At 72.2% G+C, this 112,862-nt stretch carries 100 protein-coding genes, 1 tRNA gene and 2 pseudogenes (2 of these 103 only partly in view); 43 read left to right on the top strand and 60 right to left on the bottom strand.

Going from position 1 to position 112,862, the window contains the following annotated elements:
* Positions 1-132: the 3' portion of a maleylpyruvate isomerase family mycothiol-dependent enzyme gene (locus tag ACF08W_RS08690; protein WP_392278839.1), read on the top strand. Its footprint begins 558 nt before the window's first position; the window shows 132 of its 690 coding nt (coding positions 559-690); its start codon lies beyond the left edge, outside the window; its stop codon occupies positions 130-132.
* A gap of 10 nt (positions 133-142) precedes the next feature.
* The gene (locus ACF08W_RS08685; RefSeq protein WP_392278838.1) at positions 143-799 is read left to right on the top strand and encodes an MBL fold metallo-hydrolase; all 657 of its coding nucleotides are present in this window, start codon (positions 143-145) and stop codon (positions 797-799) included.
* A 64-nt stretch (positions 800-863) separates the two neighbouring features.
* Here ACF08W_RS08685 and ACF08W_RS08680 read toward each other — a convergent pair whose 3' ends face one another.
* The 5 genes from ACF08W_RS08680 to ACF08W_RS08660 all read right to left on the bottom strand — a co-directional run bounded on the left by ACF08W_RS08680 (position 864) and on the right by ACF08W_RS08660 (position 7,994).
* The gene (locus ACF08W_RS08680) at positions 864-1,862 is read right to left on the bottom strand and encodes a TerC family protein (protein ID WP_385211454.1); all 999 of its coding nucleotides are present in this window, start codon (positions 1,860-1,862) and stop codon (positions 864-866) included.
* A gap of 293 nt (positions 1,863-2,155) precedes the next feature.
* The gene (locus ACF08W_RS08675; RefSeq protein WP_392278837.1) at positions 2,156-4,060 is read right to left on the bottom strand and encodes a TerD family protein; all 1,905 of its coding nucleotides are present in this window, start codon (positions 4,058-4,060) and stop codon (positions 2,156-2,158) included.
* A 134-nt stretch (positions 4,061-4,194) separates the two neighbouring features.
* The gene (locus tag ACF08W_RS08670; RefSeq protein WP_385211451.1) at positions 4,195-4,773 is read right to left on the bottom strand and encodes a TerD family protein; all 579 of its coding nucleotides are present in this window, start codon (positions 4,771-4,773) and stop codon (positions 4,195-4,197) included.
* Positions 4,774-4,916: 143 nt separating this feature from the next.
* Complete coding sequence (gene uvrB / locus ACF08W_RS08665; RefSeq protein ID WP_392278836.1) at positions 4,917-7,043, bottom strand: excinuclease ABC subunit UvrB; 2,127 nt, start codon at positions 7,041-7,043, stop codon at positions 4,917-4,919.
* Positions 7,044-7,106: 63 nt separating this feature from the next.
* A complete protein-coding gene (locus ACF08W_RS08660) occupies positions 7,107-7,994 on the bottom strand; it encodes an MHYT domain-containing protein (protein ID WP_352275015.1) in 888 nt (295 codons plus the stop codon).
* Between the two features lie 216 nt (positions 7,995-8,210).
* On the opposite strand from ACF08W_RS08660, the gene ACF08W_RS08655 reads away from it, so the two are divergent.
* From ACF08W_RS08655 to ACF08W_RS08645, 3 genes are all read left to right on the top strand, one after another.
* Positions 8,211-9,101: a glycerophosphodiester phosphodiesterase gene (locus ACF08W_RS08655; protein WP_392278835.1), complete on the top strand. Its 891-nt coding sequence runs from the start codon at positions 8,211-8,213 to the stop codon at positions 9,099-9,101.
* 102 nt (positions 9,102-9,203) lie between these two features.
* Positions 9,204-9,746 carry a methylated-DNA--[protein]-cysteine S-methyltransferase gene (locus ACF08W_RS08650; protein ID WP_385211443.1) on the top strand — a complete coding sequence of 181 codons (543 nt, stop codon included), beginning with the start codon at positions 9,204-9,206 and terminating at the stop codon, positions 9,744-9,746.
* A 98-nt stretch (positions 9,747-9,844) separates the two neighbouring features.
* Complete coding sequence (locus tag ACF08W_RS08645) at positions 9,845-11,152, top strand: MFS transporter (protein ID WP_392278868.1); 1,308 nt, start codon at positions 9,845-9,847, stop codon at positions 11,150-11,152.
* 277 nt (positions 11,153-11,429) lie between these two features.
* Here ACF08W_RS08645 and ACF08W_RS08640 read toward each other — a convergent pair whose 3' ends face one another.
* Positions 11,430-11,792, bottom strand: a complete 363-nt coding sequence (locus ACF08W_RS08640) for a cupin domain-containing protein (protein WP_352275012.1) — start codon at positions 11,790-11,792, stop codon at positions 11,430-11,432.
* Positions 11,793-11,934: 142 nt separating this feature from the next.
* Between ACF08W_RS08640 and ACF08W_RS08635 the strand changes: the two genes are divergently transcribed.
* Together ACF08W_RS08635 and ACF08W_RS08630 are read left to right on the top strand one after the other, a co-directional pair.
* A complete protein-coding gene (locus ACF08W_RS08635) occupies positions 11,935-12,945 on the top strand; it encodes a pseudouridine-5'-phosphate glycosidase (protein ID WP_392278834.1) in 1,011 nt (336 codons plus the stop codon).
* Positions 12,942-13,847, top strand: a complete 906-nt coding sequence (locus ACF08W_RS08630) for a carbohydrate kinase family protein (RefSeq protein WP_392278833.1) — start codon at positions 12,942-12,944, stop codon at positions 13,845-13,847. Before ACF08W_RS08635 ends, ACF08W_RS08630 begins: the two co-directional genes overlap by 4 nt.
* A 59-nt stretch (positions 13,848-13,906) precedes the next feature.
* Here ACF08W_RS08630 and ACF08W_RS08625 read toward each other — a convergent pair whose 3' ends face one another.
* Both ACF08W_RS08625 and ACF08W_RS08620 read right to left on the bottom strand, forming a co-directional pair.
* Positions 13,907-14,557 carry a uridine kinase gene (locus ACF08W_RS08625; protein WP_392278832.1) on the bottom strand — a complete coding sequence of 217 codons (651 nt, stop codon included), beginning with the start codon at positions 14,555-14,557 and terminating at the stop codon, positions 13,907-13,909.
* Between the two features lie 30 nt (positions 14,558-14,587).
* The gene (locus ACF08W_RS08620) at positions 14,588-15,352 is read right to left on the bottom strand and encodes a hypothetical protein (RefSeq protein ID WP_392278831.1); all 765 of its coding nucleotides are present in this window, start codon (positions 15,350-15,352) and stop codon (positions 14,588-14,590) included.
* A gap of 150 nt (positions 15,353-15,502) precedes the next feature.
* Here ACF08W_RS08620 and ACF08W_RS08615 point away from each other — a divergent pair, with 150 nt between their 5' ends.
* Entirely contained in the window at positions 15,503-15,868 is a 366-nt protein-coding gene (locus tag ACF08W_RS08615) for a nuclear transport factor 2 family protein (RefSeq protein WP_392278830.1), read from the top strand.
* A gap of 45 nt (positions 15,869-15,913) precedes the next feature.
* Here ACF08W_RS08615 and ACF08W_RS08610 read toward each other — a convergent pair whose 3' ends face one another.
* Entirely contained in the window at positions 15,914-16,582 is a 669-nt protein-coding gene (locus ACF08W_RS08610) for a winged helix-turn-helix transcriptional regulator (RefSeq protein ID WP_385211432.1), read from the bottom strand.
* An 84-nt stretch (positions 16,583-16,666) separates the two neighbouring features.
* Between ACF08W_RS08610 and ACF08W_RS08605 the strand changes: the two genes are divergently transcribed.
* Both ACF08W_RS08605 and ACF08W_RS08600 read left to right on the top strand, forming a co-directional pair.
* Positions 16,667-17,878 (top strand): pyridoxal phosphate-dependent aminotransferase, encoded by a 1,212-nt coding sequence (locus tag ACF08W_RS08605; RefSeq protein ID WP_392278829.1) that lies wholly within the window; start codon positions 16,667-16,669, stop codon positions 17,876-17,878.
* 81 nt (positions 17,879-17,959) lie between these two features.
* The gene (locus ACF08W_RS08600) at positions 17,960-18,628 is read left to right on the top strand and encodes a peptidase (RefSeq protein ID WP_392278828.1); all 669 of its coding nucleotides are present in this window, start codon (positions 17,960-17,962) and stop codon (positions 18,626-18,628) included.
* A 276-nt stretch (positions 18,629-18,904) separates the two neighbouring features.
* Here ACF08W_RS08600 and ACF08W_RS08595 read toward each other — a convergent pair.
* Together ACF08W_RS08595 and ACF08W_RS08590 are read right to left on the bottom strand one after the other, a co-directional pair.
* Positions 18,905-18,990 (bottom strand): annotated as a pseudogene (locus ACF08W_RS08595).
* A 32-nt stretch (positions 18,991-19,022) separates the two neighbouring features.
* The gene (locus ACF08W_RS08590) at positions 19,023-19,754 is read right to left on the bottom strand and encodes a hypothetical protein (protein WP_385211426.1); all 732 of its coding nucleotides are present in this window, start codon (positions 19,752-19,754) and stop codon (positions 19,023-19,025) included.
* A gap of 233 nt (positions 19,755-19,987) precedes the next feature.
* Between ACF08W_RS08590 and ACF08W_RS08585 the strand changes: the two genes are divergently transcribed.
* Together ACF08W_RS08585 and ACF08W_RS08580 are read left to right on the top strand one after the other, a co-directional pair.
* Complete coding sequence (locus ACF08W_RS08585) at positions 19,988-20,527, top strand: DUF3574 domain-containing protein (RefSeq protein ID WP_392278827.1); 540 nt, start codon at positions 19,988-19,990, stop codon at positions 20,525-20,527.
* A 173-nt stretch (positions 20,528-20,700) separates the two neighbouring features.
* Entirely contained in the window at positions 20,701-21,012 is a 312-nt protein-coding gene (locus tag ACF08W_RS08580) for a hypothetical protein (protein WP_385211422.1), read from the top strand.
* Between the two features lie 108 nt (positions 21,013-21,120).
* Here ACF08W_RS08580 and ACF08W_RS08575 read toward each other — a convergent pair whose 3' ends face one another.
* The 3 genes from ACF08W_RS08575 to ACF08W_RS08565 all read right to left on the bottom strand — a co-directional run bounded on the left by ACF08W_RS08575 (position 21,121) and on the right by ACF08W_RS08565 (position 26,450).
* Entirely contained in the window at positions 21,121-22,428 is a 1,308-nt protein-coding gene (locus ACF08W_RS08575) for an SWIM zinc finger family protein (RefSeq protein WP_352275000.1), read from the bottom strand.
* The gene (locus ACF08W_RS08570; protein ID WP_392278826.1) at positions 22,425-25,364 is read right to left on the bottom strand and encodes a DEAD/DEAH box helicase; all 2,940 of its coding nucleotides are present in this window, start codon (positions 25,362-25,364) and stop codon (positions 22,425-22,427) included. Before ACF08W_RS08570 ends, ACF08W_RS08575 begins: the two co-directional genes overlap by 4 nt.
* Before the next feature lie 150 nt (positions 25,365-25,514).
* Positions 25,515-26,450, bottom strand: coding sequence for a slipin family protein (locus ACF08W_RS08565; RefSeq protein ID WP_392278825.1), 936 nt, complete (start codon positions 26,448-26,450; stop codon positions 25,515-25,517).
* Between the two features lie 272 nt (positions 26,451-26,722).
* On the opposite strand from ACF08W_RS08565, the gene ACF08W_RS08560 reads away from it, so the two are divergent.
* Entirely contained in the window at positions 26,723-27,067 is a 345-nt protein-coding gene (locus ACF08W_RS08560; RefSeq protein ID WP_352274997.1) for a hypothetical protein, read from the top strand.
* A 23-nt stretch (positions 27,068-27,090) separates the two neighbouring features.
* On the opposite strand, the gene ACF08W_RS08555 is transcribed toward ACF08W_RS08560, so the two are convergent.
* Both ACF08W_RS08555 and ACF08W_RS08550 read right to left on the bottom strand, forming a co-directional pair.
* On the bottom strand, positions 27,091-27,801 hold the full coding sequence (locus ACF08W_RS08555) for a class I SAM-dependent methyltransferase (RefSeq protein ID WP_392278824.1): 711 nt from the start codon (positions 27,799-27,801) through the stop codon (positions 27,091-27,093).
* Positions 27,802-27,850: 49 nt separating this feature from the next.
* Entirely contained in the window at positions 27,851-29,062 is a 1,212-nt protein-coding gene (locus ACF08W_RS08550) for a PucR family transcriptional regulator (RefSeq protein WP_392278867.1), read from the bottom strand.
* Positions 29,063-29,248: 186 nt separating this feature from the next.
* On the opposite strand from ACF08W_RS08550, the gene ACF08W_RS08545 reads away from it, so the two are divergent.
* The 3 genes from ACF08W_RS08545 to ACF08W_RS08535 are packed head-to-tail and all read left to right on the top strand — an operon-like array spanning position 29,249 to position 33,282.
* Positions 29,249-30,148: an SGNH/GDSL hydrolase family protein gene (locus tag ACF08W_RS08545; protein ID WP_392278823.1), complete on the top strand. Its 900-nt coding sequence runs from the start codon at positions 29,249-29,251 to the stop codon at positions 30,146-30,148.
* A gap of 6 nt (positions 30,149-30,154) precedes the next feature.
* A complete protein-coding gene (locus ACF08W_RS08540) occupies positions 30,155-32,146 on the top strand; it encodes a hypothetical protein (RefSeq protein ID WP_392278822.1) in 1,992 nt (663 codons plus the stop codon).
* A 41-nt stretch (positions 32,147-32,187) separates the two neighbouring features.
* The gene (locus ACF08W_RS08535) at positions 32,188-33,282 is read left to right on the top strand and encodes a tyrosine-protein phosphatase (protein WP_392278821.1); all 1,095 of its coding nucleotides are present in this window, start codon (positions 32,188-32,190) and stop codon (positions 33,280-33,282) included.
* Between the two features lie 46 nt (positions 33,283-33,328).
* Here the strand turns inward: ACF08W_RS08535 and ACF08W_RS08530 are convergent, their stop codons facing one another.
* Positions 33,329-34,468: an ADP-ribosylglycohydrolase family protein gene (locus ACF08W_RS08530; protein WP_392278820.1), complete on the bottom strand. Its 1,140-nt coding sequence runs from the start codon at positions 34,466-34,468 to the stop codon at positions 33,329-33,331.
* A 77-nt stretch (positions 34,469-34,545) separates the two neighbouring features.
* On the opposite strand from ACF08W_RS08530, the gene ACF08W_RS08525 reads away from it, so the two are divergent.
* Positions 34,546-34,824, top strand: coding sequence for a DUF6343 family protein (locus ACF08W_RS08525; RefSeq protein WP_352274991.1), 279 nt, complete (start codon positions 34,546-34,548; stop codon positions 34,822-34,824).
* A 34-nt stretch (positions 34,825-34,858) separates the two neighbouring features.
* Here the strand turns inward: ACF08W_RS08525 and ACF08W_RS08520 are convergent, their stop codons facing one another.
* From ACF08W_RS08520 to ACF08W_RS08510, 3 genes are all read right to left on the bottom strand, one after another.
* A complete protein-coding gene (locus ACF08W_RS08520; protein ID WP_352274990.1) occupies positions 34,859-35,227 on the bottom strand; it encodes a tetratricopeptide repeat protein in 369 nt (122 codons plus the stop codon).
* A 99-nt stretch (positions 35,228-35,326) separates the two neighbouring features.
* Entirely contained in the window at positions 35,327-35,932 is a 606-nt protein-coding gene (gene coaE / locus ACF08W_RS08515; RefSeq protein ID WP_385211404.1) for a dephospho-CoA kinase, read from the bottom strand.
* 120 nt (positions 35,933-36,052) lie between these two features.
* A complete protein-coding gene (locus ACF08W_RS08510; RefSeq protein ID WP_385211402.1) occupies positions 36,053-36,991 on the bottom strand; it encodes a PAC2 family protein in 939 nt (312 codons plus the stop codon).
* Positions 36,992-37,456: 465 nt separating this feature from the next.
* Here ACF08W_RS08510 and ACF08W_RS08505 point away from each other — a divergent pair, with 465 nt between their 5' ends.
* The gene (locus ACF08W_RS08505; RefSeq protein WP_392278819.1) at positions 37,457-38,425 is read left to right on the top strand and encodes a right-handed parallel beta-helix repeat-containing protein; all 969 of its coding nucleotides are present in this window, start codon (positions 37,457-37,459) and stop codon (positions 38,423-38,425) included.
* Between the two features lie 96 nt (positions 38,426-38,521).
* Here the strand turns inward: ACF08W_RS08505 and rpsA are convergent, their stop codons facing one another.
* Positions 38,522-40,033 (bottom strand): 30S ribosomal protein S1, encoded by a 1,512-nt coding sequence (gene rpsA / locus ACF08W_RS08500; RefSeq protein WP_352274986.1) that lies wholly within the window; start codon positions 40,031-40,033, stop codon positions 38,522-38,524.
* A 397-nt stretch (positions 40,034-40,430) separates the two neighbouring features.
* On the opposite strand from rpsA, the gene ACF08W_RS08495 reads away from it, so the two are divergent.
* Positions 40,431-41,243 (top strand): class I SAM-dependent methyltransferase, encoded by an 813-nt coding sequence (locus tag ACF08W_RS08495; RefSeq protein WP_392278818.1) that lies wholly within the window; start codon positions 40,431-40,433, stop codon positions 41,241-41,243.
* Positions 41,244-41,320: 77 nt separating this feature from the next.
* The gene (hrpB, locus tag ACF08W_RS08490) at positions 41,321-43,825 is read left to right on the top strand and encodes an ATP-dependent helicase HrpB (protein WP_392278817.1); all 2,505 of its coding nucleotides are present in this window, start codon (positions 41,321-41,323) and stop codon (positions 43,823-43,825) included.
* On the opposite strand, the gene ACF08W_RS08485 is transcribed toward hrpB, so the two are convergent.
* From ACF08W_RS08485 to ACF08W_RS08475, 3 genes are all read right to left on the bottom strand, one after another.
* Positions 43,806-44,801 (bottom strand): DUF3068 domain-containing protein, encoded by a 996-nt coding sequence (locus tag ACF08W_RS08485; protein WP_392278816.1) that lies wholly within the window; start codon positions 44,799-44,801, stop codon positions 43,806-43,808. The genes hrpB and ACF08W_RS08485 overlap by 20 nt on opposite strands.
* 11 nt (positions 44,802-44,812) lie before the next feature.
* Complete coding sequence (locus ACF08W_RS08480; RefSeq protein ID WP_352274982.1) at positions 44,813-44,950, bottom strand: SPW_0924 family protein; 138 nt, start codon at positions 44,948-44,950, stop codon at positions 44,813-44,815.
* Positions 44,951-45,099: 149 nt separating this feature from the next.
* Positions 45,100-46,854: a lytic murein transglycosylase gene (locus tag ACF08W_RS08475; RefSeq protein ID WP_392278815.1), complete on the bottom strand. Its 1,755-nt coding sequence runs from the start codon at positions 46,852-46,854 to the stop codon at positions 45,100-45,102.
* Positions 46,855-47,037: 183 nt separating this feature from the next.
* Here ACF08W_RS08475 and ACF08W_RS08470 point away from each other — a divergent pair, with 183 nt between their 5' ends.
* Positions 47,038-47,868 (top strand): DUF4184 family protein, encoded by an 831-nt coding sequence (locus ACF08W_RS08470; protein WP_392278814.1) that lies wholly within the window; start codon positions 47,038-47,040, stop codon positions 47,866-47,868.
* Between the two features lie 32 nt (positions 47,869-47,900).
* On the opposite strand, the gene polA is transcribed toward ACF08W_RS08470, so the two are convergent.
* On the bottom strand, positions 47,901-50,612 hold the full coding sequence (gene polA / locus ACF08W_RS08465; RefSeq protein WP_392278813.1) for a DNA polymerase I: 2,712 nt from the start codon (positions 50,610-50,612) through the stop codon (positions 47,901-47,903).
* Between the two features lie 196 nt (positions 50,613-50,808).
* Here polA and ACF08W_RS08460 point away from each other — a divergent pair, with 196 nt between their 5' ends.
* The 7 genes from ACF08W_RS08460 (at position 50,809) to ACF08W_RS08430 (ending at position 60,094) form a co-directional block, all read left to right on the top strand.
* The gene (locus tag ACF08W_RS08460) at positions 50,809-53,106 is read left to right on the top strand and encodes an FdhF/YdeP family oxidoreductase (RefSeq protein ID WP_392278812.1); all 2,298 of its coding nucleotides are present in this window, start codon (positions 50,809-50,811) and stop codon (positions 53,104-53,106) included.
* Between the two features lie 195 nt (positions 53,107-53,301).
* A complete protein-coding gene (locus tag ACF08W_RS08455; protein WP_352274977.1) occupies positions 53,302-53,772 on the top strand; it encodes a hotdog fold thioesterase in 471 nt (156 codons plus the stop codon).
* Between the two features lie 667 nt (positions 53,773-54,439).
* The gene (locus ACF08W_RS08450; protein ID WP_352275106.1) at positions 54,440-55,657 is read left to right on the top strand and encodes a branched-chain amino acid ABC transporter substrate-binding protein; all 1,218 of its coding nucleotides are present in this window, start codon (positions 54,440-54,442) and stop codon (positions 55,655-55,657) included.
* 102 nt (positions 55,658-55,759) lie between these two features.
* On the top strand, positions 55,760-56,689 hold the full coding sequence (locus ACF08W_RS08445; RefSeq protein ID WP_352274976.1) for a branched-chain amino acid ABC transporter permease: 930 nt from the start codon (positions 55,760-55,762) through the stop codon (positions 56,687-56,689).
* Between the two features lie 5 nt (positions 56,690-56,694).
* Positions 56,695-58,482, top strand: coding sequence for a branched-chain amino acid ABC transporter permease (locus ACF08W_RS08440; RefSeq protein WP_392278811.1), 1,788 nt, complete (start codon positions 56,695-56,697; stop codon positions 58,480-58,482).
* Between the two features lie 5 nt (positions 58,483-58,487).
* Entirely contained in the window at positions 58,488-59,381 is an 894-nt protein-coding gene (locus ACF08W_RS08435) for an ABC transporter ATP-binding protein (RefSeq protein ID WP_385211653.1), read from the top strand.
* On the top strand, positions 59,378-60,094 hold the full coding sequence (locus ACF08W_RS08430) for an ABC transporter ATP-binding protein (protein ID WP_352274973.1): 717 nt from the start codon (positions 59,378-59,380) through the stop codon (positions 60,092-60,094). The genes ACF08W_RS08435 and ACF08W_RS08430 overlap by 4 nt, the downstream gene beginning before the upstream one ends.
* Before the next feature lie 69 nt (positions 60,095-60,163).
* On the opposite strand, the gene ACF08W_RS08425 is transcribed toward ACF08W_RS08430, so the two are convergent.
* Positions 60,164-60,814, bottom strand: coding sequence for a response regulator (locus ACF08W_RS08425; protein ID WP_352274972.1), 651 nt, complete (start codon positions 60,812-60,814; stop codon positions 60,164-60,166).
* Between the two features lie 99 nt (positions 60,815-60,913).
* On the opposite strand from ACF08W_RS08425, the gene ACF08W_RS08420 reads away from it, so the two are divergent.
* Positions 60,914-60,988: transfer RNA gene (locus ACF08W_RS08420), tRNA-Leu, on the top strand.
* 119 nt (positions 60,989-61,107) lie between these two features.
* Complete coding sequence (locus ACF08W_RS08415; protein ID WP_385211651.1) at positions 61,108-61,869, top strand: helix-turn-helix domain-containing protein; 762 nt, start codon at positions 61,108-61,110, stop codon at positions 61,867-61,869.
* Between the two features lie 9 nt (positions 61,870-61,878).
* On the opposite strand, the gene pyk is transcribed toward ACF08W_RS08415, so the two are convergent.
* Both pyk and ACF08W_RS08405 read right to left on the bottom strand, forming a co-directional pair.
* Complete coding sequence (gene pyk / locus ACF08W_RS08410; RefSeq protein ID WP_392278810.1) at positions 61,879-63,312, bottom strand: pyruvate kinase; 1,434 nt, start codon at positions 63,310-63,312, stop codon at positions 61,879-61,881.
* Between the two features lie 135 nt (positions 63,313-63,447).
* Positions 63,448-64,137 carry an SIMPL domain-containing protein gene (locus tag ACF08W_RS08405; protein ID WP_385211379.1) on the bottom strand — a complete coding sequence of 230 codons (690 nt, stop codon included), beginning with the start codon at positions 64,135-64,137 and terminating at the stop codon, positions 63,448-63,450.
* A gap of 200 nt (positions 64,138-64,337) precedes the next feature.
* On the opposite strand from ACF08W_RS08405, the gene ACF08W_RS08400 reads away from it, so the two are divergent.
* On the top strand, positions 64,338-66,149 hold the full coding sequence (locus ACF08W_RS08400) for a bifunctional metallophosphatase/5'-nucleotidase (RefSeq protein ID WP_392278866.1): 1,812 nt from the start codon (positions 64,338-64,340) through the stop codon (positions 66,147-66,149).
* Between the two features lie 62 nt (positions 66,150-66,211).
* Here ACF08W_RS08400 and ACF08W_RS08395 read toward each other — a convergent pair whose 3' ends face one another.
* The 3 genes from ACF08W_RS08395 to pepN all read right to left on the bottom strand — a co-directional run bounded on the left by ACF08W_RS08395 (position 66,212) and on the right by pepN (position 71,752).
* Entirely contained in the window at positions 66,212-67,624 is a 1,413-nt protein-coding gene (locus tag ACF08W_RS08395; protein ID WP_392278809.1) for a lysine N(6)-hydroxylase/L-ornithine N(5)-oxygenase family protein, read from the bottom strand.
* A complete protein-coding gene (locus ACF08W_RS08390) occupies positions 67,621-69,024 on the bottom strand; it encodes a pyridoxal phosphate-dependent decarboxylase family protein (RefSeq protein WP_392278808.1) in 1,404 nt (467 codons plus the stop codon). The genes ACF08W_RS08395 and ACF08W_RS08390 overlap by 4 nt, the downstream gene beginning before the upstream one ends.
* 223 nt (positions 69,025-69,247) lie before the next feature.
* Entirely contained in the window at positions 69,248-71,752 is a 2,505-nt protein-coding gene (gene pepN / locus ACF08W_RS08385; protein WP_392278807.1) for an aminopeptidase N, read from the bottom strand.
* A 188-nt stretch (positions 71,753-71,940) separates the two neighbouring features.
* Here pepN and ACF08W_RS08380 point away from each other — a divergent pair, with 188 nt between their 5' ends.
* Complete coding sequence (locus ACF08W_RS08380; protein WP_385211371.1) at positions 71,941-72,648, top strand: hypothetical protein; 708 nt, start codon at positions 71,941-71,943, stop codon at positions 72,646-72,648.
* A 36-nt stretch (positions 72,649-72,684) separates the two neighbouring features.
* Here the strand turns inward: ACF08W_RS08380 and ACF08W_RS08375 are convergent, their stop codons facing one another.
* Both ACF08W_RS08375 and ACF08W_RS08370 read right to left on the bottom strand, forming a co-directional pair.
* Complete coding sequence (locus ACF08W_RS08375) at positions 72,685-73,011, bottom strand: chorismate mutase (RefSeq protein ID WP_352274963.1); 327 nt, start codon at positions 73,009-73,011, stop codon at positions 72,685-72,687.
* A gap of 11 nt (positions 73,012-73,022) precedes the next feature.
* Complete coding sequence (locus ACF08W_RS08370; RefSeq protein WP_352275105.1) at positions 73,023-73,916, bottom strand: AraC family transcriptional regulator; 894 nt, start codon at positions 73,914-73,916, stop codon at positions 73,023-73,025.
* A gap of 225 nt (positions 73,917-74,141) precedes the next feature.
* On the opposite strand from ACF08W_RS08370, the gene ACF08W_RS08365 reads away from it, so the two are divergent.
* Entirely contained in the window at positions 74,142-75,947 is a 1,806-nt protein-coding gene (locus ACF08W_RS08365) for a beta-galactosidase family protein (RefSeq protein ID WP_392278806.1), read from the top strand.
* Position 75,948: 1 nt separating this feature from the next.
* Here ACF08W_RS08365 and ACF08W_RS08360 read toward each other — a convergent pair whose 3' ends face one another.
* A complete protein-coding gene (locus tag ACF08W_RS08360; RefSeq protein WP_352274961.1) occupies positions 75,949-76,725 on the bottom strand; it encodes a serine protease in 777 nt (258 codons plus the stop codon).
* A gap of 272 nt (positions 76,726-76,997) precedes the next feature.
* Here ACF08W_RS08360 and ACF08W_RS08355 point away from each other — a divergent pair, with 272 nt between their 5' ends.
* Positions 76,998-77,909, top strand: a complete 912-nt coding sequence (locus ACF08W_RS08355) for a hypothetical protein (RefSeq protein WP_392278805.1) — start codon at positions 76,998-77,000, stop codon at positions 77,907-77,909.
* A gap of 23 nt (positions 77,910-77,932) precedes the next feature.
* Here the strand turns inward: ACF08W_RS08355 and ACF08W_RS08350 are convergent, their stop codons facing one another.
* The 3 genes from ACF08W_RS08350 to ACF08W_RS08340 all read right to left on the bottom strand — a co-directional run bounded on the left by ACF08W_RS08350 (position 77,933) and on the right by ACF08W_RS08340 (position 80,824).
* Complete coding sequence (locus tag ACF08W_RS08350; RefSeq protein WP_392278804.1) at positions 77,933-79,585, bottom strand: DEAD/DEAH box helicase; 1,653 nt, start codon at positions 79,583-79,585, stop codon at positions 77,933-77,935.
* 190 nt (positions 79,586-79,775) lie between these two features.
* Positions 79,776-79,979, bottom strand: coding sequence for a cold-shock protein (locus ACF08W_RS08345; protein ID WP_352274958.1), 204 nt, complete (start codon positions 79,977-79,979; stop codon positions 79,776-79,778).
* Between the two features lie 218 nt (positions 79,980-80,197).
* Positions 80,198-80,824, bottom strand: coding sequence for a TetR/AcrR family transcriptional regulator (locus ACF08W_RS08340; protein WP_352274957.1), 627 nt, complete (start codon positions 80,822-80,824; stop codon positions 80,198-80,200).
* Between the two features lie 149 nt (positions 80,825-80,973).
* On the opposite strand from ACF08W_RS08340, the gene ACF08W_RS08335 reads away from it, so the two are divergent.
* The gene (locus ACF08W_RS08335; protein ID WP_385211360.1) at positions 80,974-81,903 is read left to right on the top strand and encodes a rhomboid family intramembrane serine protease; all 930 of its coding nucleotides are present in this window, start codon (positions 80,974-80,976) and stop codon (positions 81,901-81,903) included.
* 145 nt (positions 81,904-82,048) lie between these two features.
* Here the strand turns inward: ACF08W_RS08335 and ACF08W_RS08330 are convergent, their stop codons facing one another.
* The 3 genes from ACF08W_RS08330 to ACF08W_RS08320 all read right to left on the bottom strand — a co-directional run bounded on the left by ACF08W_RS08330 (position 82,049) and on the right by ACF08W_RS08320 (position 89,438).
* Positions 82,049-83,509 (bottom strand): glutamate synthase subunit beta, encoded by a 1,461-nt coding sequence (locus tag ACF08W_RS08330; protein WP_392278803.1) that lies wholly within the window; start codon positions 83,507-83,509, stop codon positions 82,049-82,051.
* Positions 83,502-88,094 carry a glutamate synthase large subunit gene (gene gltB / locus ACF08W_RS08325; protein WP_392278802.1) on the bottom strand — a complete coding sequence of 1,531 codons (4,593 nt, stop codon included), beginning with the start codon at positions 88,092-88,094 and terminating at the stop codon, positions 83,502-83,504. Before gltB ends, ACF08W_RS08330 begins: the two co-directional genes overlap by 8 nt.
* Before the next feature lie 609 nt (positions 88,095-88,703).
* The gene (locus tag ACF08W_RS08320; RefSeq protein ID WP_385211647.1) at positions 88,704-89,438 is read right to left on the bottom strand and encodes a VIT1/CCC1 transporter family protein; all 735 of its coding nucleotides are present in this window, start codon (positions 89,436-89,438) and stop codon (positions 88,704-88,706) included.
* Positions 89,439-89,704: 266 nt separating this feature from the next.
* Here ACF08W_RS08320 and ACF08W_RS08315 point away from each other — a divergent pair.
* The 7 genes and pseudogenes from ACF08W_RS08315 to ACF08W_RS08285 all read left to right on the top strand — a co-directional run.
* Positions 89,705-90,733, top strand: a pseudogene (locus ACF08W_RS08315) (ADP-ribosylglycohydrolase family protein); the annotation flags it as partial.
* A 348-nt stretch (positions 90,734-91,081) separates the two neighbouring features.
* Complete coding sequence (locus tag ACF08W_RS08310) at positions 91,082-92,260, top strand: ADP-ribosylglycohydrolase family protein (protein ID WP_385211645.1); 1,179 nt, start codon at positions 91,082-91,084, stop codon at positions 92,258-92,260.
* Positions 92,202-93,389: an ADP-ribosylglycohydrolase family protein gene (locus tag ACF08W_RS08305; RefSeq protein ID WP_352274952.1), complete on the top strand. Its 1,188-nt coding sequence runs from the start codon at positions 92,202-92,204 to the stop codon at positions 93,387-93,389. Before ACF08W_RS08310 ends, ACF08W_RS08305 begins: the two co-directional genes overlap by 59 nt.
* A complete protein-coding gene (locus ACF08W_RS08300; protein WP_392278801.1) occupies positions 93,386-94,765 on the top strand; it encodes an ADP-ribosylglycohydrolase family protein in 1,380 nt (459 codons plus the stop codon). The genes ACF08W_RS08305 and ACF08W_RS08300 overlap by 4 nt, the downstream gene beginning before the upstream one ends.
* The gene (rbsK, locus tag ACF08W_RS08295; protein ID WP_392278800.1) at positions 94,762-95,646 is read left to right on the top strand and encodes a ribokinase; all 885 of its coding nucleotides are present in this window, start codon (positions 94,762-94,764) and stop codon (positions 95,644-95,646) included. Before ACF08W_RS08300 ends, rbsK begins: the two co-directional genes overlap by 4 nt.
* Complete coding sequence (locus tag ACF08W_RS08290) at positions 95,643-96,842, top strand: CaiB/BaiF CoA transferase family protein (RefSeq protein WP_392278799.1); 1,200 nt, start codon at positions 95,643-95,645, stop codon at positions 96,840-96,842. Before rbsK ends, ACF08W_RS08290 begins: the two co-directional genes overlap by 4 nt.
* Positions 96,839-97,642 (top strand): CoA ester lyase, encoded by an 804-nt coding sequence (locus ACF08W_RS08285; RefSeq protein ID WP_352274948.1) that lies wholly within the window; start codon positions 96,839-96,841, stop codon positions 97,640-97,642. Before ACF08W_RS08290 ends, ACF08W_RS08285 begins: the two co-directional genes overlap by 4 nt.
* A gap of 62 nt (positions 97,643-97,704) precedes the next feature.
* Here the strand turns inward: ACF08W_RS08285 and lgt are convergent, their stop codons facing one another.
* The 11 genes from lgt to hisI form a co-directional block, all read right to left on the bottom strand.
* Complete coding sequence (lgt, locus tag ACF08W_RS08280; protein ID WP_392278798.1) at positions 97,705-98,754, bottom strand: prolipoprotein diacylglyceryl transferase; 1,050 nt, start codon at positions 98,752-98,754, stop codon at positions 97,705-97,707.
* A gap of 109 nt (positions 98,755-98,863) precedes the next feature.
* Positions 98,864-99,691 carry a thioredoxin domain-containing protein gene (locus tag ACF08W_RS08275; protein ID WP_385211348.1) on the bottom strand — a complete coding sequence of 276 codons (828 nt, stop codon included), beginning with the start codon at positions 99,689-99,691 and terminating at the stop codon, positions 98,864-98,866.
* Positions 99,692-99,765: 74 nt separating this feature from the next.
* On the bottom strand, positions 99,766-100,578 hold the full coding sequence (gene trpA, locus ACF08W_RS08270) for a tryptophan synthase subunit alpha (protein ID WP_392278797.1): 813 nt from the start codon (positions 100,576-100,578) through the stop codon (positions 99,766-99,768).
* Entirely contained in the window at positions 100,575-101,816 is a 1,242-nt protein-coding gene (trpB, locus tag ACF08W_RS08265; RefSeq protein WP_385211346.1) for a tryptophan synthase subunit beta, read from the bottom strand. The genes trpA and trpB overlap by 4 nt, the downstream gene beginning before the upstream one ends.
* Before the next feature lie 137 nt (positions 101,817-101,953).
* Positions 101,954-102,172, bottom strand: a complete 219-nt coding sequence (gene trpM / locus ACF08W_RS08260) for a tryptophan biosynthesis modulator TrpM (protein WP_392278796.1) — start codon at positions 102,170-102,172, stop codon at positions 101,954-101,956.
* Between the two features lie 7 nt (positions 102,173-102,179).
* Positions 102,180-102,989, bottom strand: coding sequence for an indole-3-glycerol phosphate synthase TrpC (gene trpC, locus ACF08W_RS08255; RefSeq protein ID WP_352274943.1), 810 nt, complete (start codon positions 102,987-102,989; stop codon positions 102,180-102,182).
* Between the two features lie 114 nt (positions 102,990-103,103).
* Complete coding sequence (locus ACF08W_RS08250) at positions 103,104-103,625, bottom strand: DUF2752 domain-containing protein (protein ID WP_392278795.1); 522 nt, start codon at positions 103,623-103,625, stop codon at positions 103,104-103,106.
* Positions 103,626-103,708: 83 nt separating this feature from the next.
* Entirely contained in the window at positions 103,709-103,960 is a 252-nt protein-coding gene (locus ACF08W_RS08245; protein WP_352274942.1) for an HGxxPAAW family protein, read from the bottom strand.
* A 136-nt stretch (positions 103,961-104,096) separates the two neighbouring features.
* Positions 104,097-104,747, bottom strand: a complete 651-nt coding sequence (locus ACF08W_RS08240; protein ID WP_385211339.1) for a TIGR02234 family membrane protein — start codon at positions 104,745-104,747, stop codon at positions 104,097-104,099.
* A gap of 14 nt (positions 104,748-104,761) precedes the next feature.
* Positions 104,762-106,255, bottom strand: a complete 1,494-nt coding sequence (locus ACF08W_RS08235; RefSeq protein WP_392278794.1) for an anthranilate synthase component I — start codon at positions 106,253-106,255, stop codon at positions 104,762-104,764.
* A gap of 11 nt (positions 106,256-106,266) precedes the next feature.
* On the bottom strand, positions 106,267-106,650 hold the full coding sequence (gene hisI, locus ACF08W_RS08230) for a phosphoribosyl-AMP cyclohydrolase (protein ID WP_385211335.1): 384 nt from the start codon (positions 106,648-106,650) through the stop codon (positions 106,267-106,269).
* Positions 106,651-106,734: 84 nt separating this feature from the next.
* On the opposite strand from hisI, the gene ACF08W_RS08225 reads away from it, so the two are divergent.
* Positions 106,735-107,367, top strand: coding sequence for a TIGR03085 family metal-binding protein (locus ACF08W_RS08225; protein WP_352274938.1), 633 nt, complete (start codon positions 106,735-106,737; stop codon positions 107,365-107,367).
* Between the two features lie 7 nt (positions 107,368-107,374).
* Here the strand turns inward: ACF08W_RS08225 and ACF08W_RS08220 are convergent, their stop codons facing one another.
* From ACF08W_RS08220 to ACF08W_RS08180, 9 genes are all read right to left on the bottom strand, one after another.
* Positions 107,375-108,628, bottom strand: a complete 1,254-nt coding sequence (locus ACF08W_RS08220) for an MFS transporter (RefSeq protein ID WP_392278793.1) — start codon at positions 108,626-108,628, stop codon at positions 107,375-107,377.
* Between the two features lie 25 nt (positions 108,629-108,653).
* Positions 108,654-109,241: an ArsR/SmtB family transcription factor gene (locus ACF08W_RS08215; protein ID WP_392278792.1), complete on the bottom strand. Its 588-nt coding sequence runs from the start codon at positions 109,239-109,241 to the stop codon at positions 108,654-108,656.
* Positions 109,242-109,572: 331 nt separating this feature from the next.
* Positions 109,573-110,328, bottom strand: a complete 756-nt coding sequence (hisF, locus tag ACF08W_RS08210; RefSeq protein ID WP_352274935.1) for an imidazole glycerol phosphate synthase subunit HisF — start codon at positions 110,326-110,328, stop codon at positions 109,573-109,575.
* Positions 110,325-110,723 carry a RidA family protein gene (locus tag ACF08W_RS08205; RefSeq protein WP_352274934.1) on the bottom strand — a complete coding sequence of 133 codons (399 nt, stop codon included), beginning with the start codon at positions 110,721-110,723 and terminating at the stop codon, positions 110,325-110,327. The genes hisF and ACF08W_RS08205 overlap by 4 nt, the downstream gene beginning before the upstream one ends.
* The gene (gene priA / locus ACF08W_RS08200; RefSeq protein ID WP_352274933.1) at positions 110,720-111,445 is read right to left on the bottom strand and encodes a bifunctional 1-(5-phosphoribosyl)-5-((5-phosphoribosylamino)methylideneamino)imidazole-4-carboxamide isomerase/phosphoribosylanthranilate isomerase PriA; all 726 of its coding nucleotides are present in this window, start codon (positions 111,443-111,445) and stop codon (positions 110,720-110,722) included. The genes ACF08W_RS08205 and priA overlap by 4 nt, the downstream gene beginning before the upstream one ends.
* Positions 111,445-112,086: an imidazole glycerol phosphate synthase subunit HisH gene (gene hisH / locus ACF08W_RS08195; protein WP_385211323.1), complete on the bottom strand. Its 642-nt coding sequence runs from the start codon at positions 112,084-112,086 to the stop codon at positions 111,445-111,447. The genes priA and hisH overlap by 1 nt, the downstream gene beginning before the upstream one ends.
* A 10-nt stretch (positions 112,087-112,096) precedes the next feature.
* Positions 112,097-112,264 carry a hypothetical protein gene (locus tag ACF08W_RS08190; RefSeq protein ID WP_352274931.1) on the bottom strand — a complete coding sequence of 56 codons (168 nt, stop codon included), beginning with the start codon at positions 112,262-112,264 and terminating at the stop codon, positions 112,097-112,099.
* Positions 112,261-112,854, bottom strand: coding sequence for an imidazoleglycerol-phosphate dehydratase HisB (hisB, locus tag ACF08W_RS08185; RefSeq protein WP_366294384.1), 594 nt, complete (start codon positions 112,852-112,854; stop codon positions 112,261-112,263). Before hisB ends, ACF08W_RS08190 begins: the two co-directional genes overlap by 4 nt.
* Positions 112,851-112,862: the 3' end of a histidinol-phosphate transaminase gene (locus ACF08W_RS08180; RefSeq protein WP_392278791.1), read on the bottom strand. It continues 1,110 nt past the right edge of the window; the window shows 12 of its 1,122 coding nt (coding positions 1,111-1,122); its start codon lies off the right edge, out of view; it ends in the stop codon at positions 112,851-112,853. The genes hisB and ACF08W_RS08180 overlap by 4 nt, the downstream gene beginning before the upstream one ends.

The following is a 112,862-nucleotide window of genomic DNA, read 5'->3' as shown; positions in this document are numbered from 1 at the left end:
GGCGGTGCGGAGGGCGGCCCGGTCACGGTCCGCGGCACCGCTCCCGAACTTCTCGGCTGGCTCAGCGGCCGCCGCGACGGGGCCGCCCTGAAGGTCGAGGGAGGCCCCCTCCCGGCCCTTCCCCCGCTATAGGCTGAGGCCCATGACGTACAGCGGAGCGGTCAAGGTCGGCGGGCGCGCGGATGTGCACGAGCTGACGGATCTGATGATCTCCAAGGTCGCCGTCGGCCCGATGAACAACAACGCGTACCTGCTGCGCTGCCGGGCCACCGGCGAGCAGCTGCTGATCGACGCGGCGGCCGAGGCCGGGACGCTGCTCCGGCTGATCGGTGACGACGGCATCGCGTCCGTCGTCACCACCCACCGGCACGGCGACCACTGGCAGGCGCTCGCCGAGGTCGTCGCGGCCACCGGGGCACGCACCGTCGCCGGGCGTCACGACGCGGAGGGCATCCCCGTCACGACCGATGTGCTCGTGGACGACCTGGACACCGTCCGGGTGGGCCGGGTCGCCCTGACCGTGCGCCATCTCGTCGGCCACACCCCGGGCTCCATCGCCCTGGTCTACGACGACCCGCACGGCGCCCCGCACGTGTTCACCGGCGACTGCCTCTTCCCCGGCGGGGTCGGCAACACGCACAAGGACCCCGAGGCCTTCGCGAGCCTGCTCCACGACGTGGAGACCAAGCTCTTCGACCAGCTGCCCGACGAGACCTGGGTCTACCCCGGTCACGGCCACGACACCACGCTCGGCGACGAGCGCCCGCAGCTGTCCGAGTGGCGCGCCCGGGGCTGGTGACGCGCGACGGCGCCGGGCCCGCCCACCTCTTCGGTGGAGCGGGCCCGGCGCCGTCGCGCGACGGTCAGGCGCCCACACCCGTGCCCTTGTCGGCGGTGTCCTCCGCGGCGGCTTCCTCGCGGGCCTGCTTCCGGCCGGCGAGGAGACTGGTGACCGTGGTGATGACCAGCACGCCGCAGATGACGCCGAGCGACACCGGGATGGATATCTCGGGGACGTCGACCCCGGACTCGTGCAGGGCGTGCAGCACCAGCTTCACCCCGATGAAGCCGAGGATCACCGACAGCCCGTAGCTCAGGTGGACCAGCTTCTTCAGCAGCCCGCCGATCAGGAAGTACAGCTGCCGCAGCCCCATCAGCGCGAAGGCGTTGGCGGTGAAGACGATGTACGGGTCCTGGGTCAGGCCGAAGATGGCGGGGATGGAGTCCAGGGCGAACAGCACGTCGGTGGTGCCGATGGCGAGCATGACGACCATCAGCGGGGTCAGGACGCGCTTGCCGTTGTTCCGGATGAAGAGCTTGGTGCCGTGGTAGCGGTCGGCCACCCCGAAGCGCCGCTCAATGCTCTTGAGCAGGCGGTTCTCCTCGAACTCCTCCTCTTCCGCACCGGCCCGCGCCTCCTGGACGAGCTTCCAGGCGGTGTACACCAGGAACGCGCCGAAGATGTAGAAGACCCAGGAGAAGTTGGCGATCACGGCGGCACCGGCCGCGATGAAGATCGCTCTCAGTACCAGCGCGATCAGCACACCGACCAGCAGCACCCGCTGCTGGAGGTGCGAGGGCACCGAGAACTTCGCCATGATCAGGACGAAGACGAAAAGGTTGTCGACACTGAGCGACTTCTCGGTGATGAACCCCGCGAAGAACTCGCCCGACGCCTGGCTCTCGCCGAAGAGCAGCAGACCGAGCCCGAAGAGGGCGGCCAGTGCGATCCAGACGACTGTCCAGATTCCGGCTTCCTTGGTCGTCACGTCATGGGGCTTGCGCCCGATGAAGAAGTCGACGGCGATCAGGGCGGACAGACCAAGAATGGTCAGCACCCAGACGGTCCATGAAACGTCCACTGCGCCTCCGGCAGTTCGCTACGGCTACTGATTCAGCGTCGTCGCTGCCGGAGGTCTCCTCCACCCGGGTGCACGGGCTGCGCACCACGGGCCGACGCCCCGGGACCGGTCACGGTCCGTACTGACGGGAACGTCGCGTACGGGAGTACTCCCCTCCGTTCAAGGAACAGTACAGGAATAACCAAGAAAAGGTAAAGAGAAAGGCAATGCCCCATCAAAAGCGCAGGTCAGAAGGGATGGGGGAGACGCGATACGCGGTCGCCCCGGGCCCGCACCGGGCCGGGGGCGACCGCTCAGCGCCGGGTGTGCCGGGCCGCGGCGACCTGGGCGAGCACCTGTTCCAGGACCCGGCTGCCCGGCGGGACGCGCGGCGGCTCGTACGTCCAGGCGTGGCCCACCCAGGGGTCGGCCAGATGGTCGTCGGGGACCGGCGTGATCCGCAGCAGCGAACGCCACAACGGGTCGAGCACCGGCCCGTACCCGGCGGCGTCCTCCCGGTCGGCGACCATCATCAGGTGGACGCCGACCGACGGGCCCTCGTCGGCGAGGTAGCGCAACTGGGTGACGGCCCGGTCGTCGAAACCGTGCGGGAAGTCGTTGACGATCAGCAGCTGCTCGGCCGGGTCCACGTCCGGCGGCAGCGAGTCGGCGGCCCGGGCCCGGACCGCCATCTGCACCAGGTCGACGCGGCGGGTGAGATGGGCCAGGACCGAGGACACGCCTCCGGCCCCCGGGGCGGGCGGTGTCGCGAGCGCCCCGGACCGCACCAGCGGCGCGAGCGCCCCGGCCGCCGTACCCGCCGGGTCGATGACATGGACGGAGAACTCGTCGGCCGGGTAGACGGCCAGCAGCCGGGCCGCGAGGAGGACGGCGCTCTCCATCGCGAGGCCGCGCAGCCGGTCGCCGTCGAGCAGGGCGGCGGCCTCGGACGACGTACGGCCGCTGTCGATCCAGAGCCCGCGCTCCAGCGGCAGCCGGACCAGCAGCGGAATGGTCAGGTCGGGCTTCTCGGGGAGGTGGAGGTCGCCGAGGCGCAGCGCCATGGGGATCTCCATCGGGACCCGGTAGGCGTGCCAGACGGGGTTGTCCCAGCGGGCGAACGCGGCGGGCAGGGCGGGTTCCACCACATCGGACTCGGCGGCGAGCTGGGCGAGGTCGCGGTCGAGGGCCTCGCGGGCGCGGGCGGTCAGCTCGTCGTGCTTGGCGCGGGCCTCGGCCCGGGCCCGGTCGCCCGCGCCGCCGATCCGGCTGCGCGGGTCGGACAGGGCGTTGTCCAGCTCCTTCTCCATGCGGGACTCGGCGAAGTCGACGGCGCTGCGGTACGCGGCGGTGGTGCGGGCCAGGTCCTCGAACATGCCCCAGATCTGGTTGTAGAGGCGCTCGTCCATGGACCAGCCGGTCGCGTCACCGGCGACGGGCCGGGCGGGGCGGCCCGGTTCCGCGGGCGGCGCGGCGGGGGGCGGCGGCGGGGGCGCGGAGGTCTGGCGGCGCGGATGCGCGTAGTTGATCGTGGCGCCGGGCGGGGCGGCGGGCTCCGTGAGCGGCTCGGCCGGCCGGGGGCCGCCCTGGGCCGGTACGGGGCCGGTGCCCGGGGTGGTGCGGCCGGTGTCCGGGGTGCGCGGCGGGGGCGGGGCGACCGAGCGGGCCATCGCCCGCCCGACCGCCTCCTGGATGGAGCGCGCCAGCGCGGCGGCGCCGGGCAGGCCCTGGTCGGCGAGCATGGCTTCGAGGCCGCCGGCGTAGCCCTGGCCGACGGCGCGCACCTTCCAGGCTCCCTGGCGGCGGTAGAGCTCCAGGGCGGCCACCGCGGACTCGCTGTCCAGGCCGGTGAGGGTGAAAGTGGCGATCTCGGCGCCGTCGAGACCCGTGACGGCGACGAAGGGGGCGGCGACGGCACCGAATCGCAGCGGGCCACCTCCCCCGGTCGGCAGGGCCAGCAGCACGGTGACCCGGTGCACCGTGGCGGGCAGGGCGTCGAGGTCCACGGCGAGCCGGTGGTCGGCGGCGGCCTGCTTGGAGACTTCGAGCCCGGGGAGCTGGGGCGATCCCGGGTGCGCGATCCATTCGGTGCCGCGTACGGTGCCGTTCTCGTCGCCGAGCGTGGCGCCGGCCACCACCGGCGTGCCGGCCGCTACCCGGATCTCCAGTCGGGTCTGGGGCAGTGCGTGGTTCTGCCCCCGGACCAGCTCGGCCGTCATTGCCCTGTCCCCTCGACGATGCGCTGCTCTGCGGCGCGCCCCGCCGCGGGGCGCGCGATGTGCCGCAGCTCCCGGTGGCCGATGCCTCCGGGAGCTGCGGGTACTGATGTGTACCGGCTCGGGCCGGGTCCTGGCTACAGGTGCGGCAGGATCGCCGGCATCAGGTCCTGGAAGGTGCGGCCGTTGGCCGGGTTGCCGAGGGCGGTCATCTGCCAGCCGTTGCCCACGCGGTGCACCTTGGCCATGATCTGGGCGGTGTACTGCCCGCCGCCGTCCAGGGTGTAGCGGGCGAGCTCCTGGCCGTTCGTCTCGTCGACGATGCGGCAGAAGGCGTTCTGCACCTCCTGGAACGTCTGGCCGGTGAAGGAGTTCACCGTGAAGACGATCTGGTCGATGTGGACCGGAACCCGCTGGAGGTCGACCAGGATCGCCTCGTCGTCGCCGCCGGAGCCGGCGCCGCCGACCAGGTTGTCCCCGGTGTGGGTGACCGAGCCGTCGTCACTGACCAGGTGGCGGAAGAAGACCACGTCGACCGGCTGCTTGTCGGCGAAGAGCACCGCCGACGCGTCGAGGTCGATCTCCCGGGTACGCGAGCCGAACAGGCCCCGGCGCGGCGCTGCCTGCCAGCCGAGCCCCATCCGTACCGCGGTCAGGGTTCCCCCGTCGCTCTTCTGCAGACTGATGGCCTGCCCCTTGGTCATATTGACCGTCACGCGCTGTCCCCTCTCCGCATTTCCCCGCAACCGTCCGTGCGCGGTTTCTCAGAAACCCTACGCAGTCGCGCCGGTGGCACGCGCGCGTCGGGCCGTATTGTGTCGGTCCTGCAACACACCGGGGCTTTCCCGGCGGGGCGGGCTCAGGCGAGGCCCGCCTCACGCATCTGGCGCAGCTCCTTCTTCAGCTCCCCGACCTCGTCGCGCAGCCGTGCCGCCACCTCGAACTGGAGGTCCGCGGCAGCCGCGCGCATCCGGTCCGTCATCTCCTCGATGATCCCGGCGAGTTCGGTGGCGGGCCGGTCCGTGACCGCCGCTTCGCCCTTGGCCCGCCCGGCTCCGGCCCGCTTGGCGCCCAGCGACGGAACCGGGGCCTTGGTCCCCTTGGCGTCCTTGGTGCGGCGGTAGCCGCTGTCGAGCAGCTGCTCCGTGTCGACCTCCTCGCGGGCGATGGTCGCGACGATGTCGTTGATCTTCTTCCGCAGCGGCTGCGGGTCGATACCGCGCTCGGTGTTGTAGGCGATCTGCTTCTCGCGGCGGCGGTTGGTCTCGTCGATGGCCTGCGCCATCGCCGGGGTGATGGTGTCGGCGTACATGTGGACCTGCCCGGAGACGTTGCGGGCGGCGCGGCCGATGGTCTGGATCAGGGACGTACCCGAACGCAGGAAGCCCTGCTTGTCCGCGTCGAGGATGGCGACGAGCGACACCTCGGGCAGGTCGAGGCCCTCACGCAGGAGGTTGATGCCGACCAGTACGTCGTACTCGCCGGAGCGCAGCTCGCGCAGCAGCTCGATGCGGCGCAGCGTGTCGACGTCGCTGTGCAGGTAGCGGACCTGGATGCCGAGTTCCTGGAAGTAGTCGGTGAGGTCCTCGGCCATCTTCTTGGTGAGGGTGGTGACCAGGACGCGCTCGTCCTTCTCGGCGCGGGTGCGGATCTCGTGCACCAGGTCGTCGATCTGGCCCTCGGTGGGCTTGACGACCACTTCGGGGTCGACGAGGCCGGTGGGGCGGATGATCTGCTCCACGAAGCCGTCGCCCCGGGACAGCTCGTACGTCCCCGGGGTGGCGGAGAGATAGACCGTCTGGTCGATCCGGGTCAGGAACTCCTCCCACTTCAGCGGGCGGTTGTCCAGGGCGGAGGGGAGCCGGAAGCCGTGGTCGACGAGGGTGCGCTTGCGAGAGGCGTCGCCCTCGTACATGGCGCCGATCTGCGGCACGGTGACGTGCGACTCGTCGAGGACGAGCAGGAAGTCCTCGGGGAAGTAGTCGAGGAGGGTGTGGGGGGCGGTGCCGGGCGAGCGGCCGTCGAAGTGCATCGAGTAGTTCTCGACGCCGGAGCAGGTGCCGATCTGGCGGAGCATCTCGATGTCGTACGTGGTGCGCATCCGCAGCCGCTGGGCCTCCAGCATCTTGCCCTGCTTCTCCAGCTCGGCGAGGCGCTGCTCCAGCTCCTGCTCGATGCCGTTGACCGCCTTCTCCATGCGCTCGGGACCGGCGACGTAGTGGCTGGCGGGGAAGACGTGGAGGGACCGGTCCTCGCTGATCACCTCGCCGGTGAGCGGATGGAGGGTGGAGAGCGCCTCGATCTCGTCGCCGAACATCTCGATGCGGACGGCGAGCTCCTCGTAGACCGGGAAGATCTCGATGGTGTCGCCGCGGACCCGGAAGGTCCCCCGGGTGAACGCGAGATCGTTGCGGGTGTACTGGATCTCGACGAAGCGGCGGAGCAGCTGGTCGCGGTCGATCTCGTCGCCGACCTTGAGCTGGACCATGCGGTCCACGTACTCCTGGGGCGTGCCGAGGCCGTAGATGCAGGAGACGGAGGCGACCACGACGACGTCGCGCCGGGTGAGCAGCGAATTCGTCGCGGAGTGGCGCAGCCGCTCGACCTCCTCGTTGATCGAGGAGTCCTTCTCGATGTAGGTGTCCGACTGGGGGACGTACGCCTCGGGCTGGTAGTAGTCGTAGTACGAGACGAAGTACTCGACGGCGTTGTTGGGGAGCAGCTCGCGGAACTCGTTGGCGAGCTGGGCGGCGAGCGTCTTGTTCGGCGCCATCACGAGCGTGGGGCGCTGCAGCTTCTCGATCATCCACGCGGTGGTCGCGGACTTGCCGGTGCCGGTCGCGCCGAGCAGTACGACGTCCTTCTCACCCGCGCGGATGCGCCGCTCCAGCTCGGCGATGGCCGCGGGCTGGTCACCGCTGGGCTGGTAGGGACTGACGACCTCGAAAGGCGCCATCGAACGTTCGATCTTCGAAACGGGCCGCATGTGACCACCGTACGACCCGCCACTGACAACCGGGCCGGACCGGCCGAAGGAGCGGGCCCGGTGTCACCACTCCCCGGGGGGTGCGGGGTCGCTCCGCCGGGAGTGGAAGGAGGCCGGATCGGCGTACGTGCCGAAGCTCGGGGCCCGTCGCTGGGCCGGGATCCCGGCGATCCGCCGGGCGCCGTCGGCGGCCGCGGGGTCGTTCCAGTCCGGGGTGCCCATCACCATCAGCGGGTCGAACATGACGACGACCGCGGCCAGGACGAGGAAGCAGCCGGGCCCGATCAGCAACGGCACCAGCGGGGCGTTCACCGTTCCGGCCACTCCGGCCTCGGGGATCGCGCCGGGGTGCAGGTGGACGCTGAGCGCGGCCATGCCGGTGTAGTGCATGCCGCTCACCGCGACGCCCATGACCACGCTGGCGCCGAGACTGGGCAGGAAACCGTTGACGGATACGGCGGCCCAGAGCGCGGTGGTGGCGGCCACCACCGCGATCACGACGGAGAGCACCACGGTGAGCGTGTCGTACTCCAGCTGCCCGTCGAGGCGTATTCCGGCCATGCCCAGGTAGTGCATGGTGGCGATGCCGAGTCCGGTGATGGTGCCGCCCGTCACCAGGGCCATCGTGGTGGCGCCCCGGTAGCCGACCACGAAGATGCCGACGCCGACCATGCCGATGGCGACCGCGAGGCTGGCGAAGGTGACCGCCTTGTCGTAGCCGATGGTCACACCCTCGACGGAGAAACCCGTCATCGCGATGAAGTGCATGGTCCAGATGCCGGAACCGATGGACGTGGCGCCGAGCGCCAGCCAGCCGGCCTTGAAGGAGCGTTCGGTGCGCAGTGAGCGGTTGGTGCAGCGCAGGCCGAGGGCCGCGCCGAGGCAGGCCATGAGGAATGCCGCCACGGGCGTGACCGCTCCGTAGCTGAATCCGTCGATCGTGCCCTGCATGCTCGTACGCCCTTCGCGGAAGCCCGGGGTTCGGGGAGACCCTAAGGCGCGAGTCCCGGCAAACAAACAGAAGAGCTGCATTTTAGCTAGTGCGCTTCCGGTCCGTTACCCGGTGTCGGCGACTGCGTTCACGCTGTGGCCATCCTTCGCCTGTTCCCCGTTGGTACGCGGGTGCCACTCTCGGCCCGTTCGCACCTTTCGACGCAAGGAGTACACGTGTACGCACGTACCGCAACCGCCGCTCTCGTCGCCGCCGCCGTGGTCGGCGGCGGCGCCGTCCTGATGTCCGGCACCGAGGCCCTGGCCGCGAGCGGTCCCGCGGACGCGAAGCGGTCCTCGCCCGTCGTCATCGCCCACCGGGGTGCCTCGGCGTACGCGCCGGAGAACACGCTGCCCGCGATCGACAAGGCCCGCGCCCTCGGCTTCGACTGGGTGGAGAACGACGTCCAGTTCACCAAGGACGGTGTGCTGGTGGTCATGCACGACACCGACCTGAGGCGGACCACCGACGTGGAAGAGGTCTTCCCGGGCCGCGCGTCGTGGGGGGTCAAGGACTTCACGGCGAAGGAGATCGCGAAGCTGGACGCGGGCAGCTGGTTCGGCCCGCAGTTCGCCGGGACCAAGGTGCCCACGCTCAAGCAGTACCTGAAGCGGGTCGAGCGCAACCGGCAGAAGCTCCTCCTGGAGATCAAGAGCCCCGAGCTCTACCCGGGCATCGAGAAGGAGACCCTGCGGGTCCTGCGCCAGAACGGGTGGCTCGACCGTGCCCACGTGAAGAACCGGCTCGTCGTCCAGAGCTTCGGCGCGGACAGTGTGAAGAAGGTGCACCAGCTGCGTCCGGACGTGACGACGGGCTTCCTCGGCACCCCCGCGGTGGCCGACCTGCCGTCGTACGCGGCGTTCACCGACCAGATCAACCCCTCCCACCCCTCGGTCTCGGCCGACTACGTGGCGGCGGTGCACGCGCTGAAGGGCGCGCACGGCAAGAAGCTCCAGGTCAACACCTGGACGGTCAACGACGCCGCGACCGCCACGAAGCTGGCCGGCCTGGGCGTGGACGGGATCATCACCAACAACCCCGACGTGGTGCGCGACGCCACGCGCTGACCCGGCGGGCGGGGAGGGCGGGGCAGCCTCCGGGAGCGTCCGTACGGGGAGCGTCTCCCGGGCCCCGCTCCCGTTGTCAGTGGGCGGCCGTACGGTGGTGCCATGGACAGCAACGGGGTCGTCGAGTGGGCCGTCGTCGGGAGCGACATCGGCCCGCTGCTGCTCGCCGCGACGGGGACGGGGCTGGTGAGCGTGGTCTTCCACGCCCGCCCCGAGGTGCGGGAGGCGGCGGTGGGCCGGCTGCGGGACCGGTTCGGCGCGGAGCCGGTGGAGCGGCCCGGCTCCGCCCGGCTCGCGGAGCCGATACGTCAGCTCGCGGCGTACTTCGCGGGTGCGCCGCGGGAGTTCTCGCTCGCCCTGGACTGGTCGCTGACCTCGGGATTCAACCGTCAGGTGCTCCGCGAGCTGGCGACGGGGGTGCCGTACGGGACGGTCGTCGGGTACGGGGAGCTCGCCCGGCGGGTGGGGCAGCCGGGGGCTGCGCAGGCGGTCGGAGTGGCGATGGCGTCCAATCCGCTGCCGGTGGTGGTGCCGTGCCACCGGGTGGTGGAGAGCGACGGCGGACTCGGCGGCTTCGGCGGCGGGCTGGAGACCAAGCGGCAGTTGCTGGCGCTGGAGGGCGTGCTGCCGCGGCCGCTGTTCTGACCCGGCCGTCGGAACAGCCGGCCGTCCCCGGACGCGAGCTGCGCATACGCCCGCTTCCGCGCGTCCGCACCGGCTGGCACACTGCGCCGGTGACCAACATGTTCGACGCATCCGAGGCCCCCGCCAGGTCCGGCGCCCCGGCCGCTCCACCCGCTCCGGTCCCGGCGGCCGAACTGCCCGCCCTGCGGCGCAGGACGTCGGCGGTGCTCATAGCCAGCCAGATACTCGGCGGCCTCGGCGTGCCCATAGGCATCGCCCTGGCCCCGGTGCTGGCCACGGAGGTGGGCGGTTCGGAGGAGCTGTCCGGGCTGGGTCCGACGGCTTCGGTGGCCGGGACGGCGCTGCTCTCGCTGCCGCTGGCCGCGCTGATGACCGCCCGCGGGCGGCGCCCCGGGCTCGTCCTGGCCTATCTCATCGGTGCCCTGGGCGCGGGGCTCGTGGTGCTGTCGACGCTCGTGGAGAGTTTCCCGCTGCTGCTGCTCGGTATGGCCGCGTTCGGCGCGGGTTCCTCCGCCAACCTCCAGGCCCGGTTCGCCGCGGCGGACCTGGCCGAGCCGGAGCGGCGCGGCCGGGCGATCTCCACGGTCATCTGGGCCACCACGATCGGCTCCGTCCTCGGGCCGAACATCGCCGCCCCGGTGGGCCGGTTCTTCCGCGGCGGCCCGGTGTCCGAGCAGGCCGGCCCGTTCGTCTTCGCGGCCGGGATCTTCCTGATGTCCGCCATGGTCGTCGGGGCGTTGCTGCGGCCGGACCCGCTGCTCACGGCACGGGGGCTGGCGCCGCAGGACGAGGCGTCCGCGGCCGGGCGTTCGCTGCGCGCCGGGATCGCGGCGGTCCGCGCCTCGCCTATGGCGCGACTGGCGCTGACGACGGTGGCCGTCTCGCACACCGCGATGGTCTCGATCATGGTGATGACCCCGGTCGAACTGGGCCATCACGGCGCCGGGCTCCAGCTGATCGGCCTGGTCATCAGCAGTCACATCCTGGGGATGTACGCGTTCTCCCCGGTCATGGGCTGGTTGTCGGACCGTTTCGGACGGCTCGCCGTGATCGGCCTGGCGGCCGCGCTGCTGGCCTGCGCCACGCTGCTGGCCGGTACCGCGAGCGGCAGCCACGGGCAGACGGCGGCCGGTCTCTTCACGCTCGGTCTCGGCTGGTCGGCGGGGCTGGTCGGCGGTTCGGCGCTGCTCACCGACTCCGTACCGCAGGCCGCGCGCGCCGCCGTGCAGGGTCTGTCGGACCTGACCATGAACACGGCGGCGGGGGTCGGCGGAGCCGTCGCCGGGGTCGTCGTCGCCCGGGCGGGTTACGGCTGGCTGAACGCGATCGGGGCGTGCCTGCTGCTGCCCATGGCGGCACTGGCACTGCGCCGGGCACTCGCCCCCTCGGCACCGCCCCGGGACTGAAACCGCCCTCACGGAAGGAGCGGTTCCAGATCCGGCGTCCCGGGTTCGCCGGTTCCGGCGCAGCGCCCCGGATCCAGCGGTTCCGGCACAGCGATTCCGCTTCATCAGCGGCCGGGGCGGCTTCGAGACAGGGACGCCTCCTGCGGCCGGAGTGGCCCCAGAGGCCGAAAGGGCTTCGGAAGCCGGGCGGATCCTGCGGCCAGGAACTCCGGAAGCAAGGACGGCTTCTGCGGCCGGAGACTCCGGAGGCCGGGCGGATCCTGCGGCCGGAGTGGCTTCAGAGGCTGATGTGGTACGCCTTGCGGAGCGTCTCGTGCACCGTCCAGGTCGTGCGGTCGCCCTCGCGCAGCACGCAGGCGTCGCCCGGACCGATCTCCAGCGTCGCGCCGCCCTCGACGGCCACGGTCGCCCGGCCGCTGACGACCACGAAGAGCTCGTTGGCCTCGGTGTCGGTGACCACGCCGGGGGTGATCTGCCAGATACCGCGCAGCTGCTTGCCGTCGGGCGACTCCCAGAGCACCTTGCCGGTCACCACGGGCTCACCGGAGACGATCTGGGCGGGGTCGAGCGGTTCCGGTTCGAGTGCGGCATCCGGGATATGCACGACGAAAGAGGCGGGAGAGTGATCAGAAGTGCTCATGGCCGGTCACCTTAGCGACCGCCTTCGCGGCACGCCGCAGCAGGCCATGCCCAGGTGGCGGGCGGTCTCCGAGCCGCTGTGCGCCGCCCCGTCCTCCCGGCCGCACGTTTGAGGCGGGCACGCTCGCGACAGGGATGTGGACATGTCATTCAATGCGTCGCGCAGCGCGCCCTCCGGCGTCCCCGTCCTCTCCGCCGAGGTACGGGACGCCCTCGCCACACACCACCCCGTCGTGGCCCTGGAGTCGACGATCATCGCCCACGGTCTGCCGCGCCCCCGCAACCTGCGGGTCGCCGCGGAGCTGGAGGATCTCGTACGGTCCGCGGGCGCGGTGCCCGCGACGATCGCCGTGCTCGACGGAAAGCCCAGGATCGGCCTGGACAAGGCCCAACTGGACCGGGTGGCCATGGACCCGGCGATGCGGAAGCTGGGCCACCGGGACCTCGCCCCGGCCCTGGCGACGGGCGCGAGCGGCTCGACCACCGTGTCCGCCACGGCCTTCCTGGCCGCACGCGCCGGACTGCGCTTCTTCGCGACCGGCGGACTCGGCGGCGTGCACCGGGAGTGGGTCCGGACCCAGGACGAGTCCGCCGACCTCCGCCTCCTCGCCCGGACCGGCATCACCCTGGTGTGCGCGGGCGTGAAGTCCGTCCTGGACGTCCCCGCGACGCTCCAGCGCCTGGAGACGCTGGGCGTCACGGTGCTGGGCTACGGCACCGACCGGTTCCCCGGCTTCTATCTGACCAGTTCGGGCGAGCCGGTCGACTGGACGGTGCGCACGCCCCAGGAGGTCGCCGCGGTGATGCGGGCCCAGGACGCGCTCGGCGGCCCCGGCTCCGCCCTGGTCGTCGCCAACCCCGTGCCCGTGGCCGACCAGTTGGATCCGGAGCTCCACGACCATGTGCTGGCCGAGGCCCTGGCGGAATGCAAGGAGCGGGGCATCACGGGGCAGGCGATCACCCCCTTCCTCCTGGAGCGGCTGGCGCGGGGCACCGAAGGCGCCTCGCTGGAGGCCAATCTGGCGGCCGTACGCGGGAACGTGTCGCTGGCCGCGCGGATCGCCGTCGCGTGGACCGCCGACAACCCCCGGAGCCCCGCGTCCGATGACCACGCGGGCCGCGACACGCGGCAGGAACCGGCGGCCGGGGCATGACCGGCGGCGGCCTGCTCGTCGTCGGGGACGTGGTCACGGACGTCGTCGCCCGGCACGGCTCACCCCTGGCGCGCGGCACGGACACCAGCGCCCGCATCCGTACGCTGCCCGGCGGCGCGGGGGCCAACGTGGCCTGCTGGGCCGCCCTTTCGGGCCGCCCGGACGTGCGGCTGCTCGCCCGGGTCGGCGCCGACAGCGCGGAGTGGCACCGGGACGCGCTGCGGCGGGCGGGGGTGCGCCCCCTGCTGGTCGTGGACAGGCGGGAGCCGACCGCCACCGTCGTCGCGCTCGTCGACTCCGCCGCCGAACGCACCTTCCTCACCGACAGCGGTGCGGTCCTGCACCTCTCCCCCGACGACTGGTCGCCGTCGATGCTGGACGGTGTCGCCCACCTCCATCTCTCCGGGTATCTCCTGTTCGCCGCGGTAAGCCGGGCGACGGCGCTGCTCGCCCTGCGGGAGGCGCGGCGACGGCGGATCACGGTGAGCGTCGACCCCGCCTCGGCCGGCTTCCTCGCCGAGCTGGGGACCGGACGTTTCCTGGCCGCCGTGGCGGGCGCCGATCTGCTGCTGCCCAACGCGGACGAGGCCCGGCTGCTGACCGGGCTGCCCGAACCGGCCGACGCGGCAGCCAAGTTGAGCCATCAGGTGGGCCGGGTGGTGGTCACGCTCGGCGAGGGCGGGGCGCTGCTCGCGACCGGGGGCGCGGTGGTCGGGCACGTCCCCGCCGTCCGGATCACCGGGGCGGTGGACTCGACCGGGGCGGGCGACGCGTTCACCGGCGGCTTCCTCGCGGCGCGGCTGGCCGGGGCGGACGACATGGCGGCCGTGGCGGCGGGGTGCCGGGCGGGGGCGGAGGCGGTCACCACCGTGGGCGGCCGCCCCGACCCCGGCACCCCGTGACGGTTCCCCGCCGCGACCGGCCCCCGCCATGGGCCCGCCGTGGCCGGGCCCCCACCGCGTCAGCCCGTCGTCCCGGCCCATCCCGTCCAGGCCGGGTGCGCGGGGTCGTCGGCGCGCACGACCGCGTCCGCGTGCTCGCCGGGCGCGGTCTCCGTCTCGTACCGGGCGAAGGCCGGCAGCGTCCAGCGCGCGCTCTCCTCGGTGCGCCGCCGCAGCGCGCCCGGCGACAGCCGCAGATGGACGCTCAGGTCGAACGGGAACCAATGGCCGAGCAGCAGCGGGCCGTGCACCACCAGCACCCCGCCCCCGGGCAGCGGCCGGTACGGGCTGCGGGTGGCCCGGTCCGTCACCGGGTCCCAGAGGTCCGGCAGCACCCGCCCGCTGCCGCCGGGCTCCAGCGGCCCGAAGACCTCGCGCCACAGTGCCCCGGTGTCGAACCAGCCGTCGAAGTACGTGTCGGGGTCCTCCTTGCCGTACTCGTACCGGAGGCTCGCCGGGCGCAGGAAGCCCTCGGTGGACACCACCAGCACGGCACGGCCCCGGATCCGCAGGGCCTGTGCGACCCGCTCGGCCAGCTCCCCGGTGCGGGCGGCCGGGGCTCCGTCCACGGCGAGCTTCGGCCAGGGGCTTCCGTCGGCGGGTTCGAGGGCGTCGGCGCGCGCGGCAAGGGCGTCGGCCAGCCGCTCCCAGGTGATCGCTTCGAATCGCACCCCACCATCATCACCGTCCAACGACCCGGCTCAGGCACCGGTCCCGGGGGGCCTGCCGGGTGAGCCGTCCGGACTTGGAGCGTCGGGGCCGCCGCCGAGGACCGCCCGGTGGCTCTCGGCGAGGGCGCGCACCCGGTCGGCGAGCGGTCCCAGCCCGGGCTCCCGCTCGGCCGCGATGCCGGCGAGACGCAGGATGTCGGCGAACCACTGCCCGGACGGCCCCTCCGGTGCGTCGATCCGGCCGAGGCCGCGTTCCAGCAGGCCCCGGGCGTCCTCCGGCCGGCCGCGCAGCACGGCCTTCGTGGCGGCGACCGCGTTGGCCAGCGCGCTCGCCGGCCTCGACCAGTCGTCATCGGCGGGCGGTACGGGACCGCCCGCGCCTCCCCCCGCCGCCACGACCTCCAGGTCCACCCGCCAGAACAGCGGCAGCCCGCGGAAGGCGGCGAAGAGCAGCCTCCGTCCACCGGACTCCCGTGTGTCGGGGTCGGTGCGCAGCGAGTCGAGCGGCCGCACCGCGCCGAGTACGCCCCGCGCGGCGGCGAGGCAGTCGGCGAACCGGTCGCCGGGCACGGTCCAGGCCAGGTCGATGTCGCTGTACGCGTCCGCCGTTCCCCGGGCGAGCGAGCCGCGCGGCTCCGCCCGGGAACCCGGGCAGTAGGCGGCGAGCGCCCGGATCAGCTCCTCGGCGAACGCGTCCCGCCACTCCGGATCGAGCCCCTCCGCACACTCCCGGCCCCGGTCCCGGGGTGCCCGTTCGTCCATGGCCGTGGTCTCCCGTCGCCCGTCGTACCCCATGCCTGTCGTCCTCGATGCCCGCCGGGTCCTGCGCGGCGTGTCCTCTGCGGCATGCCCGATGCCCGTCGTGTCCTGTGCCCGCCGTCGCGGTGGGCGTCGGATCCGCCACCGCCCGAGCGCTTCGGTGGCCCCGCCTTCTACGATCCCCCCATGGATCTCGCATTCGCCCGCGCGTTCGCCGCCGAATGGCTGGACGGCTGGAACTCCCACGACCGCGACCGCATCCTGACGCACTATCACGACGACGTGACCTTCAGCTCGCCCGTGATCCGGCAGATGACCGGTGACGCCTCCGGCACGGTGCATGGCAAGGAGGCGCTGCGCGCCTACTGGGCGGTCGGCCTGGAGCGCATCCCCGAGCTGCGGTTCGAGCTGGTGGACGTGCGGGTGGCCGTGGACGCGCTGGTGATCGACTACCGCAACCAGATCGGCGGCCGGGTCAGCGAGGTGCTGACCTTCCGGGACGGCCTGGTGGTATCCGGCTTCGGCGCGTACGGGGAGACGCTCGCCAACTGACGCCCCGGCCCGGGGCCCCGCGCGGCAGGGAACCCGGGCCGCCCGTCATCCGCCGCGCAGTTCGGTGGCGAGCGGCCCCTCGCCCGACACCTCGACCCGCCCGTCGTCGACCGCCTCGGCGAGGCTCAGCCCGCCGTGCGCGAGCTCCAGGCAGACCTCGACGTCGAGCGCTATGCAGACGTCGGCACGGGGAGCCGGACCGTCCCCGTAGACCGGAGCGCCGTCCTCCGTGCCGCCGGTGCGGACGTGGAACCGGCCCTCGTCCAGCCGCACTTCGACGGTTCCGGCCCCGCCGATCCCGTCCAGCGCGCGCAGCAGCGGCAGGGCGAACCAGTGGGCCCGCACCGCGTCGGTGGGCCGCCGCTCGGCGAGCGCGGGCGCCCCCCACTCCGCGAGCGCGGTCAGCACCGGCATCAGCCCCCGGCCGCGCTCGGTCAGCTCGTAGACGGAGGCGGCGGCCGGCGGCGGAAGTCTGCGCCGGACGGCCAGGCCGTTCTGCTCCATGTCCCGCAGCCGGGAGGCGAGCACATCCGTACTGACACCCGGCAGGTCGGCGTGGAGGTCGGTGTACCGGCGGGGGCCCGCCAGCAGTTCACGGACGATCAGCAGCGTCCACCGGTCGCCCACGGCGTCGAGGGCGCGGGCGGTGGCACAGAACTGGTCGTAGCTCCGGCGGCGGACCGGGCGTGCGGCGGACGGTTGCTGACGTGGCATGGGACTCAGTCTAGACATGTTGTTGGACTTTCCAAGGTCGAGCTTGGTAAAACCAAGTATCGCAATCGGGTCGGGGAGGCACGCATGGAGTTCCGGCAGTCCAGCAAGCTCAACGAGGTCTGCTACGAGATCCGGGGCCCGGTCATCGAGCACGCCAACGCCCTGGAGGAGGCGGGCCACAGCGTGCTCCGGCTCAACACGGGCAACCCCGCGCTCTTCGGCTTCGAGGCGCCGGAGGAGATCGTCCAGGACATGATCCGGATGCTGCCGCGCGCCCACGGCTACACCGACTCGCGCGGCATCCTGTCCGCCCGCCGTGCGGTGGCGCAGCGCTACCAGGACATGGGGATGACGGAGGTCGGGGTCGACGACGTCTTCCTCGGCAACGGCGTCTCCGAGCTGATCTCGATGGCCGTCCAGGCACTGCTGGAGGACGGTGACGAGGTCCTCGTCCCGTCCCCCGACTACCCGCTGTGGACCGCGGTGGTCACCCTCGCGGGCGGCCGTCCGGTGCACTACGTCTGTGACGAGGAAGCGGACTGGAACCCCGACCTGGCCGACCTCGCCTCGAAGATCACCGACCGCACCAAGGCCGTCGTGATCATCAACCCGAACAACCCGACCGGTGCCGTCTATCCGCGCGAGGTCCTCGAAGGCATCCTCGACCTGGCGCGCAGGCACCGCCTGATGGTCTTCGCCGACGAGATCTACGACCAGATCCTCTACGACGGCGCGGAGCACCACAGCGCGGCGATCCTCGCCCCCGACCTGGTCTGCCTCACTTTCAGCGGGCTGTCGAAGACGTACCGCGTGGCGGGTTTCCGCTCCGGCTGGCTGGTGGTGTCCGGTCCGCAGCAGCACGCCCGCGGCTACCTGGAGGGGCTCACGATGCTCGCCTCCATGCGCCTGTGCCCCAACGCGCCGGCGCAGTACGCCATTCAGGCCGCGCTCGGCGGCCGTCAGTCGATCCGGGAACTGGTCGCGCCCGGCGGCCGACTGCACGAGCAGCGCGACCGGGCCTGGGAGAAGCTGAACGAGATCCCCGGGGTCTCCTGCGTGAAGCCGAAGGGCGCGCTCTACGCGTTCCCGCGCCTGGATCCGAAGGTGCACCGCATCGTCGACGACGAGAAGTTCGTGCTGGACCTGCTGCTGCGGGAGAAGATCCAGGTCGTCCAGGGCACCGGTTTCAACTGGCCCCGCCCCGACCACTTCCGTATTCTCACCCTCCCGCACGCCGACGACCTCGACGCCGCGATCAGCCGCATCGGCCGCTTCCTCACCGGATACCGCCAGTGACCGGAGGCAACCGGTAAGCGGACGTAACCCGTCATCGGACGCCACCCGTGCCCGGACGCCACCAGTGATCGGACCTCGCCAGTGACCTGCTCAGCCTGCCGTTTCCCCGTCCGGACCCAGTTCGCCTCGCCATCCCTCGTCGGACCGATCGTGGAGGAGGGGCTCGATCCGGCCACCGACCCGGCATGGGCGGAATCGGGAGCGGCCTCCCCGGCGGAGTACGCCCGCTGGTCGGGCCATCTGTGCGGGATGACCTGTCTGCGCATGGCGCTCGGCGCCGATGCCCCCTCGCTGTTCGCGCTGCGCGACGGCGCGCTGCGTTACGGCGCCTACACCGAGGACGCGCGGGGCGGGATCCGGGGCCTGATCTACGCTCCCTTCGCCGAGTACGCCCGCGCGGCGCACGGGGTCGACGCCACGGTCCACCGCGAGCTGGCACCGGAGGAGCTGCCCGGCCTGCTGGACGCCGGGCGTGTGGTGATGGCCTCGGTGCACTACGCCATCCGGTATCCGGAGCGGCCGGCTCCGGGCCGGGGCGGGCATCTGGTGCTGCTGACCTCGCGGACGGCCGACGGCCGGGGCGTCCACTTCCACAATCCGTCAGGGACAACGGCCGGGACGCGGGCTGCGGAGCTGCCCCTCTCCGGCTTCGCGCGGTTCTTCGCGGGGCGCGGCGTGTCCATGAGGATGACCGGTGCCCGGCCGGAAGGGGGACCGGGCCCGGGAACGGGAGCGGGCCCGGGGGCGTAGCCGGCCCCCAGGCCCTGGTGTGCCACCCATACGGCACGCCGACACGTTTAAGGACCGGTGTCAGGTTGATGTCGCCGCGTCCTGCCTTTAGACGACCGCAGATCGAAGCTCTGCGAGCCGGAGTCGAACCGGCATCTCGACGCCCGTGGGCACTGGTCCGTTCGATTCGGCGATGGATGGCCCATGCTGAGTCTGGAGCAATAGTCTGAGATTGATCGCGGCCTGCCTCTGCCAGTTGGGCCACCCCGGCCCGCTCCCGTACGGTGTCGTACGGAGTGCCGGGGGGAGGACTCGAACCTCCACCGGAGCCGCGTCGTCACGACAAGCCTCAGTTTCAGCTTGCGCTCCTCGCGCACCCCGGCCGCAATGAGTCGGCCGGGGGGTCAATGGTCGGTCACCCGAAGAGGTAACCGAATACCGCATCACCCACCCGCTGGTCCGTGACCTCCACGCCGTTGGCCTCCTCGCGGGCGTACTTCACGGCCTGCTGGAGCTTCTCCACCCGGTCCAGCAGCTCGTTGACGCGGCGCGCGGGCAGGGCGCCGGAGAACTTCACCGTCGTCCAGTAGCCGATCGGGATGTCCTCGTAGTAGACCTCGACCTGGGCCGGGTGCTTGTCGGTGGCCTCCGCCTTCACATGGTTGCGGGGCACCTTCTTCGTACGGAGGGTCCGCACCGGCTCCGTCTTCCAGGAGTCCGTCGACGGGTCCTGGACCCATGCCTCGGCCGCGTCGAGCACCGGCAGCTTGCGGACGAAGGTGTTGAGGTCCGTGAGCTGCTTCTCCAGAAAGAGCAGGTACGAGACCGGGACGTCGCTCACGAGCACCCGCCCGTCGACCTTCACGTCCGCACGGGCCGTGCAGTTGGCCCAGTCCTTCGTGGCGGTCACATCGAAGAGCCGGGTCAGGGTCGCCGCGGTCTCCCGCAGCACGTCCTCGGCCTTGATCTGCACCAGCGTCGACTCGGGCGGAAGCTGCTCGCCCTCCTCGTCCTTCGGCTGGTACGTACGCGAGAGCCCGGCCAGGAGGCCCGCCTTCTGGAGGCCGTGATGAGCCGCCGTCAGGTCCTGGTGTGCCTTGGACTTGACGCCCTTCTCCACTGCGATGATCTGATTGAGTTTCGCCACACCGGGAACCTAGCAATCCAGCAACGAGCCCAACAAACGTATTTACGTATGGTCGTTCGCGGCAGGGAGACGAGCCGGGCCGGGCCGTACGGGTGGATTCCGCGCGAGGCCGCCGTGGACACCCATGTCCTGCCTCCGACCCCGGGCACTGCTTGCCACAGTGGCCGCGCGGACGTGCGCACCGCCGCACCCGCCCCTCCCCCTCTTCCCGGATCCCGCAGAAAGGCCCTGCCGTGCCCGTTCCTCCTCGCACCACCGGCTCCTCCGGCCCCTCCGGCCCCTCCGGCCCTTCCCGTCCGAAGCGGCGCACCGCGCTCACCGCGACGGCCGCCGCCGTGGCGGTACTGGCCGTGGGGACGCCCGTCGCGTACGCCACTCTCGGCACCGGTGGCTCCACCGCCCCGAAGGCCGCCGCGGCCGCCGCACCCGCCCTCGCGCGCGGCCGCGCGTACATCGAGACCCGGCTCCTCTTCGGCACCGAGCGCCCGGGCGGCGGGCCGGCGGTGACGGACCGCCAGTTCATGGCGTTCATCGACGAGGAGGTCACACCGCGCTTCCCGGACGGGCTGACCGTCCAGGACGGCCGGGGGCAGTGGCGGGACTCCCACGGCGTCATCGAGCGGGAACGCAGCTATGAGCTGACCCTGCTCTACCCCGTGTCCGAGGCCCGTGTGCGCGACGCCCGGATCGAGCGGATCCGCGACGCCTACGAGAGGACCTACGCCCAGGACTCGGTCGTCCGCGTCGATGAGCGCACCACCGCCGACTTCTGACCCGCGGCTTCTTCGCCGGCCGGTTCCTCCCGCGAGCAGCCGGACTCGGCTCGGGTTGCCCGTGGACACCCGCCGCCCCGCCGACCGCGCCGGAACCAGGACCGTCGGGTCGGGGTACTGTGCCGCGGCCGGGTACCGGACCCGCCACGCGCACGGAACGGGGCACGATCCACATGGGCACACCAGTACGGCATTTGACGGCCACGGCGGCGGACGGCCGGGAGTACACCGTCCGGATCGAACGGGACTTCCGGTACGAGCCGTACCGCGACTTCGTCGTCTGCGCGCACTGCGACTGGTCGCCGTCGCTGCTGACCACGCGGCGGATCGACGACATGGCCGCCGAGCACCTGGCGTCGGCGCACGGCGCCGAGGGGGCCCTGTCCCAGCGGGAGGACGAGGGGTTCCGCAAGGCGCGGCTGATCGTGCTGCCGATCGTCGCCGTGCTGCTGATCGCGCTCTTCGCCTGGCTCGAAAACTCCTGAGAGCCTGCCAACCCCCTTCAGTCCGGCGGCTCCTGACGGGCCGACAGCTCCTGGTGTTCCGGCGGCTCCCGGGCCGGGCAGCGGCGCGACGGGCTCCCGCCACGCCGGTCAGTCGCCGCTCAGCTCCATGAGCGCGTCCACCGGGTCGGTACGGGGGGTCGCGCGGGGCCACCAGTCGTCCTCCTCCGGCTCGGACTCGTAGCCGTACCAGCGGCCGTCGTGGCCGAAGCGGAGCTGGAGCGTGCCGCCGGGGTGGGTGAGGTGGTTGCGCCGGGGGTGGAACCGGGGGAAGCCGGCCGCCGAGAGCGCCGGGCGGGCCCGGTCGAACGGGCCCGCCGGAGGGTCCCAGACGGTTTCGAGGACGGCGAGCCCTTCGGCACCGCCCTGGCGCCAGGCCGCGACCGCGCGGGCCAGGTCGGTGGTGGTGCGGCCGGTGGCGTGGGCCAGCTCGCGGTAGAGCGCGCGGGTGGTGGCGGTGAGTCCGGCGGTGGGGCCGGAGGCGGCCAGCCGCACCGCGTCCTGCCAGGTGGTGAGCCCGGCGACCGGGTCGGCCCCGGTGGTGAGGAGCGCGTGCGCGCGGGAGGCCGCGTCCGTGGCGAGGTGGTCGAGGGCGAGCGGGTCGCGCGCCCCGGGCAGGCTCGGGTACGAGGGGGGCTGCGCGGGGTGCGGCGGCACCGGCAGCGGGGCGGGCGGCTGCGGGAGATAGCGGGCGGCGAGGGCCTCGGCGGCCGGGACGGACGGGATCTCGGGGGTCGCGGGGCGTTCCCGGGCGGAGTGGGCGGCGTTGCGGCGGCCGAGCTCCTCCAGCAGCTCCCGCTCGCCCCGGCCGCGCAGCAGGAGGAGGACGAACGGGTCGGCGTCCAGCAGCCGCGCCGTCTGGTAGCAGAGCGCGGCCACGTGCTTGCAGGGGCGGCCGTGGTCCGGGCAGGTGCAGTCGGGGTCGAGGTCCCCCGGGGCGGGCAGCAGCCCGATGCCGGACGCGGCCGCCGTGTCGGCCAGCGAGTGCGGCATCTCCTTGGTGAGCAGCGCGGCGAGGTGGCCGGGGCGGGCCGCGACGGCGTCGAGGAAGGTGTCCCAGTCGGGGTCGTCGAAGGCCCGCAGCCGCAGCTCGCAGCGGTAGGGGCGCACCCGGCTGCCGTGGACGTAGGCGACGACCCGGCCCGGGGTGACGGTGATCGCGGCGACCTTGCCGCTGTCGGCGTAGGCACGCCCCCGGGAGAGCCGGGCGTCGTCCATCGAGAGGGATTCCAGGGCGGCCACCCAGGCACGGCCCCACCAGCTGTCCGCGAAGGGCTCGTCGCCCCGCGAGGTGCGGGGCGGTACGGCCTCGAAGGTGCGGCGCAGGTCGTCGGGGCCGGGACGGGGACGCACCGCGGGGCGGCGGGGGGCCGGGGCGGTGTGCGGGCGGGGGCTCACGTCGGCCTCCGGAGCGAGACGAGGTCGGCCAGATCGCGGTCGCTGAGCTCGGTCAGGGCGCTCTCGCCGGTGCCGAGCACCGTGTCGGCCAGGGCGCGCTTGGCCTCCAGCAGCTCGCCGATCCGGTCCTCGACGGTGCCTTCCGCGATCAGCCGGTGGACCTGTACGGGCTGGGTCTGGCCGATGCGGTAGGCCCGGTCGGTGGCCTGTTCCTCGACGGCCGGATTCCACCAGCGGTCGTAGTGCACGACATGGGCGGCCCGGGTGAGGTTGAGGCCGGTACCCGCCGCCTTGAGGGAGAGCAGGAAGACGGGGACCTCGCCGGACTGGAACCGGTCCACCATCCGCTGCCGCTCGGCGACCGGTGTGCCGCCGTGCAGGAGCTGGGAGGGGACGCCCCGGGAGGTGAGGTGCGCGGAGAGGAGTCTGGCCATGGAGACGTACTGGGTGAAGACGAGGACGGAGCCGTCCTCGGCGAGGATCGTGTCGAGGAGCTCGTCGAGCAGGGCGAGCTTCCCGGAGCGGCCGACGAGCCGCGTCGGCTCCTCCTTCAGGTACTGCGCGGGGTGGTTGCAGATCTGCTTGAGCGAGGCGAGCAGCTTCATGACCAGGCCGCGCCGGGCCATGCCCTCGGACTCCTCGATGAAGGCCATCGTCTCGCGGACCGCCGCCTCGTAGAGCGTGACCTGCTCGCGGGTGAGGAAGACGGGGTGGTCGGTCACCGTCTTGGGCGGCAGCTCGGGGGCGATCCCCGGGTCGGACTTCCTGCGGCGCAGGAGGAAGGGCCGGACCAGGCGGGAGAGCCGTTCGACCGCCTCGTCGTTGTCGAGTCCGGCGGCCGTCCCGGAGCTCTCGACGATACGGGCGTGCCGGGCGCGGAACGCCTTGAGCGGGCCGAGCAGGCCGGGCGTGGTCCAGTCGAGCAGGGCCCACAGCTCGGAGAGGTTGTTCTCCACGGGGGTGCCGGTGAGGGCGACCCGGGCCGGGGCCGGGATGGTGCGCAGCGCCTTGGCGGTGGAGGACTGCGGGTTCTTCACGTGCTGTGCCTCGTCGGCGACGATCAGCCCCCAGCCGTGCCCGGCGAGCTGCGCGGCGCTGGAGCGCATCGTGCCGTACGTGGTGAGGACGAAGCCGCCGTCCGTTCCGTCGAGGGTGCGGTCGGTGCCGTGGAAGCGTCGAACCGGTACGCCGGGGGCGAAGCGGCCGATCTCGCGGTGCCAGTTGCCCAGGAGGGAGGCGGGGCAGATGACCAAGGTGGGTTCGGGGCGGGCCCGGTGGAGGTGGAGGGCGATGAGGGTGATCGTCTTGCCCAGGCCCATGTCGTCGGCGAGGCAGCCGCCCAGGCCGAGGGAGGTCATCCGGTCCAGCCAGGCGAGGCCGCGCAGCTGGTAGTCGCGGAGCGTGGCGGCCAGACCCGGCGGCGGGGCGACGGTGGCGCCGTCGTCGGTGATACGGGTGCGGAGCGCGGCCAGCGCGCCGACCGGCACCGCCTCGACCTGTTCCCCGTCGACCTCGGCGGTGCCGGTCAGGGCGACGGCGAGGGCGTCGACCGGATCGAGCAGGCCCAGCTCCCGCTTGCGTGCCTTGCGTACGAGCGCGGGGTCGACGACGACCCAGCGGTCCCGCAGGCGTACCACCGGGCGGTGGGCCTCCGCGAGGACGTCCATCTCGGCCTCGGTGAGCCGGTCGTCGCCCAGCGAGAGCTGCCAGTCGAAGGCGAAGAGCCGGTCGGCGTCGAAGAACGAGGTGCCGTCGGTGGCCGAGCCGGGCGCGGGCCGGACCACGGCGGTGGCGGTGAGCGAGCGGACGAGGTCCCGGGGCCAGTGGACGCTCACCCCGGCCGCCGCCAGCCGGGCCCCGGCGTCGCCGAGCAGCTCGTACAGCTCGTCCTCCGTCAGGGCGAGCACATCGGGCACCGGCTGGTCCAGCAGCCGCTCCAGCGGGCCCCAGACGCGGGCCGCCCGGCGCAGGGCGAGCACGGCGTCGACCCGGGCGCGGGGGCCGAACGGCTCGCCCGCCTCCCCGTTCCACAGCGCGGCGGCGTCGGTGACGTGGGTGGGGTCGGCGAGGCTGTGCACCTGGGTGACCGCGGCGGCGGCATGGCGGGCGCCGGACGGCTCCGAAGCGCCCTGCGGGCCGGTGTCGTCGCGGGCGCCGGGGGCCGCGTCGGGGCCGGAGGTGTCGAAGAGTTCGAAGGCCGACAGGTCGAGCCGGAGCGAGACCCGTACCCCCGCGTCGAGGCCGGACGCCGCCTCGACCGCCCAGGCGCGGGCGTCCGGCAGGTGCTGGGCCTCGCGGGCGGCGAACGGGGCGCCCATCGCGTACGCCGCGGCGGGCGTACGGGGCAGGGTGTCGGCGACGGCGTCGAGAAACGCGCCGACCAGCCACTGGGGGTCGGCGACCCGGAGCGGGGCGCGGTCCGGCAGCGGGACCGCGTTGCCCTCCGGCGGCAGGGCCGCGGCGACGGCCCTGAGGTGGGCGACGTCCTCGGCGTCGCGCGGGCCGGCCCGCCAGGCGTCGTGGTCCTCGCTGGTCAGCCCGGGGAGGAGGCGGCCGCGCGCGGCCAGATGGAGCGCCTGGAGCGCGGCGGCGCCCCAGCACCGCGTGGCGGGATGGGCCGATGCCCGGTGCCGGGCCCGGACGAGCAGCGGCAGCGCGTCGGCGACGGGCAGCAGCACCGCGGGGACCTCGCACCCGCGCACCCCGTCCCCGTACGGGCGGACGACGGTGATCTCGGCCGTACGCGCACCGGGAGCCGGGCCCTCCGGGTCGGCGGGGTTCCGGCAGATCTCGGCCGGGTCCGGGAGCGGGCCGCCGTCCGGATCCCAGAAGGCGACGCTGCCGTCCCTCGGCAGCGGCGCGGGCAGGAACACGGCGGCACAGCTCAGCAGGCGGGCAGCGGAAACGTCCTGCTGCCGGTGGTGTGCCGCGCCCATCTCCACGCCTCCCCTCCCGCTCCGGCCGCCGTGACCGTCGTACTCCCGATGACTCCTGCCGAGTCTAGGCGGGGGGTCCGACAACCGACCGGGCGGCCAGGCGTCCCCGCAGGTCAGAGACGGTACGGAGCGGGAGGGAGCGGCCCGGGGTCAGTGCCGGGCGAGCGGCTTCGGCCGGGGGGAACGCGCCGCGGAACGCAGCGGCGGCTGCGGCTTCGGCCGGGCGGGCCGCTGCTGCTGCGCGGGCTGCTGTTGTACGGACTGCTGCGGTGCGGCCTGCTGTGCGGGGGCCTGCTCAGGCGGCGCGGGCGACGGTGCCGCTTCCGGCTGGGCGGCCCGTTCCAGGAAGCGGAGCAGCTCCACCGGGAACGGCAACACCAGCGTCGAGTTCTTCTCCGCCGCGACCGCCACCACGGTCTGCAGCAGCCGCAGTTGGAGCGCGGCGGGCTCCGCCGACATCGCGCCCGCCGCCTCGGCGAGCTTCTTCGACGCCTGGAGTTCGGCGTCCGCGTTGATGACCCGGGCGCGCCGCTCACGGTCGGCCTCGGCCTGGCGGGCCATGGAGCGCTTCATCGTCTCCGGCAGCGAGACGTCCTTGATCTCCACCCGGTCGATCTGCACGCCCCAGCCGACCGCGGGGCTGTCGATCATGAGCTCCAGGCCCTGGTTCAGCTTCTCCCGGTTGGACAGCAGATCGTCCAGGTCGCTCTTGCCGATGATGGACCGCAGCGAGGTCTGCGCCATCTGCGAGACCGCGAACCGGTAGTCCTCGACCTGGATCAGGGCGCTCGCCGCGTCGACCACCTTGAAGTAGATGACCGCGTCCACCCGTACCGTCACGTTGTCCCGGGTGATCCCGTCCTGCGCCGGGACCGGCATCGTCACGATCTGCATGTTGACCTTGCGCAGCCGCTCGATGCCGGGCAGCACCATGGTGAAGCCGGGGCCGCGCACGTCGTCGCGGAGCCTGCCGAGCCTCAGCACGACGCCCCGCTCGTACTGCTTGACGACCTTGGCCCCCGCTGCCGCGTACAGCACGACGGCCGAGATCGCCGCCACTATCGCGATCACGAGCTCCTGGACCATGACGGCCCCCTGAAAGCCGGAAACCACCTGGAGCGTCCCAGGTGAACGAGTCAGTCGCTGATACCACGGTATGCCGGAAATCACCCCATGTGAACATGGCCCGGCAAGACCGTCCCCCGCCCGGCCGCGCAGCGGATGCCGCGGCCCCGGCGAGCGGGCAGGGTGGCCAGCGTCGGACGAAACGCCCCGGCCGGGACAGGACGGGGAAGCTCCGGACAGGACAGTCGGACGTATCAGCCCCGCACGAGCGACAGACAGACGAGGATCCGCCCATGCCCGTGATCGCCCATCGACGCCGCCGCCTCGGCATCGCGGCCGGGACCGCGCTCCTGACCCTCACCGTCGCAGGCTGCTCCGGCCTCGGCCGGACCGCGGTCGGGCCGGTCATCTACTCGACGCAGCGGAACGCGGTGGTCACGATCAACAGCCCGCCCGTGAAGGGGTGCCACCGGCTCGCCCCGGGTGCGAAGGCGATCACCAACAACACGCTGGTCGACCTCGTCCTCTACCGCACGCGCGACTGCACCGGCCCGGGCACGACCTACCTCGGACGGTCGCTCAGCGACGTCAAGGCACCGCCCGCCCTGCTCTGGCGCAGCTTCACGACGGTCCACTGACCGCGTCGGCCGGGACCGCTCCTTCAGGGAACGACCCGCACGGGCACGGCACGCACCCAGATGCCGTCGTCCGTGAGGTACCGGTCGACGGCCAGCCCGGCCTCCGCCAGACATGCCTCGAACCGCTCCTTCGACAGCTCCCGCGACCGGAACGTCTGCGTCCACCGCGCGTCGTCGAAGACGTACTCCACGTGGATGGAGTCCACCCCGTCGCCCACCGGCTCCGCGGAGACGATCCGTACGGTGTGGCCCTCCGGGTAGGTCCGCTCCTTCGGCAGGTCCAGGCGGTAGTCGGCGCCCTCGCGCTGGAGAAGCACGACGCCGCCGTCCGCGACGTGTCCGCGGCAGGTGCGCAGCAGCCCGTCGCGGACCCGCTCGTCGCCCGCGTGGACCAGGAACGAGGCCAGCATCACCACGTCGAACCGCTCCTTGCCGAGGTCCAGCGACTCGATCGGGGCGCACACGGTACGGACGGCGCCCCGCACGTGCTCCAGCATCTGTGGGGACTCGTCCACGGCGGTGACCCGGAAACCCCGCTCGGCCAGCGGACCGGTCACCCGGCCCACTCCGCAGCCCAGCTCCAGGATGCTCGCCCCGGCGGGCACGGCCGCGGCGATCACGTCCGGCTCGTCCCTCACCGGCAGCCGCCGGTACAGCTCGACGGCGCAGCCGTCCGGCGTGATCGCGCCGGGACCCGTACCCGTATAGCCCTCACGTACCCGTTGTCCGCTCATGTGCGGTCGAACGAACGGCCGCCCGGCGGGGTTCCGTCCGCGCCCCCGCTCACACCGAACGGCGGGCCACCAGCGCCGCGCTGAGGTGCTGGAGATCGGCCGGGCGGGCCGGGGAGAGCCCGGTCAGCCGGTCGATGCGGCGGATCCGGTAGTCGACGGTGTTGGGGTGGATGTGCAGGGCCGCCGCGGTGGCCCGCCGGTCCAGGCCCAGTTCGAGGTAGGTCTCCAGGGTGCGCAGCAGCTCCGGCTTCGCCTCCAGCGGGTCCAGGAGCCGCGCGAGCCCGCGCAGGGCCTCGCTGGGGCGGCTGAGCTGGTACTCCAGCAACACATCGGCCAGCCGGTACAGGCCCGGTGGCCGTCCGGTACGGACGACCAGCTCGACGATCTCGGTGTTGCGGGCCACGGCGGACGGCACCGCCTCCGGTTCGGCGGTCTCCGCCGCGGCCGTGATGGGCACCCCGGCCGCGCGGGCCGCCTCCTCGATCAGCTCGGACAGCCCGCCCGGCCCGTGCCAGCGCGGCGGCCCGGCGGCGGGCAGCAGCACCGTGCCGCCGGAGGCGTCGAGGGCGGTGAGCACCGGCGTACCGGCGAAGTGGTCCAGGGCCGTGCGGACGCGGCGGATCTTGCGCCGGGCGGCGACGCCCGCGCCCGGCCCCGGCGGCTGGTTCAGCTCGTCGGGGTGCGGGGCCAGCGAGAGCGTCATCGTGAGGTAGCGGGCGGCCGGGCGCAGTCCGGTGCGGTGGGCGAACCGGTCCAGGGGTTCGCCGGTCAATAGCGCGGCCATCAGAGCGTGCCGGCCGCCGTGGTCCTGGCTGTCGAGGATCTGCCGGGCCTCCAGGTACGCGCCGCTGACGGCGGAGGTCAGCTGCTGCTGGAGGACCATGATGCGGTCCATGATCTCCAGGACCGTGGGCAGGTCGCCGGGGAGCGCCCCCTTCGCGGTCTCCTGCCAGCACATCGCGGTGCCGACCTGGTAGGCGGTGAGGATCGCGTCCAGCGGCACGCCCTCCTCGGCGCGCTGGGCCGCGGAGTCGCGCTGCTGGGCGAGTTCGGCGTCGGTGGCGGGGCGGCGGTGCTCGACGACATCGGCGAAGAGCCGCAGATTGTGCTGGACGATGTCGGCGATGTCGCCGGAGATCTCCTCGTGCGGCAGGTCGGCGTAGACCGGCAGATCGGCGAGGAGCCGGGCCACGACCCGGCCGGTCAGGGCGGGCACCCGGGCTCTCAGCTGGGCGGCCACCGGACGCCCGGCGATGGCCAGCGGCCGGCCCTTCGGCCCTTCCGTGGTGCCGGACTCCCCCGTGGCGACGGGCGGCCGGTTGTCACGCGTCACAAGTTCCCCCGCGGAAGTCTGCGTTACCCACCAGTTAAACGACGGCACCCGAGTCTGCATGATGGCCCGCGTCACACGCCATGCCACGTCCCGCCCCCACCGTCGGAGGATGTTGTGAACCTGCCCCAGAACAAGGGTTTCTGTCGGACCGTCAGAACTGCTGCCGGGGTGCTCTCCCTGGCCGGTCTGGCCGTGGGGACGGGTGCGGTTCCGGCCTCCGCCGCCGAGGCCGGTGCCCTCTCCTACGTCGCGCTCGGCGACTCGATGGCCTCCGGTCCGCTCATCCCGGACTTCACGGGCCCGCTGGCCTGCGGCCGCTCCACGCACAACTATCCGCACGAGCTCGCCTCCCGGCTCGGCGCGTCGCTGACCGACGTGACCTGCAGCGGCGCCGCGTCCAAGCACATGACCGAGGCGCAGTCGCTGTCGGTGCTCGACATCCCGATGGGTTCGGCGCCGCCCCAGTTCGACGCGCTGCGCGCCGACACCGACCTGGTCACGCTGACCATCGGCGGCAACGACGCCGGCCTGGTCGGCATCGCGCAGAAGTGCACCACCCTCGACCCGAACGCCACTCCGTGCAAGGAGAAGTACAACGAGGGCGGGGTGGACCAGATCGGGCAGCGCATCGCCGCGTTCGCGCCGAAGCTCGGCACCGTGCTGGACGCGATCCACCAGCGCTCGCCGCAGGCCCGGGTGATCGTCACGGGGTACGGGCTGTACATCAAGCCCGGCGGCTGCTGGCCGCTCCAGCCGGTGCTCCCGGTGGACGCCGACTTCCTCCAGGGCAGCGTCGACCGGATGAACACGGTGATCGCCGAGCAGAGCGCCGCGCACGGCGCCGAGTACATCGACCTCGCCACCCCCAGCAAGGGCCACGACTCCTGCCAGGCCCCGTCGGACAAGTGGGTCGAGGGGTACGTACCGACCGCGGCCGCCGCCCCGCTGCACCCCAACAAGAGGGGCGAGGCCAACTACGCCGCCATCATCGGCGCGCACATCCAGGGGAGCTGACCGGCCTTGCGTCACCGTCTGCTGCGCGGGCTGCTGGCGGTGGCGCTCGGCGCCGCCGCCCTGCTCGTCCCGGACGCCCCCGCGGCCCGCGCCGCCGGGGCGTCCGGGGCGGGCTGCGACCCGCTGGCCCCCACCGAGTGCCTGCTGCCGTTCCCGAACGACTGGTACACCCGGCCCGATCCGGCCACCGACACCGGCCGCCGGGTCGCCTTCGACACCGCCGCGCTGCCGCCCGGCGCCGCCGGCCGCCCCGTCGACCCGACGGCCTGGAACCGCTCCGACGGCTTCTCCCCCGGCTCGACGCTGATCGCGCACGTCCCCGGCCTCGACCCGGCGGCCACCGGAACGGCCCCGCTCACCGACATCGGCCGCTCCCTCGCCCCGGACGCCCCGGTGGTCCTGCTGGACACCACGACCGGCCGGCGGTGGCCGTACTGGGCCGAGGCCGACGCCAACGCCACCGACCCCGCCCGCCGGGCCCTGCTGATCCACCCCGCCCGCAACCTCCACGAGGGCCACCACTACGCCGTGGCCCTGCGCGGCCTCCGGGACCGGGCCGGGGACACGATCCCGGCCGCCGCACCGTTCGCGGCCGTCGCCGGAGCGGCCCTGCCCACCGGGCACCCGCTGCGCGCCCGGCAGGACCGGCTGCGGCCCGCGCTGACGGCGCTGCGCCGGGCCGGGGTACGGACCGAAGGGCTCTACCTCGCCTGGGACTTCACCGTCGCGAGCACCCGGAGCCTCAGCGGTGACCTCTTCGCCGTGCGCGACGACGCGTTCCGCCGGCTCGGCGGCCGGTCACCGGCGTACACCGTCACCGGTGTCACCGACTTCACCGCCGAGCAGGACCCCCGGATCGCCCGCGAGGTGACCGGCCGGATCGAGGTGCCCGGCTACCTGGACGAGCCCGGCGGCCCGCCCGGCTCCGTACTGCACCGCGGCCGCGACGGGCTGCCCCGGCACCTGGCGGGCAGCACCCAGCTCGCCGAGTTCCGGTGCGAGATACCGCGTTCCGCGTTCCGGTCCCCCGCCCACCCGGCGCTCTACGGGCACGGCCTCCTCGGCCGCCGCGCGGAGGTCGGCGCGGGCAACGTCAAGGACATGGCGGCGGAGCACAACTTCACCTTCTGCGCGACGGACTGGATCGGGATGGCCGAGGCGGACATCCCCGTGGTGGTCGGCGCGCTGACCGATCCCAGCCTCTTCCCGGCCGTCCCCGAACGCACCGAACAGGGCCTGCTGAACGCCCTCTTCCTCGCCCGCGCCCTGATCCACCCCGCCGGGCTGACCGCCGACCCCGCCTTCCGCGACACGAACGGCCGACCGCTCGTCGACATCCGGCGCGGCATCGGCTACGACGGGAACAGCCAGGGCGGGATCCTCGGCGGGGCCCTGCTCGCCGCCTCGCCCGACATCCGGCGCGGCGTCCTCGGCGTCACCGGCATGAACTACGGCCTGCTCCTCAACCGCAGCGCCGACTTCGCACCGTTCCAGCAGATCCTGGACGCCTCCTACCCGGACAAGCTGCGCCAGCAGATCGTGCTCCAGCTCTTCCAGATGGTCTGGGACCGCGGCGAGACCAACGGCTACGCGGCCCACCTCACCGACCGCCACCAGGTGCTGATGCACATCGCGTACGGGGACCACCAGGTCGCCAACGCCGCCGCCGAGGTGGAGGCGCGCACCATCGGCGCCCGGCTGATCACCCCGGCCCTCGCCCCCGGCCGCAGCCCGGACACCGTCCCGTACTGGGGCATCGGGCGGCTCGGGCGCGACCAACTCCCGTACCGGGGCTCGGCGATGACGGTGTGGGACAGCGGCACCCCTTCCCCGCCGGTCACCAACACCCCGCCCACCGGGCCGGAGTACGGCCACGACCCGCACTCCGATCCCCGCAACTCTTCGGACGCGCGTCGGCAGAAGGCCACCTTCCTGACCACCGGCCGTGTCATCAATGTCTGCGGCGCCGCACCGTGCACCGCCGCCCCCACCTCCTGACCCCCCGCCACGCCCCGACCGGGGCGCAGACAAGGAGCATCATGCGCACGCACCGCATCGCCCAGGCAGCCGTCGCGGCCGCCCTGCTCACCGGCACACTGCTCACCCCGCCCGCGCTCGCCGCCACCGCCGACCGGGCCCCCGCGGCGAGCGCGCAGGCCGCCACGCGGGCCGCCGTGCCGTTCACCTCGGCCACCGCGAAGCGCACCGCCGACGGCGGCTACACGCTCTCCTGGGCGTCCGGCGCCGGATCGGTCACCGTCACCGCCACCACCTCCCCCGACGCCACCACCGGCGCCCCGGTGGGCACCGCGCCCGGCACCGGCTCGCTGACCGTCCCCGCCGGGACCCTCGCCGGACCCACACGCTGGTACTTCCGCCTGGTGCCGGACAGCGGCTCCCCGCTCGTCGTCGCCGAGCGCTCGGCCGGCATCGACTCCGCCCGCAACTTCCGGGACATCGGCGGCTACCGCACCGCCGACGGCCGCTGGGTGCGCCCCGGCCTGGTCTACCGCTCCAACAAGATCAACAAGCTCAGCGACGCCGAGCAGCAGCAGCTGCTCTCCCAGCGCCTCACCCTCGACATCGACCTCCGCAACGCCGTGGAGCGGTACCAGGACCCGGACCGGCTGCCCGCCGGGGTGACGTACCAGGTCGCCGACGTCGTCACGCTCGACCACGGCATCCGCTTCCACGACTCGGCGCTGATGACGCTGGCCGAGGCCATCGCGGCCGGGCTGTTCTCCGGCTCGTCCGACCTCGGCCAGTCCATCGGCTACCCGTTCATGGTCAACTTCGTGGGCGCCGACTACGCCTTCCGCGACCTCGTCACCGCCGTCGCGAACAACGACTCCGGCGCCACGGTCTACCACTGCAGCTCGGGCAAGGACCGCACCGGCTGGAGCACCGCCGTCCTGCTCACCCTGCTCGGCGTCCCGCGCGAGACCGTCGAGGCGGACTTCCTCGCCAGCAACGACTACCTGGGCAACCCGAAGGCCGTCGAACTGAGCTGGCTGCGCGCCGCGTTCGACCAGGTCGACAAGATCTACGGCGACTTCGACAGCTACGTCAGCAAGGGACTGCGGATCGACGACGCCACGGTGGCCAAGCTGCGCGCCAAGCTCCTCACCGACTGACGCGCCGCCCGCCCCCGGCGTACCGGCGGACGGCGCTCCCGTCCCGTCAGTACGCCGGGTACCGGCCGGCCGGCCAGGCCACCGTGCCCTCGAACTCCAGGCAGAGGTCGTCGGCCAGCTCGCCGATGACCGCCCGGCCCTCGGTCGCCACCAGCCAGGACGCCGGAAGGTGCACGTCGCCGTGGCGGGCGCCGAGCAGGTTGCCGCAGACCGAGCCGGTGGAATCGCTGTCGCCCGAGTGGTTGACCGAGAGCCGCAGCGCCTCGGCGACCTGGTCCGCGCCGGGCAGCACCAGCGCGGCGTACACGGCGATGGCCAGCGCCTCCTCGGCCACCCAGCCCGCCCCCAGGCTCTCCGCCTTCTCGCCGGTCGGCGCGCCCCGCGCGGCCAGGTCGAGGGCGGCCCGCAGCGCCGTGGAGGTCTCCTCGTGGCCCGGGTGGCGGCGCAGCAGCTCCATGGCCCGCAGCACGGCGCCCTCCGTCGAGTCGCCCTCCAGGAGGTGGGCGACGATCGCGGCGAAGGCCCCGGCCGCGTACGCGCCGGTCGGGTGGCCGTGGGTGATCTGCGCGCACCAGTAGGCCAGCCGGAACGCCTCGTCGGGGTCGAGCCCCACCAGCCCGAAGGGGGCCGAGCGCATCACCGTGCCGCACCCCTTGGAGCCGGTGTTGACGGGGCCGTGCCCGCCGAGGCGGTCGGCCGGTTCGGGGACGTGGCCGGTGGCGAGCCCGGTCAGGCAGGCGTTTCCGGGGGCGCGGCGCGCGTAGAGCCAGGGCTGCTGCCGGAGCCAGCCGGTCCGTACCGGGTCGTCGCCACCCCGGGCCGGCGGCGCGGGGTGGGTCTGGGTGTCCAGCCAGCGCAGATAGGCGTTCCGCACGGTACGGGCCGTGGCCCCGCCGTCGTGGTGGCCGCCCTGGCCGCTCCCCTTCGCCATCGCCAGGGAGTGGGCCCTGATCAGCGCTTCCGCGGTGAACAGGGTCATCTGTGTGTCGTCCGTGACCCGCCCGACGACGCCCTCGTCGTCCGGGAGGAGCCCCGGAACGCCGTGCTCGCCGTGGGCGCGCCGGATCCCGGCCAGGGACAGGAACTCCACCGGGTTGCCCAGCGCGTCCCCGATCGCCCCGCCCAGCAGACAGCCCCGCACCCTTGCCCGGCGGCCGGTGCGGTCCTCCCACGATGTGCCGTTCACGCGCGTTCCCCTCGATCAGACGTCGCCTGCGCCGAAACACCGTCGCGGGTCCATCCTGGTAGGAGAGGCGATGCTCCATGCGTACCGGCAATGAACCGATGACGGCCCGCAGCCCGTTGCGGCTGCGGCTCTGGCTGAGTCTATGGGGCCTGGCCTGGGCCCTCTTCGGCCTGGTCGCCTTCACCCTGGCCGACCGGGACGGCTGGGCCGTCGCCTGCGGACTGCTGCTCCTGCTGGTCCTGGTGGACCTGGCGGTGATCGTCCACCACATGCGCCAGGGCCCGCACTACCAGCCGGGCCGCAGGATCCCGCCGTACGAGCCCGACCACGGCGGACGCGGGCGGTACGGGCACTGAGCGGGGCCGGCGCCCGGTGGCGGCCGCCGCCCGCTCAGTCCTGCGCCGGGAAGCGGGCCGCCTTCAGGTACTCCGGGTTCGGGTCCAGCGCCGCCGCCAGCCGGAAGTGCCGGGCGGCCCGGTCGGTGCGGCCGGACCGCTCGAAGGTGCGGGCCAGCGCGAAGTGCGCGAAGGCGTTGTCCGGCTCGCGCTCCAGGACCAGCTCGAATTCGAGCTCGGCGGGGCGGAGCTGGGCGGCGGCGAAGAAGGCGCGGGCCCGCAGCAGCCGGGCCGCGGTGTTCTCCGGATGGGCCGCGATCACCGAATCCAGCAGCTTCACCGCGCCTCGCGGATCACGCGCGTCCAGCAGCCGTTCGGCCGCGCGGAAGTCGATGACGTCGGTCTCCGGGGTCCTCTCGGGCACGCTCTCGTCCTTCCCTCCGGGCCTCACGGTCGCGTCGCACACGAAACCTGGCCCCGTCGGATCTGCAACGCCCGCCACCGGCCCGGTATTCCGTACGGGTCAGCCGGCCTCGGCGGCCCGCCGGGTCAGCTCCGCCCAGACCTCGCGCACCTGCGGCTCCAGCCCGGCCAGGGGTCCGTCGTTGTCGACGATCAGATCGGCCACGGCGCGCCGCTGCTCACGGGTGGCCTGGGCGGCCATCCGGGCGCGGGCATCGGCCTCGGTCATGCCGCGCAGCCGCACCAGCCGGTCGAGCTGGGTCGCGGGGCTCGCGTCCACGACGACGACCAGGTCGTAGAGGGGCGCCAGGCCGTTCTCGGTGAGCAGGGGGACGTCGTGGACGACGACCGAGTCCGGCCCCGCCGCCCGCTCCAGCTCCGCGGAGCGGGCACCGACCAGGGGGTGCACGATCGCGTTGAGCGCGGCGAGCCGGTCGGCGTCGGCGAAGACGATCGAGCCGAGCTTCGGCCGGTCGAGGGTGCCGTCGGCGGCGAGCACCTCCTCGCCGAACTCGGCTACCACGGCGGCGAGCCCCGGGGTCCCCGGCTCGACGACCTCCCGGGCGATCCGGTCCGCGTCGATCAGCACGGCCCCGTACCCGACGAGCAGCCGTGACACTTCACTCTTGCCGGCGCCGATCCCGCCGGTCAGGCCCACCTTCAGCATGCCCGGAAGCATAGGCCCTGTCCTCACGGTGCCGTCGTCCGGCCGGAGGCCGGGCACGGAGGGCGGCAGTGTGAAGGCAGGGCCTGGTGCCCCTGCCCGGGGCACGGCGGTCGGGAACGGTCAGACGTCGCCCTCGCGCTCCGCGAGGAAGCGCTCGAATTCCAGGCCGATCTCGTCGGCGGACGGCAGGTCCACCGGCTCGGCGACCAGATTGCCGCGGGTCTCGGCCCCGGCGACCGCGTCGTACTGGTGCTCAAGGCCCTCGACGAGCGAGACCAGCTCCTCGTCGCCCTGGCCGATCTGCCGCTCGATCTCGGTCTGGGTGCGGTGCGCCTCGGTGCGCAGGGCGTGGGCGACGGCGGGCAGGACCAGGCCGGTGGCGGCCGTGATGGCCTCCAGCGCGGTGAGTGCCGCGTCCGGGTACGCGGAGCGGGCCACGTAGTGCGGGACGTGGGCGGCGACGCCGAGGACGTCGTGTCCGGCCTCCATCAGCCGGTACTCCACCAGGGCCGCCGCGGAGCCGGGCACCTGCGCCTCGTCGAAGGGGGTGCGGTGGCCGGGCATGAGGTCGGTGCGGTTGCCGTGCGGGGTGAGACCGACGGGGCGGGTGTGCGGGACGCCCATCGGGATCCCGTGGAAGTTCACCGCGAGGCGGACGCCGAGACGCTCGACGATCTGCTCGACGGCGGCGGCGAACCGCTCCCACTCCACATCGGGCTCGGGGCCCGACAGCATCAGGAACGGTGCCCCCGTCGTGTCCTGCACGACGCGGACCTCCAGCGTCGGGGTCTCGTAGGCGGTCCAGCGGTCGCGCCGGAAGGTCAGCAGCGGGCGCCGTGCGCGGTAGTCGACGAGGCGGTCGTGGTCGAAGCGGGCCACGACCTGGTGCGGCAGCGAGTCGAGCACGTTGTCCACGATCTGCTCGCCGGTCTCGCCCGCGTCGATGTAGCCGTCGAAGTGGTAGAGCATGACCAGGCCGGCCGACTCCTGGGCGAGCGCCATGTCGACGACGGCCAGGCCCTTGGGCTCCCATTCGTACAAACTCTGCGGATCAGGCACGGTTACCGCTCCTCCTCGTATTCGTCGGGAAGAACGTCCGGCAGCGCACATGCATTCCCGGACTGTGCCCCTTCACCCGCCGGTTCATGCCGGGCGGCGCACGGAAGCGCCGGAGCGGGGACAACGGTACTCGCACGCCCCTGCCCCGATCCCTTCCACACCGGCGCCCGGAAGCAGCCGCGTTGACCGCCGGAAGCCCGAACAGCACGAAGAATCAACGGAGTTGAGAGCCGTACGGAACCACCGGCACCGGCAACGGGCCGCACCCAACCTCACCCGCCCCACCCGCACCACACATGCGTTCCCGCCTTCGCCCCGAACGCCGGACCGGCGCCCCGCCGGGCATTGGTCCAGACATTGACACGGTCGCACCGCGTCCCTACCGTCACTGGGCAGCAAGTTCAGAGACTCGCCCCACATTCATGTACGAGAACCTCGAACTCCTTCGACGGGAAGGCACCCCCCATGCGCACCCGCACGCTGCTCCCGGCCCTGCTGGCCACCGCCCTCGCCACCAGCGGCCTCGCCGTCGCCTCCACCACCGCCACGGCGGCCGGTACGGCCGCGGCCGTCGATGTGAGCACCGCCGCCCAGCTCAAGTCCGCCCTCGCCGCCGCCTCCCCCGGCGACACGATCCGGCTCGCCGACGGCACCTACACCGGCAACTTCAAGGCAACCGTCCCGGCCACCGCCGGCGCCCGGATCACCCTCACCGGCTCGGCCAGGGCGGTCCTCACCGCGAGCGGCGGCTACGGGCTCCACCTCAACGGCGCCTCCTACTGGACCGTCCAGGGCATCACCGTCACCGGCGGCCAGAAGGGCATCATGGCCGACGCCGCCACCGGCGTCGTCATCGACTCGGTGACCGTGCACGGACTCACCATGGAGGGCGTCCACTTCCGCACGTCCAGCAAGGACGGCGTCATCAAGAACTCCCGGATCTACGACACCGGGCGGGACGGACGCGGCATGGGCGAGGGCGTCTACGTCGGCACCGCCAACGACCTCTCCGACCGGAGCGACCGGGTGCAGATCCTGAACAACACGATCGGGCCGGGGGTCGGCGGCGAGAACGTCGACGTCAAGGAGGGCACCACCGGGGTCAGGATCGTCGGCAACACCTTCGACGGCGGCGGGCTGACCGGCGCCCACTTCGACGACTCCTGGGTCGACGTGAAGGGCAACGACGTCCTGGTCGAGAACAACAAGGGCACCCGTACCAGCAACAACGGCTACGAGACCCACACCCAGCAGAGCGGCTGGGGCTGCGGCACCGTCTTCCGGAACAACACCTCCGACCTGACCGGCGCCACCGGCGACAAACGCCTCGCGGTCAACGTCACCAACTACGGCTCCGGCTGCCCGACCACCGTCTACAGCAGCAACACGGTGACCGGCGGCAAGGGGCTGACCAACATCGCCGTCACCCCGTAGCGGCCCCCCGCGGACACGCATGAGGCCCGCTCCCCGAAGGGAGCGGGCCTCACTTTCAGCTACTGCGGTCGATCACCGACCGGAGGGGGCAGAGCGTCAGCTCTGGCCGCCCGCCAGCTTCTCGCGCAGGGCGGCCAGGGCCTCGTCCGACGCCAGGGCGCCGGAGTTGTCCGCCGACTCCGAGGAGTACGAGCCGCCACCGTTGCCGCCGGAGGCGGCCGGGGCACCACCGGCCGGGGCGGCAGCGCCCTCGGCAGCGGCGGCCTCGTCGGCCTCGCGGGACTTGATGACCTGGGCCTGGTGCTGCTCGAAGCGCTGCTGCGCCTCGGCGTACTGGGTCTCCCACGCCTCGCGCTGCGCCTCGTAGCCCTCGAGCCAGTCGTTGGTCTCGGGGTCGAAGCCCTCGGGGTAGATGTAGTTGCCCTGGTCGTCGTAGGACGCGGCCATGCCGTACAGGGTCGGGTCGAACTCGACCGAGGCCGGGTCGGCACCGAAGGACTCGTTGGCCTGCTTCAGCGAGAGGCTGATGCGGCGGCGCTCGAGGTCGATGTCGATGACCTTGACGAAGATCTCGTCGTTGACCTGGACGACCTGCTCCGGGATCTCCACGTGGCGCTCGGCCAGCTCGGAGATGTGGACCAGACCCTCGATGCCCTCGTCGACGCGCACGAACGCACCGAAGGGAACGAGCTTGGTGACCTTACCGGGAACGACCTGCCCGATCTGGTGCGTGCGGGCGAACTGCTGCCACGGGTCTTCCTGCGTCGCCTTGAGCGACAGCGAGACGCGCTCGCGGTCCATGTCGACGTCGAGGACCTCGACCGTGACCTCCTGGCCGACCTCGACGACCTCGGAGGGGTGGTCGATGTGCTTCCAGGACAGCTCGGAGACGTGCACGAGACCGTCGACGCCGCCGAGGTCCACGAACGCACCGAAGTTGACGATCGAGGAGACGACGCCGGAGCGGACCTGGCCCTTCTGCAGGGTCGTGAGGAACGTCTGGCGGACCTCGCTCTGGGTCTGCTCCAGCCAGGCGCGGCGGGACAGGACCACGTTGTTGCGGTTCTTGTCCAGCTCGATGATCTTGGCCTCGAGCTCCTTGCCCACGTAGGGCTGGAGGTCGCGGACACGACGCATCTCGACGAGGGAGGCCGGCAGGAAGCCACGGAGGCCGATGTCGAGGATGAGACCACCCTTGACGACCTCGATGACGGTACCGGTGACGATGCCGTCCTCTTCCTTGATCTTCTCGATCGTGCCCCAGGCACGCTCGTACTGAGCGCGCTTCTTGGACAGGATGAGGCGACCTTCCTTGTCCTCCTTCTGGAGAACCAGGGCCTCGATCTCGTCGCCGACCTTGACGACCTCGTTCGGGTCGACGTCGTGCTTGATCGAGAGCTCGCGGGAGGGGATGACGCCTTCGGTCTTGTAACCGATGTCGAGCAGGACCTCGTCCCGGTCGACCTTCACGATGACGCCGTCGACGATGTCGCCGTCGTTGAAGTACTTGATCGTCTCGTCGATCGCGGCGAGGAAGGCTTCCTCGTTACCGATGTCGTTGACCGCTACCTGCGGGGTGGTGGCGGTGGTCTCGGTGCTGCTCGTCATGTGGGAAAGGGCTCCGGTACGGACAGTGAGTCGTAGGTACTGCTACGCCGGGAGCCCGTATCACCTCTGCCGAATTCCGGACAGCTCGGGAAGCGCCCGCCCCGCTCGGCGGGAGGCGCCTCGTGAACCGAGGGGCATGCAACAGATGCGAGCGCGGCCTGCTAGGTCTGAGGCGCGCAGGCTCGCGGCGCAACTTGTAGCATACGGGGGCAGCCGGGCACGGTCAATGCGCGAAGGCGCACACCGGGGGCGCTCCGGCGCATATCAGGCACAACTCGTGCGCCCCGTGGCCGGATCCGTACCGGAAGAATCCGTGGGCACGGGCACCGTACTCACACGTACCCCCTGGTGCGCCCCGCATGCGGCGGGGTGAAGGCAAACTACAACGACGGACACGATGAGCCAAGAGATCTACGCGGCCGAGCCCGAGGCGACCCGCCGCGCGGCGTCGGAGACCGAGAGCAGCCGGGCCAGTCGCGGCTGGTGGGACCGGAACGCGGACGAGTACCAGAGCGACCACGGCGACTTCCTCGGCGACGACCGCTTCGTCTGGGGCCCGGAGGGGCTCGACGAGGCGGAAGCCGGGCTGCTGGGCCCCGCCGCCGGGCTGCGCGGGCTGGACGTCCTGGAGATCGGCGCCGGGGCCGCGCAGTGCTCGCGCTGGCTCGCCGCCCGGGGTGCCCGCCCGGTGGCGGTGGACCTCTCGCACCGCCAGTTGCAGCACGCCCTGCGGATCGGCGGCGGGGTTCCGCTGGTGGAGGCGGACGCCGGGGTGCTGCCGTTCCGGGACGGCTCCTTCGACCTGGCGTGCTCCGCCTACGGGGCGGTGCCGTTCGTCGCCGACCCGGTGCGGGTCTTCCGCGAGGTGCGCCGGGTGCTCCGGCCGGGCGGGCGCTGGGTCTTCTCGGTGACGCACCCGATCCGCTGGGCGTTCCCGGACGAGCCGGGCCCGGAGGGCCTCTCCGTCGCGGCCTCCTACTTCGACCGCACCCCTTACGTCGAGCAGGACGAGCGGGGCGAGGCCGTGTACGTCGAGCACCACCGGACGCTGGGCGACCGGGTGCGGGACGTGGTGGCGGGCGGTTTCCGGCTGGTGGACCTGGTCGAGCCGGAGTGGCCGGCCTGGAACCACCAGGAGTGGGGCGGCTGGTCCCCACTGCGCGGCAACCTCATCCCGGGCACCGCGATCTTCGTCTGCGTCCGGGACTGAAGCCTTCGTCCGCGTACGCGGCCGGGCCCCGCCCCCGCGCGTACCGGACCGGTCCGGCGGCGTACGAGACTGGGGGCGTGATCCGTACCGACGCCCTGGACCAGTTGCCCGTACGCACCGCGCTGCCCGCCCTGGAGCGGGCCCTCGACGACCGCGGGACGGCGGTGCTCTGCGCGCCGCCCGGCACCGGCAAGACGACGCTCGTCCCGCTGGTGCTGGCCGGGCTGGTCGGGGGCGGCCCGGTGCGCCGGGTGGTGGTCGCCGAGCCCCGGCGGATCGCCGCGCGGGCGGCGGCGCGGCGGATGGCCTGGCTCCTCGGGGAGCGGTCCGGTGAACGGGTGGGCTTCACGGTGCGCGGGGAGCGCGTGGTGGGGCCGGGCACGGTGGTGGAGGTGGTGACCACCGGGGTGCTGCTCCAGCGGCTCCAGCGCGACCAGGAGCTGGCCGGGGTGGACGTGGTGATCGTCGACGAGTGCCACGAGCGGCATCTGGACGCGGACACGGTCGCCGCGTTCCTGCTGGACGTGCGGGAGACCCTGCGGCCCGAGCTGCGGCTGGTCGCCGCGTCCGCGACGACGGACGCGGCGGGGTGGGCGCGGCTGCTGGGCGACGCCCCGGTGGTCGAGGCGGAGGGGGTCGCGCACCCGGTGGAGGTGGTCTGGGCGCCGCCTTCCGCGCCGGTGCGGCCGCCGCACGGGATGAGGGTCGATCCGGCGCTGTTGGCGCATGTCGCCGCGACGGTGCGCCGGGCCTTGGCCGAGCGGGACGGGGACGTGCTGTGCTTCCTGCCCGGCGTCGGCGAGATCGGGCGGGTGGCCGGGCAGCTCGCGGGGGTGGACGCCGAGGTGCTCCAGGTGCACGGGCGGGCCCCGGCGGCGGTGCAGGACGCGGTGCTGGCCGGTTCGTCCGGCGGGCGGCGGGTGGTGCTGGCGACCTCGGTGGCGGAGTCCTCGCTCACGGTCCCGGGGGTGCGGGTCGTGGTGGACTCGGGGCTGGCCCGGGAGCCGCGTACCGATCACGCCCGGGGGCTGAGCGCGCTCACCACGGTGCGGGCCTCGCGGGCGGCGGGGCGGCAGCGGGCGGGCCGGGCCGGGCGGGAGGCGCCCGGGGCGGTGTACCGGTGCTGGACGGAGGCGGAGGACGGGCGGCTCGCCGCGTTCCCGTCCCCGGAGATCCGGGTCGCGGACCTGGCGGCGTTCGCCCTCCAGGCGGCGTGCTGGGGCGATCCGGACGCCTCGGGTCTGGCGCTGCTCGATCCGCCGCCCGCCGGGGCGATGGCCGCGGCGCGCGAGGTGCTGGCGGCGATCGGCGCGGTGGACGCGGAGGGGCGGGTGACCGACCGGGGCGTACGGATGTCCCGGCTCGGCCTGCACCCCCGGCTCGCGCGGGCGCTGCTGGACGGCGCGGGCGAGGTGGGCGGGCTGCTGGCGGCCGAGGTGGTGGCGCTGCTGAGCGAGGAACCGCCCCGGGAGTACGGGGACGACCTGGCGGCGGCGCTGCGTACCGCGCGCCGGGGCGGCGACGGCTACGCGGCGCGCTGGCGGCAGGAGGTGCGGCGGCTGTCCGCCTCGCTCGGCGGGGTCTTCGCGCGGGAGCGGCCGCAGGACGCGGCGGTGGGGCTGGTGGCCGCGCTGGCCTTCCCGGAGCGGGTGGCGCGGGCCCGGGGCGAGGGGGCGTTCCTGATGGTGTCGGGGACGGGCGCGCTGACCGGGGAGGGTTCGGGGCTGCGCGGTGCGCCCTGGCTCGCGGTCGCGGTGGCCGACCGTCCGGCGCACGCGGCGTCGGCGCGGGTGCGGCTGGCCGCGGTGGTCGACGAGGGGACGGCGCGGGAGGCGGCCGGGCATCTGTTCCGGTCCGGCGATGAGGTGCGGTGGGCGGACGGCGACGTGGTGGCGCGCCGGGTGGAGCGGCTGGGCGCGGTCGAGCTGGCGGTGCGCCCGTTGCGGGATCCGGCGCCCGGTGCGGTGCGCGAGGCGCTGGTCGAGGGGTTGCGGCGGGAGGGGCCGGGGCTGCTGCGCTGGTCGCGGGAGAGCGAGCAGTTGCGTCAACGGCTCGCCTTCCTCCACCGCGAGCTGGGCGAGCCGTGGCCGGATGTGTCCGACGGCGCGCTGCTGGAGTGTGCCGGGCAGTGGCTGGAGCCGGAGCTGTCCCGGGCCCGGCGGCGGGCGGATCTGACCCGGATCGACGCGGGGCAGGCGCTGCGGCGGCTGCTGCCGTGGGCGACGGGTGAGGCGGTGCGGCTGGACGAGCTGGCGCCGGAGCGGATCGAGGTGCCGAGCGGTTCCCGGGTCCGGGTGGAGTACGGCGGGGCGCAGCCGGTGCTCGCGGTGAAGCTCCAGGAGCTGTTCGGGCTGCGCGAGACGCCGAGGGTGGCGGGGGTGCCGGTGCTGGTGCACCTGCTGTCCCCGGCCGGCCGCCCGGCGGCGGTCACCGCGGATCTGGCGTCGTTCTGGCGGGACGGCTACCGGGCCGTCCGGGCGGAGCTGCGCGGCCGCTACCCGAAGCATCCGTGGCCCGAGGACCCGGCGACGGCGGAGGCGACCCGGTTCACCAGCGCGCGGCTCAGGCGGGGGCAGGGGTAGCGGCGGGCGTCTTCTCCGGGGACCCGTCCGGGCGGCGGGAGCGGGCCTCCAGCCACAGGGCGAGGGCGAACAGCGCGGCCCCGAGGGCGAGGAAGCCCCAGGGCAGGTACGAGGTGAGCAGCAGGACCAGCAGGCGCTGGGAGCTGACCAGGTCGACGATGGACTCGACGTAGTCGGGGCGCATCTTCACGTGCCCGGCGAACACGGTCATGGTGTCCTCGGGCATTCCCATCTTCCTGGCGTTGCGGAGTTCCTCCTTGTGGATCTCCTCGCCGTTGACGGGGGCTCCGGTGACCGGGTCCACCCAGAACATGCGCTTGGTGGTGTACCAGCGGGTCATGCCGGTCTTGGCGATCTGCTCCGGGCCGACGCCCTGGATGGGCATCTTCTTCGGCATCGGGACCTTGGTCCACGGGATGGTCTGCTCGAAGTAGTAGACCTCCAGGCCGTGGAAGGTGCGGGTGCCCTTGTAGTGGATGGGCGAGCTGGTGCGGGCCTGGGCGTCGAAGTACTCGTAGTCGCGCTTCTCGGTGAGGAAGGGCCATTTGAACTCGATGCCCTCGCGCCGCACGGGATCGCCGTCGACCATCTCGCCGGTGGCGTGGACGGGTGCCTGGCTGTGGGCGTCGAAGATGTAGCGCTCGGGAATCTCGGAGACCATCTTGCCGTCCGGGCCGACCACGTAGCTGAGGGCGTCCCAGACGACGACGTCACGGCCCGCGTCGCGTTCGATGCGTTCGGACTCCTCGACGTTGCCCTTGAGGGTCTGCACGATGGTGACCTTGGGGACCTTCTTCACCTTCATGCCGTCGTTGTAGTCGAGGAGGGTGGCGGGCTTCGCCTCCAGCACCGTCTCCTGGTACTGGCTGGGCGGGATCTTCGCCAGTCTGGGGAAGGCGTACCAGCGCAGCAGCGGGGACAGGGCGGCGAAGAAGACGGCGAACGCCAGGAGGACGAGGCTGGCTCGGCGGCGCATGGTGCCACCCCCTAGTTCTTGGGGCCGGGGACGGTGGTCAGCAGGGGTTTGGGCGAGGTCTTTCCGGGCGGGGCACCGATCGCGCTGATGGTGAGGACGAGCGCGAGGGCCGCGGCCAGTCCGATGGCGGCGGCGACGAGAGCACGCATGCGGGTCCTCCCGGAGAACATCGATCTGATGGGGCGTCAGGGTTGGGGCACCGTAGCAACGCGGGCGCGAGATGAGAACACGCGCGGCAGCCCCTCTGCCGGGTGGCGGCAGAGGGGCTGCTGGGGGCGGTGCCGTGGGGCGGGCCGGGTCAGGCGGTGGACGCCTTGGGGCTCGCGGTGGCCGTGGGGGTTCCGGTGGCCGAGGGGCTCGCGCCCGGCGCGGGGGTGGCGCCCGTGCCGGATCCCTCGCCGGAGCTCTCGCCGGGCGAGGGGGTCGCGGTGGGCCCGGAGTCCTCGACCTTCAGCTCGACGACGAGCGTCGCGCCCTCGGCGGTGAGCCGCAGCTTGAAGGTGCCCTCGGTGTCGTCGGCGTAGATCTTCGGCAGCTCCAGGGTGCCGTCGGCGCCGGTGCGCAGGGCGGTGAGGGTGCGGACGGGCTTGCCGTCGGCGTCCTTGAAGTAGGGGCCCTTGTCGTTCTCGGCCGGCTTCTCGGCGTCGGTGATCATGGTGGCGGTGACGGTGACACCGGCCGCCGCCGCGCCCTTGAAGGTGGCCTTGAGCCCGACGGTGTCGGCGAACGCGGCCCCCGGGGCGGCGGTCAGCTCCTTGTCACCGGTACGGGCGATCGCGTCGGCGCGCCGGGCGGTGACGGTGGCCGTGTACGTGACGGGCGGCAGCGAGCTGCCGGTGACCGAGGCCCGCACGGTGAACATGCCGGTCTTCTCGCCCGCCTTCAGCACCGGGGCGGTGGCGGTGCCGTCGGCCGCGGTGCGCACGACGGCGGTCTTCCCGCCGCCCGCGAAGGCGGCGTCGGTGTCGCTGGTGATGGTGAAGGTCACCGACACCTTGGCGAGCGGGGCGCCCTTCTTGTTCTCGGCCCGCACGGCGATCCGTTCGGCGAAGGCGTCGCCCGCGGTGGCGGTCAGCTTGCCGGTGCCGGCGTTCTCGATGCCGGCCGGGGTGTCGGACGGGGTGGGCTTCGGGTCGGGGTCCTTCGGGCCGCCGCCCGGCTTCGAGGGCTTCGACGGCTTCGTGCCGGAGCCGGGCGTCCTGGACGGCGGAGGGGTCGGGCCGGTGCCGGAGCCGAGGTCGGGCGGGAGGGCGCCGGTGCCGTCGGGGACCTCGTGGGTGCCGCGCTTGTAGTAGTCGAACCAGGAGCGGACGGTGCGCAGATAGGCGTCCGAGTGGTTGTAGCTCAGGACCGCCCGGTCGAGGTCGGCGGCGAGCGACAGATCGCGGGAGCCGGCGCAGAGGTAGCGCCCGGCGGCGAGCGCCGCGTCGTAGACGTTGTTGGGGTCCTTGCGGCCGTCGCCGTTGCCGTCCTGGCCCCAGGTGGCCCAGGTGGACGGGATGAACTGCATCGGGCCGACGGCGCGGTCGTGGGTGCTGTCCCCGTCGTAGGCCCCGTTGTCGGTGTCCTTGATCATCGCGAAGCCGCGGCCGTCGAGGACCGGGCCGAGGATCGGCGAGAAGGTGGTGCCGTTGCCGTCGACCCGCCCGCCGCGGGCGTGGCCGGACTCGACCTTGCCGATCGCGGCCAGCAGCTGCCAGGGCAGGCGGCAGGCGGCGTCACTGGCGCGGACGGTCCGTTCGGCCTTCTTGTACGCGGCCAGGACGGAGGCGGGGATGCCGGATTCCGCGCTGCCGGTGACGGGAAGGCCGGCCGATGCGCCGGGCCTGTCCGGCGTGTTCAGCGGGGGAAGCTCCGTGTAGTACGGCGAGTTCCCGGTCGCCGCGCCGTTCTCGGGCTCGGGCGTGGTGCCCGTGGCCTGCGGGTCGTCGCTCCCGCCGCCGACCAGCGTGGTTCCGGGGGCGCCCGATGCGGAGAGCGCCGCCACGGCGAGTGCGGCCACGGCCGCCGTGGTCGCCCCCTTGCGAAGCCGGCGACCGAATTGCGCTGCCATAACCTCTGGCCCCTCCCCTTCGACGGGTCCGCGCTCCCCTGCGCCGGACTCAGGCGACCCTACGGCAACTCGTACGGCCAAGGCACGGCGCACTGACCGGTTCTTACCTGTTTTTCACGTTCCCGACTGCAAGTTGTACGGCCGTGCCCGGATGCTCCGCACACGTCGCCCATACTTGCCGCCATGCCGTTCACACTCAGTCATGCCGCCGCGGTGCTCCCGGGGATGCGCCGGGACGGGACCGCGCGGGGGCCGCTGTTCGCCTCGGCACTCGTGGCGGGTTCCTTCGCCCCCGATCTGACGTACTTCGCGGACTCCGTGGTTCCCGGCGCCATGGAGTTCGGCGAGGTCACCCACGCGGTGTGGGGCGTGCTGACGGTCGATGTGCTGATCGCGGCGGCCGCGGTGGGGATCTGGCTGCTGCTGCGCGACCCCCTGGTGGGGCTGGTGCCGGCGCCCTGGCGGGGGCGGGTGCACGCCTTCGTCCGGGGGCGGCCCGTCGCGCGGGGGCCGCGGGCGGCCGGGTGGTTCGTCCTGTCGGCGGTCCTGGGGGCGGCCACCCATGTCGTCTGGGACGCCTTCACCCATCACGGGCGCTGGGGGGTGCGCCTGGTGCCGGTGCTCGGCGGGAGCGTCGGCGGGTACCCGGTGTTCCAGCTGGTGCAGTACGGCAGTTCGGCGGTGGCGCTGGCGGTACTGGGGTGGTTCACGGTCTCGGGGCTGCGCCGGGCCGGGGCGGCGCCGACGCCCCCGTCCGTGCCGGTGCCGGACCGCCGGGAGCGGTGGGCCGTGGCGGCCCTGCTCGGCGTCTGCGTGCTGCTCGGCACCGCCCACCGCTGCGCGCGCTGGTACGCGTACTTCGGACACCTCGACACCCCGCTGGACATCGTCCCGACCGCCTGCTTCGGCGCCGGGGCGGGGCTGGCCGCGGGCCTGGTGCTGTACGGGGCGTGGGCCCGGCTGCGACGGCCGCGGCACCCCGCCCGGGAGGTCACCGGACGGGCGGCGGGGTGATCCCCCGGCCCGCCCGGTGACCGCCGCACGGCTCAGTGGGCGGCGGACTCCCAGTCCGTACCGACACCGACCGAGACGTCCAGCGGGGCGCGGAGCCGCACCGCCGTGGACATCTCGTGACGGACGATCTCCTCGACCCGCTCCCGCTCGCCCCCGGCGATCTCCAGGACGATTTCGTCATGGACCTGGAGCAGCATCCGGGACTTCAGCCCCGCCCCGGTCAACGCCCGGTCGACCTGGAGCATGGCGACCTTCACGATGTCGGCGGCCGTGCCCTGGATCGGCGCGTTCAGTGCCATCCGCTCGGCCATCTCGCGGCGCTGCCGGTTGTCGCTGTTGAGGTCGGGGAGGTAGCGGCGGCGGCCGAAGACCGTCTCCGTGTAGCCCGTGGACCGGGCCTCCTCCACCACCCGGTGCAGATAGTCGCGGACCCCGCCGAACCGCTCGAAGTACGTGTCCATCAGGCCGCGCGCCTCGGCCGGCTCGATGTTCAGCTGCTGGGAGAGGCCGAACGCGGAGAGCCCGTAGGCCAGTCCGTAGCTCATGGCCTTGATCTTGCGGCGCATCTCCGGGTCGACGGCCGACTTGTCGACGCCGAAGACCTGCGAGGCGACCGTGGTGTGCAGGTCCTCGCCGGAGGTGAACGCCTCGATCAGACCGGCGTCCTCGGAGAGGTGGGCCATGACCCGCAGCTCGATCTGGCTGTAGTCGGCGGTCATCAGCGTCTCGAAGCCGTCACCGACGACGAAGCCGCGGCGGATGGCCCGGCCCTCGTCGGTACGGACCGGGATGTTCTGCAGGTTGGGGTCGGTGGAGGAGAGCCGGCCCGTCGCCGCCACGGTCTGGTTGAACGTGGTGTGGATGCGGCCGTCCGGCGCGACCGTCTTGATCAGGCCCTCGACGGTGACCCGCAGCTTGGCCTGCTCGCGGTGGCGCAGCATGATCACCGGCAGCTCGTGCTCGGTCTGGGCGGCGAGCCAGGCCAGCGCGTCGGCGTCGGTGGTGTACCCGGTCTTCGTCTTCTTCGTCTTCGGCAGGCCCAGCTCACCGAAGAGGACTTCCTGGAGCTGCTTGGGCGAACCGAGGTTGAACTCGTGGCCGACCGCCGCGTGCGCCTCCTTCACCGCCTGCTGCACCGCACCGGCGAACTGCTGCTCCATCCCTTCCAGATGGGCCCGGTCCGCGGCGATGCCGTGCCGCTCCAGACGGGCCAGCAGCGCGGAGGTCGGCAGCTCCATCTCGCGCAGCAGCTTGTCCGCGCCGACCTCGACCAGCCGGGTCGTGAACGCCTCGCCCAGGTCCAGCACCGCGCGGGCCTGCGCCATCAGGGCCTCGGCCTCCGCCCGGTCGTCCGCGCCGAAGGCCAGCTGCCCGTCGGCGGCCGCGGCGGGAGCCAGCTCACGGCCCAGGTACTCGACCGTCAGCGCGTCCAGCGCGAACGACCGGCGGCCGGGCTTGACCAGGTACGCGGCGAGCGCGGTGTCCATCGTGACGCCGTCGACCGACCAGCCGTGCTCGGGGAAGACCCGCATGGCGGCCTTGGCGTTGTGCATGACCTTGGGCCGGTCCGCGGCGGCGATCCAGGCGGCGAACGCCCGCTCGTCGCCCTCGTCGAGCCGGGCCGGGTCGAACCAGGCGGCCGGTCCGTCCGCCGCGGCCAGCGCGATCTCGGTGACCGAGCCGCTGCCCAGCGCCCACGCGTCGACCGTGGCGACACCGAGCGGCTGCCCGCCGTGCTCGTCGAGCCAGCCGGCGAGCTCGCCCGCGCCCAGCACCACACCGTCCAGCTCGACACCCGCGGCCGGCGCCGGGGCCTCGTCCTCGGCCGCCCCCGGGTCGACGGCCAGCAGCCGCTCACGCAGGCTCGGGTTGCGGATCTCCAGGACCTCCAGGACACCCGCCACGGCCGTACGGTCGTAGGGCGCGCGCTCCAGGTCCTGCGGGGTCTTCGGCAGCTCCACGTCACGGACCATCTCGGTCAGCCGGCGGTTGAGCCGCACCGCGTCCAGATGGTCGCGGAAATTCTGCCCGGCCTTGCCCTTGACCTCCTCGGCCCGCTCGACCAGCTCGTCGAAGGAACCGAACTGGTTGATCCACTTCGCGGCCGTCTTCTCACCGACCCCCGGGATGCCCGGCAGGTTGTCCGACGGGTCACCGCGCAGCGCCGCGAAGTCGGGGTACTGCCGCGGGGAGAGCCCGTACTTCTCCTCGACCTTCGCGGGGGTGAAACGGGTCAGCTCCGAGACGCCCTTGGTCGGATAGAGCACCGTCACGTTGTCCGTGATCAACTGGAAGGAGTCCCGGTCACCAGTGACGATCAGCACCTCGAAACCGGCCGCCTCCGCCTGCGTGGCCAGCGTGGCGATCACATCGTCCGCCTCGAAACCGTCGACCGCGAAACGGTCCACGTGCATCGCGTCCAGCAGCTCGCCGATCAGCTCGACCTGCCCCCGGAACTCGTCGGGCGTCTTGGAGCGGTTCGCCTTGTACTCCGGGAACTCCTCGGAACGCCAGGTCTTGCGGGAGACGTCGAACGCCACCGCGAAATGCGTCGGCGCCTCGTCACGCAACGTGTTCGCGAGCATCGACGCGAAGCCGTACACCGCGTTCGTCGGCTGCCCCGACCCTGTCGTGAAATTCTCCGCAGGCAGCGCAAAGAACGCCCGGTACGCCAGGGAGTGCCCGTCCATCAGGAGCAGGCGCGGTCGGTTGTCTGCCGTCTTCTTCGATGCCGTCTCAGCCACGCCCCCGATCCTGCCACGGACCACTGACATTCCCGACCGACCGGGCTGCGCCGGGCCCCGGACCACCGCCGCCACCGGTCCCGCCCCGTCCGGGCCGCTGCCGCTGTCGGTGCCGCGTGACAGGATCGTAGGAGGAACACGGGCGGCTGCGGCAAGGACCGCACCGCCCCGCAGTCGGCCCGAAGGGGAGCACGCCATGGCCACCAAGCCGCCCACCGGTGACCCGGTCCAGGACGCACCCCGGGTCGGACCGGCCCAGCACGCCGCCGCCGGACTGCCCGCCGTCGCCCACAGCCTGCGCGTCGCCCAGCAGCAGATGGGCCTGCGGCGCACCGCGCGCACCCTGCTCAAGGTCAACCAGAAGGACGGCTTCGACTGCCCCGGCTGCGCCTGGCCCGAAGGCGACCGACGACACACGGCCGAATTCTGCGAGAACGGCGCCAAGGCGGTCGCCGAGGAGGCCACGCTCCGCCGGGTCACCCCGGAGTTCTTCGCCGCGCACCCCCTCCCCGACCTCGCGGGACGCAGCGGTTACTGGCTCGGCCAGCAGGGCCGGATCACCCACCCGATGTACCTCCCCGAGGGCGCCGACCGGTACGAGGCGGTGAGCTGGGAGCGCGCCTTCGCGATCATCGCCGAGGAACTGACCGCCCTCGCCTCCCCCGACGAGGCCCTCTTCTACACCTCCGGGCGCACCAGCAACGAGGCCGCGTTCCTGCTCCAGCTGTTCGCCCGCGAGTTCGGCACGAACAACCTCCCCGACTGCTCCAACATGTGCCACGAGTCCTCCGGCTCGGCGCTGACGGAGACCATCGGCGTCGGCAAGGGCAGCGTCTCCCTGGAGGACCTCCACCGGGCCGACCTGATCATCGTCGCCGGGCAGAACCCCGGCACGAACCACCCCCGGATGCTCTCCGCCCTGGAGAAGGCCAAGGCCGCCGGGGCGAGGATCATCTCGGTGAACCCGCTCCCCGAGGCCGGCATGGAGCGCTTCAAGAACCCCCAGACCCCGCTCGGCCTGGCCCGGGGCACCGCCCTCAACGACCTCTTCCTCCAGATCCGGATCGGCGGCGACCAGGCCCTCTTCCGCCTCCTGAACAAGATGATCCTGGAGACCGGGGGCGCCGTCGACGAGGCCTTCGTACGGGAGCACACCCACGGTTTCGACGAGTTCGCGGCCGCCGCCCGCGCCGCCGACTGGGAAGAGACGCTCACCGCCACCGGCCTCGACCGCGAGACGATCGAACAGGCCCTGGCCATGGTCCTCGCCTCCAAGCGCACGATCGTCTGCTGGGCCATGGGCCTCACCCAGCACAAGCACTCCGTGCCAACCATCCGCGAAGTCGTCAACTTCCTGCTGCTGCGGGGGAACATCGGTCGCCCCGGCGCCGGCGTCTGCCCCGTCCGGGGCCACTCCAACGTGCAGGGCGACCGCACCATGGGCATCTTCGAACGCCCCTCCGCCGCCTTCCTCGACGCCCTCGACAAGGAATTCGGCATCACCTCGCCGCGCCACCACGGCTACGACGTCGTCCGCTCCATCCGGGCCCTGCGCGACGGCGACGCCAAGGTCTTCTTCGCCATGGGCGGCAACTTCGTCGCGGCCACCCCCGACACGGCCGTCACGGAGGCCGCGATGCGCCGCGCCCGCCTCACCGTCCACGTCTCCACCAAACTCAACCGCTCGCACACCGTGACCGGCACCCGCGCGCTGATCCTCCCCACGCTGGGCCGCACCGACCGGGACGTCCAGGCCGGCGGCAAGCAGTTCGTCACCGTCGAGGACTCCATGAGCATGGTCCACGCCTCGCGCGGCAACCTGCCCCCCGCCAGCCCCCACCTGCTCTCCGAGCCCGCCATCGTCGCCCGGCTCGCCCGCGCCGTGCTCGGCCCCGGATCGGCCACCCCCTGGGAGGAGTTCGAACGGGACTACGCCACGATCCGCGACCGCATCTCCCGCGTCGTCCCCGGCTTCGAGGACTTCAACGCCCGCGTCGCCCGCCCCGGCGGCTTCACCCTCCCGCACGCCCCGCGCGACGAACGCCGCTTCCCCACCGCCACCGGCCGGGCCAACTTCACCGCCGCCCCCGTCGAGTACCCCGAACTGCCCGAAGGCAGGCTGCTGCTGCAGACCCTGCGCTCCCACGACCAGTACAACACCACCATCTACGGCCTCGACGACCGCTACCGGGGCATCCGGGACGGCCGCCGCGTCGTCCTCGTCAACCCCGACGACGCCCGCGCCCTCGCCCTGCCCGACGGCGCCTACACCGACCTCGTCGGCGAGTGGAAGGACGGCGTGGAGCGCCGTGCCCCCGGCTTCCGCGTGGTGCACTACCCGACCGCCCGGGGCTGCGCCGCCGCCTACTACCCGGAGACCAACGTGCTGGTCCCCCTGGACTCCACCGCCGACACCAGCAACACCCCGGCCAGCAAGTCCGTCGTCGTCCGCTTCGAGAACACCACGGCGGGCCCGGCGGACGGCACCGCCTGAGACCGGCCGGGAGGACGAGGAGAAGGCCGCCCGCAGGGACCCCTCCCGGCCGCCGGACACGCCCCGGCGCGTGTCCGGCGGACCAGGAGCGGGCAGGGAGCGATGACACGCCCTAAGCGTCCGCTCAGCCGTCTGATAGGAACGACGCACACAGCAGTGATGTCGTGAACCACCGCAGACGATCGGAGCAGGCCCATGGGCGAGCAGACCACTCCCAGGTTCCCCCAGGAGATCATCGACGAGTACGCCGCCCTCGGCGTCGACCTGCCCGCGCTCTTCTCCGCCGGCCACCTCGGCGAACGCATGGGCGTCACCATCGTCGAGGCCTCCGCGGAGCGGGTCGTCGGCACCATGCCCGTCGAGGGCAACACCCAGCCGTACGGGCTGCTCCACGGCGGCGCCTCCGCCGTACTCGCCGAGACCCTCGGCTCCGTCGGCGCCATGCTCCACGGCGGGGCGTCCAGGCTCGCCGTGGGCGTCGACCTGAACTGCACCCACCACCGCGGAGTGCGCAGCGGGCTCGTGACCGGCACCGCCACCCCCGTGCACCGCGGCCGGTCCACCGCCACGTACGAGATCGCCATCACCGACGAGGCGGGCAAGCGGGTCTGCACGGCCCGCCTCACCTGCATGCTCCGCGACGCCCCGCGCCCCGGCACCGACTGACCGACCGGAAACACGACCCACCAGAACCCAACACAACGCACCACGCCACACGGCACCCCTGCCCGGCCGGAACACAATCCGGCCGGGCAGCGCCATTTCCACCCACAACAGCCCGTACACGCAACGGCGTTGACCACCGAACGCATCAACTCCCTTGACCAGCACCCACGTTGTATGGCCAACTCGGCACGCACACACCACGCCGCGTCCACCCCACCACGCAAAAAGTGACGCTGCGTAGTCACCATCGGGTCCGCACACACCCCCACCACCTCCCTCCCGACCCGACCCCGCAGCCACCGGGCACCCCACCGCACCCACACCCGCCACACCCCGCCCCACCTCGGGCGACAGCACCAAGATCGACCCAAGCCCCTTAGCAGAGCTGCGCGTTCTCAAAATGCGGTCACTTCACCGTCCGGTAAAAAGACGTACATGTCCGCACAGCCACCTCAAGCCTTGCTCAAGGGCATAACAAGAAAGTCACATCCTGCGGCGGACCCACCCCCGACATACGCACCTGCGCCTAGAGTCACGGCCAGTCACCGCGCCGCCGGGCGCGTCTGCAGCACGGCCCTGTACCACCCAGTACGGCCCGGCGAACGTCACGGCACCTCACGCAGAGGAGGCCGCGCCAGGGAAAGGACCTTTCGTGCGACACCGTTCGTTGTTCATACTCACCGCAGTGCTCACCACCGGAGCACTGACACTCACCGCCTGCGGGTCGCGCGACGACAGCAAGAACGGCAGTGGCAGCGGCGACACCCAGACCGTCGTCATCGGTCTCGACGCCCCCATCACCGGCGACCTGTCCGCCCTCGGCCTCGGCATCAAGAACTCCGCCGACCTCGCGGTCAAGACGGCCAACAAGGAAAACACCGTCCCGGGCATCAAGTTCGAGCTCAAGGCCCTCGACGACCAGGCACAGCCCTCCGTCGGCCAGCAGAACGCCCAGAAGTTCATCGACGACGACAAGGTCGTCGGCGTGGTCGGCCCCCTGAACTCCGGCGTCTCCCAGTCGATGCAGAAGCCGCTCAACGACGCCAGCCTCACCCAGGTCTCCCCCGCCAACACCGGCACCGAACTGACCCAGGGCGAGAACTGGAAGACCGGCGACAAGAAGCGCCCCTTCAAGACCTACTTCCGCACCGCCACCACGGACCAGATCCAGGGCGCCTTCGCCGCGAAGTACCTCTTCAACGACGCGAAGATCAAGCAGGTCTACCTCATCGACGACCAGAAGCCCTACGGCGCCGGCCTCGCCGCCTCCTTCAAGAACACCTTCACCACCCTCGGCGGCAAGATCGTCGGCACCGACCACGTCAACCCCGACGACCGCGACTTCAACGCCGTCGTCACCAAGGTCAAGAAGTCCGGCGCCAAGGCCGTCTACTACGGCGGCGAATACCCCGCCGGCGCACCCCTGAGCCAGCAGCTCAAGGACAGCGTCCAGATCCCCCTCATGGGCGGCGACGGCATGTACAGCGCCGACTTCATCAAGCTCAACAAGAAGGCCCAGGGCGACATCGCCACCTCCGTCGGCAAGCCCGTCGAGGAACTCGACTCCGCCAAGAAGTTCATCGCCGACTACAACGCCGGCGGATACAAGGACGCCTACGAGGCCTACGGCGGCGGCACCTACGACGCCACCTGGTCCATCATCGAAGCCGTCAAGATCGCCGTCGCCGACAACGGCGGCAAGCTCCCCACCGGCGACGACACCCGCACCAAGGTCCTCGCCGCCATGGCCAAGGTCAAGTTCGACGGCGTCACCGGCCCCGTCTCCTTCGACGAATTCGGCGACACCACCAACACCATGATGACCGCCTACCAGGTCGACGGCGGCAAGTGGACCTCCAAGCTCAGCGAGGCCTACAAGCCGTAACCCGCTCCCGGGCCCACGCCTGACACCCACCCCAGACCGCGCGGGAGCGCTACCAGCCTCCCGCGCGGTGCCATATCCGAACCACTCCACGGAGGCCCTGCGGTGCACGAACTGCCGCAACAGCTGGCCAATGGACTCATCCTCGGCGCGATGTACGGACTCATCGCGATCGGCTACACGATGGTCTACGGAATCATCCAGCTCATCAACTTCGCCCACGGCGAGATCTTCATGATCGGAGGCTTCGGAGCTCTCACCGTGTACCTCTGGATGCCGGCCGGCGTCTCCCTCCTCGCAATCATCCCCCTCATGATCATCGGCGGCGTCATATGCTCCGTCGCCATCAGCACCGCCGCCGAGCGCTTCGCCTACCGGCCCCTGCGCAACGCCCCCCGACTCGCCCCCCTGATCACCGCGATCGGACTCTCCCTCGCCCTCCAGCAGGCCATCTGGAAGTGGTACCCGGACGCCAAGAAGGACCGCTCCTTCCCCCAGTTCAAGGGCGACGCGTTCGACATCTTCGGCGCCCACATCCAGCGCGGTGACCTCTTCGTCCTCATCACCGCCCCGATCTGCATGATCGCCCTCGGCCTCTTCGTCTCCAAGACCCGCGCCGGCCGCGGCATGCAGGCCACCAGCCAGGACCCCGACACCGCCAAGCTCATGGGCATCAACACCGACCGCATCATCGTCATGGCCTTCGCCATCGGTGCCGCGTTCGCCGCCGTCGCCGCCGTCGCCTACGGACTCAAGAACGGCCAGATCGGCTTCAAAATGGGCTTCATCATGGGCCTCAAGGCATTCACCGCGGCCGTGCTCGGCGGCATCGGCAACATCTACGGCGCCATGCTCGGCGGAGTCGTCCTCGGCATCGCCGAATCCCTCGCCACCGGCTACATGAGCAACGTCCCCGGCATGGAACTCTTCGGCGGCGGCGCCTGGAAGGACGTATGGGCCTTCGTCCTCCTCATCATCGTCCTGCTGCTGCGCCCCCAGGGCCTGCTCGGCGAACGCGTCGCGGATCGGGCGTGATACGGATGACCACGAACCTCACCACCGCACCCGCCTCCTTCCTGCCGATCCCCACCCCGGTGGCCCGCGTCGGCACCCTCGTCGGCGCCGCCGCCGCGCTCGCCGGCACCTTCCTCGCCTGGACCTGGACCAGCGAATTCCCCGGCGACCTCACCGTCACCGGCTACCCCGGCGGCCTCCAGGTCCTCACCCTCATCAGCGCCGCACTCACCCTGCTCCTCACACTCTCCGGATACGGCATCCGCGGCCTGAACTGGCTCACCCCCGGCGGCACCAACAGCCCCGTACGCCTCCTCGCCCTCGGCACCCTCGGCACCACCGGCTACGCGCTCGGCGCCATCTCCTACGACCTCGGCGGGGTCGTCAACCTGGAGCCCGGCGCCTGGGTCAGCGGCATCGGCTCACTGATCGCCGTCCTCGCCGCCCTCGGCCTCCCCGGCGACCAGCCGGCCGACGCCGACGGAACGGGCCCCTGGCAACGCTTCCGCGACAGCCTCCGCGCCCCCCAGGCACCCCGGGCCAAAGCCCTCCCCTCCTGGGCCGAAATCCTCATCATCGTCGCCGCGTTCGGCATCGGCCTCTACGTCTTCGCCTACGGCATCGACACCGACTACACCGAACTCTTCATCGGCTTCCTCATCACCGTCGCCTTCGCCTTCACCGCACTCCACCGCGCCGGACTCGTCTCCCGCATCACCGCGCTGACCGCGAAGCACCGCAACATCACCCTCGCCGCAGCCCTCGTCGCCGCCGTCTGCTTCCCCTTCACCCAGCAGAAAGAGGAATACGCGCTCATCGGCGCCAACATCCTCATCTTCGGCACCGTCGCACTCGGCCTCAACGTCGTCGTCGGCCTCGCCGGCCTCCTCGACCTCGGATACGTCGCCTTCCTCGGCGTCGGCGCCTACGCCGCCGCCCTGGTCTCCGGCTCCACCATGTCGGCCATCGGCGTCGAATTCCCCTTCTGGGCCGCCGTCCTCACCGGCGCCGGAGCCTCACTCATCTTCGGCGTACTCATCGGCGCACCCACCCTCCGACTACGCGGCGACTACCTCGCCATCGTCACCCTCGGCTTCGGAGAGATCTTCCGCCTCACCGTCAACAACCTCAACGGCAACAGCGGACCCGACCTCACCAACGGCTCCCAAGGCATCCCCAGCATCCCCGACCTCAACTTCTTCGGCTTCGACTTCGGCCTCAAGCACAACATCCTCGGCTTCGACCTCGGCAGGTCCGCCAACTACTACCTGCTGATGCTCGTCTTCACCGCCGTCGTCGTCCTCGTCTTCCGCCGCTCCGGAGAATCCCGCATCGGCCGCGCCTGGGTCGCCATCCGCGAAGACGAAACCGCCGCCACCGCCATGGGCATCAACGCCTTCCGGCTCAAGCTGCTCGCCTTCGCCCTCGGCGCCACCCTCGCCGGACTCGCCGGAACCGTCCAGGCCCACGTCAACTACACCGTCACACCCGAGCAGTACCAGTTCGCCGGCTCCGTACCCCCGAACTCCGCCTTCCTCCTCGCCGCCGTCATCCTCGGCGGCATGGGCACCCTCAGCGGACCCCTCGTCGGCGCCGCACTCCTCTACCTCATCCCGGCCAAGCTCCAGTTCATGCAGGACTACCAACTCTTCCTCTTCGGCATCGCACTCATCCTCCTGATGCGACTGCGCCCCGAAGGACTGGTCGCCGACCGCCGCAAGCAACTCGAATTCCACGAGAACGACGAGCCCGACGTACCCGAACCACGGCAGTCCGAAGAAACCGGCGCCGGCATCGCCAAGGCGGGGGCGTGACCACCATGACCACCACCACACCCGTCCTCGAAGCCAACGGCGTCACCATGCGCTTCGGCGGCCTCACCGCCGTACGCAACGTCGACTTCACCGTCAACACGGGCGAGATCGTCGGCCTCATCGGCCCCAACGGCGCCGGCAAGACCACCTTCTTCAACTGCCTCACCGGCCTCTACGTCCCCACCGAGGGCAAGGTCAGCTACAAGGGCACCGTCCTGCCGCCCAAACCCCACCTCGTCACCCAGGCAGGCATCGCCCGCACCTTCCAGAACATCCGGCTCTTCGCCAACATGACCGTCCTGGAAAACGTCCTCGTCGGACGCCACACCAGGACCAAGGAAGGCCTCTGGTCCGCCCTCCTCCGCCTCCCCGGCTTCACCCGCGCCGAACAGGCCAGCCGCGAACGCGCCATGGAACTCCTGGAGTTCATCGGCCTCCAGGACAAGGCCGACCACCTCGCGCGCAACCTCCCCTACGGAGACCAGCGCAAACTGGAGATCGCCCGCGCCCTCGCCAGCGACCCCGGACTCCTCCTCCTCGACGAGCCCACCGCAGGCATGAACCCGCAGGAGACCCGCGTCACCGAAGAACTCATCTTCGCCATCCGGGACAAGGGCATCGCCGTACTCGTCATCGAGCACGACATGCGGTTCATCTTCAACCTCTGCGACCGCGTCGCCGTACTCGTCCAGGGCGAAAAACTCGTCGAAGGCACCGCCGACGTCGTCCAGAGCGACGAACGCGTCGTCGCCGCCTACCTCGGCACCCCCTTCGAAGGCGCCCCCGGCGCCGAAGAAGCCGCCGAGGTCCAGGCCGCCGAAGCCCACGCCGAAACCGACGCCAAGGGCACCGCCAAAACCACCACCAGCACCAGCACAGAGGAGGAGGACACCCGATGACCGCACTGCTCGAGGTCGAGGACCTCCGCGTCGCCTACGGCAAGATCGAAGCCGTCAAGGGCATCTCCTTCACCGTCGAAGCCGGCCAGATCGTCACCCTCATCGGCACCAACGGCGCCGGCAAGACCACCACCCTGCGCACCCTCTCCGGCCTCCTCAAACCAGCCGGCGGCCGCATCACCTTCGACGGCAAACCCCTCAACGACGTCCCCGCCCACAAGGTCGTCGCCCTCGGCCTGGCCCACTCCCCCGAGGGCCGCCACATCTTCCCCCGCCTCACCATCACCGAAAACCTCCAACTCGGCGCCTACCTCCGCAACGACAAAGCAGGCATCGAAAAGGACATCCAGCGCGCCTACGACCTCTTCCCCATCCTCGGAGAACGCCGCAAACAAGCCGCCGGCACCCTCTCCGGCGGCGAACAGCAAATGCTCGCCATGGGCCGCGCCCTCATGTGCCAGCCCAAACTCCTGATGCTCGACGAACCCTCCATGGGCCTCTCCCCGATCATGATGCAGAAGATCATGGAGACCATCGTCGAACTCAAGGCCCAGGGCACCACCATCCTGCTCGTCGAACAGAACGCCCAAGCCGCGCTCTCCCTCGCCGACCAGGGCCACGTCATGGAAGTCGGAAAGATCGTCCTCTCCGGCACCGGAGCCGACCTCCTCCACGACGAATCCGTCCGCAAGGCCTACCTCGGCGAAGACTGACACCAACAGAGAAGGCCCGCGCCCCGGACAACCGGGACGCGGGCCTTCTCCGTACCACGCGCGAACGACCTACTCGGCCGCCTTCTTCTTCTCCTCGGCATCCGCGATCAACGCCTCGGCAAGCTGCTGCATCGACAGCCGACGATCCATCGACGTCTTCTGGATCCACCGGAACGCCGCCGGCTCCGACAACCCGTAATCCGTCTGCAGAATGCTCTTCGCCCGATCCACCAGCTTCCGCGTCTCCAGCCGCTGCGCCAGATCCGCGACCTCGCTCTCCAGCGCCTTCAGCTCCGCGAACCGCGACACCGCCATCTCGATGGCCGGCACCACGTCGCTCTTGCTGAACGGCTTCACCAGATACGCCATCGCCCCGGCATCCCGGGCCCGCTCCACCAGATCCCGCTGCGAGAACGCGGTCAGCATCAGGACCGGCGCGATCGACTCCTCGGCGATCTTCTCGGCGGCGGAGATCCCGTCGAGCACCGGCATCTTCACATCGAGGATCACCAGATCCGGCCGGTGCTCCCGGGCCAGCTCGACGGCCTGCTGCCCGTCCCCGGCCTCACCGACGACCGTGTACCCCTCTTCCTCCAGCATCTCCTTGAGGTCGAGCCGGATCAGCGCCTCGTCCTCGGCGATGACGACGCGGGTCGTCGTCGGCGGAACGTGCGACTGATCGTCGTCGGCGACGGGCTGGGGCGACTCGGGGGCGGTCACGGAAGCTCCTCATTCAAAGGCAGGTTCAGCTGCCAAGAGCCTACCTAGCTACGGTATGGTGGACTCGCAGCGGATCGAATTAAACCTTCGATTCATTGGGCCCCGGTAGCCCAATCGGCAGTAGGCGATGCTCTCAAACAGCATACAGTGTGGGTTCGAGTCCCACCCGGGGCACTTTTTCTTCGATTCCAAGGTTGCAAGCTTTTCGGCTTTGTTCACCTGATCTCGCGAACCAGGATCCGTACAGACGGGTTCGCGTCGCACAGCCGTGCACACTCGGCCTCGTGTACAGCATGGAAATCCGTGAACGGGCTTTGGCTCTCGTGGCCCAAGGACGCAGTCTCAGCTCCGTGAGCAAGCAGACCGGCATATCCCGTTCGGCACTCCGGGAGTGGCGACTCCGCATCGAGCCCCTGCCCCGCATGCTCGGGCAGGCAGCCCCATGTCCGCGATGCTCGCCCACACCTAGCGCGCCGGACGACACCGCCGCATACGCCTATCTGCTGGGTCTGTACCTCGGCGACGGATGCATCAGCCCCCAGCCACGTGGCGGTCACCAGCTCCGCATCGCGTGCGCGGACGCGTGGCCCGGGCTCATCAAGGACTGCCGGACAGCGATCGTCCGAGTGCGCCCCACGGATCGTGTGTACGTCCTCCAGCGTCAGGGCTGCGTCATGGTGACCAGCTACGGACGCCACTGGCCGTGCCTCTTTCCCCAGCACGGGACCGGCAGGAAACACGAACGTCCCATCGTTCTGGCGCCCTGGCAGCAGGCGATCGTCGATGCGCACCCGTGGGACTTCATTCGCGGGCTCTTCCACTCCGACGGCTGCCGCAGCATGAACTGGACGACCCGGATGATCGGAGGAACGCGTAAACGCTACGAGTACCCGCGGTATTTCTTCACCAATCTGTCCACCGACATCCTGGGGCTGTTCACCGATGCGCTGGACCGCGTGGGCGTCGAATGGAAGCAGGCCAATGCACAGAACATCTCCGTCGCCCGACGGGCGTCCGTCGCGTTGATGGACGCCCATGTCGGGCCGAAGTACTGAGGACCGTCCCTACTTCGGGCTGTCGCCCTCGCCGATGTGGTGCACCCGGACCAGGTTCGTGGAGCCCGGGAGGCCCGGCGGGGAGCCGGCCGTGATGACCACGGTGTCGCCCTTGCGGCAGCGGCCGATCTTCAGGAGTTCCTCGTCGACCTGGGCGACCATCGCGTCCGTCGAGTCCACCTCGGGGCCGAGGAAGGTCTCGACGCCCCAGGTCAGGTTGAGCTGGGCGCGGGTGGCCGGGTCCGGGGTGAAGGCCAGGAGCGGGATGGGCGAGCGGTAGCGGGAGAGCCTGCGGACGGTGTCGCCGCTCTGTGTGAAGGCGACCAGGAACTTCGCGCCGAGGAAGTCGCCCATCTCGGCCGCCGCGCGGGCGACCGCGCCGCCCTGGGTGCGGGGCTTGTTGCGGTCGGTGAGGGGCGGGAGGCCCTTGGCGAGGATGTCCTCCTCGGCGGCCTCCACGATGCGGGACATGGTGCGGACGGTCTCCACGGGGTGCTTGCCGACGCTGGTCTCGCCGGAGAGCATCACCGCGTCGGTGCCGTCGATGACCGCGTTGGCGACGTCGGATGCCTCGGCGCGGGTGGGGCGGGAGTTGTCGATCATCGAGTCGAGCATCTGGGTGGCGACGATGACCGGCTTGGCGTTGCGCTTGGCGAGCTTGACCGCGCGCTTCTGGACGATCGGTACCTGTTCCAGGGGCATTTCGACGCCGAGGTCGCCGCGGGCGACCATGATGCCGTCGAAGGCGGCGACGATGCCGTCGATGTTCTCGACGGCCTGCGGCTTTTCGATCTTGGCGATGACGGGGAGGCGGCGGCCTTCCTCGTCCATGATGCGGTGGACGTCCTCGATGTCGCGTCCGCTGCGCACGAAGGAGAGGGCGATGATGTCGGCGCCGGTGCGCAGGGCCCAGCGGAGGTCTTCGATGTCCTTTTCGGAGAGTGCGGGGACGGAGACGGCGACGCCGGGGAGGTTGAGGCCCTTGTGGTCGGAGATCATGCCGCCTTCGACGACGGTGGTGCGGATGCGGGGGCCGTCGATGTCGGTGACTTCGAGGGTGACGCGGCCGTCGTCGACGAGGATGCGTTCGCCGGGGGTGACGTCGGTGGCGAGGCCGTCGTAGGTGGTGCCGCAGATGTGGCGGTCGCCTTCGACGGGTTCGACGGTGATGGTGAAGGTGTCGCCGCGTTCGAGGAGTACGGGGCCTTCGCCGAAGGAGCCGAGGCGGATCTTCGGTCCCTGGAGGTCGGCGAGGATGCCGGTGCTGCGTCCGAGTTCGCCGGAGGCTTTGCGTACGCGGTGGTATCGCTCTTCGTGTTCCGCGTAGGTGCCGTGGCTGAGGTTGAGGCGGGCGATGTCCATTCCCGCTTCGATGAGGGCTTTGATCCGGTCGTACGTGTCGACGGCGGGGCCCAGGGTGCAGACAATTTTGGCTCGGCGCATGCTTCGACCCTAGCCCTTACCTACGGGTAGTTGATTGGTGTGCCGTGACTGCTCAACGACCTTTGGGTGAAGGGTTATTGACAAGCGTTGAATTGTGCGCCGGGGTGCTCGGATGAGCATTTTCGCGGAATCTCGTCAGAGTTTTGGCGGTGACATGATGAAGCGGGCATTGACCTGGGCGTAGACGGTCTGGCGCTGGGGTTCGAGGTCGAGGGCGGGGGCGGGCTCGGCCGGGGCGCCTCCGAAGGCGGCGCGTCCGCGTGGGGCGGCGGGTGTGGGTGGTGCGGTGTTCTCCGCGCCGAGGTCGGCGAGTTCGACGAGGGCGACGAGGTGGGCGTCGAGGGCCGCGGCGTACTCGCGGGCGCGTTGGACGGCGGCGTGGACGGCGCGGCGGCGGGCTTCGGCGTGGGCCGGGGAGTCGGGGCGCAGTCCCCACCAGGGGCCGTTGACGCGGGTCATTTCGAGGTCGGCGATTCGGGTGGTGAATTCGCCGAGTGCGGTGAAGTCGTTGAGGACGGCGGTGATGTGGACGCGTCCGTGGTGGGCGCGGATTTTTTCGCTCCGGCCGGATTGGGTGAGTTCGGGGGTGAGGGAGAATGCGCCGGTTTCGAGTTTTTCCACGGCTTGTCCGTAGGACCGGGCGAGTTCGAGTACGTGGTGGTTGCGGCGGGTGAGGTCGTCGAGGGTGTGGCGGCGGTCCTTGCCGCGGGCGGTGACGGTGATGGTGATGCGGGCGGTTTCGGGGTCGATGTCGAGGCGGGCGTCGCCGCGGACGGCGACGCGGGGGTGTTCGGGGGTGCCGTGGGGTGGGGGTGTCTGGGTCATGGTTCCACTGTGGCATCCGGGTCGGACAGCGGCTGGTCATCAGATCGAAACCCGTGAGGGGTGTTGCGGGGTGGGGCTCCTGCGACATTATCTACGCGCGTTGTGCGGCGGTCGGCCGCGTGTGTCGGGGCCGGCTGTGTCGGACGCGATCGGGACGCGTGGGTAGTGAAGCGCGTGAGAGCTGAGATGTGGGAGTGGAAATGCCGCTGAACCGTAGGACGTTCCTGGGCACTTCGGCGGTCGCCGGTGCGGGGGTGGCGCTGGCGGGGGGTTCCGCGGTGCCGGCCGTGGCCGGTGGGCCGGGTGTGGGGCATGGTTCCGGGCGTCCGCAGAAGCGGTACTCGTTCACCGTGATGGGGACGACGGATCTGCATGGGAATGTTTTCAACTGGGATTACTTCACGGACAAGGAGTTCGACGACAAGGACCACAACGATGTGGGTCTGGCGAAGATCTCGACGTTGGTGGAGCAGATCCGCCGGGAGAAGGGCCGCCAGAACACGTTGATGATCGACGCGGGTGACACGATCCAGGGCACCCAGTTGTCGTACTACTACGCCAAGATCGATCCGATTACGGCGAAGCGTGGTCCGGTGCATCCGATGGCGCAGGCGATGAACGCGATCGGGTACGACGCGGCGGCGCTCGGGAACCATGAGTTCAATTACGGTATTCCGGTGCTGCGGAAGTTCGAGGAGCAGTGTGATTTTCCGCTGCTGGGTGCGAACGCGTTGGATGCGAAGTCGTTGCGGCCGGCGTTCGCTCCGTATGTGATCAAGAAGTTGCGGACGCCGCAGGGGCGGGATGTGCGGGTCGGGATTCTGGGGTTGACGAATCCGGGTATCGCGATCTGGGACAAGGCGAATGTCGGTGGGAAGATGGTGTTCCCGGGGCTGGAGGAGCAGGCGGCGAAGTATGTGCCGCGGCTGCGTTCGATGGGTGCGGATGTGGTGATCGTTTCGGCGCATTCGGGTACGAGTGGTACGTCGTCGTACGGGGATCAGGTGCCGTATGTGGAGAATGCGGCGGCGTTGGTGGCGGAGCAGGTGCCGGGGATCGATGCGATTCTGGTGGGTCATGCGCATCTGGAGATTCCCGAGTACTTCGTGGAGAACAAGGAGACCGGTAAGAAGGTCGTGTTGTCCGAGCCGCTGAAGTGGGGGCAGCGGTTGACCCTGTTCGATTTCGATCTGGTGTGGGAGAAGGGTCGCTGGGTGGTCGAGCGGGCCGGTTCGCGGGTGTTGAACTCGAATTCGGTGGCGGAGGATTCGAAGATCACCCGGTTGTTGGCGGACGAGCACAAGAAGGTGGTGGCGTACGTCAATCAGGTGATCGGTACGTCGACGGCGGCGATGAGTACGGCGGAGGCGGCTTGGAAGGACGAGCCGATCATCGATCTGATCAATGTCGTGCAGGCGGAGACGGTGAAGGCGGCGTTGGCGGGTGGTGAGTATGCGGCGTTGCCGGTGCTTTCGCAGGCGTCCTGTTTCTCGCGTACGGCGCGGATTCCGGCCGGGAATGTGACGATCAAGGATGCGGCGGGGCTGTATCCCTTTGAGAACACGCTTGAGGCGCGGTTGATGACTGGTGCGCAGCTGCGGGATTATCTGGAGTTCTCGGCGCGGTATTACGTGCAGACGGCGGTGGGTGCTCCGGTGGATACGTCGAAGCTGACGAATGCGGGGAATACTCCGGATTACAATTATGACGCGGTGTCGGGTGTGACGTACGAGATCGATATTGCGAAGCCGAGTGGTTCGCGGATCGTGGGTCTGGCGTTCGAGGGGAAGCCGGTGGATCCGGCGGCGCGGTTCGTGCTGGCGGTGAACAATTACCGGGCCAGTGGTGGGGGTAATTTCCCGCATGTGGCGGGGGCCAAGCAGGTGTGGGCGAACTCGGAGGAGATCCGGAACACGATCATCGCCTGGGTGCAGGCGAAGGGTTCGGTGGACAGTGCGGAGTTCGCTTCGGTGGACTGGCGGCTGACGCGTGAGGGTGTGCCGGTGTTCTAGGGGTTTCGGGTGGGCGGCCGTCTTCTCCTTGGGGAGGGGGCGGCCGCCTTCTGCGTGGGGGGTCAGTTGTTGTGGGCTAGGGGGATGAGGTCGGGGTTGTGGGTGGGGGTGTGGGGGTCTTGGGGGGTGAGGCCGAAGGTGGTGAAGGCGGTGCGTTCGGGGAGGGGGTAGGGGGTGGTGCCGGTGAGGTCGTTGAGGATGGTGGCGCTGCGCCAGGCGGCGAGTCCGAGGTCGGGGGCGCCGACGCCGTGGGTGTGGCGTTCGGCGTTCTGGACGTAGATGTTGCCGGTGACGGTGGGGTCGAGGTCGAGGCGGAAGCGGTCGTCGATGCGGGGGCGTCCGGAGGTGTCGCGGTTCAGGTGGGGGTCGAGGGAGCCGAGGATGCGGTCGAGGGAGCGTTCGCGGTAGCCGGTGGCGAGGATGACGGCGTCGGTGGTGAGTCGGGTGTGGGTGTTCTGTTGGGTGTGTTCGAGGTGGAGTTCGATGCGGGTGTGGGCGATGCGGGTGGCGGTGCGGACGTGGACGCCGGGGGTGAGGGTGGTGTCGGGCCAGCCGCCGTGGAGGGTGCGGCGGTAGAGCTCGTCGTGGATGGCGGCGATGGTGTCGGCGTCGATGCCTTTGTGGAGTTGCCATTGGTGGGGGACGAGTTCGTCGCGGACGGTTTCGGGGAGGGCGTGGAAGTAGCGGCTGTAGTCGGGGGTGAAGTGTTCGAGGCCGAGTTTGGAGTACTCCATGGGGGCGAAGGCCTGGGTGCGGGCGAGCCAGTGGAGGTTTTCGCGGCCGGTGGGGCGGGCGCGGAGGAGGTCGAGGAAGATTTCGGCGCCGGATTGGCCGGAGCCGATGACGGTGATGTGGTGGGCGTCGAGGAGTTCTTGTCGGTGGTGGAGGTAGTCGGCGGAGTGGATGACGGGGATGTCGTCGGCTTCGATGAGGGGTTGGAGGGGTGGGGGGATGTGGGGTTCGGTGCCGACGCCGAGGGCGATGTGGCGGGCGTGGGTGCGGCCGAGGGCTTGGGCTTCGCCGTCGTGGTCGAGTTGGGTGAAGTCGATCTCGAAGAGGTTGCGGTGGTGGTTCCAGCGGACGGCGTCGACCTGGTGGCTGAAGTGGAGGCCGGGGAGTTGGCCGGTGACCCAGCGGCAGTAGGCGTCGTATTCGGCGCGTTGGATGTGGAAGCGTTCGGCGAAGTAGAAGGGGAAGAGGCGGTCGCGGGTGCGGAGGTAGTTGAGGAAGGTCCAGGGGCTGGTGGGGTCGGCGAGGGTGACGAGGTCGGCGAGGAAGGGGACTTGGAGGCTGGCGCCGTCGATGAGGAGGCCGGGGTGCCAGTGGAAGGCGGGGCGTTGTTCGTAGAAGGCGGTGTCGAGGGGGTGGTGGGGTACGCCGTGGGCGAGGGCGGCGAGGGAGAGGTTGAAGGGGCCGATGCCGATGCCGACGAGGTCGTGGGGCTGGTCGGTGTCGGGGGTGGGGTGGTCGGTCATCGGGGGGTGTTGCCTTCCGGGTTTTCGTGGGCGAGTCGGTGCACCAGGTCGAGGAGGGTGCGGAGGTGGTCGGGGGTGGTGTGGGGGTTGAGGAGGGTGGCTTTGAGCCAGAGGTGGTGGTCGGCGTGGGCGCGGCCGAGGACGGCTTGGCCGCGGTCGAGGAGGGTGCGGCGGATGGTGGCGACGGTGTGGTCGTCGGCGCCGGTGGGGCGGAAGAGGACGGTGCTGATGGTGGGGTGGTCGTAGAGGTCGAGGCCGGGGGTTTGGGTGATGAGGTCGGCGAGGTGGTGGGCGGTGGCGAGGGTGCGGTCGATGAGGTCGGCGAGTCCGGTGCGGCCGAGTGCCTGGAGGGTGACGGCGATTTTGAGGGCGTCGGGGCGGCGGGTGGTGCGGAGGGAGCGGCCGAGGAGGTCGGGGAGGCCGGCTTCGGTGTCGTCGTGGGCGTTGAGGTAGGGCGCTTGGTGGTGGAGGGGGTGGAGGTGGTGGTGGTGGGGGACGGCGAGGATGCCGGCGGGGGCGGGTTGCCAGCCGAGTTTGTGGAGGTCGAGGGTGACGCTGTGGGCGCGGTCGAGGCCGTGGAGTTTGTGTCGGTGGGTGGGGCTGAAGAGGAGGGGGCCGCCGTAGGCGGCGTCGATGTGGAGTTCGGCGCCGTGGGTGGCGCAGAGGTCGGCGATGTCGGTGAGGGGGTCGATGTGGCCGGTGTCGGTGGTGCCGGCGGTGGCGGTGACGAGGAGGGGTGGTTGGAGGGTGGTGAGGGCTTTGTCGAGTGCGGTGAGGTCCATGACGCCGTTGGGGGCGGGGAGGACGGTGGGGGTGGGGAGGCCGAGGATCCAGGCGGCGCGGGTGATGCTGTGGTGGGCGTTGGCGGCGCAGATGGTGTGGATGGGGCCGTTGCGTTCGCGGGCGAGGAGGAGGGCGAGTTGGTTGGCTTCGGTGCCGCCGGTGGTGATGAGGGCGTCGGGGTGGGGTTGGTGGGGGTAGATCTCGGTGGCGAGGGTGGTGGTGGTGTCGGCTTCGAGGGTGGAGGCGGCGGGGGCTTGGTCCCAGGAGTCCATGGAGGGGTTGAGGGCGGAGGCGGCGAGGTCGGCGGCGGTGGCGAGGGCGAGGGGTGGGGTGTGGAGGTGGGCGGTGCAGAGGGGTTCGGCGGGGTCGGCGGCGCCTTCGGTGAGGGCGGTGACGAGGGTGCGGAGGGCGTGGTGGGGGCCGGTGCCGTGTTCGGGGAGGAGGGGGTGGGTGGCGGTGCGGGTGTGGGTGGTGACGGTGTCGGGGCCGCCGGTGGGGAGGGGGCCGTCGCGGCGGCGGGCTCCGTCGTGGAGGGCGGTGAGGACGGTGTCGAGGAGGGGGCGTAGTGCTGTGGGTCCGGTGGTGGTTCCGGCGAGGGGTGGGGGTGGGGTGGGCATGGGTGTGGGGTCCTTGGGGTGTGTGGGGGCATGGGACGACGTGTCAGCTTGCCCGGGTTTCGTGGGTGTGTGGGGGTGGAGCCGGGGTTTCTGAACTCGAAAGGGGGATGGTGGTGGGTGTGGGGGGTGTGGGGGTGGTTTTGGTGCTATTGGGGCGGAGGGGGACATGGCTGTGCCCGGCGCCTTGTGGTGGGGGCGCCGGGCACGGGTGGTGCGGGGTGGGTCAGTGTGCTTCGCGTACGGCGAGGGCGCGGCGCAGGTCGTCGATGCGGTCGGTGAGCTTGCGGCGGAGGGCGGGGGTGAGGTCGTTGTTGTTCAGGGTCTGTTGGCCGAGGTGGAGGTGGTCGGTTTCGACGAGGGGGATGGGGAAGGCGTGGGTTCCGGCGGCTTCGGCGATGGCGTTGCCGCGGCGGGTGGCGAGTGCGGTGGCGTCGGGGTAGAAGCGGGTGATGTAGGGGCGTACGAGGTCGGTCTGTTCGGGTTGCCAGAAGCCTTGGGCGGTGGCGGCGAACAGGTAGTTGGAGAGGGTGTCGTCGTGGAAGAGGGCTTGCCAGGCGGCTTCCTTGGCCTCGGGGGTGGGGAGGGCGGCGCGGCAGCGGGCGGCGCCTTCCTGTCCGGGGGCGCTGGGGTCCTGTTCGAGTTCGGCGGCGATGGTGGCTTCGTCGGTGGCGCCGAGGACGGCGAGGCGGGTGAGGATGCGCCAGCGGAGTTCGGGGTCGAGTTCGGGTCCGCCGGGGACGGTGCCGTTGGTGAGCCAGTCCTGGATGGTGTCGGGCTGGGTGGCGGCGTCGATGAGGTGGCGTACGGCGACGAGGCGGAGGCCGGGGTTGTGGCCGTCCTCGGTGCGGCGGATGAGGTCGCGGCAGAGGTCGGTGAGGGTGGCGAGGCCGGTGGGGTGCTGTTCGGGGGTGAGGTATTGGCGGATGATGTGGAGGCCGGCGAAGGCGAGGACGCCTTGGGCGAGGGCGAGGTCGGTCTCGTGCGGGAGGTGGGTGCGGGCGGCTTCGAGGTAGGCGGTGGGGGCGAGTTCTCCGTCGCGGACCATGTCGCGGGCGGCGTTCCAGATGACGGCGCGGGTGAGGGCGTCGGGGATGTCGGAGAGGTGGGTGAGGGCGGTGTCCCAGGAGTGGGGGTCGAGGCGGATCTTGGCGTAGGTGAGGTCGCCGTCGTTGAGGACGAGGAGGGTGGGGCGGTGGCCGGGGCGGGGGTCGGGGGTGCCGGTGTGCGGGGCGTCGATTTCGAAGCGTTCGCGCAGGGTGAGTGTGTCTTCGCCGGTGTGGGGGTCGGGGGTGCGGTCGTAGGCGCCGACGGCGATGCGGTGGGGGCGGGTGCCGTCGCGGTCGACGGTGAGGGTCCAGGTGCCGTCGGTCTCCTGGACGTGTGAGGTGAGGGTATCGGCGCCGGTGGTGCGGAGCCAGGCGTCGGCCCAGGCGTGGACGTCGCGGTCGGTGGCGGAGGCGAGGTTGTCGACGAAGTCGGCGAGGGTGGCGTTGGCGAACTTGTGGCGGGCGAAGTGGGTGTTGATGCCGGCGAGGAAGTCCTTTTCGCCGAGCCAGGCGACGAGTTGGCGCAGGGCGGAGGCGCCCTTGGCGTAGGAGATGCCGTCGAAGTTGAGGAGTGCGGAGGCGGTGTCGGGGACGGCGTCGGGGTCGGGGGCGACGGGGTGGGTGGAGGGGCGTTGGTCGGCGTCGTATCCCCAGCCCTTGCGGATGACGCCGAAGTCGACCCAGGTGTCGGTGAAGCGGGTGGCTTCGGCGAGGGTCTGGTAGCCCATGTATTCGGCGAAGGACTCGTTGAGCCAGATGTCGTCCCACCAGGCGAGGGTGACGAGGTCGCCGAACCACATGTGGGCCATTTCGTGGGCGATGACCATGCCGCGGGTCTGGCGTTCGGTGTCGGTGACGGCGGAGCGGTAGATGAATTCGTCGCGGAAGGTGACGAGGCCGGGGTTCTCCATGGCGCCGGCGTTGAATTCGGGGACGAATGCCTGGTCGTAGGAGTCGAAGGGGTAGGGCTCGTCGAATTTCTCGTGGAAGCGGTCGAAGCAGGCCCGGGTGATGTCGAGGATTTCGTCGGCGTCGGTGTCGAGGTGGGGGGCGAGGGAGCGGCGGCAGTGGATGCCGAAGGGGAGGCCGGCGTGTTCGGTGGTGACGGAGTGCCAGGGGCCGGCGGCGACGGCGACGAGGTAGGTGGAGATGAGGGGGGTGGTGGCGAGTTCCCAGCGGCCCTGGCCGCGGTGGTCGGCGATGCCGTTGCCGAGGACGGTCCAGCCTTCGGGGGCGGTGACGGCGAGGGTGAAGACGGATTTGAGGTCGGGTTGGTCGAAGGCGGCGAAGACGCGCTGGACGTCGTCCATGAAGAGTTGGGTGTAGGCGTAGGTTTCGCCGTCGGCCGGGTCGGTGAAGCGGTGCATGCCTTCGCCGGTGCGGGAGTAGCGCATGGCGGCGTCGATGCGCAGTTCGTGGGTGCCGGGGGTGAGGTGGGTGAGGGGGAAGCGGTTCTCGACGAGGTCGGCGGGGTCGAGGGGGTGTCCGTCGAGGCTGATCGAGCGCAGGGTGGCGGGCTTGAGTTCGACGAAGGTGTCGCCGGTGGTGGCCGCGGTGAACTGGATGACGGTGCGGGAGTCGAAGGTCTCCTCCCCCGTGGTCAGGTCGAGGTCGATCGTGTAGTGGTGCACGTCGAGGAACTGGGCTCGGGTCTGCGCTTCGTCGCGCGTCAGTACGGACATGTGTCCATGCTGCCGTACGCGGTGGGTGGCTCGGGGGCGGGTTCTCCCACGGCTGAGCGAGGGGTCGGGGGTCTCCGGAACCGTGCGGGTGTGGGAGGCGTCCCGTCCTGCGGCGGACGGGTCGGGAGAGGTGTGGGGGTCGGGAAGTGGTTGTCGGGGCGGCGGGGTGTCGGGGTGGTCGGCGGCGGGTGGTGGGGGTGGTGCCGTGCGGGGTGGCGGCGGGGGCGCTGGTGTGGTGTCTCGTCGGGATGTGGCGGGCGGCGCGGTTGGAGAACTATCCGTGGAGTGCCTGGACGCCGGTGGGTTATGGGGCGGTGAAGGGGGTGTTCCTGGGGTTGCTGGCGGGCTGTGCGGCGGTGGTGGCGGTGCGGATCGGCCGGGCCGACGGGGGTCGGCCCGGCCGGTTCGCGGGGCTGGTGTTCGGTGGTGGGCTGGTGGGCGGGGTGGTGCCGGGGACGCTGCGGGACTTCCTGGGCGAGCCCCGGCCGCGGACGCTGTACTACTACGACGGGCCGCGGCCGGCCGCGGAGTGGTATTGGCGGCCGTTGCTGTCGGAGTGGTGGGGGTACACGGTGCTTCCGGCGCTGGGGTGTGCGGTGCTGCTGGCCGTGGGCGCGCTGGTGGCGGTGCGGTCCGCGCGCCGCGAGAGCGTGGGGTGGGTGCTCCTGGCCCTGGTGGGGGTGGGGTTGCTGGTGCTGCCGGAGTGGGCCGGCGGCGGGGCGCCCGAGCCGGTGGGCCAGGGCGGTCATGTGAACGAGTCGGCGGGTGCCGCGATCGTCGTGCTGGCGACGGGGTTCGGGCTGTTGCTGACCGCGGGGGTGGTGCGGTCGGTGCGGCGCGGGCGGTGTCGGGCGGATGGGCCCGGGGGTGTGCGGCGGGTGTCGTCGCGGGGTTGACCGGTGGTGTCCGGCCGGTCGTCGCGGGGGGTGTGTTCAGTGTTCGGTGGCGGTGGCGGATTCCTCCGCGATCCGTTCGTGGTGGCGGATGACCTCCGCGACAATGAAGTTCAGCAGCTTCTCGGCGAAGGCCGGGTCGAGGTGGGCGCTCTCCGCGAGCTGTCGCAGTCGGGCGATCTGCCGGCTCTCGCGGGCCGGGTCGGCGGGGGGCAGGTGGTGGGCGGCCTTGAGGTGGCCGACCTGCTGGGTGCACTTGAAGCGCTCGGCGAGCATGTGGACCACAGCGGCGTCGATGTTGTCGATGCTCTCGCGCAGCCGGTTCAGTTCGGCGTTCACGGACTCGTCGATGTCCCTGGTCGTCATGGTCAGCGAGCTTAGACGGCCGGGCCGGGCGGGATGATCGTCGGTGGGTGCTCCGAGTCCGGAATCCGGTCGCTCCAGCCTCCGGGGACGGTGTGTCCCTGCTGTTCGCGGAAGCGGACGGGGGCGGTGCCGACCCGGCGGGCGAAGAGCCGGGAGAAGTAGGCGGGGTCGTCGTAGCCGACGCGGCGGGCGACGGCGGCGACCGGCAGGTCGGTGGCGGCGAGGAGTTCCTTGGCGCGGCCGAGGCGGATGCCGAGGAGGTAGTCCTTGGGGCTGCGTCCGGCGCCCCGTCGTACGGCCGTCCGCAGTTCGGCGGTGGTCATGCCGTGCCGGGCGGCGTGCTCGGCGACCGACAACGGCTGGAAGGCGTCGCGGGCGAGGGCCTGCAGGACGGGGTCGCCGTCCGGGCTGACGTCGGCGCGGGCCCGGCGCAGGGCGACGAGCAGTTCGTGGACGGCGGCTCCGGTCTCCACTTCCAGGAGCGGGTTGCCCCGGCGGGCGGCGCGGACGATCCGGCTGATCGCGGCGCGTGGTGCGGCCGTGTCGGCGAGCGGGACGAGCGGCCGGTCGGGCTCGATGTAGCCGAGTTCGGTGTAGGTGGCGGTGGCGGGGCCGGTGAAGTCGACGAAGCTCTCGTCCCAGCCGGTGTCGGGGTCGGCGCCGTAGTGGTGCGGGGTGCCGGGGGTGAGCCAGATCAGGCTGGGTGCGGTGACGGGGATCCGGCGGCCGTCGGCCCCGGTGAACCAGCCGCTGCCGGAGTGGACGACGACGGCCACGTGGTGGTCGAGGGTGCGCGGGCCGACGGTGGGCAGGGTGCCGTGCTGGAGCCCGACGCCGAGGCAGACCAGGCCCAGCCGGTGGTGGAGCGGGCTGGGGGTGAAGAACCGCATCCAGGTGTGGTACATCGGCCGCCCTCGCTCCTCCTTCGACCACTTCCGTGCCAGGTCGGGCACGGGTTTGAACATTTGCGTCCAAACAGTAGTGATCTTTGTCCATGGACCGGCCGGGCGCCAGAGGGCGAGGGTGGGGGCACCATTCCTCCCGGGTCCGCCCGCTCCGTGGTGCGTGCCGTCGTACGCCCCGGGTGCGCGGGTCACGGGGGCCGCGCGCACAGGAGAGTTACGAGCACGATGGCTGACTTCACCGTGGGGGACGACCACTTCCGGCTCGACGGGAAGCCCGTACGGCTGCTGTCGGGGGCCCTGCACTACTTCCGGGTGCACGAGGAGCAGTGGGACCACCGGCTGTCGATGCTCCGCGCCATGGGCCTGAACTGCGTGGAGACGTATGTGCCCTGGAATCTGCACGAGCCGCGGCCGGGCCGGTTCCGGGACGTGGGCGCGCTCGGCCGGTTCCTGGATGCGGCGCAGCGGGCCGGGCTGTGGGCGATCGTCCGTCCGGGTCCGTACATCTGTGCCGAGTGGGAGAACGGTGGTCTGCCGGTCTGGGTGACGGGGCGGTTCGGGCGGCGGGTGCGCTCGCGTGACGAGGGGTATCTGGAGGCGGTGGAGCGCTGGTTCGCGGCGCTGCTGCCGCAGGTGGTGCAGCGGCAGATCGGGCGCGGCGGTCCGGTGATCATGGTGCAGGCGGAGAACGAGTACGGGAGTTTCGGCTCCGACCGGGTCTATCTGCGGCGGGTGGCCGGGATGCTGCGCGAGCGGGGGCTGACCGTTCCCCTGTTCACGTCGGACGGGCCGGAGGACCACATGCTGACGGGCGGTTCCGTGCCGGGTCTGCTGGCGACGGCGAATTTCGGTTCGGGGGCGCGGGAGGCCTTCGAGGTGCTGCGCCGTCATCAGCCGAAGGGGCCGCTGATGTGCATGGAGTTCTGGTGCGGCTGGTTCGAGCACTGGGGTGCCGGGCCGATGGAGCGCGATCCCCGGCCGGCCACCGAGGCGCTGCGGGAGATCCTGGAGTGCGGGGCGTCGGTGAACATCTACATGGCGCACGGGGGGACGAACTTCGCCGGGTGGGCGGGGGCGAACCGGTCGGGTCCGCTCCAGGACCAGGACTTCCTGCCGACGGTGACGTCGTACGACTACGACGCGCCGGTCGACGAGTACGGCCGGGCCACGGAGAAGTTCCGGATGTTCCGTGAGGTGCTCGCCCCGTACGCGGACGGGCCGCTGCCCGAGCTGCCGCCGGAGCCGGTCGGGCTGGCGGAGCCGGTGCGGGTGCGGCTGACGGGGTGGGCGTCGCTGGATGCGGTGCTGGAGGCGCTGGGTGACGAGGAGGGGGCGCCGTCCGGGATGCCGCCGACCTTCGAGGAGCTGGGCGTGGACCGGGGTCTGGTGCGTTACCGGGTGTCCGTGCCGGGTCCGCGTCAGCCGTACGCGCTGGATGTGACGGGGCTCCGGGACCGGGCCGTGGTGCGGGTGGACGGGGTCCGGGCGGGGGTGCTGACGGCCGAGGACAGTGTCCTGGCGGAGCCGGTGGCGGGGCCCGCGGAGGTCGAGCTGTGGGTGGAGTCGCTGGGCCGGGTCAACTACGGGCCGCGGCTCGGTGAGTCCAAGGGGATCACGGGCGGGGTGCGGCACGAGCGGCAGTATCTGCACGGGGTGCGGGCGCGGGCGCTGCGGCTGGACGCGTTCGAGGAGCCGGGGGCGGTGGAGCGGGTGGCGTTCGGGGAGGTCGGCCGGTCCGACGGGACGGGGCTGTTCCGGGGGACGTTCGAGCTCGACGGGGTGGCCGGGGTCGGGCACGCGGGGCTCGAACTTCCGGGCTGGGCACGGGGGTTCGTGTGGGTGAACGGCTTCTGTCTGGGCCGCTACTGGTCGGTGGGCGCGCAGCGGACGCTGTATGTGCCGGGGCCGGTGCTGCGGGAGGGCGGCAACGAGGTGTGGGTGCTGGAGGTGGAGGGGGCGGGGGCCCCGTTCGTGGAGCTGGGCCCGGGGGCGCCCGTGTTCAGGGGCGCCCCCGGGGTGGTTCGGGGGTGACTCAGAGCGTGGCCGCCGCCGAGGCGATGTTGGCGGCGAAGGTCGAGACCTCGCTGTACACGCCGGGGTAGCCGGGCCGGGCGCAGCCGTTGCCCCAGCTGACGATGCCGACCTGGATCCAGGCTCCGGCGTTGTCCTTGCGGAACATGGGGCCGCCGGAGTCGCCCTGGCAGGTGTCGACGCCGCCGGTGGAGAGGAGTCCGGCGCAGATCTCGTCGCCGGGGATGAGGTCGCCTCCGTAGGCGGCCTGGCAGTCGGCGTCGGAGACGAAGGGCACGTTGGCCTTCAGCAGGTAGCGCTGCTGGGCGCCGCCCTCGGTGGCCGCGCCCCAGCCGGCGACGGTGAAGGTGCCGTTGTTGTACGCGGTGGTGGTGGCGATCTTGAGGGTCGGCTGGTTGATGGGCTGGGCGAGCTTGATGAGTGCCCAGTCCTTGCCCGCGCCGTTGTAGCCGGGGGCCTGGAGGACCTTGGTGGACTTGACCTTGACCGCGCTGGCGGACTGGAGGTCGACGACCCCTCCGGTGACGGTGATGGAGGTGTTGTTGCCCGATCCGTCGACGCAGTGCGCGGCGGTGAGGACGATGTCCTTGGCGTAGAGGGCGCCGCCGCAGCCCATCGAGAGCCGGACCATGAACGGGAACTCGCCCTGGGCGGCGCGGGTTCCGCCGACGACCGGCTGGGGGGCGGCGGAGGCGCCGGCGGGCTGGAGGCTGAAGCCGGCGAGGACGACGGCGGCTATGACGGAACATCTCTTCACGGCACGCAGAAGCTGCTTCATGGAACTGCCTTCTTTCGTGGGGGGTGTGCCGGGTGGGGGGGTGCTTGTGGGGGTGTGCTTGTGGGGAGTGCCCGTGCCCCGGGCCGGGTGGTGACGGGGGGTGCGGCACGACACCACACCCTGGTCATGGACCCGACAAAGGCACGCTTGGGATTATCGGGAAATGATCATGAACCCCACAAGGATCACTTTCCGGCCAAGATCGCCCGCACCCCTGCCGCTACAGTGGAATCCGGCCGGTACGACCGGCCGATCCTCGGGAACGGGGGGACATGACGGACGGCAGCCACCGGACCATCCGCAGCCCGGTGGTCCATGGATTCCCGCATCTCGCGACGGTCCGGTCCGCGATCACCGCGCTCTACCGGCGGCTCTCGTACGACGGCGTCCGCTCCTACGCCACGAGCCTCACCGCCGCCGACACCACTCTCCTCGACGGGGAGAACCTCCACCTCGGCACCCAGCGGGTGGCCCGGTCGGTCGCCCGGCACCTCCGGCTTCCGGACGCCCGGATGATCGTCTCGTTCCGCACGATGGAGCATGCCGCCGAGATCGAACTGGCCGCCGGGCCGGAGTACTTCGTCGAACTCAACGACCGGTTCCGCACCCATCGCGGGGACATCGGCGCCGCGCTCTCCCACGAGATCACCCATGTGCTGCTGCACCGGCTCGGCCTGGCGTTCCCCGGCACCCGGGACAACGAGATCCTCACCGACACCGTGGCCACCTACCTGGGCGCCGGCTGGCTGCTGCTCGACGCCTTCCGCGAGGACGCGGTCTCCAGCCAGAAGCTCGGCTACCTCACCCCGGAGGAGTTCGGCTACGTCCTCGCCCAGCGGGCGTCGGCCTTCGGCGAGGACCCGTCGCCGTGGTTCACCAGCCCGCAGGCGTACGACGCGTTCCGCGCCGGGCGGGACCGGGCGCTGCGGGACCTCCGCAGGCCCCCGCTCGCGGCGGCGGGCGGACCGGACCGCCGCCGCTACGCGAGGGCCCGGCGCCAGGCCCGGGAGCGGCCGGGCACGCCCGGGGCGCCGGACGCCCCGTACGCCTTCGAGGGGGCGCCGGACGCGCTGCGGGTCTCCTTCGGCTGCCCGGTCTGCCACCAGCGCCTCCGGCTCCCGGCGCGCGGCCGGGTCCGGGCCCGGTGCGGGCTGTGCGGGACGGTCCTGGACTGCGACACGTAGGACCGTCCCCGGGCCCCTTGTCGCTAAGCGGCCCGGCCGCCGCGCCCCTGGCCGGAGCGCCCGGCGCCCTGCGGGCGTGCCCCGCCCCGGCCCCGGCCGCCGCCGGAACCCGCGGGACGGCCGCCACCGGAACCGGCTCCGCGGCCGCCGCCCGCGCCCGCCGTACGGGAAGCCCCGCCCGAGCCGTTCGCGCGGGCCGCGCCGCCGGTGCCGCGGGCCTCGCCGCTCCCCTGCCCCGCGCCGCCGCGCCGGCCGCGTCCGCCGCCGGAGCGGGTGCGCTGCTTGGGCGGGGTCGGCTGCGGGACCTCGACGACGACCGCGACGCCGGACGGCTCGCGGGCGCCGGTGATCCGGACGAGCTCCTCGTCGCCGGAGCTGACCCGGGTGGTCCGCGGGGCGATGCCCGCGTCCGACATCAGCCGGGCCATGTCCCGCTTCTCCTCGGGCAGCACCAGCGTGACGACACTGCCGGACTCCCCCGCGCGGGCGGTGCGCCCGCCCCGGTGCAGATAGTCCTTGTGGTCGGTCGGGGGGTCCACGTTCACGACCAGGTCGAGATCGTCGACATGGATGCCGCGGGCCGCCACGTTCGTCGCCACCAACGCGGTGACCTGGCCGTTCTTGAACTGGTCCAGGGTCCGGTTGCGCTGCGGCTGGGACCGCCCGCCGTGCAGCGCCGCGGCCCGTACGCCGCTGGCCAGCAGCCGCTTGGCGAACCGGTCGGCACCGCGCTTGGTGTCCACGAACATGATCACCCGGCCGTCCCGGGCGGCGATCCGGACGGCCACGGCCTTCTTGTCGGTCGCGTCGGCCACGTGCAGCACATGGTGCTCCATGGTGGTGACCGCACCGGCGGACGGGTCCACGGAGTGCACGACCGGGTCGGTCAGGAACATCGTGACCAGCCGGTCGATGTTCTTGTCGAGCGTGGCCGAGAACAGCATCCGCTGACCGCCCGGCTCGACCTGCTTCAGCAACCCGACGACCTGCGGCATGAAGCCCATGTCGGCCATCTGGTCGGCCTCGTCGAGAACGGTGATCGCGACCCGGTCCAGCTCGCAGTCGCCCCGCTCGATGAGGTCCTTCAGCCGGCCGGGCGTGGCGACGAGCACCTCGGCGCCCCGGCGCAGCGCGGCGGACTGCCGGGTGATCGACATGCCGCCGACGACCGTGGTCAGCCGCAGCCGCAGGGCGGCCGCGTACGGCGTCAGCGCGTCGGTGACCTGCTGGGCCAGCTCACGGGTGGGGACGAGGACGAGCGCCAGCGGGGCCTTGGGCTCGGCGCGCCGCCCGGCGGTGCGGGCCAGCAGCGCGAGGCCGAAGGCGAGGGTCTTGCCGGAGCCGGTGCGGCCCCGGCCGAGGATGTCCCGGCCGGCCAGCGAGTTCGGCAGGGTGGCGCCCTGGATCGGGAACGGCTCGGTGACGCCCTGCGCGGCGAGGGTCTTCAGCAGGGCTTCGTCCATGTCCAGCTCGGCGAACGCCTCCACGGCGGGCAGGGCGGGGGTCACGGTCTCCGGAAGGGCGAACTCGCCCTGCGACGGTGTGGCCCTGCGACGGGACGACGCCTTGCCGGGTCCCTTGCCGGACCCCTTGGCGGGTGCCCTGTCCGGGGCCGTGCCGCGCCCCCTCGACGAGCGGGTGCGGGCGGGCCGGTCCGGGCGTTCGGAGCGGGTCATACGGAATTGCCCTCCTGGGGGATTCCTGAGGAGTTCCGGGGTGTCCGGTGGATTTCCTCGGAACTGCGTGGGACTGCTGGGGGTGCCGGTACCGGCGGTCAGGCCCGGTAGGGGCCCCGGGACAGCACAAGCCGGGACCCGCACCTTCGTGGTGCGGGCCCCGGCTGCGAGGTACGCGTCCGGCGGCTGATCAGGCCGGGACGATGTTCTCCGCCTGCGGGCCCTTCTGGCCCTGCGTGACGTCGAAGCTGACCTTCTGACCCTCGACGAGCTCGCGGAAGCCCTGGGTCGCGATGTTGGAGTAGTGGGCGAAGACGTCGGCGCCGCCGCCGTCCTGCTCGATGAAGCCGTAGCCCTTTTCAGAGTTGAACCACTTCACGGTTCCGGTGGCCATATTGTTCTCCTTACGAGGTGCAGTGCCGGAATTCCGCACTTTACGAATTCCGAGTCGCCGCATTGAGCCCCATCCGGAGAAAGCCGGAAAACAATAATGCGCCTGACGAAGCATTCCCGTCAGGCGCACCAAAAGTTCATGGGTACCAAAACTGCAACGCCCCCACCGTAGCACGTTCCGGCGAACCGTGACGGGGACGCGCCGGGCGGGCCGCCGGGTCAGTCTTCCGGCGGGGCGGAATCCAGGGCGATGCCGTCCAGGACCATCGAGAGGTACTGGCGGGCGATCTCCTCGGGGCTGTGCAGCCCGCCCGGCCGGTACCAGGAGGCCGCGACCCAGACGGTGTCGCGGACGAAGCGGTAGGTGAGCCGGATGTCGAGGTCGGCGCGGAAGCTGCGGTCGGCGACGCCGCGCTCCAGCGTGCCGAGCCAGGCCTTCTCGAATCTCCGCTGGGACTCCACGAGGTAGCCGAAGCGCGGCTGGGCGGCGAGGTGCCGGGCCTCCTTCTGGTAGATGGCGACGGCGGCCCGGTGCCGGTCGATCTCCCGGAAGGACTCGGTGACCAGTGCCTCGATGGTCGCCCTGGGCGGCAGCCCGGCGTCGAGCACCGCGTCGTACCCCTCCCAGAGCTCGTCGAGGAAGGTCGAGAGGATCTCGTCGATCATCGATTCCTTGGAATCGAAGTGGTAGTAGAGGCTGCCCGCGAGCATCCCGGCCGCGTCCGCGATCTTGCGGACGGTGGTGGCGTTGTATCCCTGCGCGGCGAAGACCTCGGCCGCGGTGGCGAGCAGTTCGCTCCGCCGTTCGGGTGAGGGGGTAGCCCGGGGCTTCTTCTTGGTAGGCACCCGGCCATTCTCCGCCCGTTCCCGCGCCCCCGGCCTTCCGGCCCTCCGTACGGCGTTCGCTATCTTGATCGCCGCGCCCCGATCCGCCGCGTCCTGATCCGCCGCCGCCCCACCGGCCGTTCGTGCCCGCCCTACCGAAGGAGCCCGTCGTGGAGGCCGCAGCCACCACCTGTTACCGCCATCCGTCGTACGAGACCTATGTCAGCTGCGTGCGCTGCGAGCGCTTCATATGCCCCGACTGCATGCGGGAGGCGGCCGTCGGCCACCAGTGCGTGGAGTGCGTGAAGGAGGGCCAGCGGTCGGTCCGGCAGGCGCGCACCGTCTTCGGGGGCACGGTGCCCCGGTCCGCGGTGCCGATCGTCACGTACGTCCTGATGGGGCTGAACATCGCCGCCTACCTGGGCGAGGTGGTCCGGCCGGGGATCCTCGACCGGTTCGCGATGCTGGGGGCCGGGCTGGTGGGCCCGGACAAGGGGTACTACGTCTACCAGCCCGGGGCCGGCGCCATCCCCGGCTTCGACGCGATCGGGGTGGTCGACGGCGAGTGGTACCGGCTGCTGACCGGGGCCTTCCTGCACCTGCCGCCGACCGGGGCGACCCTGGGGGCGCTGCCGTTCGGGATCTTGCACATCGTCTTCAACATGTACGCGCTGTGGAACCTGGGCCGGGTCGTCGAGCAGCAGCTGGGCCGGGCCCGCTATCTGGCGCTGTATCTGCTGTCCGCGCTGGGCGGTTCGGTGCTGGTCCATCTGATCGCGCCGTCCGACCTGACGGTGGGCGCCTCGGGCGCGATCTTCGGCCTCGGCGCGGCCTTCTACGTCATCCATCTGCGGCTGGGCCGGGACATGGCGCCGGTCAACCGGTTCATGGCGATGTTCCTGCTCTGGATGGTGATCTCGGCGGGGTTCGCCTCCTGGCAGGGCCATCTGGGCGGGTTGCTGACCGGCGGCGTCGTGACGCTCGCGTACGCCTACGCCCCGGCGAACCGGCGTACCGCGTTCCAGGCCGCCGCGTGCGTGGTGCTGCTCGCGGTGCTGGTGCTGCTGGTGGTGCTCAAGAACTCCGCGCTGGCGGGCTGAGAGCCTGCCGGGTGGCCTTCCGGTCGACGGCGACCCGGCGGGCCCGGAACGCACCGCGGCGCCTGCCGAATCGTCCGGTCGGGGACGGGCAGGCGCCGCGGTCGGTTCCGTACGCCGTTGTACGGGACGTCTCGGCAGGCCGCGATCAGACCGTCAGGGCGCGGTCGGTCGGGCGGATCGGGGCCGGCAGGGAGCTGGCCCCGGTCAGGTAGCGGTCCACGCCGCGTGCCGCGGAGCGGCCCTCGGCGATGGCCCAGACGATGAGGGACTGGCCGCGTCCGGCGTCACCGGCGACGAAGACCCCGTCGACGTTGGTGGCGAAGTCCGCGTCCCGGGCGACGTTGCCGCGTTCGTCGAGCTCCAGGCCGAACTGCTGCACCAGGCCGTTGGCCTGGTCGGTTCCGGTGAAGCCCATGGCGAGCGTGACCAGCTGGGCCGGGATGCGCCGCTCGGTGCCGGGCTTCTGCTCCAGCCTGCCGTCCTTGAACTCCACCTCGATCAGATGGAGGGCCTGGACGTCGCCGTTCTCGTCGCCCTCGAAGCGGGTGGTCGAGACGGAGTAGACGCGCTCGCCGCCCTCCTCGTGCGCGGAGGTGACCTTGTAGAGCATCGGGAAGGTCGGCCAGGGCTGGCCCGCGTTCCGCTCCTCGCCCGGCCTCGGCATGATCTCCAGCTGGGTGACGGACAGGGCGCCCTGGCGGTGGGCGGTGCCGACGCAGTCGGCCCCGGTGTCGCCGCCGCCGATGACCACGACGTGCTTGCCCTCGGCGGTGATCGGGGCGACCGTCAGATCGCCCTCCTGCACCTTGTTGGCGAGCGGCAGGTACTCCATCGCGAAGTGCACGCCGTTGAGCTCGCGGCCCGGGACGGGCAGGTCGCGCGAGACCGTGGCGCCCGCGGCGATGACCACCGCGTCGTAGCGGCGGCGGAGCTTGGCGGCGTCGATGTCGCGGCCGATCTCCGTCTCGGTGCGGAACTTGGTGCCCTCCGCGCGCATCTGCTCGATGCGGCGGTTGATGTGCGACTTCTCCATCTTGAACGCGGGGATGCCGTACCGCAGGAGGCCCCCGATGCGGTCCGCGCGCTCGTAGACGGCGACGGTGTGGCCGGCCCGGGTCAGCTGCTGGGCGGCGGCGAGACCGGCCGGGCCCGAGCCGATGACGGCGACGGTCTTGCCGGAGAGCCGCTCGGGCGGGCGCGGGGTGACGTCGCCGCTGTCCCACGCCTTGTCGATGATGGAGACCTCGACGTTCTTGATGGTGACGGCCGGCTGGTTGATGCCGAGCACGCACGCCGACTCGCACGGGGCGGGGCAGAGCCGGCCGGTGAACTCGGGGAAGTTGTTCGTGGCGTGCAGCCGCTCGGACGCCGCCGCCCAGTCCTCGCGGTAGGCGTAGTCGTTCCACTCGGGGATCAGGTTTCCGAGCGGGCAGCCGTTGTGGCAGAACGGGATGCCGCAGTCCATGCAGCGGCCGGCCTGCTTGCTGATGATCGGGAGCAGCGAGCCGGGGACGTAGACCTCGTTCCAGTCCTTGACGCGCTCGGCCACGGGGCGGGTCTCGGCGACCTCGCGTCCGGTGGTCAGGAAGCCCTTGGGGTCAGCCATGGGTCGCCGCCTCCATCATCTTCTCGGTGGTCTCCTGTTCGGAGAGACCGGCGAGCTCAGCGGCGTCCTTGGCGGCGAGCACTGCCTTGTACGTGGACGGGATGATCTTGCTGAACCGGGTCGCGGCGCTGTCCCAGTCGGCGAGCAGCTTCTCGGCGACGGTGGAGCCGGTCTCCTCGTGGTGGCGGCGCACGACGTCGTGCAGCCACTGCCGGTCGGTGGCGGAGAGCTCCTCGATCGCGCCGAGGTTCCCGGGGTTGACGTGGTCGCGGTTGAGGTCGACGACGTACGCGACGCCGCCGGACATGCCGGCCGCGAAGTTGCGTCCGGTCTCGCCGAGGACGACGGCGTGGCCGCCGGTCATGTACTCGCAGCCGTGGTCGCCCACGCCCTCGGAGACGACGGTGGCGCCGGAGTTGCGGACGCAGAACCGTTCGCCGGTACGGCCGCGCAGGAAGAGTTCGCCGCCGGTGGCGCCGTAGGCGATGGTGTTCCCCGCGATGGTGGAGTACTCGGCGAGGTGGTCGGCGCCGCGGTCCGGGCGGACGACGATCCGGCCGCCGGAGAGGCCCTTGCCGACGTAGTCGTTGGCGTCGCCCTCCAGGCGCAGGGTGACGCCGCTGGGGACGAAGGCGCCGAAGGACTGGCCGGCGGAGCCGGTGAAGGTGATGTCGATGGTGTCCTCGGGCAGTCCGGCGCCGCCGAACCGCTTCGTCACCTCGTGTCCGAGCATGGTGCCGACGGTGCGGTTGATGTTGCGGATCGCGAGCTGGGCCCGGACCGGCTGGGCGCTCCCGGCGTCCGGTGCGTCCAGGGCGTCGGCGGCGAGCCGGATCAGCTCGTTGTCGAGGGCCTTGTCCAGGCCGTGGTCCTGTTCGACGAGCCGGTGGCGGGCGGCGCCCTCGGGGAGTTCGGGGACGTGGAAGAGCGGGGCCAGGTCGAGGCCCTGGGCCTTCCAGTGGGTGACGGCCCGGTCGGTGTCGAGGAGTTCGGCGTGGCCGACGGCCTCCTCGATCGAGCGGAAGCCGAGCCCGGCGAGGATCTCGCGGACCTCCTGGGCGATGAACTCGAAGAAGTTCACGACGTACTCGGCCTTGCCGGAGAACCGGTCGCGCAGGACGGGGTTCTGGGTGGCGATGCCGACCGGGCAGGTGTCCAGGTGGCAGACGCGCATCATGACGCAGCCGGAGACGACGAGCGGCGCGGTCGCGAAACCGAACTCCTCGGCGCCCAGCAGGGCGGCGACGACGACGTCGCGGCCGGTCTTGAGCTGGCCGTCGGTCTGGACGACGATCCGGTCGCGCAGGCCGTTGAGCAGCAGGGTCTGCTGGGTCTCGGCCAGGCCCAGTTCCCAGGGGCCGCCCGCGTGCTTCAGCGAGGTCAGCGGGGAGGCGCCGGTGCCGCCGTCGTGGCCGGAGATCAGCACGACGTCGGCGTGGGCCTTGGAGACACCGGCGGCGACGGTGCCGACGCCGACCTCGGAGACCAGCTTCACGTGGATGCGGGCGGCCGGGTTGGCGTTCTTGAGGTCGTGGATCAGCTGGGCGAGATCCTCGATGGAGTAGATGTCGTGGTGCGGCGGCGGCGAGATCAGGCCGACGCCGGGGGTGGAGTGCCGGGTCTTCGCGACCCAGGGGTAGACCTTGTGGCCGGGCAGCTGGCCGCCCTCGCCGGGCTTGGCGCCCTGCGCCATCTTGATCTGGATGTCGTCGGCGTTGACCAGGTATTCGCTGGTCACCCCGAAGCGGCCGGAGGCGACCTGCTTGATGGCCGAGCGGCGCTCGGGGTCGTACAGCCGGTCGGCGTCCTCGCCGCCCTCGCCGGTGTTGGACTTGGCGCCCAGCCGGTTCATGGCGATGGCGAGGGTCTCGTGCGCCTCGCGGGAGATCGAGCCGTACGACATGGCGCCGGTGGAGAAGCGCTTGACGATCTCGGAGACGGGCTCGACCTCGTCGACGGGGACCGGGGTGCGGTCCTGGGTGAAGCCGAAGAGGCCGCGGAGCGTCATGAGGCGCTCGGACTGCTCGTTCACCCGGTCGGTGTACTTCTTGAAGATGTCGTAGCGCCGGGTGCGGGTGGCGTGCTGGAGGCGGAAGACCGTCTCCGGGTCGAAGAGGTGCGGTTCGCCCTCGCGGCGCCACTGGTACTCGCCGCCGATCTCCAGCGCGCGGTGCGAGGCGGAGATCCCGGAGGGCGGGTACGCCTTGGCGTGCCGGGCGGCGACCTCCTGGGCGACGACGCCGAGACCGGCGCCGCCGATCTTGGTCGCGGTGCCGTGGAAGTACTTCGCGACGAATTCCTCGTCCAGGCCGACGGCCTCGAAGACCTGGGCGCCGCGGTAGGAGGCGACGGTCGAGATGCCCATCTTGGACATGACCTTCAGGACGCCCTTGCCGAGCGCGTGGATCAGGTTCCGGATGGCCGCCTCGGGCTCGATGCCCTCGATGAACGTACCGGCGCGGACCAGGTCCTCGACCGACTCCATCGCGAGGTACGGGTTGACCGCGGCGGCGCCGTAGCCGATGAGCAGCGCGACGTGGTGGACCTCGCGGACGTCCCCGGCCTCGACCAGCAGGCCCACCTGGCTGCGCTGCTTGGTGCGGATGAGGTGGTGGTGGACGGCGGAGGTGAGCAGCAGCGAGGGGATCGGGGCGTGCTCGGCGTCGGAGTGCCGGTCGGAGAGGACGATCAGGCGGGCGCCGTCCTCGATGGCGGTGTCGACCTCGGCGCGGATCTCCTCGATCCGCGCGGCGAGGGCCTCGCCGCCGCCGCCGACCCGGTAGAGGCCGGAGAGGGTGGCGGCCTTCATGCCCGGCATGTCGCCGTCGGCGTTGATGTGTATCAGCTTGGCGAGCTCGTCGTTGTCGATCACCGGGAACGGCAGCGTGACGGCGCGGCAGGACGCGGCGGTCGGCTCCAGCAGGTTGCCCTGCGGTCCGAGCGTGGAGCGCAGCGAGGTGACGAGTTCCTCGCGGATGGCGTCCAGCGGCGGGTTGGTGACCTGTGCGAAGAGCTGGGTGAAGTAGTCGAAGAGGAGGCGGGGGCGCTCGGACAGTGCGGCGATCGGCGAGTCCGTGCCCATGGAGCCGAGCGGTTCACCGGCGGTGCGGGCCATCGGCGCGAGGATGACGCGCAGCTCCTCCTCGGTGTAGCCGAAGGTCTGCTGGCGGCGGGTGACGGAGGCGTGCGTGTGCACGATGTGCTCCCGCTCGGGGAGGTCCTCCAGCTCTATCTCGCCGGCTTCCAGCCACTGCGCGTACGGCTGCTCGGCGGCGAGGGACGCCTTGATCTCGTCGTCCTCGATGATGCGGCCCTCGGCCGTGTCGACGAGGAACATCCTGCCGGGCTGGAGGCGGCCCTTGCGGACGACCTTCGCGGGGTCGATGTCCAGGACGCCGACCTCGGAGGAGAGCACCACGAGCCCGTCGTCGGTGACCCAGTAGCGGCCGGGGCGCAGCCCGTTGCGGTCGAGGACCGCGCCGACCTGGACGCCGTCGGTGAAGGTGACGCAGGCGGGGCCGTCCCAGGGCTCCATCATCGCGGAGTGGTACTGGTAGAAGGCGCGCCGGGCCGGGTCCATGGCGTTCTTCGCCTCGGGGCTCTCCCACGCCTCGGGCACCATCATCAGCACCGAGTGGGGCAGTGAGCGGCCGCCGAGGTGGAGCAGTTCCAGCACCTCGTCGAAGGAGGCGGAGTCGGAGGCGTCGGGGGTGCAGATGGGGAAGATCCGGTCGAGCCGTGACGCGTCGCCGTGTCCGCCGTCGGCGGGGCCGAACAGGTCGGTGGCGAGCTGGGACTCGCGGGCCTTCATCCAGTTGCGGTTGCCCTTGACCGTGTTGATCTCGCCGTTGTGGGCGACGAAGCGGTACGGGTGGGCGAGCGGCCAGCTCGGGAAGGTGTTGGTGGAGAACCGGGAGTGCACCAGGGCGACGGCGGTGGCCAGGCGGGGGTCGGAGAGGTCCGGGAAGAACGGCTCCAGCTGCCCGGTGGTGAGCATGCCCTTGTAGACGATCGTGCGGGCGGAGAGCGAGGGGAAGTAGACCCCGGCCTCCCGCTCGGCGCGCTTGCGCAGGACGAAGGCCCGGCGGTCCAGGGCGATGCCGCTGCTCGTGCCGTCCGCGACGAAGAGCTGGCGGAACTCGGGCATGGTGGCGCGGGCGCCCTTGCCGAGGAGGTCGGGGGTGACCGGGACCTGGCGCCAGCCGAGGACCTTGAGGCCCTCCTCGGCGGCGATCTTCTCCAGTGCGCGGACGGCCCCGGTGGAGTCGTCGGCGGGCAGGAAGGCGATTCCGGCGGCGTAGGCGCCGGCCTCGGGGAGGTCGAAGGCGGTCTCCGCGCGCAGGAAGGCGTCCGGGACCTGGAGGAGGATGCCGGCGCCGTCGCCGGAATCGGGCTCCGATCCGGTGGCGCCGCGGTGTTCGAGGTTGCGGAGCACGGTGAGCGCCTGCTCGACCAGCTCGTGGCTGGCCACACCGGTCAGAGTGGCCACGAACCCGACGCCGCAGGCGTCGTGCTCGTTGCGGGGGTCGTACATCCCCTGCTGGGCGGGGCGACCGTCCATGGGCGACCAGGCGTCGATACGCATCGGCTCTCCCGTCGTCGTCGTGGCATGTGCGATGCCGAGGGACGACGTTGGCCCTCTGCGAAATGTGATGCAGGTATACATGATGAGGCGCTTCTCAAAAAGCGGATAGCCCGTTCCACTATGCGGACACCGGATGAGCCGGTGAAGGGGTTGTCGCAAAGGGAGGATCGGCGCCCTGGGGCCGCAGAGAGCAGGCGTCGTTGCCCGCGGTGTCTACAGCTCTTGCCCGGTGGCGAGGAAAACGAAACCGCCGGGTAATGACTACTTATGCGTAGTCCTGCATGGCGACTCATTTTACGCGGGCAGGGGCCGCCCCGCCCAGAGGTGGGAAAGAAGACGTACGTCACACGACCGGCGCACGCACAACGGGGCAGACGGGTGACAGCCGGGACATACGACGGCGGGCGCAGGCGGGCGAGCGCACGGCGGGCGGCCGCGCTCCGGGCCGGACATCGACGGCGGACACGCGACGGCCTGGGGCGCGCCCCGGGCCCGGACACGCGACGGCGGACGTACGACAGCCGGGCGCCACCCCGGGCCGGACATGCGACGGCGGGCGCATCCGGTCCCGGATACGCCCGCCCGCCTGTCCGTCCCCGCCGTCGGGCCTCAGCCTCCGACGGCCACGCCGAACAGCATGCCCAGGCCGTAGGTGACGGCCGCCGCGGCGCCGCCCAGCAGCAGCTGGCGCAGCCCGCTGAACAGCCAGCCACGGGCCGTCACCCTGGCCACCACCGCACCGCAGGTGAACAGCCCGACCAGCGCCAGCAGCACGGCCGGCCACAGCGCGCTCGCACCGAGCAGGTACGGCAGCACGGGCAGCAGGGCCCCCAGCGCGAACGCGCCGAACGACGACACCGCGGCCACCAGCGGCGAGGGCAGATCGCCCGGGTCGATGCCCAGCTCCTCGCGGGCGTGTATCTCCAGGGCCTGCTCCGGGTCGCGCGACAGCTGACGCGCCACCTCGCGGGCCAGCTCCGGTTCGACGCCCCGGGACACGTACAGCTCGGCGAGCTCCCGCTCCTCGTCCACCGGGTGCTTGCGCAACTCCCGCCGCTCCACGGCGAGTTCGGCCTCGACCAGCTCCCGCTGGGAGGCCACGGAGGTGTACTCGCCGGCCGCCATGGAGAACGCTCCGGCCGCCAGACCCGCCAGACCGGTGATCACGATGGTCTGCTGGGAGACGGCGCCGCCCGCGACACCGGTCATCAGCGCGAGGTTGGAGACCAGGCCGTCCATGGCCCCGAACACGGCGGGCCGCAGCCAGCCGCCGTTGACGTCCCGGTGGGTGTGGTTGTCGCGGTGCGCCTCGTGCAGTACGGCGTCGGTCTCGATGATGGCCACGGATCTCCCCTTCTCCGGAAGCGGGTTCCACTCGCCCCACCCCTGCTCGACATCGTCGAAAGTACGCACGAAACGCGACTCCCGCCAGCAAGGCAGGCCGTACTTACCACCGCCCCTGACCAGGTAAGCAAGCCTTTCCTCAGCTCTTCTGACGGCTCATCCGACTGGCTCTTTTCTCGTGGCCCGCGGCCTCTGTCGGGGCTCCGCGTGGCACAGATGCGGGGAGGCCGGAGAACTGGCTCGGCGCGAGCGAAGGGGTCGACGCGATGGAGTTGATCACAGGGGGTCCGACGGAGCCGAGCGCGGGCCGCACACCCCGGACGGACCCCGGCGACCGGGCGCGCGGCTGTCTGCTCGGCCTCGCGGTCGGGGACGCGCTGGGGGCGCCGGCGGAGAACATGCGGCCCTCCGAGATCCGTCGCCGCTGGGGCCGGATCGAGGGCTTCGTGAGCGACGACCCCGCCGGTACGGACGACACGGAGTACACGATCTTCTCCGGGCTGCTGCTCGCCCGGCACGGTTCCGCGCTGACCGTCACGCATGTGGAGCGGGCCTGGCACCGGTGGATCGCCGATCTGGACGAAGGGCAGTTTCGCGGCGCCGGGTTCAGCGAGCGGGGCACGCTGGAGAACCTGCGCCGGGGGCTGGCCGCCCCGATCTCCGCCCAGCACCGGCACGCCTGGAGCGACGGGCTGGCGATGCGGGCGGCCCCGTTCGGGGTGTTCGCGGCGGGCCGCCCGGACGAGGCGGCGCGGCTGGTCGCGGTCGACGGGCGGGTCAGCCACGAGGGGGAGGGCATCTACGGCGGCCGGGCGGTGGCGGCCGGGGTCGCCGCGGCGATGGTGGGCGCCGGGGTCGCCTCGGTGATCGCCGCCGCCCTGTCGGTCGTACCGATGGACTCCTGGACGGCGCGTTCGCTGCGGCGCGCGGTGGCGGCGGCGCAGCGCTCCTACCCCGACCGGCTCACCATGGAGCGCGCGGTACGGTCCGCGGTGGTGATCGGCGGGTACCCGTGGACGGATCTGGCGCCCGAGGCGGTGGGGCTGGCCTTCGGCGCCTTCGCGGCGGCGCGCGGCGACTTCCGGGCGGCGGTGCTGACGGCGGTCAACATGGGCCGGGACGCGGACACCACGGCCGCGGTGGCGGGCGCCCTGGCCGGTGCCCTGCACGGAATGGCGGCGATCCCGCCGCACTGGGGGGCGGCGATCGGCCCGGTCCGGGGCAGTTGCCTGCCGACCATGCGCGGCCATCACGTCCTGGACATCGCGGAGTTGCTCACCCCGGACGAGCCCGACGAGGAACCGGCCGCGGACGCGCCCCCGAGCGGCGATCCCCTGGCCCGAACCGTCGTACGACCGGACACACGGACCGACGTCCCGACCACCGTAGTACGACCGGATCCGCAGACCGACGAACGGTCCGCCGTACGGCCGGACGTACGGAGCGGCGCGGCCACCGACGCGGCTGCGGAGGTACGGACCGGCGCGAGCACCGGCGTGCGGGCCGATACCGACAGCGCGCGCCACGACTCCGTCCTCTCCGACTCCTCCTCCTCCAACTCCGCCTCCTCCACCCCTTCCGCCGCCACACCCTCCCCCGCCGCCCGGCCGCGCCACCGGCCCGTCGCCGGGCTCCGCCCGCGGATCGAGGGGCTGCTGCTCGGGCTCGCCTCCGGGGACGCGGCGGGCTGGCCCGCCGCGCGGCACCGGGCGGCCCGGATGCCGGAGTGGACCCGGCGGCTCACCCGGGAGCTCGACACCTTCGCCGAGCAGAACGCCACCACCACGCTGCCCGTCCCGATCGCCCTCAACCAGCCGCCCGAGCCCCTGCGGCTGGGCCCCTCCGACGACGCCGAATGGGCGGCCTTCGCCGCCGGTACCCTCCTCGCCTCGGCGGCCGCGCCGCTGCACGGCCTCTCCCCCGGCGAGCGGCTGCGGGCCGCCATCGACGTGGCCTGGAACGCGCTGGCCGCCGAGGTCGCGGCGGCCGCCGCCCGCGCCCCCGAGGTCGAGTCCGCGGTGCTCCCGCTGCGCGCCCGGATCTCGGTACGGGCCGGGCTCGGCAACCTCGCCGCCGGGCTGCGCCCGCCCGCCACCGGCCACGACAACCCGCACTACTTCGACGACGCGGCCTGCGTACGGGCCGCCGTGCTCGCCGTCGCCCACCCGGGCGACCCCGAAGCCGCCGCCGACCTCGCCGAGTTCGACGCGCGCTACACCCAGGACGGCGACGGGGTGCACGGCGCCCGCGCGACGGCGGCGGCCCTCGCCTGCGCGCTCGGCGGCGCCGATGTCGACACGTCGGTCAACGCCGCGCTGGCCCAGCTCCCCGAGGGCACCGAGATCGCCCGCAACGCCGCCCACGCCGTCCGGATCGCCCGCGACTTCGTCGGTGAGGCGGCCGGTGCCTTCGCCCTCGTCCCCGTCCTGGAGCACCAGATCGTCGACCACGTCTACAGCTACGGGATCGCCGCCGCCGAGACCGTCCCGGTCGCCCTCGCCCTCGCCACCGCGGCCCGGGGCCGGATCACCCAGGCCGTGCCCGCGGCGGCCTGCCTGTCCCGGGTCGCCGACTCCGCGCCCGCCCTGGCCGGTGCGCTGACCGGGGCGCTCGGCGGGATCGGGGCCGTTCCGGGCGGCTGGCGCGAGGCCTGCCGCACCCTCGCCGGCTGTGCGCTGCCCCGGCTCGCCGGGACCGATCTCATCGAACTCGCCGGACTGCTGGCAGACCGGGAACCGGACACCTCGGGTGGACAATTCGGACATGACATCCACGATGCCCCTGCGGTCCGAGGCCGGACCCACGACACCCGCACTCGATGACCGGATCACCGGCGCGCTCGTCGGCGCCGCCGTCGGCGACGCGCTCGGCGGCCCGGTGGAGGGCCGCTCCCCCGAGCAGATCGTGGCCCGCCACGGCGGCCGGATCGACGGCATCGTGGGCCCCTGGGACGGCGGGAACTGGCGCACCGCACGCCCCATCGCCCCGTACCACAAGGGCGACGGACACGTCACCGACGACACCCTGATGACCCATGCGCTGGTACGGGTCTACGGCACCGTGCGCGACCACCTCGACGCCTACGCGGTCGCCCGCCACCTGGTCCCCGAGCTGATCTCCCGGCCCCGCTGGATCCCGGAGCTGGAGGCCGAGGCGCTGCCGCTCCAGCGGATCTTCCTCGCCGAGAAGTGGATCGTCGCCCGGCTGCACTACGGCCACGCCGACCCGCGCGAGGCGGGCAACGGAAACATCGTCAACTGCGGCGCGGCGATGTACATGGCGCCGGTCGGCCTGGTCAACGCCGCCCATCCGCAGGCCGCGTACGCCGAGGCGCTGGACGTCGCCGGGGCCCACCAGTCGAGCTACGGCCGGGAGGCGGCCGGGGTCTTCGCGGCGGCCGTCGCCGCCGCCTGCGCCCCGGGCGCGACCCCCGCGGGCATCGTCGAGACCTGCCTGTCGCTCGCCAAGGACGGCACCCGGTCGGCGATCGAGGCGGTGTGCGAAGCCGCGTCCGCGCACCACGACTTCGAGTCCGCGCTGGCCCCGCTGCGCGCCGCCGTCGCCCCCTTCGACTCGGTCGGCCCCGACTACCGCGCCCCGTCCCTCGGCGCCCGCAGACCCTCCCGGCTGCACTCGATCGAGGAGCTGCCCATCGCGCTCGGCATGCTGCTCGTCGCCGACGGCGACTACCGGCACACGGTGCTCGGCTCGGTCAACTACGGCCGGGACTGCGACTCGATCGCCACCATGAGCGGGGCCCTGGCGGGCGCGCTCGGCGGCGGACGGGCGGTCCCCGCCGACTGGGCCGCCACCGTCGCGGAGGCCAGCCGCCTCGATCTGCACGCCCCCGCCCGGGATCTGGCGGCGGTCGCCCGCGAGGTGTTCGCCCGGGACACCGCCCGCCGCCGCGGCCACGAGGCGGCCTTCGCCGCACTGGCGGCGGCCCGATGACCGTACGGGTGACCTGGGTGCAGCCGGAGGACCTGGTCGGGCACGAGCTGCGGCAGGCCGCCGAGGACGGCCGGGACGCCCGCGCCGTCGCGCGCCGGTGGTACGAGGCGGGCGGCGCACCCGCACCGGAGCGCGCGGGCGCCTCCCCCGTACCGGCCCCGGGGCTGCGGTTCCTCGCGGAGCGGCTGCTCGACGAACTCGCCCTGCTGGAATCCCCGTCGGGCGAGGACGAGCCGACCGGCCTGGCCGCGATCCGGGCCGCCTGCCCCGACTGGCCGGCGCCCCGCCCCGGTACCGCGCCGGTGTCCCCGGAGCGGCTGCACGCCGCCTGGCTGGGCCGGGCGGCCGGCTGTCTGCTCGGCAAGCCCGTCGAGAAGCTGCCCCTGGACGGCATCCGGGCGCTGGCCCGCGCCACCGGGAACTGGCCGCTGACCACCTGGTTCACCGCCCGTGGGCTGCCCGCCCCCCTGGCCGCCGCCCACCCGTTCAACCGCCGCTCCGCGCCCTGCTCGCTGGCCGAGAACATCGACGGCATGCCGGAGGACGACGATCTCAACCACCCGCTGCTGACCCTGCTGCTGCTCCGGCGCCACGGCCCGTCGTTCACCACCGACGACCTCGCCCGGCTCTGGCTCGACGAACTGCCGGCCGGCCGGACGTTCACCGCCGAGCGGATCGCCTACCGCAATCTGCTGGACGGCATCGAGCCCCCGCACACCGCCCGGTACCGCAATCCGTTCCGGGAGTGGATCGGCGCCCAGATCCGGGCCGACGTGCACGGCTGGACCCACCCCGGCGACCCCGGGGCCGCCGCCGCGCAGGCCCACCGGGACGCCGTGCTCAGCCACACCGGCAACGGCGTGTACGGGGCGATGTTCACCGCCGCCGCGCTCGCCGAGGCCGCCGGGGGCGCGAGCGACGTGCACGGCTGCCTGGCCACCGGGCTGCGGGTGGTGCCCCCGCGCTCACGGTTCGCGCGCGCGGTCCGCGCCGGGATCGCGGCGGCCCGCGCCCACACCGGTACCTCCTTCGACGCGGTGGCCGACCGGCTGCACGCCGAGTACGGCGGGTACCACTGGGTGCATGTGCTGCCCAACGCCGCGCTGCTCGCCGCCGCCCTCACCCACGCCGACGGGGACTTCGCGCGCTCCGTCTGCCGTGCGGTGGAGGGCGGCTGGGACACCGATTCGAACGGGGCGACCGCCGGTTCGCTCGCCGGGCTGCTGGCCGGGTCGCCCGAACGGCTGCCGGAGCACTGGACCGCCCCGCTGAAGAACCGCCTCGCCACCTCCGTACCCGGCTTCGACGGCATCGGCTTCGACGAACTCGCCCGGCAGACCCACCGGCTCACCTCCGAGGAGACACTGTGCCCATGACCCGCATCGCGGTGCTCGGGAGCACCAATATGGACCTGGTCGCCTACACCGAACGGGCCCCCCGGCTCGGCGAGACCGTCACCGGGCGGGAGTTCCGCACCGTGCCCGGCGGCAAGGGCGCCAACCAGGCCGTGGCCGCGGCCCGCGCGGGCGGTGACGTCCTGATGATCGGCGCGGTCGGCGACGACGCGTACGGCGGCCTGCTGCGGGACAACCTGGAGCACTCGGGCGTCGACACCGATCTGCTGCACACCGCCGAGGGCCCCAGCGGCACCGCGCACATCGTGGTCGACTCCGCGGGCGCCAACGCGATCGTGGTGATCCCCGGGGCCAACGCCACCGTCACCGCGCTCGGCCCCGGCGAGATCGCCGCCATCGCGGGCGCCGGGCTGCTCCTCCTCCAGCTGGAGCTGCCGCTGTCCGCGGTGGTCGAGGGCGCCCGCACCGCCCGCGCCCAGGGCGTACGGACCATCCTCACCCCGTCCCCCGTGCAGCCGCTCCCGGCCGAACTCCTCGACTGTGTAGACCTGTTGGTGCCCAACGAGCACGAGGCGGCCGAGCTGTCCGGCTTCGCGGACCCCTGGGCGGCCGCGGACCACCTCCTCGGCCGGGTCCCCGTCGTCGTCATCACCCTGGGCGCGAAGGGCTGCCTGTACGCGGCCCGGGGCACCGAGCCCGTCCTCTTCCCCGCCCCCGAGGTGACCGCCGTCGACACCACCGGGGCGGGCGACACCTTCGTCGGCACCCTCGCCGTGGCACTCGCCGAGCACCGCCCCGTACCGGAGGCGCTGGCCTGGGCGGCGGCCGCCGCCGCGCTCTGCGTGCAGCGGCCCGGCGCCTCGGCCTCCATGCCGTACCGCACCGAGATCGAGGCCGCATGACCACGCCCGCGCGGGCACCGCTGACCGGGCTGCGGGTGCTCGACCTCGCCACGCTCTTCGCCGGTCCCCTCTCCGCCACCCTGCTCGGCGACTTCGGCGCCGAGGTGATCAAGGTCGAGCATCCGCTCCGCCCCGACCCCTCACGCGGGCACGGCCCGACGAAGAACGGCGTCGGCCTCTGGTGGAAGCTGCTGGGCCGCAACAAACGCACCATGACCCTCGACCTCTCCACGCCCGGCGGCCGGGACGTCCTGCTCGGGCTGGCCGCCCGGACCGATGTGGTCGTCGAGAACTTCCGGCCCGGCACGCTGGAGCGCTGGGGTCTGGGCTGGGACGAGCTGCACGCGGCCAACCCCCGGCTGGTGCTCGTCCGGGTCACCGGCTTCGGCCAGTTCGGCCCGTACGCCCACCGCCCCGGCTTCGGCACCCTCGCCGAGGCGATGAGCGGCTTCGCCGCGATCACCGGGGAGCCGGACGGACCGCCCACCCTGCCGCCCTTCGGGCTCGCCGACTCGATCGCGGCGCTGGCCACCGCGTACGCCGTGATGGCCGCGCTCGCCGGGCGCGAGCGGACCGGGCGGGGGCAGATCGTCGACATGGCGATCATCGAACCGATCCTGACCGTGCTGGGCCCGCAGCCCCTCTGGTACGACCAGCTCGGCTACGTACAGCCGCGCACCGGCAACCGGTCCGGGAACAACGCCCCGCGCAACACGTACCGCACCTCCGACGGGCACTGGGTCGCGGTCTCCGCCTCCGCCCAGTCGGTCGCCGAGCGGGTGATGCGCCTGGTCGGCCGGGCGGAACTGATCGACGAGCCCTGGTTCGCCTCCGGCACCACCCGCGCCGAGCACGCCGACGAGCTGGACGCGGCGGTCGGCCACTGGGTCGCCCGGCACACCCGCGAGCAGGCGGTCTCGGCCTTCGAGAAGGCGGAGGCGGCCATCGCCCCGATCCACGACGTCCAGGACGTGATGGAGGACCCGCAGTACCGGGCGCTGGACTCGGTGACCGAGATCGACGACCCGGAGCTGGGCCCGCTGCGGATGCAGAACGTCCTCTTCCGGCTCTCCGAGACCCCGGGCTCGATCCGCTGGGCGGGCCGGCCGCACGGCGCGGACACCGAGGAGATCCTCACCGGTCTGGGCCTGTCGGGCGCGGAGATCGCCGCGCTCCGGTCGGCGGGCGTCCTGTGACCGCGGCGGTTCCGCTCACCTGGCTGTACGTCCCCGGGGACCGGCCGGAGGTGGTGCGCAAGGCCCTGGGGTCCGGGGCGGACGTGGTCATCGTGGACCTGGAGGACGCGGTGGCGCCGGAGCGCAAGGAGTACGCCCGCTCGGCCACCGTCGAACTGCTCTCCGACCCGCCCGGAAAGAGCGCCGTACCGGTCCACGTCCGGGTCCACACCGAGACGGACGTCCTCGCGCTGGCCGGGCTGCCGGGGCTCTCCGCACTCCGGCTGCCCAAGATCACGCACGCGGCGTCCGTCCACCACATCGCGGCCGTGGCCCCCGGCGTCCCGCTCTGCCCGCTGCTGGAGTCGGCGCTCGCCGTCGAGCACGCCTACTCGGTCGCCGCCGCCCACCCCCAGGTGTGCGCCGTCGCGCTCGGCGAGGCGGACCTCCGTGCCGACCTGGGGGTACGGGACGACGCCGGGCTCGACTGGTCGCGCAGCCGGGTGGTGGTCGCCGCCCGCGCCGCCGGGCTGGCCCCGCCCGCCCAGTCCGTCTTCGCCGACGTCCGGGACCTGGACGGGCTGTGGGCGTCCTGCGCGCACGGCCGGGCGCTGGGCTTCCTCGGACGGGCCGCGATCCACCCCCGCCAGCTCCCGGTGATCGAGCGGGCCTTCCGCCCGACGCCCCGGGAGATCGAGGCGGCGGCACAGATCGTGGCGGCGGCCGAGACGGACGGGGGCGCGCTGGCGCTCCCGGACGGGCGGTTCGTTGACGCGGCGGTGGTGGCCTCGGCCCGCAGGACGCTGGCGCTGGCGGGCTGAGCGGGAAGACACCTGGGGCCCGGACCGTCCGGTCCGGGCCCCAGGTACCAGGTCGCCGTGGCTCAGCCGTTCTTGGCCGGCTCCGCGGTGTCCTTCTTCGTCAGCTTCTCCGACGCCTTCGGCTCGTCCCCGGGCGCGTCGCCCCCGGTGTCGGCCTTGTCCTGTGCGTCGGCCTCGGTGTCGGTGCCGGCCTCGTTGTCCGCGGCCTTCGCGTCCTCGGCCTCCACGGCCTCCGCCTTCTTCGCCCCGTCCTCGCCCTCGGAGGCGTCATCCGCGGTCTCGGCGGCCGCTTCATCGGCGGCGCCGGGCTCCACGACCTCCTCGCGCCCCGGCCGTACCTTCGCCGAGACGACGATGTAGACCACGGCCAGGACGAAGACGATCAGCGCGGTCCACACGTTCAGGCGCAGGCCCAGGACGTGGTGGGCCTCGTCGACCCGCATGTACTCGATCCAGCCCCGGCCCGCGCAGTACGCCGCGACGTACAGGGCGAAGGCCCGGCCGTGCCCGAGCTTGAAGCGGCGGTCCGCCCAGATGACCAGCAGGGCGACACCGACGCACCACAGCGACTCGTACAGGAACGTCGGGTGGTACGTGCCGGCGAGCCGGTTGGGGCCCTCGCTGATCTTCAGCGCCCACGGCAGGTCGGTCGGCTTGCCGTACAGCTCCTGGTTGAACCAGTTGCCCCAGCGGCCGCAGGCCTGGGCCAGGGCGATCCCGGGGGCCAGCGCGTCGGCCCAGGCGGGCAGCGGGATGCCCCGGCGGCGGCAGCCGATCCAGGCGCCGACGGCACCGAGCGCGATCGCGCCCCAGATGCCGAGGCCGCCCTGCCAGATCTTGAAGGCGTCGACCCAGTTCCGGCCCTCGCTGAAGTACAGCTGGTAGTCGGTGATGACATGGTAGAGACGGCCGCCGACGAGGCCGAAGGGCACCGCCCAGACGGCGATGTCGGCGACGGTTCCGGCTCTGCCGCCCCGGGCGACCCAGCGCTTGTTGCCGAACCAGACAGCGACGAAGACGCCGATGATGATGCAGAACGCGTAGCCGCGGAGCGGGATCGGGCCGAGATCGATCACGCCGGTCGACGGGCTGGGAATGTAGGCAAGTTCCATGGCAGAGTCGACGCTACCTTGCCGGGTGGGGGCCGGGGCAACCCACCCGACAACTTCTGGGTAACGGGCCGGTCATCGAATTCCCTTCCGGGCACGGCCCGGTGGCCGGTCAGGAACCCGGCGGGGCAGGGGTGACCGTGCCCGGCTTCTTGCCCTTGTTGGCCTCGGCCACCCACTTCTTCAGGTTCTCCACGGTGATCGGCTCGTTGCCCTTCTTCGGGAAGATCGACTCCCCGTTGAGCAGCGCGGTGGGCGTGCCCTGGAAGCCGCCGTTCTGGAACGCCGTGTTGGACTTCTTGACCCAGGTGTCGTGCTTTCCGTCCTCCACGCAGCTACGGAACGTGGCGGTGTCGAGACCGGGGACCTTGCCGGAGAGCTCGATCAGCTTGGCGTTGTCGCCGAAGGCGTCGTCGGTCTCCTGCGGCTGGTTGCGGTAGAGCACGTCGTGGTACGCGGGGAACTTCCCGGCGTCCTGTGCGCAGGCCGCGGCGTTGGCCGCGCGGAGCGAGCCGCTGCCGCCGAGGTTGCCGTCGATGATCGTGGCGAGGTGGTACTCGACCTTGAGCTGCCCGCTGTTCTCCAGCTCGTGGACGGTGTCGCGGAAGGCGTTCTCGAACTGGGCGCAGACCGGGCAGCGGAAGTCCTCCCAGATGGTGAGCGTGGACGGGGCGTCGTCCGCGCCGACCGCGATGGCCAGGCTGTCCTTCCCGGTCGCGCCGGACGGGGCGACGGCGGGGCCCGCCGCCTCGCCCTTGCTGTTCTTGCCGCCGCTGTTCGCGGCGATCACGCCGACGACGGCGGCCAGCGCCAGCACGCCCACCACGGCGCCGGAGACGATCAGCGTGCGCCTGCGGCGCTCGCCCGCCCGCTCCCGTTCACGCTGCTGTGCGAGCCGCTCGCGCGCGGCCCTCTTTCCCTGTTCGTTCTTCTCGCTCACAACCGCAGCAACGAACCGGGGAGGCACACGCGTGCCTCCCCGGTCAAGGTCCACCCGTTCGGGTGATGCCGTGATCAGCGCTTTCGAACGCCCTCGGCGAGTTCGCCCGCCAGGGAGCGGACGGCGGCCAGACCGGCCGCCTCGTCGGGGGCGTCGAGCATCGCCTTGACGAAGGCGGAGCCGACGATGACCCCGTCGGCGAAGCCCGCGACCTCGGCGGCCTGCTCGGCGTTCGAGACGCCGAGGCCGACGCAGACCGGCAGGTCGGTGGTGGCGCGGGTGCGCCGGACCAGGTCCTGGGCCTGGTCGCCGACCGATGCGCGGGTGCCCGTGACGCCCATCAGCGAGGCCGCGTAGACGAAGCCGGAACCGGCCGCGGTGATGGTGGCGAGGCGCTCGTCCCTGCTGCTCGGCGCGACGACGAAGACGGTCGCGAGACCGTGCTTGCCGGCGTGCTCCCGCCACAGGGCGGACTCCTGGACGGGCAGGTCGGGCAGGATGCACCCGGCGCCGCCCGCCTCGGCGAGTTCGGCGGTGAAGCGCTCGACGCCGTACCGGTCGATCGGGTTCCAGTACGTCATGACGAGAATCGGGACGCCGGTCGCCCGGTGCGCCTCGCGGACCGTGCGCAGTACGTCGGCGATCTTCACGCCGCCGCGCAGGGCGATGTCGTCGGCGGTCTGGATGACCGGTCCGTCGAGCACCGGGTCGCTGTGCGGCAGGCCGACCTCGATGATGTCGGCGCCGCCCTCGACGGCCGCCCGCACGGCCGCGATGCCGCCGTCGACGGTCGGGAACCCGGCCGGGAGGTAGGCGACGAGCGCGGCCCGGTCCTCCCCCTTGGCCCGTGCCAGGGTGGTTTCCAACAGCTCCACGTTGCCGCTCACTTGCCGTCCTCCGCCCCGTCGTACAGCCCGAAGTAGCGGGCCGCGGTGTCCATGTCCTTGTCGCCCCGGCCGGACAGGTTGACCACGAGGAGCCCGTCCTTGCCGAGTTCCCTGCCGACCTCCAGGGCCCCGGCCAGCGCGTGCGCGCTCTCGATGGCCGGGATGATCCCCTCGGTGCGGGAGAGGAGGCGGAGCGCCCGCATGGCGTCGTCGTCGGTGACCGCGCGGTACTCGCCGCGGCCGATGTCCTTGAGGTACGAGTGCTCCGGGCCGATGCCCGGGTAGTCCAGACCGGCCGAGATGGAGTACGGCTCGGTGATCTGGCCCTCGTCGTCCTGGAGGACGTAGCTGCGCGAGCCGTGCAGGATGCCGGGCTCGCCCGCGGTCAGGGTCGCCGCGTGCTCGCCGGTCTCCACGCCGTGTCCGGCGGGCTCGCAGCCGATCAGCCGGACCCCCTCGTCGGGGATGAAGGCGTGGAAGAGCCCGATGGCGTTGGAGCCGCCGCCGACGCAGGCGATGGCGGCGTCCGGCAGCCGGCCGGCCCGCTCCAGGACCTGGCGGCGGGCCTCGACGCCGATGACCCGGTGGAAGTCGCGCACCATGGCGGGGAAGGGGTGCGGTCCGGCGACGGTGCCGAAGAGGTAGTGCGTGTTGTCCACGTTGGCGACCCAGTCGCGGAACGCCTCGTTGATGGCGTCCTTCAGGGTCCGGGAGCCGGACTTCACGGCGATGACCTCGGCGCCGAGGATCCGCATCCGCGCCACGTTCAGCGCCTGCCGCTCGGTGTCGACCTCGCCCATGTAGATGGTGCAGTCGAGGCCGAAGAGGGCGCAGGCGGTGGCGGTGGCGACGCCGTGCTGGCCGGCGCCGGTCTCGGCGATGACCCGGGTCTTGCCCATCCGCCGGGTGAGCAGCGCCTGACCCAGCACGTTGTTGATCTTGTGCGAGCCGGTGTGGTTGAGGTCCTCGCGCTTGAGGAAGACCCGGGCGCCGCCCGCGTGCTCCGCGAAGCGCGGCACCTCGGTGAGCGCGCTGGGCCGGCCGGTGTAGTTGACCATGAGGTCGTTGAGCTCGGCGGCGAAGGCCGGGTCGGCCTTGGCCTTGTCGTACTCGACGGCGACCTCGTCGACGGCGGCGACCAGCGCCTCCGGGATGAACTTGCCGCCGAACGCGCCGAAATAGCCCTCGGCGCTGGGGATCAGACCCTCGGGGTCCGGAAGGAAGAAGTCAGATGACATCCGACATGGCTCCTCGTCATCGCAATGGGTGAGTGGACCGTTTGCGCCATGAGCAGAGCACCACCCGGCCGTGAGGAGGCTCGGGCGGTTCGATCGTACGTACGTTTGACCGGAGCGGTCCGGTACGTCGGCCGGGGTCAGCTGGGCGCGGACCCCGTGCGCCATCGCATGCCGTTGACCTGTCCGGGTTCGTCACCGATCACGTACCGCACCCGGCGGCCGTGGACGCGCCGGGCGGGGGCCCGGCAGCCACGGGGTCGGCAGCCGCGCGCCAGCGGGGCGTGCGGGACCCGGACCGTCGCGCCGGTGGGGCGCAGGCCCTGCCGGGGACGGGACGCGGGGCGGACGTCGGACACGGGTGGGTCAGCCCCGTCCGTGCCGGAGGGCGGGGTGGGCGCCGGCGGCCACCAGGTCGGCGACGGCGGCGCGCGGGTCGCGGCCGGTGACCAGGGACTCGCCCACGAGCACCGCGTCAGCGCCCGCGTTGGCGTAGGCGATCAGGTCGTGCGGACCGCGGACGCCGGACTCGGCGACCTTGACGATGTGGTCCGGGATCTCCGGGGCGACCCGGTCGAAGGTGGAGCGGTCGACCTTGAGGTCCTTGAGGTTGCGGGCGTTGACGCCCACGACCTTCGCCCCGGCGGCGACGGCGCGCTCCGCCTCCTCCTCGTCGTGCACCTCGACCAGCGGCGTCAGGCCGATGGACTCGGCGCGCTCGATCAGCGAGACCAGCGCCTCCTGGTCCAGGGCGGCGACGATCAGCAGGGCCAGGTCGGCGCCGTAGGCACGGGCCTCCCAGAGCTGGTACGACGTGACGATGAAGTCCTTGCGGAGGATCGGGATGTCGACCTTGGCGCGGACGGCCTCCAGGTCGGCGAGCGAGCCGCCGAAGCGGCGCTGCTCGGTGAGGACCGAGATGACGGACGCGCCGCCCGCCTCGTAGTCCGCGGCGAGACCGGCCGGGTCGGCGATCGCGGCCAGCGCGCCCTTGGAGGGGCTGGACCGCTTGACCTCGCAGATGACGTTGACGCCCTCGCCGCGCAGGGCGGCGGCTCCGTCCTTGGCCTGCGGGGCGCGCGCGGCGCGCTCCTTGAGCTCGTCGAGGCTGACGCGCGCCTGCCGCTCCGCGAGGTCGGCGCGTACGCCGTCGATGATCTCGTCGAGCACACTCACGCGAGCGGCCCCCTTCCGGAACGGTGATGAGGGAACAGGATCAGCCGTGTCCATGCTATCCGCAGAAGGCCGCCGACCCGAACCTGATAGCCGAATGTCCCACTACCTGGGCATTCAAGGGGCCAGAACCGATCCGAACGGCAGATTCCGCACGACCGAGAAGGCCAGCACGACGGCGCCGATCCCCCACCAGACGGCGGGTCGCACCGCCAGGCTCATCGGTCTGCCGCGGGCGGCGCGGACCGTCCAGAGCGTCCACAGGACGGCGAAGGCCGCGTAGCCCACGACGGCGAGGGCGTTGGAGCCGAGGGCGGCGGCGAGGTCGCCGTGCGCCACCGCGTGGGCGCTGCGCAGTCCGCCGCACCCGGGGCAGTAGATCCCGGTGAACCGGAGCAGCGGGCAGAGCGGGTAGTGGCCGGGCTCGTTGGGGTCGACGGTGCCGACGTAGCCGAAGGCGCCGACGACGACGGCCAGGACGGCCACCGGTGTGGCCAGCCGCCGCGCGCGCGAGGCGGGGACGGGGACGGGGGCCGGGGGGAAGTGCGGCGGGTACGGCGGGCCGGGCAGGGGGGCGGGCCCGGCTGCCGGGGCGGGGGCCCGTTCCGGGGTGACGGCGGGGTCGGTCGATGCGTCCACCCGGTGATTGTCCCCGCTGACGCGTCGAGGCGCAGCCCGGTGGTCCGGGCCGCGCCTCGCGTGCGTACGGGTGCCGTGCGGCGTCAGGAGGAGACCTGCGCCTGTCCGGCGCGGGCCCGGGCGGCGGCCATCTCGGCCGACTCCTTCGGCATGCCGAGGCCCGCGGCCTTCATCGCGAGACCGACGACGCCGCCGAGGAGGACGACGCCGATTCCGGCCCAGAAGCCGACGGGGCTGGCCGCGACCATGAAGAGGCCCGCGACGCAGAAGCCGATGAAGGAGATGATGACACCGGTCCAGGCGGCCGGGGTGTGTCCGTGGCTGCTGCCCGCCATGAGTTGCTCCTTGTTGATGTTGCGCTGGTGGATTCGCCGTCGGCGAGCCGCTGTACGCGGTGCTCGTGCCGCCGTGCTGGAAGCTCGGCCCCCATTGTCCCGTACGAACGGGTCGGACGTGATCTCGGGGTGGGTCCTAGCGCGTCGGGTCCTCACCGCGGTCGAGGGCCTTCCAGAGGTCCTCGGGGCGGTCCGGGTCCAGGGGGCGGGCGGTCTTGCGGGGGCGCGGGGTGCCGTCCCGCTCGTACCGGCCCGACATGGTGGGCCAGCGCCCGCCGTACCGCAGGGCGAGCAGGCCGGCGAGGAGGATCAGCAGGCCGCCGGCCGCGGTGACGTAGGGCCAGGCGGTGTGGGCCAGCGCGCCGATGGTCGCGGAGGTGTCGCCGGTGGTCTCGGCGGCCTTCGCGTCGAGCGCCGCGCTGTCGAGGGCGCCGAGGCAGGCGCTCAGTCCGGCGCCGAGGCCGCTGAGGGCGAGGAGCCCGGCGACGGCCGTCCGGGAGGCCCCGCGGACGGCGAAGACGGCGACCAGGGCGGCGAGGCCGACGATCGCCAGCGCCGCCGGGACGCCCGTGACGTCGCGGCCGTCGGCGCTCAGCGGCAGCGAGCCGCCGCCGACGGCCGCCACGCCCTCGGCCCAGGTCTGGCCGGAGGCGAGCAGGACGACGGCGGCGCCGGCCGCTCCGAGGAGCAGACCGGAGGCCAGGGTGCGGCGGCTTGCCGGGGCGTCGGGGGCGGTGACGGCTCGGGCACGGGGCGGGGGTACGGGGACGGCGCTCACGTACTCCACTATCCCCTACCGCCTCACGCGCGGCCGAGCCGGTTGGCGGTATGGACCGCGCGGAGGACCGCGGCGGCCTTGTTGCGGCATTCGGTGTCCTCGGCGACCGGGTCGGAGTCGGCGACGACCCCCGCCCCGGCCTGGACGTACGCGGTGCCGTCGCGGAGCAGGGCGGTGCGGATGGCGATGGCGGTGTCGGAGTCCCCGGCGAAGTCGAGGTAGCCGACGCAGCCGCCGTACAGGCCGCGGCGGGTCGGCTCCAGCTCCTCGATGATCTGCATCGCACGGGGCTTGGGGGCGCCGGAGAGGGTGCCCGCGGGGAAGCACGCGGTGAGGACGTCGAAGGCGGTGCGGCCCTCGGCGACCCGGCCGGTGACGGTGGAGACGATGTGCATCACGTGGGAGTAGCGCTCGATCGACATGAAGTCGACGACCTCGACGGTGCCCGGGGCGCAGACCCGTCCCAGGTCGTTGCGGCCGAGGTCGACGAGCATCAGGTGCTCGGCGCGTTCCTTCGGGTCGGCGAGGAGTTCGTCGGCGAGGGCCTGGTCCTCCTGCGGGGTGGCGCCGCGGTGCCGGGTTCCGGCGATCGGGTGGACCATGGCCCGCCCGTCCTCGACCTTGACCAGGGCCTCCGGGCTGGAGCCCGCGACGTCGAAGCCGTCGAACCGGAGGAGGTACATGTACGGCGACGGGTTGGTGGCGCGCAGGACCCGGTAGACGTCCAGCGCGCTCGCGGTGCAGGGGGTCTCGAAGCGCTGGGAGGGGACGACCTGGAAGGCCTCGCCGGCCCGGATCCGCTCCTTCACGTCCTCGACGGCGTCCTGGTACGCCGGTCCGCCCCAGCGCACGGTGTACGGGGGGAGCTCGGAGTCCGGGAGGGCGGCGGGGGCGTTCTCGACGGGGCGCGAGAGGTCGCGTTCCATGGCGTCGAGGCGGGCGACGGCGTCCGCGTACGCCTCGTCGACGCCGGTGGCCAGGTCGTTGTGGTTGATCGCGTTGGCGATCAGCAGGACGGTGCCGTTCCGGTGGTCGAGGACGGCCAGGTCGGAGGTGAGCAGCATGGTCAGCTCGGGGAGGCCCAGTTCGTCCTCGGTGCTGTCGCCGATCTTCTCCAGGTGGCGCACGACGTCGTAGCCGAGGTAGCCGACCATGCCGCCGGTGAAGGGGGGCAGCCCGTCGTCGGCGACCAGGTCGCGGGGGGTGTGCAGGATCTCGACGGTGGCGCGCAGGACCTCCAGCGGGTCCCCGTCGAGGGGGACGCCGACCGGCGGGACGCCCAGCCAGTGGGCCCGGCCGTCGCGGGCGGTGAGGGTGGCGGCGCTGCGTACGCCGATGAAGGAGTAGCGCGACCAGGTGCGGCCGTTCTCCGCCGATTCCAGGAGGAAGGTGCCGCTGCGTTCGCCCGCGAGCTTGCGGTAGAGGCCCACCGGCGTGTCGCCGTCCGCGAGGAGCCTGCGGCTGACGGGGATGACGCGCCGGTCGACGGCCAGCTTGCGGAAGGTTTCGAGATCCATGGCGGCAGACCCTACTGCCCCAGCGGGAGGACGTCGGCGTCGAAGCAGGTGCGGTCGCCGGTGTGGCAGGCGGCACCCGTCTGGTCGACCTTGACGAGGACGGTGTCGGCGTCGCAGTCCAGGGCGACGGACTTGACCTCCTGGGTGTGGCCGGAGGTGTCGCCCTTGACCCAGTACTCCTGGCGGCTGCGGGACCAGTAGGTGCAGCGGCCGGTGGTGAGGGTGCGGTGCAGCGCCTCGTCGTCCATCCAGCCGAGCATCAGGACCTCGCCGGTGTCGTACTGCTGGGCGATGGCCGGGAAGAGCCCGTCGGCCCCGCGCTTGAGGCGGGCGGCGATCGCCGGGTCGAGGCGGTCGGACGGCGGCGGGGTGCTGGGGCTGGTGGCGCTGGTCATGGGGACATTGTGCCGTGGCCGGGGCGCCGGTCCGGTGCGCCGTCCACTGGGCGGACCGGGGGCGGCGGTCGTACGCTGGCGACCATGTCGACCCATGCGAAGCGCGAACGACTTCTGCTCGCCGACCTGTTGGAGGCCGTGGGCCCGGAGGCCCCGACCCTGTGCGCCGGCTGGACCGCCCGGGACCTGGCCGCCCATGTGGTGGTCCGGGAGCGGCGGCCGGACGCGGCGGGCGGGCTCCTGGTGGGCGCGTTGAAGAACCGGTTGGAACGGGTGCAGGGCGAGTTCGCCGCGAAGCCGTACGAGGAGCTGATCCAGCTGATCCGTACCGGGCCGCCGAGGTTCTCCCCGTACGCGGTGAAGCAGGTGGACGAGGCCGCCAACACCGTGGAGTTCTACATCCACACGGAGGACGTGCGGCGGGCCCAGCCGGAGTGGACGCGGCGCGAGCTGGACCCGGTCTTCGCCGATCTGCTCTGGTCGCGGACCGAGCGGACGGCGCGGCTGCTGGGGCGGAAGTCCCCGGTGGGGCTGGTGCTGCGCCGCCCGGACGGCCGTACGGTCGTGGCGCACAAGGGCGCCCCGGTGGTGACGGTGACCGGTGAGCCGGGCGAGCTGCTGCTCTTCGCGTTCGGCCGGCAGTCGGCGGCGACGGTGGGGCTGGAGGGCGACAAGGAGGCGGTGGACCGGCTGGGGACGGCGGCGCTGGGGATGTAGCGCGTGCTCAGGCGGGGAGCTCCGCGCGGCGCAGCCGGGTGAAGGCCAGGCCGGTCAGTGCCCCGAGGACGCAGACGGCGGCGCTGGCGGCGAAGACCGGTCCGGTGCCCCAGAGGGCGACGGCCGCTCCCGTGACCGGGTAGCTGAGCGGGGCGATGGCGTGGGTGAAGAGCGTCGAGACCGAGGTGACCCGGCCGAGGTAGGCGGGTTCGGTGACGGTCTGGATCAGGGCGCCGCACAGGGAGCCGCCGAGCCCGGCGAAGAGGCCGACGCAGGCCGCGGCGGTGGCGGCCAGGGCCACCGAGGGCAGCTGGGCCAGGGCGCCGACGGCGAGGGCGCCGGTCAGCACGGTCAGGCACATGACCAGTCCGGCGCGGGGCACCCGGCCGCGTACCGCGAGCACCAGCGCCGAGGCGGCGGCGCCGAGGCCGAAGGCGGCGATGATCCAGCCCATGCCGGAGGCGCCCCAGTGGCGTTCCTCGGCGAGCAGGACCAGCCCGAGGTTGAGCGGGCCGACGAAGCCGAGCTCGCTGACGGCGACGACGACCATCAGCGGGCCGAGCAGCGGGTGGCGGCGGATGTGGCGCAGCCCGTCGGCCAGGTCGCCCCAGGCGGTCCTGGAGGCCGTCGCGTCCTCCTGCGCGGGCACCGGGCGCATCCGGAGCGACATCAGCAGCGGCAGCGACACCGCGAAGAGGATGCCGGCCGCGGCGAAGGCGAGCCCCGGCCCGCCGAGCGCCACGGCGAGGCCGCCGAGCGGGGCGCCGACGACGCCGGCGGCCCGGACGGACAGGCCGCGCATGCCCTGGACCCGGGCCAGTTGGCCGGGGGCGGTGACCCGGGGCGGCAGGGCGCCGACGGCGGGCAGGAAGAGGGCGTCGACCACGCCGAAGACCAGGGCGACGGCGATCAGCATCCACAGCGCGGGCGAGGAGACCAGCAGGGCCCCGGCCAGGGCGAGGACGACCAGGCAGCGGACGGCGTCGCTGCCGATGACGACCCGGCGCGGCCCCATCCGGTCGGCGAGCACTCCCCCGCCGAGCATCAGGACGGCCCGGGGTATCGAGCCGACGGCGAGGACGATCCCGGTCTGCGCGCCGCCGCCGGTGCGGGCCGCGGCCCAGGCGAGCGCCATGTAGTAGACGCTGTCGCCGATCATCGAGGCGGTGTAGGCGCCGAGCCAGCGCAGTACGTTGCCGTCGCGGTGGGCGGGGCGTTCGAGGGCCGGTGCGGGCTCGACGGCGGGTTCGGTGAGGGTCATCGGTTCGGCCTTCCGTGGCGGCGGGTCAGGGGCGGAACGGGAAGGTGTACAGGTGCACCGCGACGTTCTCGCGGCCCTCGGTGTCCCCGGCCGCCTCGCGGGCGCGGCCGATGCCCTCGTACCGGTCGATCAGCCGGTGCAGCTCGCGGCCCAGTTCGGCGAGCTCCTCGGCGGTGAGGCGGGCCAGGAACTCGGAGCTGGCGGCGGCGGTGCGCCACTCGGTCGGCCAGCTGGAGGCCGAGTCGAGGTAGCGGCGGTACATCTCGACGTGCTGGTCGAAGGAGAGGCGGCCGACGGCGGCGTGGGTGGCGGCCAGCTCCGGGGCGTCCTGGAAGTCCTCCTCGTGGAAGGTGATCCCCTTCGAGGCGGGCCGCCACCAGCGCTCGCGGCCGTCCCTGCCCTGCTGGTCGGCCTCCTCGATCAGGCCGTGGTCGGCGAGCTTGCGCAGGTGGTAGCTGACCAGGGAGACCGCTTCGTCGACCTGGTCGGCCAGCTGGGAGGCGGTGGCCTCGCGGGCGATGTAGAGCGCCCGGTACAGCCGCATCCGCAGCGGGTGTCCGAACGCCTTGAGGGTCGCCAGGTCCGAGACCCGGCGCGATTCGTTGCTTGCCATGCCCTCACCGTAAACAGGAAAGGAAGGTTGCGCAATCTTTGTTGCGCAATAAAAGCTGTGGATTCCGGCCGGGGTGGTCACGGGAAAAGCCCGTCGCCGGGCGGGGCCGACGGTGCGGCTCCGCCCGGCGACGGGCTTCGGGGGTACGGCTTCGCTAGGACCTGTCTTCAAACTGCCGCCTGCCGTGCGGCGCCCGGCACGCACGCTCGCCGCGTTGTCGGGGTCACCCCGATACATCCAGTATCGGAGCGACCCTCCGCCTTGCGATCGCACGCACCGGACACCGCACGGCCCGGCCTCCGGCCGGACGACGGCAGTTTGAAGTCAGGTCCTAGCGGACCGGGTGGCCGGCCTCCCGCAGGGCGCCCTTGACCTCGGAGATCCGCAGATCGCCGAAGTGGAAGACGGACGCGGCGAGCACCGCGTCGGCCCCCGCCGTGATGGCGGGCGCGAAGTCGGCGAGCCGGCCGGCGCCGCCGGAGGCGATCACGGGTACGGTCACATGCTCGCGGACCGCCGCGATCATCTCCGTGTCGTAGCCGTCCTTGGTGCCGTCCGCGTCCATCGAGTTGAGCAGGATCTCGCCCGCGCCCAGCTCGGCGGCGCGGTGCGCCCACTCGACGGCGTCGATGCCGGTGCCCCGGCGACCGCCGTGCGTGGTGACCTCGAAGGTGCCCCCGGGGGTGCGCCGGGCGTCCACCGAGAGCACCAGGACCTGGCGGCCGAAGCGCTCGGCGATCTCCCGGATCAGCTCCGGGCGGGCGATGGCCGCGGTGTTGACGCCGACCTTGTCCGCCCCGGCCCGCAGCAGCTTGTCGACATCCTCGGCGGTGCGGACGCCGCCGCCGACCGTGAGCGGGATGAAGACCTGCTCGGCGGTGCGGCGCACCACGTCGTAGGTGGTCTCCCGGTCGCCGCTGGAGGCGGTGATGTCCAGGAAGGTCAGTTCGTCGGCGCCCTCGGCGTCGTACAGCTTCGCCATCTCGACGGGGTCGCCCGCGTCGCGCAGGTTCTGGAAGTTGACGCCCTTGACGACCCGGCCGTTGTCGACGTCCAGGCAGGGGATCACCCGTACCGCGAGGCTCATCGGGCTCCTCCCCGGTACGCCTCGACCTCGACCTCGACGACCAGGCTCGGGTCCACCAGACCGGCGACGACGACCATCGTCGCGACCGGGCGGACCTCGCCGAAGAGCTCCTTGTGGGCGCGGCCGACCTCGTCGGTGTCCCGCACGTGCGTGACGTACATCCGGGTGCGGACGACGTCCTCGCGGCCCAGGCCGACCTGCTCCAGCGCGCGCAGGGCGACCTTGAAGGAGGTGACGGCCTGGTCGTACGGGCCGCCCGCGGCGATCTGCCCGTTCTCCACGGAGGTGCAGCCGGCCACCAGGACCAGCCCGTTCGGCAGCTCCACCGCGCGGGAGTAACCGAACTTCTCCTCCCAGGGGGCGCCGGAGGAGACGCGCCGGACCGCCTCGCTCATCCGGACACCGCCAGGAGCGCCTCTTCGAGGGTGAATGCCTCGGCGTAGAGCGCCTTGCCGACGATCGCGCCCTCCACGCCGTCCGGGACGAGGGCGGCGATGGCCCGCAGGTCGTCCAGCGAGGAGACGCCGCCGGAGGCGACGACGGGCTTGTCGGTGGCGGCGCAGACGTTCTTCAGGAGCTCCAGGTTGGGGCCCTGGAGCGTGCCGTCCTTGGCGATGTCGGTGACGACGTAGCGGGCGCAGCCCTCGGAGTCGAGCCGGGCCAGCGTCTCGTAGAGGTCGCCGCCGTCGCGGGTCCAGCCGCGGCCGCGCAGCGTGGTGCCGCGGACGTCCAGGCCGACGGCGATCTTGTCGCCGTGCTCGGCGATGACCTTGGCGACCCACTCGGGGGTCTCCAGGGCGGCGGTGCCGAGGTTGACCCGGCGGCAGCCGGTGGCGAGGGCGGCCTCCAGCGAGGCGTCGTCGCGGATGCCGCCGGAGAGCTCGACCTTGATGTCCATGGCGGCGGCGACCTCGGCGATCAGCGCGCGGTTGTCCCCGGTGCCGAAGGCGGCGTCCAGGTCGACCAGGTGCAGCCACTCGGCGCCGGAGCGCTGCCAGGCGAGGGCGGCCTCCAGCGGGGAGCCGTAGGAGGTCTCGGAGCCGGACTCGCCGTGGACGAGGCGGACGGCCTGGCCGTCGCGGACGTCGACGGCGGGGAGCAGTTCAAGCTTCGGCATTACAGCGTCTCGATCCAGTTGGTCAGCAGCTGGGCACCGGCGTCGCCGGACTTCTCGGGGTGGAACTGGGTGGCCCACAGGGCGCCGTTCTCCACCGCGGCGACGAACGGTTCGCCATGGGTGGCCCAGGTGACCCGGGGGGCGCGGATCTTGGGGTTGGTGACCTCCAGGCTCCAGTCGTGCACCGCGTAGGAGTGCACGAAGTAGAACCGCGCGTCGGCGTCGAGACCCGCGAAGAGCTGGGAGTCCTCCGGGGCCCGTACCGTGTTCCAGCCCATGTGCGGGACGACCGGGGCCCGGAGCGGGGAGACCGTGCCGGGCCATTCGTCCAGCCCCTCGGTCTCCACGCCGTGCTCGATGCCGCGCTCGAAGAGGATCTGCATCCCGACGCAGATGCCCATGACGGGGCGGCCGCCGGAGAGCCTGCGGCCGATGATCCATTCACCGCGGGCCTTCTTCAGCCCCTCCATGCAGGCGGAGAAGGCGCCGACGCCGGGGACCAGCAGCCCGTCGGCGTTCATCGCCTTCTCGTAGTCGCGGGTGATCTCCACGTCGGCGCCGACGTGGGCGAGGGCCCGCTCGGCGGACCGTACGTTCCCGAAGCCGTAGTCGAAGACCACGACCTTCTTCTGCTCGCTCATTCCCCGCCCCTCAGTCCCAGAGTCCCTGGATGCGCAGCACGCCCGCGAGCAGGCACATCACGGACGCCAGTCCGAGCAGCACGATGACCCCCTTGGGCATCTTCTGCTTGGAGAAGGAGTAGACACCGCCGGCCAGGAAGAGGCCGAGAACGATGAGTATGGTGTTGAGGCCGGTCACAGCGCGCCCTTCGTGGAGGGGATGATCCCGGCGGCGCGCGGGTCGTGCTCGCTGGCGTAGCGCAGGGCGCGGGCGAGCGCCTTGAACTGGCACTCCACGATGTGGTGGGCGTTGCGCCCGTACGGCACGTGGACGTGCAGGGCGATCTGCGCCTGGGCGACGAAGGACTCCAGGATGTGCCGGGTCATCGTCGTGTCGTAGGAGCCGATCATCGGCGCCATGTTCTCCGGCTCGGTGTGCACCAGGTAGGGGCGGCCGGAGAGGTCGACGGTGACCTGGGCGAGCGATTCGTCCAGCGGGACCGTGCAGTTGCCGAAGCGGTAGATGCCGGTCTTGTCGCCGAGGGCCTGCTTGAAGGCGGCGCCGAGCGCGAGGGCGGTGTCCTCGATGGTGTGGTGCGTGTCGATGTGCAGGTCGCCGTCGGTCTTGACGGTGAGGTCGAAGAGCCCGTGCCGGCCGAGCTGGTCGAGCATGTGGTCGTAGAAACCGACTCCGGTCGACACGTCGACCTCTCCGGTGCCGTCGAGATTGATCTCGACGAGCACCGAGGTTTCCTTGGTGGTGCGTTCCACCCGGCCTACGCGGGTCATGCGTCCAG

The organism is Streptomyces sp. NPDC015144, assembly GCF_043079735.1.
Taxonomy (GTDB): Bacteria; Actinomycetota; Actinomycetes; order Streptomycetales; family Streptomycetaceae; genus Streptomyces.
The sequence above is the reverse complement of the archived record's forward strand: the minus strand, read 5'-3'. Positions and strand labels throughout refer to the sequence as shown.

Excerpts from the sequence above, each read along its gene's own strand:
- ACF08W_RS08685 (WP_392278838.1), top strand. The coding sequence starts at position 143 with ATGACGTACAGCGGAGCGGTCAAGGTCGGCGGGCGCGCGGATGTGCAC.
- ACF08W_RS08675 (WP_392278837.1), bottom strand. The coding sequence starts at position 4,060 with ATGACGGCCGAGCTGGTCCGGGGGCAGAACCACGCACTGCCCCAGACC.
- uvrB (WP_392278836.1), bottom strand. The coding sequence starts at position 7,043 with ATGCGGCCCGTTTCGAAGATCGAACGTTCGATGGCGCCTTTCGAGGTC.
- ACF08W_RS08660 (WP_352275015.1), bottom strand. The coding sequence starts at position 7,994 with ATGCAGGGCACGATCGACGGATTCAGCTACGGAGCGGTCACGCCCGTG.
- ACF08W_RS08650 (WP_385211443.1), top strand. The coding sequence starts at position 9,204 with ATGGACAGCAACGGGGTCGTCGAGTGGGCCGTCGTCGGGAGCGACATC.
- ACF08W_RS08645 (WP_392278868.1), top strand. The coding sequence starts at position 9,845 with ATGTTCGACGCATCCGAGGCCCCCGCCAGGTCCGGCGCCCCGGCCGCT.
- ACF08W_RS08640 (WP_352275012.1), bottom strand. The coding sequence starts at position 11,792 with ATGAGCACTTCTGATCACTCTCCCGCCTCTTTCGTCGTGCATATCCCG.
- ACF08W_RS08635 (WP_392278834.1), top strand. The coding sequence starts at position 11,935 with ATGTCATTCAATGCGTCGCGCAGCGCGCCCTCCGGCGTCCCCGTCCTC.
- ACF08W_RS08630 (WP_392278833.1), top strand. The coding sequence starts at position 12,942 with ATGACCGGCGGCGGCCTGCTCGTCGTCGGGGACGTGGTCACGGACGTC.
- ACF08W_RS08620 (WP_392278831.1), bottom strand. The coding sequence starts at position 15,352 with ATGGGGTACGACGGGCGACGGGAGACCACGGCCATGGACGAACGGGCA.
- ACF08W_RS08615 (WP_392278830.1), top strand. The coding sequence starts at position 15,503 with ATGGATCTCGCATTCGCCCGCGCGTTCGCCGCCGAATGGCTGGACGGC.
- ACF08W_RS08610 (WP_385211432.1), bottom strand. The coding sequence starts at position 16,582 with ATGCCACGTCAGCAACCGTCCGCCGCACGCCCGGTCCGCCGCCGGAGC.
- ACF08W_RS08605 (WP_392278829.1), top strand. The coding sequence starts at position 16,667 with ATGGAGTTCCGGCAGTCCAGCAAGCTCAACGAGGTCTGCTACGAGATC.
- ACF08W_RS08580 (WP_385211422.1), top strand. The coding sequence starts at position 20,701 with ATGGGCACACCAGTACGGCATTTGACGGCCACGGCGGCGGACGGCCGG.
- ACF08W_RS08570 (WP_392278826.1), bottom strand. The coding sequence starts at position 25,364 with ATGGGCGCGGCACACCACCGGCAGCAGGACGTTTCCGCTGCCCGCCTG.
- ACF08W_RS08565 (WP_392278825.1), bottom strand. The coding sequence starts at position 26,450 with ATGGTCCAGGAGCTCGTGATCGCGATAGTGGCGGCGATCTCGGCCGTC.
- ACF08W_RS08560 (WP_352274997.1), top strand. The coding sequence starts at position 26,723 with ATGCCCGTGATCGCCCATCGACGCCGCCGCCTCGGCATCGCGGCCGGG.
- ACF08W_RS08555 (WP_392278824.1), bottom strand. The coding sequence starts at position 27,801 with ATGAGCGGACAACGGGTACGTGAGGGCTATACGGGTACGGGTCCCGGC.
- ACF08W_RS08535 (WP_392278821.1), top strand. The coding sequence starts at position 32,188 with ATGCGCACGCACCGCATCGCCCAGGCAGCCGTCGCGGCCGCCCTGCTC.
- ACF08W_RS08525 (WP_352274991.1), top strand. The coding sequence starts at position 34,546 with ATGCGTACCGGCAATGAACCGATGACGGCCCGCAGCCCGTTGCGGCTG.
- coaE (WP_385211404.1), bottom strand. The coding sequence starts at position 35,932 with ATGCTGAAGGTGGGCCTGACCGGCGGGATCGGCGCCGGCAAGAGTGAA.
- ACF08W_RS08505 (WP_392278819.1), top strand. The coding sequence starts at position 37,457 with ATGCGCACCCGCACGCTGCTCCCGGCCCTGCTGGCCACCGCCCTCGCC.
- rpsA (WP_352274986.1), bottom strand. The coding sequence starts at position 40,033 with ATGACGAGCAGCACCGAGACCACCGCCACCACCCCGCAGGTAGCGGTC.
- ACF08W_RS08495 (WP_392278818.1), top strand. The coding sequence starts at position 40,431 with ATGAGCCAAGAGATCTACGCGGCCGAGCCCGAGGCGACCCGCCGCGCG.
- ACF08W_RS08485 (WP_392278816.1), bottom strand. The coding sequence starts at position 44,801 with ATGCGCCGCCGAGCCAGCCTCGTCCTCCTGGCGTTCGCCGTCTTCTTC.
- ACF08W_RS08480 (WP_352274982.1), bottom strand. The coding sequence starts at position 44,950 with ATGCGTGCTCTCGTCGCCGCCGCCATCGGACTGGCCGCGGCCCTCGCG.
- ACF08W_RS08475 (WP_392278815.1), bottom strand. The coding sequence starts at position 46,854 with ATGGCAGCGCAATTCGGTCGCCGGCTTCGCAAGGGGGCGACCACGGCG.
- ACF08W_RS08470 (WP_392278814.1), top strand. The coding sequence starts at position 47,038 with ATGCCGTTCACACTCAGTCATGCCGCCGCGGTGCTCCCGGGGATGCGC.
- ACF08W_RS08460 (WP_392278812.1), top strand. The coding sequence starts at position 50,809 with ATGGCCACCAAGCCGCCCACCGGTGACCCGGTCCAGGACGCACCCCGG.
- ACF08W_RS08455 (WP_352274977.1), top strand. The coding sequence starts at position 53,302 with ATGGGCGAGCAGACCACTCCCAGGTTCCCCCAGGAGATCATCGACGAG.
- ACF08W_RS08440 (WP_392278811.1), top strand. The coding sequence starts at position 56,695 with ATGACCACGAACCTCACCACCGCACCCGCCTCCTTCCTGCCGATCCCC.
- ACF08W_RS08435 (WP_385211653.1), top strand. The coding sequence starts at position 58,488 with ATGACCACCACCACACCCGTCCTCGAAGCCAACGGCGTCACCATGCGC.
- ACF08W_RS08430 (WP_352274973.1), top strand. The coding sequence starts at position 59,378 with ATGACCGCACTGCTCGAGGTCGAGGACCTCCGCGTCGCCTACGGCAAG.
- ACF08W_RS08415 (WP_385211651.1), top strand. The coding sequence starts at position 61,108 with ATGGAAATCCGTGAACGGGCTTTGGCTCTCGTGGCCCAAGGACGCAGT.
- pyk (WP_392278810.1), bottom strand. The coding sequence starts at position 63,312 with ATGCGCCGAGCCAAAATTGTCTGCACCCTGGGCCCCGCCGTCGACACG.
- ACF08W_RS08405 (WP_385211379.1), bottom strand. The coding sequence starts at position 64,137 with ATGACCCAGACACCCCCACCCCACGGCACCCCCGAACACCCCCGCGTC.
- ACF08W_RS08400 (WP_392278866.1), top strand. The coding sequence starts at position 64,338 with ATGCCGCTGAACCGTAGGACGTTCCTGGGCACTTCGGCGGTCGCCGGT.
- ACF08W_RS08395 (WP_392278809.1), bottom strand. The coding sequence starts at position 67,624 with ATGACCGACCACCCCACCCCCGACACCGACCAGCCCCACGACCTCGTC.
- ACF08W_RS08390 (WP_392278808.1), bottom strand. The coding sequence starts at position 69,024 with ATGCCCACCCCACCCCCACCCCTCGCCGGAACCACCACCGGACCCACA.
- pepN (WP_392278807.1), bottom strand. The coding sequence starts at position 71,752 with ATGTCCGTACTGACGCGCGACGAAGCGCAGACCCGAGCCCAGTTCCTC.
- ACF08W_RS08375 (WP_352274963.1), bottom strand. The coding sequence starts at position 73,011 with ATGACGACCAGGGACATCGACGAGTCCGTGAACGCCGAACTGAACCGG.
- ACF08W_RS08370 (WP_352275105.1), bottom strand. The coding sequence starts at position 73,916 with ATGTACCACACCTGGATGCGGTTCTTCACCCCCAGCCCGCTCCACCAC.
- ACF08W_RS08365 (WP_392278806.1), top strand. The coding sequence starts at position 74,142 with ATGGCTGACTTCACCGTGGGGGACGACCACTTCCGGCTCGACGGGAAG.
- ACF08W_RS08360 (WP_352274961.1), bottom strand. The coding sequence starts at position 76,725 with ATGAAGCAGCTTCTGCGTGCCGTGAAGAGATGTTCCGTCATAGCCGCC.
- ACF08W_RS08355 (WP_392278805.1), top strand. The coding sequence starts at position 76,998 with ATGACGGACGGCAGCCACCGGACCATCCGCAGCCCGGTGGTCCATGGA.
- ACF08W_RS08350 (WP_392278804.1), bottom strand. The coding sequence starts at position 79,585 with ATGACCCGCTCCGAACGCCCGGACCGGCCCGCCCGCACCCGCTCGTCG.
- ACF08W_RS08345 (WP_352274958.1), bottom strand. The coding sequence starts at position 79,979 with ATGGCCACCGGAACCGTGAAGTGGTTCAACTCTGAAAAGGGCTACGGC.
- ACF08W_RS08330 (WP_392278803.1), bottom strand. The coding sequence starts at position 83,509 with ATGGCTGACCCCAAGGGCTTCCTGACCACCGGACGCGAGGTCGCCGAG.
- gltB (WP_392278802.1), bottom strand. The coding sequence starts at position 88,094 with ATGCGTATCGACGCCTGGTCGCCCATGGACGGTCGCCCCGCCCAGCAG.
- ACF08W_RS08305 (WP_352274952.1), top strand. The coding sequence starts at position 92,202 with ATGACATCCACGATGCCCCTGCGGTCCGAGGCCGGACCCACGACACCC.
- ACF08W_RS08300 (WP_392278801.1), top strand. The coding sequence starts at position 93,386 with ATGACCGTACGGGTGACCTGGGTGCAGCCGGAGGACCTGGTCGGGCAC.
- rbsK (WP_392278800.1), top strand. The coding sequence starts at position 94,762 with ATGACCCGCATCGCGGTGCTCGGGAGCACCAATATGGACCTGGTCGCC.
- ACF08W_RS08290 (WP_392278799.1), top strand. The coding sequence starts at position 95,643 with ATGACCACGCCCGCGCGGGCACCGCTGACCGGGCTGCGGGTGCTCGAC.
- lgt (WP_392278798.1), bottom strand. The coding sequence starts at position 98,754 with ATGGAACTTGCCTACATTCCCAGCCCGTCGACCGGCGTGATCGATCTC.
- trpB (WP_385211346.1), bottom strand. The coding sequence starts at position 101,816 with ATGTCATCTGACTTCTTCCTTCCGGACCCCGAGGGTCTGATCCCCAGC.
- ACF08W_RS08245 (WP_352274942.1), bottom strand. The coding sequence starts at position 103,960 with ATGGCGGGCAGCAGCCACGGACACACCCCGGCCGCCTGGACCGGTGTC.
- ACF08W_RS08235 (WP_392278794.1), bottom strand. The coding sequence starts at position 106,255 with ATGGATCTCGAAACCTTCCGCAAGCTGGCCGTCGACCGGCGCGTCATC.
- hisI (WP_385211335.1), bottom strand. The coding sequence starts at position 106,650 with ATGACCAGCGCCACCAGCCCCAGCACCCCGCCGCCGTCCGACCGCCTC.
- ACF08W_RS08225 (WP_352274938.1), top strand. The coding sequence starts at position 106,735 with ATGTCGACCCATGCGAAGCGCGAACGACTTCTGCTCGCCGACCTGTTG.
- ACF08W_RS08220 (WP_392278793.1), bottom strand. The coding sequence starts at position 108,628 with ATGACCCTCACCGAACCCGCCGTCGAGCCCGCACCGGCCCTCGAACGC.
- ACF08W_RS08215 (WP_392278792.1), bottom strand. The coding sequence starts at position 109,241 with ATGGCAAGCAACGAATCGCGCCGGGTCTCGGACCTGGCGACCCTCAAG.
- hisF (WP_352274935.1), bottom strand. The coding sequence starts at position 110,328 with ATGAGCCTCGCGGTACGGGTGATCCCCTGCCTGGACGTCGACAACGGC.
- ACF08W_RS08205 (WP_352274934.1), bottom strand. The coding sequence starts at position 110,723 with ATGAGCGAGGCGGTCCGGCGCGTCTCCTCCGGCGCCCCCTGGGAGGAG.
- priA (WP_352274933.1), bottom strand. The coding sequence starts at position 111,445 with ATGCCGAAGCTTGAACTGCTCCCCGCCGTCGACGTCCGCGACGGCCAG.
- hisH (WP_385211323.1), bottom strand. The coding sequence starts at position 112,086 with ATGAGCGAGCAGAAGAAGGTCGTGGTCTTCGACTACGGCTTCGGGAAC.
- hisB (WP_366294384.1), bottom strand. The coding sequence starts at position 112,854 with ATGACCCGCGTAGGCCGGGTGGAACGCACCACCAAGGAAACCTCGGTG.